This window comes from Sphingobacterium sp. UBA6317, assembly GCF_002440385.1.
In the GTDB taxonomy this organism is placed as follows: Bacteria; Bacteroidota; Bacteroidia; order Sphingobacteriales; family Sphingobacteriaceae; genus Sphingobacterium; species Sphingobacterium multivorum.
The window spans coordinates 57,672-162,318 of the sequence record NZ_DJTD01000028.1; the positions used below are offsets into that span (position 1 = coordinate 57,672).

At 40.0% G+C, this 104,647-nt stretch carries 91 protein-coding genes and 1 tRNA gene (1 of these 92 running past the window's edge); 40 read left to right on the plus strand and 52 right to left on the minus strand.

All coding sequences use genetic code 11. From position 1 onward, the window contains the following. The 3 genes from B3E92_RS08290 to B3E92_RS08300 form a co-directional block, all read right to left on the minus strand. On the minus strand, positions 1 to 1,064 hold the 5' portion of the coding sequence (locus tag B3E92_RS08290; RefSeq protein ID WP_070563902.1) for a GH1 family beta-glucosidase. Its footprint begins 271 nt before the window's first position; the window shows 1,064 of its 1,335 coding nt (coding positions 1-1,064); its start codon is at positions 1,062 to 1,064; its stop codon lies beyond the left edge, outside the window. A gap of 363 nt (positions 1,065 to 1,427) precedes the next feature. Next, positions 1,428 to 2,150, minus strand: coding sequence for an SIMPL domain-containing protein (locus B3E92_RS08295; RefSeq protein ID WP_286896186.1), 723 nt, complete (start codon positions 2,148 to 2,150; stop codon positions 1,428 to 1,430). Positions 2,151 to 2,331: 181 nt separating this feature from the next. Then, positions 2,332 to 2,838: an RNA polymerase sigma factor gene (locus B3E92_RS08300; RefSeq protein WP_070563905.1), complete on the minus strand. Its 507-nt coding sequence runs from the start codon at positions 2,836 to 2,838 to the stop codon at positions 2,332 to 2,334. Positions 2,839 to 3,187: 349 nt separating this feature from the next. Between B3E92_RS08300 and B3E92_RS08305 the strand changes: the two genes are divergently transcribed. Continuing rightward, complete coding sequence (locus B3E92_RS08305) at positions 3,188 to 3,919, plus strand: hypothetical protein (RefSeq protein WP_286896188.1); 732 nt, start codon at positions 3,188 to 3,190, stop codon at positions 3,917 to 3,919. 10 nt (positions 3,920 to 3,929) lie between these two features. Continuing rightward, a complete protein-coding gene (locus tag B3E92_RS08310) occupies positions 3,930 to 4,586 on the plus strand; it encodes a response regulator transcription factor (RefSeq protein WP_286896190.1) in 657 nt (218 codons plus the stop codon). A gap of 411 nt (positions 4,587 to 4,997) precedes the next feature. Here B3E92_RS08310 and B3E92_RS08315 read toward each other — a convergent pair whose 3' ends face one another. Next, complete coding sequence (locus tag B3E92_RS08315; RefSeq protein ID WP_139144937.1) at positions 4,998 to 5,372, minus strand: hypothetical protein; 375 nt, start codon at positions 5,370 to 5,372, stop codon at positions 4,998 to 5,000. Positions 5,373 to 5,686: 314 nt separating this feature from the next. Here B3E92_RS08315 and B3E92_RS08320 point away from each other — a divergent pair, with 314 nt between their 5' ends. Further along, positions 5,687 to 7,705: a glycoside hydrolase family 43 protein gene (locus B3E92_RS08320; RefSeq protein WP_286896193.1), complete on the plus strand. Its 2,019-nt coding sequence runs from the start codon at positions 5,687 to 5,689 to the stop codon at positions 7,703 to 7,705. 8 nt (positions 7,706 to 7,713) lie between these two features. On the opposite strand, the gene B3E92_RS08325 is transcribed toward B3E92_RS08320, so the two are convergent. The 4 genes from B3E92_RS08325 to B3E92_RS08340 all read right to left on the minus strand — a co-directional run bounded on the left by B3E92_RS08325 (position 7,714) and on the right by B3E92_RS08340 (position 11,937). Beyond that, positions 7,714 to 8,013, minus strand: a complete 300-nt coding sequence (locus B3E92_RS08325; RefSeq protein WP_046673508.1) for a hypothetical protein — start codon at positions 8,011 to 8,013, stop codon at positions 7,714 to 7,716. 112 nt (positions 8,014 to 8,125) lie between these two features. After that, positions 8,126 to 10,294 (minus strand): GAF domain-containing sensor histidine kinase, encoded by a 2,169-nt coding sequence (locus B3E92_RS08330; protein ID WP_286896195.1) that lies wholly within the window; start codon positions 10,292 to 10,294, stop codon positions 8,126 to 8,128. A gap of 163 nt (positions 10,295 to 10,457) precedes the next feature. Next, positions 10,458 to 11,084 (minus strand): hypothetical protein, encoded by a 627-nt coding sequence (locus B3E92_RS08335; protein ID WP_070563921.1) that lies wholly within the window; start codon positions 11,082 to 11,084, stop codon positions 10,458 to 10,460. A gap of 97 nt (positions 11,085 to 11,181) precedes the next feature. Next, entirely contained in the window at positions 11,182 to 11,937 is a 756-nt protein-coding gene (locus B3E92_RS08340) for a Ku protein (RefSeq protein WP_070563924.1), read from the minus strand. Between the two features lie 125 nt (positions 11,938 to 12,062). Here B3E92_RS08340 and B3E92_RS08345 point away from each other — a divergent pair, with 125 nt between their 5' ends. Beyond that, a complete protein-coding gene (locus B3E92_RS08345; protein ID WP_286896198.1) occupies positions 12,063 to 13,268 on the plus strand; it encodes an NAD(P)/FAD-dependent oxidoreductase in 1,206 nt (401 codons plus the stop codon). 8 nt (positions 13,269 to 13,276) lie between these two features. On the opposite strand, the gene B3E92_RS08350 is transcribed toward B3E92_RS08345, so the two are convergent. From B3E92_RS08350 to B3E92_RS08365, 4 genes are all read right to left on the minus strand, one after another. After that, entirely contained in the window at positions 13,277 to 14,236 is a 960-nt protein-coding gene (locus tag B3E92_RS08350) for a DNA topoisomerase IB (RefSeq protein WP_046673503.1), read from the minus strand. 36 nt (positions 14,237 to 14,272) lie between these two features. Beyond that, positions 14,273 to 14,746: a PA2169 family four-helix-bundle protein gene (locus B3E92_RS08355; RefSeq protein WP_286896201.1), complete on the minus strand. Its 474-nt coding sequence runs from the start codon at positions 14,744 to 14,746 to the stop codon at positions 14,273 to 14,275. A 215-nt stretch (positions 14,747 to 14,961) separates the two neighbouring features. After that, positions 14,962 to 15,147, minus strand: coding sequence for a hypothetical protein (locus B3E92_RS08360; RefSeq protein ID WP_070563932.1), 186 nt, complete (start codon positions 15,145 to 15,147; stop codon positions 14,962 to 14,964). Between the two features lie 79 nt (positions 15,148 to 15,226). Further along, a complete protein-coding gene (locus B3E92_RS08365) occupies positions 15,227 to 15,727 on the minus strand; it encodes an RNA polymerase sigma factor (protein ID WP_286896203.1) in 501 nt (166 codons plus the stop codon). Positions 15,728 to 16,123: 396 nt separating this feature from the next. Here B3E92_RS08365 and B3E92_RS08370 point away from each other — a divergent pair, with 396 nt between their 5' ends. After that, the gene (locus B3E92_RS08370) at positions 16,124 to 16,372 is read left to right on the plus strand and encodes a hypothetical protein (protein ID WP_070563936.1); all 249 of its coding nucleotides are present in this window, start codon (positions 16,124 to 16,126) and stop codon (positions 16,370 to 16,372) included. A 42-nt stretch (positions 16,373 to 16,414) separates the two neighbouring features. Here B3E92_RS08370 and B3E92_RS08375 read toward each other — a convergent pair whose 3' ends face one another. Then, on the minus strand, positions 16,415 to 16,765 hold the full coding sequence (locus tag B3E92_RS08375) for a hypothetical protein (protein WP_147282038.1): 351 nt from the start codon (positions 16,763 to 16,765) through the stop codon (positions 16,415 to 16,417). 141 nt (positions 16,766 to 16,906) lie between these two features. Between B3E92_RS08375 and B3E92_RS08380 the strand changes: the two genes are divergently transcribed. Continuing rightward, positions 16,907 to 17,485 carry a hypothetical protein gene (locus tag B3E92_RS08380; protein WP_286896205.1) on the plus strand — a complete coding sequence of 193 codons (579 nt, stop codon included), beginning with the start codon at positions 16,907 to 16,909 and terminating at the stop codon, positions 17,483 to 17,485. 185 nt (positions 17,486 to 17,670) lie between these two features. Continuing rightward, positions 17,671 to 17,940, plus strand: coding sequence for a hypothetical protein (locus B3E92_RS08385; RefSeq protein WP_046673496.1), 270 nt, complete (start codon positions 17,671 to 17,673; stop codon positions 17,938 to 17,940). 91 nt (positions 17,941 to 18,031) lie between these two features. Here B3E92_RS08385 and B3E92_RS08390 read toward each other — a convergent pair whose 3' ends face one another. From B3E92_RS08390 to B3E92_RS08415, 6 genes are all read right to left on the minus strand, one after another. Next, the gene (locus B3E92_RS08390; protein WP_070563945.1) at positions 18,032 to 19,843 is read right to left on the minus strand and encodes a glycoside hydrolase family 15 protein; all 1,812 of its coding nucleotides are present in this window, start codon (positions 19,841 to 19,843) and stop codon (positions 18,032 to 18,034) included. After that, positions 19,843 to 22,026: a bifunctional alpha,alpha-trehalose-phosphate synthase (UDP-forming)/trehalose-phosphatase gene (locus B3E92_RS08395; protein WP_286896206.1), complete on the minus strand. Its 2,184-nt coding sequence runs from the start codon at positions 22,024 to 22,026 to the stop codon at positions 19,843 to 19,845. The genes B3E92_RS08390 and B3E92_RS08395 overlap by 1 nt, the downstream gene beginning before the upstream one ends. 256 nt (positions 22,027 to 22,282) lie before the next feature. Further along, positions 22,283 to 22,924: a hypothetical protein gene (locus B3E92_RS08400; protein ID WP_046673493.1), complete on the minus strand. Its 642-nt coding sequence runs from the start codon at positions 22,922 to 22,924 to the stop codon at positions 22,283 to 22,285. Further along, positions 22,925 to 23,431 carry an S-ribosylhomocysteine lyase gene (locus B3E92_RS08405; protein ID WP_046673492.1) on the minus strand — a complete coding sequence of 169 codons (507 nt, stop codon included), beginning with the start codon at positions 23,429 to 23,431 and terminating at the stop codon, positions 22,925 to 22,927. It abuts the gene before it with no gap. 110 nt (positions 23,432 to 23,541) lie between these two features. Further along, positions 23,542 to 23,832: an antibiotic biosynthesis monooxygenase family protein gene (locus tag B3E92_RS08410; protein ID WP_046673491.1), complete on the minus strand. Its 291-nt coding sequence runs from the start codon at positions 23,830 to 23,832 to the stop codon at positions 23,542 to 23,544. Between the two features lie 122 nt (positions 23,833 to 23,954). Beyond that, entirely contained in the window at positions 23,955 to 24,878 is a 924-nt protein-coding gene (locus B3E92_RS08415) for a LysR family transcriptional regulator (RefSeq protein ID WP_070563954.1), read from the minus strand. Positions 24,879 to 25,075: 197 nt separating this feature from the next. Here B3E92_RS08415 and hutH point away from each other — a divergent pair, with 197 nt between their 5' ends. From hutH to hutG, 4 genes are read left to right on the plus strand one after another with little or no spacing between them, the layout of a single operon-like run. Beyond that, positions 25,076 to 26,635, plus strand: coding sequence for a histidine ammonia-lyase (hutH, locus tag B3E92_RS08420; RefSeq protein ID WP_286896208.1), 1,560 nt, complete (start codon positions 25,076 to 25,078; stop codon positions 26,633 to 26,635). 58 nt (positions 26,636 to 26,693) lie between these two features. Further along, positions 26,694 to 27,893 carry an imidazolonepropionase gene (hutI, locus tag B3E92_RS08425; protein WP_286896211.1) on the plus strand — a complete coding sequence of 400 codons (1,200 nt, stop codon included), beginning with the start codon at positions 26,694 to 26,696 and terminating at the stop codon, positions 27,891 to 27,893. A gap of 4 nt (positions 27,894 to 27,897) precedes the next feature. Then, a complete protein-coding gene (locus B3E92_RS08430) occupies positions 27,898 to 29,916 on the plus strand; it encodes a urocanate hydratase (RefSeq protein ID WP_286896215.1) in 2,019 nt (672 codons plus the stop codon). Next, positions 29,913 to 30,935 (plus strand): formimidoylglutamase, encoded by a 1,023-nt coding sequence (gene hutG, locus B3E92_RS08435; RefSeq protein WP_112374088.1) that lies wholly within the window; start codon positions 29,913 to 29,915, stop codon positions 30,933 to 30,935. Before B3E92_RS08430 ends, hutG begins: the two co-directional genes overlap by 4 nt. Before the next feature lie 65 nt (positions 30,936 to 31,000). On the opposite strand, the gene B3E92_RS08440 is transcribed toward hutG, so the two are convergent. Next, positions 31,001 to 31,282: a GNAT family N-acetyltransferase gene (locus tag B3E92_RS08440; RefSeq protein ID WP_112374089.1), complete on the minus strand. Its 282-nt coding sequence runs from the start codon at positions 31,280 to 31,282 to the stop codon at positions 31,001 to 31,003. 178 nt (positions 31,283 to 31,460) lie between these two features. On the opposite strand from B3E92_RS08440, the gene B3E92_RS08445 reads away from it, so the two are divergent. Next, positions 31,461 to 32,921 carry an exonuclease domain-containing protein gene (locus tag B3E92_RS08445; protein ID WP_286896219.1) on the plus strand — a complete coding sequence of 487 codons (1,461 nt, stop codon included), beginning with the start codon at positions 31,461 to 31,463 and terminating at the stop codon, positions 32,919 to 32,921. Positions 32,922 to 33,482: 561 nt separating this feature from the next. Here the strand turns inward: B3E92_RS08445 and B3E92_RS08450 are convergent. The 6 genes from B3E92_RS08450 to B3E92_RS08475 form a co-directional block, all read right to left on the minus strand. After that, positions 33,483 to 34,604: an acyltransferase family protein gene (locus B3E92_RS08450; RefSeq protein ID WP_286896221.1), complete on the minus strand. Its 1,122-nt coding sequence runs from the start codon at positions 34,602 to 34,604 to the stop codon at positions 33,483 to 33,485. Between the two features lie 66 nt (positions 34,605 to 34,670). Then, entirely contained in the window at positions 34,671 to 36,221 is a 1,551-nt protein-coding gene (locus B3E92_RS08455) for a RagB/SusD family nutrient uptake outer membrane protein (RefSeq protein WP_070563972.1), read from the minus strand. An 18-nt stretch (positions 36,222 to 36,239) separates the two neighbouring features. Continuing rightward, positions 36,240 to 39,512 carry a TonB-dependent receptor gene (locus tag B3E92_RS08460; RefSeq protein ID WP_286896224.1) on the minus strand — a complete coding sequence of 1,091 codons (3,273 nt, stop codon included), beginning with the start codon at positions 39,510 to 39,512 and terminating at the stop codon, positions 36,240 to 36,242. A 35-nt stretch (positions 39,513 to 39,547) separates the two neighbouring features. Beyond that, positions 39,548 to 40,687 carry a FecR family protein gene (locus B3E92_RS08465; protein WP_286896226.1) on the minus strand — a complete coding sequence of 380 codons (1,140 nt, stop codon included), beginning with the start codon at positions 40,685 to 40,687 and terminating at the stop codon, positions 39,548 to 39,550. Between the two features lie 67 nt (positions 40,688 to 40,754). After that, positions 40,755 to 41,312 carry an RNA polymerase sigma-70 factor gene (locus B3E92_RS08470; protein WP_112374094.1) on the minus strand — a complete coding sequence of 186 codons (558 nt, stop codon included), beginning with the start codon at positions 41,310 to 41,312 and terminating at the stop codon, positions 40,755 to 40,757. A gap of 211 nt (positions 41,313 to 41,523) precedes the next feature. Beyond that, positions 41,524 to 42,228, minus strand: a complete 705-nt coding sequence (locus B3E92_RS08475) for a TIGR00730 family Rossman fold protein (RefSeq protein WP_046673602.1) — start codon at positions 42,226 to 42,228, stop codon at positions 41,524 to 41,526. 114 nt (positions 42,229 to 42,342) lie between these two features. Here B3E92_RS08475 and recR point away from each other — a divergent pair, with 114 nt between their 5' ends. Then, complete coding sequence (gene recR / locus B3E92_RS08480) at positions 42,343 to 42,957, plus strand: recombination mediator RecR (protein ID WP_046673482.1); 615 nt, start codon at positions 42,343 to 42,345, stop codon at positions 42,955 to 42,957. Here the strand turns inward: recR and B3E92_RS08485 are convergent. Genes B3E92_RS08485 through B3E92_RS08495 form a run of 3 tightly spaced genes read right to left on the minus strand, consistent with a single transcriptional unit; the run spans position 42,954 to position 45,117 of the window. Continuing rightward, a complete protein-coding gene (locus B3E92_RS08485) occupies positions 42,954 to 44,150 on the minus strand; it encodes an oxygenase MpaB family protein (RefSeq protein ID WP_286896230.1) in 1,197 nt (398 codons plus the stop codon). The two genes, recR and B3E92_RS08485, sit on opposite strands and share 4 nt — an antisense overlap. Next, a complete protein-coding gene (locus B3E92_RS08490) occupies positions 44,135 to 44,488 on the minus strand; it encodes a hypothetical protein (protein ID WP_046673481.1) in 354 nt (117 codons plus the stop codon). The genes B3E92_RS08485 and B3E92_RS08490 overlap by 16 nt, the downstream gene beginning before the upstream one ends. A 14-nt stretch (positions 44,489 to 44,502) precedes the next feature. Continuing rightward, positions 44,503 to 45,117: a hypothetical protein gene (locus B3E92_RS08495; RefSeq protein ID WP_286896233.1), complete on the minus strand. Its 615-nt coding sequence runs from the start codon at positions 45,115 to 45,117 to the stop codon at positions 44,503 to 44,505. 388 nt (positions 45,118 to 45,505) lie between these two features. Between B3E92_RS08495 and B3E92_RS08500 the strand changes: the two genes are divergently transcribed. Together B3E92_RS08500 and B3E92_RS08505 are read left to right on the plus strand one after the other, a co-directional pair. Further along, positions 45,506 to 46,357, plus strand: a complete 852-nt coding sequence (locus B3E92_RS08500) for an AraC family transcriptional regulator (RefSeq protein WP_046673479.1) — start codon at positions 45,506 to 45,508, stop codon at positions 46,355 to 46,357. 76 nt (positions 46,358 to 46,433) lie between these two features. Then, positions 46,434 to 47,687, plus strand: coding sequence for an amidohydrolase (locus B3E92_RS08505; protein WP_286896236.1), 1,254 nt, complete (start codon positions 46,434 to 46,436; stop codon positions 47,685 to 47,687). Positions 47,688 to 47,772: 85 nt separating this feature from the next. On the opposite strand, the gene B3E92_RS08510 is transcribed toward B3E92_RS08505, so the two are convergent. After that, positions 47,773 to 48,360 carry a hypothetical protein gene (locus B3E92_RS08510; RefSeq protein ID WP_286896237.1) on the minus strand — a complete coding sequence of 196 codons (588 nt, stop codon included), beginning with the start codon at positions 48,358 to 48,360 and terminating at the stop codon, positions 47,773 to 47,775. A 547-nt stretch (positions 48,361 to 48,907) separates the two neighbouring features. On the opposite strand from B3E92_RS08510, the gene B3E92_RS08515 reads away from it, so the two are divergent. The 3 genes from B3E92_RS08515 (at position 48,908) to B3E92_RS08525 (ending at position 51,996) form a co-directional block, all read left to right on the plus strand. Continuing rightward, positions 48,908 to 48,969: transfer RNA gene (locus B3E92_RS08515), tRNA-OTHER, on the plus strand. Positions 48,970 to 49,377: 408 nt separating this feature from the next. Then, positions 49,378 to 50,472: a slipin family protein gene (locus B3E92_RS08520; protein ID WP_286896239.1), complete on the plus strand. Its 1,095-nt coding sequence runs from the start codon at positions 49,378 to 49,380 to the stop codon at positions 50,470 to 50,472. A gap of 102 nt (positions 50,473 to 50,574) precedes the next feature. Then, entirely contained in the window at positions 50,575 to 51,996 is a 1,422-nt protein-coding gene (locus tag B3E92_RS08525) for an RtcB family protein (protein ID WP_286751932.1), read from the plus strand. 60 nt (positions 51,997 to 52,056) lie between these two features. On the opposite strand, the gene B3E92_RS08530 is transcribed toward B3E92_RS08525, so the two are convergent. The 5 genes from B3E92_RS08530 to B3E92_RS08550 form a co-directional block, all read right to left on the minus strand. Then, the gene (locus B3E92_RS08530) at positions 52,057 to 53,349 is read right to left on the minus strand and encodes a chloride channel protein (RefSeq protein ID WP_236560203.1); all 1,293 of its coding nucleotides are present in this window, start codon (positions 53,347 to 53,349) and stop codon (positions 52,057 to 52,059) included. 92 nt (positions 53,350 to 53,441) lie between these two features. Next, positions 53,442 to 53,900: a GyrI-like domain-containing protein gene (locus B3E92_RS08535; protein ID WP_286843809.1), complete on the minus strand. Its 459-nt coding sequence runs from the start codon at positions 53,898 to 53,900 to the stop codon at positions 53,442 to 53,444. Positions 53,901 to 53,961: 61 nt separating this feature from the next. Then, complete coding sequence (locus B3E92_RS08540) at positions 53,962 to 54,231, minus strand: YciI family protein (RefSeq protein ID WP_286896240.1); 270 nt, start codon at positions 54,229 to 54,231, stop codon at positions 53,962 to 53,964. Positions 54,232 to 54,312: 81 nt separating this feature from the next. Then, complete coding sequence (locus B3E92_RS08545) at positions 54,313 to 54,813, minus strand: DUF6265 family protein (RefSeq protein WP_286896242.1); 501 nt, start codon at positions 54,811 to 54,813, stop codon at positions 54,313 to 54,315. 31 nt (positions 54,814 to 54,844) lie between these two features. Further along, on the minus strand, positions 54,845 to 55,402 hold the full coding sequence (locus B3E92_RS08550; RefSeq protein ID WP_070564004.1) for a DUF4256 domain-containing protein: 558 nt from the start codon (positions 55,400 to 55,402) through the stop codon (positions 54,845 to 54,847). 133 nt (positions 55,403 to 55,535) lie between these two features. Here B3E92_RS08550 and B3E92_RS08555 point away from each other — a divergent pair, with 133 nt between their 5' ends. Further along, positions 55,536 to 56,405, plus strand: a complete 870-nt coding sequence (locus B3E92_RS08555) for a DUF808 domain-containing protein (protein WP_286896243.1) — start codon at positions 55,536 to 55,538, stop codon at positions 56,403 to 56,405. 75 nt (positions 56,406 to 56,480) lie between these two features. Here the strand turns inward: B3E92_RS08555 and B3E92_RS08560 are convergent, their stop codons facing one another. From B3E92_RS08560 to acnA, 3 genes are all read right to left on the minus strand, one after another. Then, the gene (locus B3E92_RS08560) at positions 56,481 to 57,866 is read right to left on the minus strand and encodes a WG repeat-containing protein (RefSeq protein ID WP_070564010.1); all 1,386 of its coding nucleotides are present in this window, start codon (positions 57,864 to 57,866) and stop codon (positions 56,481 to 56,483) included. 139 nt (positions 57,867 to 58,005) lie between these two features. Continuing rightward, complete coding sequence (locus tag B3E92_RS08565) at positions 58,006 to 58,572, minus strand: pentapeptide repeat-containing protein (RefSeq protein ID WP_070564014.1); 567 nt, start codon at positions 58,570 to 58,572, stop codon at positions 58,006 to 58,008. 287 nt (positions 58,573 to 58,859) lie between these two features. Continuing rightward, positions 58,860 to 61,628, minus strand: coding sequence for an aconitate hydratase AcnA (gene acnA, locus B3E92_RS08570; protein ID WP_286896246.1), 2,769 nt, complete (start codon positions 61,626 to 61,628; stop codon positions 58,860 to 58,862). Between the two features lie 233 nt (positions 61,629 to 61,861). Between acnA and B3E92_RS08575 the strand changes: the two genes are divergently transcribed. The 4 genes from B3E92_RS08575 to B3E92_RS08590 all read left to right on the plus strand — a co-directional run bounded on the left by B3E92_RS08575 (position 61,862) and on the right by B3E92_RS08590 (position 65,826). Then, entirely contained in the window at positions 61,862 to 62,392 is a 531-nt protein-coding gene (locus B3E92_RS08575; RefSeq protein ID WP_286896248.1) for a TlpA family protein disulfide reductase, read from the plus strand. 113 nt (positions 62,393 to 62,505) lie between these two features. Then, entirely contained in the window at positions 62,506 to 63,447 is a 942-nt protein-coding gene (metA, locus tag B3E92_RS08580; RefSeq protein ID WP_112374108.1) for a homoserine O-acetyltransferase MetA, read from the plus strand. 60 nt (positions 63,448 to 63,507) lie between these two features. Beyond that, a complete protein-coding gene (locus B3E92_RS08585) occupies positions 63,508 to 63,717 on the plus strand; it encodes a hypothetical protein (RefSeq protein WP_046673330.1) in 210 nt (69 codons plus the stop codon). Between the two features lie 105 nt (positions 63,718 to 63,822). Then, positions 63,823 to 65,826: a M13 family metallopeptidase gene (locus B3E92_RS08590; RefSeq protein ID WP_046673331.1), complete on the plus strand. Its 2,004-nt coding sequence runs from the start codon at positions 63,823 to 63,825 to the stop codon at positions 65,824 to 65,826. A gap of 75 nt (positions 65,827 to 65,901) precedes the next feature. Here the strand turns inward: B3E92_RS08590 and B3E92_RS08595 are convergent, their stop codons facing one another. The 6 genes from B3E92_RS08595 to B3E92_RS08620 form a co-directional block, all read right to left on the minus strand. Further along, positions 65,902 to 67,116, minus strand: coding sequence for an MFS transporter (locus B3E92_RS08595; RefSeq protein WP_112374110.1), 1,215 nt, complete (start codon positions 67,114 to 67,116; stop codon positions 65,902 to 65,904). Between the two features lie 121 nt (positions 67,117 to 67,237). Then, positions 67,238 to 68,197: a bifunctional metallophosphatase/5'-nucleotidase gene (locus tag B3E92_RS08600; RefSeq protein ID WP_286896250.1), complete on the minus strand. Its 960-nt coding sequence runs from the start codon at positions 68,195 to 68,197 to the stop codon at positions 67,238 to 67,240. After that, positions 68,175 to 68,936, minus strand: coding sequence for a 5'-nucleotidase C-terminal domain-containing protein (locus tag B3E92_RS08605; RefSeq protein WP_286896253.1), 762 nt, complete (start codon positions 68,934 to 68,936; stop codon positions 68,175 to 68,177). The genes B3E92_RS08600 and B3E92_RS08605 overlap by 23 nt, the downstream gene beginning before the upstream one ends. A 145-nt stretch (positions 68,937 to 69,081) precedes the next feature. Next, positions 69,082 to 70,149: an EamA family transporter gene (locus B3E92_RS08610; protein ID WP_286896255.1), complete on the minus strand. Its 1,068-nt coding sequence runs from the start codon at positions 70,147 to 70,149 to the stop codon at positions 69,082 to 69,084. An 18-nt stretch (positions 70,150 to 70,167) separates the two neighbouring features. Beyond that, a complete protein-coding gene (locus B3E92_RS08615; RefSeq protein ID WP_046673335.1) occupies positions 70,168 to 70,641 on the minus strand; it encodes an Lrp/AsnC family transcriptional regulator in 474 nt (157 codons plus the stop codon). A 184-nt stretch (positions 70,642 to 70,825) separates the two neighbouring features. Then, positions 70,826 to 71,329: an FUSC family protein gene (locus B3E92_RS08620; RefSeq protein ID WP_046673336.1), complete on the minus strand. Its 504-nt coding sequence runs from the start codon at positions 71,327 to 71,329 to the stop codon at positions 70,826 to 70,828. A gap of 210 nt (positions 71,330 to 71,539) precedes the next feature. Here B3E92_RS08620 and B3E92_RS08625 point away from each other — a divergent pair, with 210 nt between their 5' ends. The 8 genes from B3E92_RS08625 (at position 71,540) to B3E92_RS08660 (ending at position 83,755) form a co-directional block, all read left to right on the plus strand. Beyond that, positions 71,540 to 74,461, plus strand: a complete 2,922-nt coding sequence (locus tag B3E92_RS08625) for an FAD-binding and (Fe-S)-binding domain-containing protein (RefSeq protein WP_286896257.1) — start codon at positions 71,540 to 71,542, stop codon at positions 74,459 to 74,461. A 93-nt stretch (positions 74,462 to 74,554) separates the two neighbouring features. Beyond that, a complete protein-coding gene (locus B3E92_RS08630) occupies positions 74,555 to 75,205 on the plus strand; it encodes a hypothetical protein (protein ID WP_046673338.1) in 651 nt (216 codons plus the stop codon). 158 nt (positions 75,206 to 75,363) lie between these two features. Then, positions 75,364 to 76,578 carry a DUF763 domain-containing protein gene (locus B3E92_RS08635; protein WP_286896258.1) on the plus strand — a complete coding sequence of 405 codons (1,215 nt, stop codon included), beginning with the start codon at positions 75,364 to 75,366 and terminating at the stop codon, positions 76,576 to 76,578. 84 nt (positions 76,579 to 76,662) lie between these two features. Further along, a complete protein-coding gene (locus B3E92_RS08640; RefSeq protein WP_286896260.1) occupies positions 76,663 to 77,064 on the plus strand; it encodes a hypothetical protein in 402 nt (133 codons plus the stop codon). A 178-nt stretch (positions 77,065 to 77,242) separates the two neighbouring features. Continuing rightward, complete coding sequence (locus B3E92_RS08645; RefSeq protein WP_046673341.1) at positions 77,243 to 78,325, plus strand: efflux RND transporter periplasmic adaptor subunit; 1,083 nt, start codon at positions 77,243 to 77,245, stop codon at positions 78,323 to 78,325. A 21-nt stretch (positions 78,326 to 78,346) separates the two neighbouring features. Further along, entirely contained in the window at positions 78,347 to 81,511 is a 3,165-nt protein-coding gene (locus B3E92_RS08650) for an efflux RND transporter permease subunit (RefSeq protein ID WP_286896262.1), read from the plus strand. Further along, positions 81,504 to 82,943 carry a TolC family protein gene (locus tag B3E92_RS08655; RefSeq protein ID WP_046673343.1) on the plus strand — a complete coding sequence of 480 codons (1,440 nt, stop codon included), beginning with the start codon at positions 81,504 to 81,506 and terminating at the stop codon, positions 82,941 to 82,943. Before B3E92_RS08650 ends, B3E92_RS08655 begins: the two co-directional genes overlap by 8 nt. A gap of 125 nt (positions 82,944 to 83,068) precedes the next feature. Further along, positions 83,069 to 83,755, plus strand: a complete 687-nt coding sequence (locus B3E92_RS08660) for a Bax inhibitor-1/YccA family protein (RefSeq protein ID WP_046673344.1) — start codon at positions 83,069 to 83,071, stop codon at positions 83,753 to 83,755. 79 nt (positions 83,756 to 83,834) lie between these two features. On the opposite strand, the gene B3E92_RS08665 is transcribed toward B3E92_RS08660, so the two are convergent. From B3E92_RS08665 to B3E92_RS08685, 5 genes are all read right to left on the minus strand, one after another. Beyond that, entirely contained in the window at positions 83,835 to 84,347 is a 513-nt protein-coding gene (locus B3E92_RS08665) for an SRPBCC family protein (RefSeq protein ID WP_286896264.1), read from the minus strand. Positions 84,348 to 84,486: 139 nt separating this feature from the next. Then, positions 84,487 to 84,927, minus strand: coding sequence for a carboxymuconolactone decarboxylase family protein (locus B3E92_RS08670; RefSeq protein WP_046673345.1), 441 nt, complete (start codon positions 84,925 to 84,927; stop codon positions 84,487 to 84,489). Between the two features lie 124 nt (positions 84,928 to 85,051). Then, entirely contained in the window at positions 85,052 to 85,417 is a 366-nt protein-coding gene (locus B3E92_RS08675; RefSeq protein ID WP_070564049.1) for a glyoxalase, read from the minus strand. A 22-nt stretch (positions 85,418 to 85,439) separates the two neighbouring features. After that, positions 85,440 to 86,471: a glutaminase A gene (gene glsA, locus B3E92_RS08680; RefSeq protein ID WP_286896266.1), complete on the minus strand. Its 1,032-nt coding sequence runs from the start codon at positions 86,469 to 86,471 to the stop codon at positions 85,440 to 85,442. 102 nt (positions 86,472 to 86,573) lie between these two features. Then, complete coding sequence (locus B3E92_RS08685) at positions 86,574 to 87,965, minus strand: hypothetical protein (RefSeq protein ID WP_070564513.1); 1,392 nt, start codon at positions 87,963 to 87,965, stop codon at positions 86,574 to 86,576. Between the two features lie 320 nt (positions 87,966 to 88,285). Here B3E92_RS08685 and B3E92_RS08690 point away from each other — a divergent pair, with 320 nt between their 5' ends. The 6 genes from B3E92_RS08690 (at position 88,286) to B3E92_RS08715 (ending at position 95,411) form a co-directional block, all read left to right on the plus strand. Then, positions 88,286 to 89,452 (plus strand): porin, encoded by a 1,167-nt coding sequence (locus B3E92_RS08690; RefSeq protein WP_286896268.1) that lies wholly within the window; start codon positions 88,286 to 88,288, stop codon positions 89,450 to 89,452. Between the two features lie 20 nt (positions 89,453 to 89,472). Continuing rightward, entirely contained in the window at positions 89,473 to 90,903 is a 1,431-nt protein-coding gene (locus tag B3E92_RS08695) for an anion permease (RefSeq protein ID WP_046673349.1), read from the plus strand. 16 nt (positions 90,904 to 90,919) lie between these two features. Continuing rightward, positions 90,920 to 91,576 (plus strand): succinate dehydrogenase cytochrome b subunit, encoded by a 657-nt coding sequence (locus B3E92_RS08700; RefSeq protein WP_070564055.1) that lies wholly within the window; start codon positions 90,920 to 90,922, stop codon positions 91,574 to 91,576. 12 nt (positions 91,577 to 91,588) lie between these two features. Further along, positions 91,589 to 93,505 carry a fumarate reductase/succinate dehydrogenase flavoprotein subunit gene (locus B3E92_RS08705; RefSeq protein WP_286751914.1) on the plus strand — a complete coding sequence of 639 codons (1,917 nt, stop codon included), beginning with the start codon at positions 91,589 to 91,591 and terminating at the stop codon, positions 93,503 to 93,505. A gap of 11 nt (positions 93,506 to 93,516) precedes the next feature. Continuing rightward, complete coding sequence (locus tag B3E92_RS08710) at positions 93,517 to 94,266, plus strand: succinate dehydrogenase/fumarate reductase iron-sulfur subunit (RefSeq protein WP_286751913.1); 750 nt, start codon at positions 93,517 to 93,519, stop codon at positions 94,264 to 94,266. Positions 94,267 to 94,556: 290 nt separating this feature from the next. Then, a complete protein-coding gene (locus B3E92_RS08715) occupies positions 94,557 to 95,411 on the plus strand; it encodes a polysaccharide deacetylase family protein (protein ID WP_286896271.1) in 855 nt (284 codons plus the stop codon). On the opposite strand, the gene B3E92_RS08720 is transcribed toward B3E92_RS08715, so the two are convergent. Continuing rightward, on the minus strand, positions 95,408 to 95,788 hold the full coding sequence (locus B3E92_RS08720; RefSeq protein WP_115048716.1) for a GNAT family N-acetyltransferase: 381 nt from the start codon (positions 95,786 to 95,788) through the stop codon (positions 95,408 to 95,410). The two genes, B3E92_RS08715 and B3E92_RS08720, sit on opposite strands and share 4 nt — an antisense overlap. Before the next feature lie 491 nt (positions 95,789 to 96,279). Here B3E92_RS08720 and B3E92_RS08725 point away from each other — a divergent pair, with 491 nt between their 5' ends. Together B3E92_RS08725 and B3E92_RS08730 are read left to right on the plus strand one after the other, a co-directional pair. Next, complete coding sequence (locus B3E92_RS08725) at positions 96,280 to 99,495, plus strand: SusC/RagA family TonB-linked outer membrane protein (RefSeq protein WP_083295857.1); 3,216 nt, start codon at positions 96,280 to 96,282, stop codon at positions 99,493 to 99,495. Positions 99,496 to 99,531: 36 nt separating this feature from the next. Further along, the gene (locus B3E92_RS08730; protein WP_286896273.1) at positions 99,532 to 101,409 is read left to right on the plus strand and encodes a RagB/SusD family nutrient uptake outer membrane protein; all 1,878 of its coding nucleotides are present in this window, start codon (positions 99,532 to 99,534) and stop codon (positions 101,407 to 101,409) included. Between the two features lie 514 nt (positions 101,410 to 101,923). On the opposite strand, the gene B3E92_RS08735 is transcribed toward B3E92_RS08730, so the two are convergent. Together B3E92_RS08735 and B3E92_RS08740 are read right to left on the minus strand one after the other, a co-directional pair. After that, entirely contained in the window at positions 101,924 to 103,135 is a 1,212-nt protein-coding gene (locus tag B3E92_RS08735) for an MFS transporter (RefSeq protein WP_070564519.1), read from the minus strand. 88 nt (positions 103,136 to 103,223) lie between these two features. Further along, positions 103,224 to 103,883, minus strand: coding sequence for a FadR/GntR family transcriptional regulator (locus B3E92_RS08740; protein WP_286751910.1), 660 nt, complete (start codon positions 103,881 to 103,883; stop codon positions 103,224 to 103,226). Between the two features lie 204 nt (positions 103,884 to 104,087). On the opposite strand from B3E92_RS08740, the gene B3E92_RS08745 reads away from it, so the two are divergent. Continuing rightward, on the plus strand, positions 104,088 to 104,447 hold the full coding sequence (locus B3E92_RS08745) for a hypothetical protein (protein WP_286751909.1): 360 nt from the start codon (positions 104,088 to 104,090) through the stop codon (positions 104,445 to 104,447). Positions 104,448 to 104,647 lie beyond the last annotated feature (200 nt).

The window sequence follows — 104,647 nt, forward strand, 5'->3', positions numbered from 1 at the left end:
GTAACAATTAAAGGCGGCATGTTTTGGTAGGTACTGAATTTTTTGAGCATATGATAGATGGACGCTGGGTAAACCTCCCAGTTCATTTCAGTTAAATCAACTTTACGCTCTTTTGCGGATACTATTTTTGCTTGGAGATAAGGAACGAACATGGCGTATCGTATAACCTCCCGCGTATAATTCTGTATCCCAATGAAATCCATATCAAATTTCAGGTCTCTTTCATCATTAAATTTAATATACTTCTCAATTCTATTCAGTATTTTAATCTCCTGAGTAGGATAGCCCATTCCTAAGAGAGGTTCTATAAACAGACGATTGAGTAATACGTCTGCTTTTTTTGCTGCTTTAATGTCCTTGTCTCTCGATGTGAATGGTTCGACATGAGAACATGAAAATGTAGTTCCAACCTGACTGTCGGGCTGGATCGATTTGATGATTCGACCTCCCTGTGCTTGTGCCAATGCCGCATGATGCGCGGCGGCCAAAAAATTACCCAGACCTTTTCGTTCCGGTGCATGCACGCCAAAGAAATAACCTGCGGCAGTGAATACGGTAGGCTCATTGAGAACCATCCAGTTTTTAACACGATCACCGTAGGTATGCACACATTTGGAAACAAATTCGCCAAACCAATCTTTTACATCACGGTTCACCCAGCCACCTTTTTTTTCTAATGCATGGGGAAGATCCCAATGGTATAAGGTAACCCAAGGGGTGATCCCTAGTTCGAGCGATAGGTCGATCAATTGATCATAAAAATCCAAACCTGATTGATTTACTTCACCGATTCCACCCGGGAAAATACGGCTCCATGATAAGGAGAATCTATAATTAGGAATATGCATTCCTTTCATTAGATGGAGATCCTGGACGTAGCGATTATAAAAATCGCAAGCCTGATTACCATGTTGATTTTGAAATATACGGTTCCTTTTTTGTACAAAGATATCCCAAATAGAAGGACCTTTGCCATGTAAATCATGCGCACCCTCGATCTGATAGGCAGCTGTAGACACTCCCCAAATAAAATCTTTGCCAAAAGCATCTTTGGTTAAAAGCATTTATAAAATAAAATTATCGGACCTCAATGCCGTTTAAAAACAATTAGGTCTTGTGGAATCTCAAGGGTGAATAGAATGAACTGAATCGACCTAGAAAGATCCTAAATATAATTCGCTGGAAAAAATAGTTTATCGTTTTCATAATAGATACATTACTCCGTTGATTACATTGAACTATTGTATGATAAAGTAACGAAACGAAAATGAACTGTATATAAACTATGTGTTAAATATACGAAAAAAACACCGCGATGAATCATGGTATTTAACTTAGCCGTATGCTAATTCTAAGCAAGTTTTATTCGTAAGTACGATCTTACCAGAATGTCTAATTGGCGTAGATTCTTAATCCCAATTTTTGAGCTATCTAATTTCAAATTCCGTATATATTGTCCTTTTAAATTCTAAAACTTCGGGGGCTACTTTAAATCCTTCGCCGCCGTAACCCTTGTTGAATGTTTCTAACCCCATCCCTGTTCTAAACTGCGTCGATTGGTTGGATGCGCTTCCGTCGTTCGACAAAAACAGCAGTTTGCCAATTTCGACATCTGCCCGAGATGCAAGTTTTTTTGCAGATTTTAATGCATCATCATAAGCAATAAGATCCGCTTCTCTTAAAATACTGTCTGCTTTGGAATGATCGAATGAGATGGAGCCTATTCCGCTTATTTTGGTCTCTAACAACTTGCCTGTTAATTCTGTAAATTTCGATAAATCATGTAAAACAAAATCGATTGTTTGTTGTGCTTGATAACCAATAAATTTATTGGTATTTCCGATGTATTGATAATCCTTATTTGCTGATACGCTGCTTGTTTTAATGTCTTCCTTTCTATTGCCGTATTTTTGGAGCAATGCAATGACCGTATCGACAGTTGCTTGAGTCTCTCTAACCGCGTCTACCATCCTCGGTTTTGTGAATGCCGTATTGATTGTCAACGTGACTTGATCGGGCATTATCCTAATCTTTCCTTCACCACTGACACGAATTCTATTTTCACCTTCTTTTGCTGCCCGATCACAGGATAATACTACCATAATGCCACTCAAGCATATAAAAAATAAAGTGATTAACTGTTTTTTCATACTTTTTGATGTTCAATCTATTAAATCAATAAGTTGTTCCCTAAATATCTAAATATAATGAATAACTAGGATATCCGCTAGGGTAAAATGCAGTTGAAGCATAGGAAGGTCTAAGTAATGGGAAATAAGATAAAAAAGCAGGCTAAATACCTGCTTTTTTATCTTGAAAAGCGACCATTTTTTAATCGATACTTTTTGAATAAATCTTTAGGTGTTTTTGCAGTGCTTTCCTGGCCATATGTATACGTGTTTTGACCGTACCCTCCGGGATTTGCAGATGCTCTGCAATTTCATAATATTTAAATCCTTCCAAAAACATTGCAAAGGCGTTATAGTAATCTTTTGATAAACTATTGAGTGCGTGTTGTATATCAGAGGCTATAAAATTATTTTCACCGCGATTGGTTGTTATTTCATTATGATAACCTATACTTACATATTCATTGCGGTAATTCTCCAATCTTTTATTTCGAGTATATTGGTTAATATATGTATTTTTCATGATTATATAGAGCCAGGACATCAACTTTGGATGTTTCAGGAATTTTTCAATAGATCCCAATGACCTTACCATGGTCTCCTGAACCAGATCTTCTCGTTCATCCGGATCGTTTGTAAATTGCGCTGCCAAATATTTTAATGTAGGTCTTTTTTCCTTAAACAGTTGATCGATTGTTAAATTTTCCATATTATCAAGTTTTAAGTGTCTATCTTGCCTATATCACTACAATTAAGGTGCTAGAAAATAATTAAGAGGAAATGCGTTGACGCTGAATGGATCAAGCTGATTTATTACTTGTTTTATTTTAACAACCAGTTAGTCAATGTTTTATGTAGAATAACTATTCAGCTATCAGGCTGATGCTAAGCGTTATTCTGCATTAATAACAAGTGTTTTCCTGTTTCATTTCCCCCTTTTTTCTTTTTGTCGCACGTATTTATACGTAGTGTTTTAATTGGTACATTTTTAATGGCTAAATAGATGTGAATATTTAAAACTGTTGATACCTTTAAATGGTTATTAGTTATGACATGTAATGAAAAACAATATGGGGGACGAAAACAAAAAACTATATTTTGATCTATCAGAAGAGCCTGTGGGACGGTTGGAGAACCTCAAAGAGCCTTCGGAACTAAAGCAGGTATGGGATGGTAGTCAAGAAGATTTTTATAAATCGATTATTAGGAATCAACAAGATGATATTGGAAAAATAGGACGGTATTTCCGCGATGAATTGGCTCAGGAACTTTACGGAATGCGTATATCTCTTCAGAATTTTACAAATCGCTATGGTGATTTTGAAGAATTACGTTGCTTACGTGATTCATTAAGCACGTTGGTTATGGAGATTCGTAATAAAGCTGTATTGCTCTACAATCCGATACTGAATGATCTTGGCATTTTTCATGCAGTTGATGAGGCTGTGGCGAGTTATAGAAAACGATCGGGTTTTACAATTGACACCTTGCTAGATCCGCATTTAAGAGAATTGCATCATGAGGCACAAGTTCAGCTGTTTAAGTTACTTACTGCTATATTCCAGTATTTAAATGATGAGATTCCTTCACAGGCTATTTCAGTTTCGGTACAGGTGATTGAATTTGAGATTTTAGTTAAAGTGTCACCTTTTTTTAGCCAGGGGAGATCGCTGTCAACAATAAAACATGAACATAGGCCAATGCGTTTGATGAAGATTGCTGAACTCTATAATGCACGGATTATGAATCATACGCCGGAGACAGGTATTTTACTTAAATTAACTATTTAAAAAAAGAATAATGATAAAAATCCTATTGGTTGAAGACCACATGGTTGTACGTAACGGAATAAAATTACTATTAGAATCGCAAGATGGATTTGAAGTTGTTGGAGAGGCGTCGAATGGAAAGGAGGCTCTTCAGTTCTTAAATTCTAATCCTGTTCCTGATATTGCCTTAACAGACATCAGCATGGAGGAAATGGATGGTATTGAACTATTACATGAATTAAAAAAACAGTATCCGTCAATTAAAGTAGTAATACTGTCCATGTTGAATCAGATCAACTACGTTGTTGAAGCATTTGAATCTGGTCTTGCCGGATATTTGGTTAAAAACGTTGGCTATAACGAATTGCTTTTTGGATTAAATCATATCGCAAATGGGGGACGATACATGAGCGAGGAAATCGCAATGATACTATTGGACCAAGTTCGCTCTAAACAAAGCTATGCACAGGTATCAGGCGAGCTACAGACAGATTTTGATATCTCCGATAGAGAGCTTGAAGTACTCAAATTAATTGCAGAAGGATACACAAATATTGAAATTGCCGATAAGATATTTTTAAGCAAGCGTACAGTTGAAGGACACCGTCAAAACTTAATCGATAAAGCGGGCGTAAAAAATACAGCTCATTTGGTCAAATTTGCATTTGAAAGAGGCATTTTGAATTAAAAATTTCCTGATAGCCCCATCAGGAAATTTGAAATCTACACCACTATATTTTATGCAGTTAGTTTGTTACACGCAATTGCGCAAAGTTCACATAATTTAGCACAGTGCTGGCAATGTTCATGTGGATGCATAAAGCACTCCTCTGCACAGAGTGTACATAATTCAGCGCAAGTCTTGATAAGTCGTCGGCTATAGTAACTTTCCATAGCAAGAAGTTCGGCCACCGCTTTACACACGACTGCGCATTCCATATCCAATGCAATACATTTTGCCATGGCTTGAAGGTCACTTTCTTTTGTGCAAGCATTCGCACAGGTATGGCAAGCAGTAACACATTGCCAACAGGCTTCTATACACGATTGTTCGATTGAATTTATCATAAGTTTGTCGTTTTGTCTCGCTGATTGCGCCTTACATAACTGACTTGGCAGCTTTGATGCTATCTTCTAAATAGCCCATTATACCGTCATGATCAGCTTGGGTAATTTTGCCATTCCTTAAATTTTCCAAAACATCTTTTTTAATTCGAGCGATGGCTTGTTCTTTTTCCATCGCTTCTACTGCTGTCTTTGCATTGATTCGATCGACAATGATTTTGCCGAGTTTGTTGTATATCCTTTCAGCTTCCTTATTGGACAACGCTGGAGCTGGAATCCCAGCAACAGCCTCGTTAGCAGCAGCTATATTTGCATAAATGACTGCTTCGGTATTCTTTGCTGCCGCAGCTTCAGCTCTCGCTATAGCTTGTTCACTGGCTGCCGCTGCTTTATTTTCGGCCTCCTCCATATGACGGGAAGCTTTTTCCTGAGGAGTTTGATGATTACACGATATCAACAGCAGACTGGTTATTAAGGAAAAGAAAAAGATGTTATTACATATCATGACCTACGCTCTTAAATAAGTATTTGATTATTTTAAATAGAACGGGTCTCAGAAGTAAATGGTTTGTCAATTAAATGAAACAGTTGCATTTAACTAAACTTGGTTAGAGAAATGGTTTTATGATACAAAATGATGTTCAATTGATACAATATTACCGGCAATTGAGCGATTAATTATTGAATTTTAGATATCTGTATACCAAATAGCTATTCAATTCAATGAACAAAATATACCTCTTAATTAGTGCCCTTTTTCTGTCTTTTGTACAGACGACAATCGCACAGCATACCACAGCAGTATCGATAGGAAAGGCGAATATTCCAATAGACGGGATTTTTCAGGCTGATCCAACCGTATTCTTTTACGGGGGATATTATTATCTGTACGGTACGAATGGAGATTCTGAAGAACAGCAGGGGTTTAAAGTGTATCAATCTACAGATTTGAAACATTGGAAGGTCCCGGCAGGCACAACTTCAGGTTTTGCTCTTTTAAAAGGAGATGCTTTTGGATCGACGGGATTTTGGGCGCCACAGGTATGGTTTGAAAAGGGTAAATTTTATATGGCTTATACAGCAGATGAGCATATAGCAATTGCAGTTAGTGATAGCCCTGTAGGTCCTTTTAAGCAAACTTCCAAAGCACCACTTGAAGTCGGGCAAAAGCAGATAGATCCTTTTGTATTCAGCGATCGCAATGGGAGGAAATACCTGTTTCATGTCAGATTAACGCAAGGAAATAGAATTTTTGTCGCCGAATTAAAGTCCGATTATTCGGGAATAAAAGGAGAGACGCTAAAAGAATGTGTCCATGCGGAATTACCCTGGGAAAATACAGCAAATGCAGAGTGGACGGTTACCGAAGGTCCTACTGTTATCCAGCAAGGCCAGTATTATTATATGTTTTATTCGGCAAATGATTTTCGAAATAAAGACTATGCTGTCGGCGTGGCGATCGCGGATAATGTCTATGGGCCTTGGAAAAAACTGGAAGGTCAGCCGGCATTAAGCCGAAAAAATAGCGGTTTTGCCGGAACTGGACATGGCGACGTTTTCAAAAAAGGAAAGCAATGGTATTATGTCTGTCACACACACTTTTCAGATGAAAAAGTGGCACCTCGGAGAACCGCTATCATACCGTTTAATTTTGCATCAACTGGTGATGGTATTACGGTTCCTCGGTTTGATACCGCAAAGTTTCGCTTCCTGGCTACAGATCAGGGATTGACCCAGAATGGAAAATCCTATCAAACGGATGTAGCCTTTGGCGATCCCTTTATTGTATTTGATCCGCCTACCGATCGATATTATTTATATGGCACAGGTGGAACTGAAAACGGCTTTATTGTTTATAGTTCCAAAGATCTGAAAACATGGACGAAGGAAAGGAAAGTATATGATGCCAACCAGCCTAATGGCTGGGGAGAAAAAGATTTTTGGGCGCCTGAAGTTTACCGGGTCAATAACAAATACTATATGTATTATAGCGCCCATTGGAAAGATAATCCAAAACAACATATTGAAAACTATCGCATCGGGGTAGCTGTGGCGGATAGTCCCTTAGGGCCATTCAAAGACCTTACTGGAAAACCTATTTTTGATCCGGGATATCCAATTATTGATGCGAACGTTTTTAGAGATACCGACAATAGGAATTATCTGTTTTATTCGCGTTGTTGCTACGAGCATCCGGTGGAGTCGGAGGTTGCGGATTGGGCGAAGCAGAAGTATGGCTATAGCAGGATCGAAGAGAGCTGGGTGTATGGTGTTGAATTGGACAGCAGTATGACTAAAACGATCGGGGACCCAGTCCTTTTAATGCGACCTCCAGTTTCGATGAATGACGTACAGGCTGAATGGGAGAGTAGGTCAGTCACTTCGGGTGAGATAAATAGACGATGGACAGAAGGTTCTTTTCTAATGAAAAAAAACGGACAATATTATATGATGTATTCCGCCAACTATTTTGCTGGAGCCAATTATGCGGTAGGCTATGGAACGGCAACTGCCCCATTGGGAAGCTATGAAAAGTCACCTGCTAACCCAATCATTGAAAAAAATACCCATAGCGGGGGAGTAATTTCGGGTACCGGACACAATAGCCTATTTAGCGATAGAGAAGGAAAGCTCCGCTGTGTGTATCACGGACGTACTATAAAAACGGGTGATAAACGCATCGTGTTTATCAGCGACGTTTTTTTTAATGAAAATGGCCAATTGCATATCGTTACAGATTGACCCGCTGGTCAATCTGTCTTTTTTGGGATTGCCGGATTTTCGACATTTTCATCCCAAGCAGCGGACGAGGCCGCTCTAGCACTTGTTCCGTCGCTTGTTTGTGTCTTTTTATGGGCATAATTGACATTTTCTTCTTCTTCAGGATCGGTTTCATCCACGTCCGGTTCAGGACGCTCAATTGGATCAGTATCATTGGGATCCGGAATAGTATGTTGCCCGAATAATCCTTTGCGATACCATATGTTACTAAAGTAATAGGCAATAATCAAACCTCGTTTTACTACTGCATGTTGCAATATCTCTTCCATGTTTTCGATTTCGTTTAAGTGGTACAACCCTCTTTATTCGCGTTGTATTCTCTCGAATAATGAACAATATCAGCAAGGAAATAGTTTGCGAGATTTCAGGATGCTCATCAGGTTAATTGAGCAACATTTGTTCGGGAAATGGCTTAACAATTGGAAAGTAAAGATGAACTGTTGTGCCCAAACCGATTTCCGATTCAATTTTTATATTTCCTCCCAACCGCTCCATAATGCGCTTTACGAGTGAAAGACCAATGCCCGTACCGGGTATGGAGCCCACGTTATCCGCCCTTGTAAACATTTCGTATATGTGCGGTAGGTGTTCACTGGGTATGCCAATTCCATTATCCTTGATTTGATAATGGGTATAATCATCTTCATGCGAACTATCTATGGATACCACAGGGCTGTCCGACTGGGCTGAATATTTTATAGCGTTGATAATTAAATTGGAAAAAATTTGATAAGCGGCACTTTTCTCGCCCCAAATAGGCAATAATGTACCAAAAGTGGGCCGACAATTATTGACGTTATATAGAATACTGTTTTCTTGGAATATACGCTGAATGGTGTAGGCCATTGGAAGTGGCTCTTTGTCTAAAATGCTGGATCGGTGTTGGCTTAATTGTACCATATTGTTGATAATATCCTCAATGTTGGTGACACTTCGGCTGAAATTCTGATACCATTTATTGATTTTTTTAAAATCGATATTGTCGGGGTGTTGCTGAAGAAATTGTATACCCATTTTTAAGATGGACAGCGGGTTTTTCAAATCGTGGGAAAGCGTATGGGTAAACATTTCCAATTCATTGTTTAAGCTGAGAAGTTCGTCATTGAGGAGCTGGCGTTCTTTCAATTTCGCAAAGATGGATTCTTTGATGATTTGATTTAAGCGAAGCACAAAGTTAATTTCAGCATCATTCCATGGCTTGGCAACATCATAACGCGTATCTTCCCAGATTTTGAGCTGCTTTTTACCATCCTGTTCTTCTTTTAACTCCATTTGCATGACCTGACTGCTATTTTCTCTTCTAAACCAAACGATGTAATAATCGTTCTCCAAGCCTACCTTTAAATACATTAGACCGGCAAAACCAAGCTTTTCTTTAAAGTTTTCTTGATGATTTAGACGAAAGTTGTAGTCTTTAAAGAGGGCTTTGTCGGTATGTTTCTGCAGGAATTGAATGAGTTCATAAAACTGTGCTTTAGGAGGAGACTGCCCATAGCTAAAAACGTCGCCCTGATTGAAAATTGCCAAACCATCTGCATCCACAAGCTGAGTTAGAATGTCCATATGTTGTATCAAGGCACAATTTACCATCTTATTTTCAGAGAGACTTTTCTTTAATTCTTCTTCTGCGAGCTTTAGAAGCTCTGTTCTTTCCAAGAGATTCTGTTTGACATGACTTTCATATTTGCTGGTTGCCGCCTGGATGGCAAATGTGCATAGTTTTCGTTGTTGTAGGTCGACCACACGCTTTTCGTCATGCTGCGCAACCACAAGTCCCCAAAAATCATCATCAATACAGATTCGAAAAAAAAGGGCACTTTGAACATTTATTTCTTTTAAAAAAAGTTGATGGAGTTCAGGCAGAGGAGATAATAGGCTCGAAAGGGGATCGATGGCCTCATCTTTATAATAGAATTCTTGTCCCTGATCGTCCATGTTGGGAGCGTATCGATACGAATAACTACGATAGTAAGACAAAACTTCCTCGGGCATAAAATCTTTGGAGAATTCCTTGCCTTTGAAAGAAGACCGTCCATTTGCCGTATGCTCAGCAATCACCGAACTATACCCTGTTTCTTGAATTTGCAAAACGAAAACACGATCATAATTCAATATCTTGTTAATGGCCGAACAAACGCGATTCCAGTTATTTGGCTGAATGGTATCCAACAAAAAATTGAGTTCGTTAATTTTTTTAGCGGCAATATATTTTTTATGTTGTTGTTCCCATTCAATGTAAAGATATTCATCATGTCTACGTAGTTTAACATAAACCCTGTCGTTTTTAATTTTAATGGGTAAAATGTGACGCGACTGTCCGTTTTCAAGAAGTTCCATCACAGCATTCCTCACTTTCAATAGGGCTTCGCCGAAGGTATGGCCAAAGCTATGAAAAAAATGGGTTCCTAATAGAGCTTCACTGGTATAATGTTCATTTACGACAGACTCCGTCACTCCGACGATCGTAAAGTGCCGATCTAAAATGACCAGGCTGCCAAAAGACTGAAGCTTAATAACGGTTTGATTACTCGATTGGATTGTATGATTCATAGTACCCCAAAACTCCTAATGTATACATAAATATACGAAAAAAAATTACGACAACATAGATCGAATCTTTAATATTAGAACGTTGGAAAGTAGATAAAATTGCCTTATTGGCTTCTTTTTACTTTGGAATTAAAAATGGTACCATTTTCTCACATGTAACATACTATAAATGGGCATTAAATTCTTTGGCAACAGCATTCGCCATTCCTTTAATTAATGATTTCCACTGCGGATAGGAGGCTCCTATTTTCGCCGCCAAACCGACGAGATAGTTCCGAACATTATCGCTAAAATTTTCATTGTCAACGTTTATGATCTCGTTTCTGCCAGCATATTGAAACAATATACTGTTTCTACGCTGTTCGATCAGGAAAGTTGACGATGAAATTCCTTCGAAAAAATGAGCTGTATTTTTATCGCCGGGATGGCTTGGATCGGGACAAGGCTTTAAGGTTAGGGCAAAAACTTTATAATCATCGGTTTTGTCTAGCGTGAGGTTAACGACATGTACCCAGTCATAACCACCGCTACTTGGAAGTCCCGGTCCGGGGATATCCAGTCTGATATAATCATGTAATTCGAGTAAGCGATCTATCGGTGTACCATAACCGCCTGTCAATTGAAATGTGGTAGCGGGTAATTGGGCTAACGTGTACCAATGGTTGACCTTTCTCAGGTTCTCTACGCCCAATTCAAATGCTAAGTTAGCGATATCTTCACTTGCAAATTCAAGTGATTCAAAACAATCAAGTCTTTTCCCTTCTTTCTGTTCCGGTATGATATTTTTCATCGTTCTTCTATTTATGCTTAAAATACTGGATTTCTTATTCCTGCTTTTAGCTTCCTTGAAGGTAGCTAAGCCACCTAGGTTTTTATGTCGGTGCGTCTTAACCCAAGCTCGCTTTTAGCTTGGCAAGAAGATCGTCTGCTTTTGTATGCTCAACTTTCATTTTTCGGATGGTTGGGCGTTTTCCCTTGTCTTTTTGCTTGATAATTTTTAGGAGCTCGTCCATGTATTCATTTTTATATTTACTAATATCAAAGGACTTACTGTGCTGCTCAATCAGCTGTGTCGCCATGTCCATTTCCACCTTTTGAATTTTTATTGTAGTGGGCAATTTAAGGTCGTCCAAGCCCCTAATCTCCTGCTGATAGCGAATTTTATTCAATACCAATGCATTACGATAGGGTTTTATAAGGGCTAGATGTTCGACATTTCGCATCACAAATGCTCCTAAACCCGCCATTTTTGTTTTTTCTAAAGCTTTGACAAGCAGCTGATAAGCTTTCTCACCGCCCTTCTGTGGTTCGAGGTAATAAGGTGTTTCAAAATAAATACTGTCAACATCCATCAGTTTTACAAATGCATGCAGATTGATAAGTTTTGATTTCTCCGGACTTGCATCTTCAAAATCGGCGTCTTCCAAAACTACATAGTGGTCTTTCATAAAGTATCCTTTAACAATATTGTCCCACTTTACTTCTTTACCAGTCTGTTCATTTACCCGTTTGAATTTAATATTGGATAAATCTTTACGATCAAGCATGTCCAAATCGAGACTTGCATTTTCAGTTGCACTATATAATTTTATGGGAATATTAACTAAGCCAAAACCAATAGCCCCTGTCCAAATTGCACGCATATGTTGTCCATTTATTGCTAATACGATAACCTTCGCTATGGAGGAATGGTTTGAAATTTAATAAAATAGCTGGCAAACTATTCCTAAAGGAATCGGTTATATACTGTAAAGCTGCTATTATTATCATGGATTTAAAGTCAAATGAGCCATTTTGGTTGGTGAAGAATGGTCTCTTAAATACCTATCCTTCCTTACAAAAAGATATAAGCTGTGATGTACTTATTGTAGGAGGGGGGATCACCGGAGCCTTGATTGCGCATCAATGTATGGGCGATGGAAAGAAATGTGTTCTTATAGATAAGCGGGAAATTGTGAATGGGAGTTCGGCGGCAACAACTTCCATGTTACAATATGAGATTGATATTCCCTTATATAGATTAAAGGAATTAATCGGCATTCAGGGGGCAATTGCGAGCTACCGAGCCTGTGGAGAAGCGATTGATAAATTAGGTAGACTTGCCAAGAAAATCCGATCGAAAGCTGGTTTTAGAAGCAAACAGTCACTCTACTATGCGGCAAAGAAAAAGGATATAGCTTGGCTAAAGGTGGAGTTCGAAGCAAGGCAAGAAGCTGGCTTCGACGTCAAGTGGCTGACGGAGCGGGATATCAGGGAACGTTATGCAATGTGCGGTGCTTATGGGGGTATACTTTCGGATCTAGGGGCAAGCATTGACGCCTTTTGTTTCACACACGAACTATTGGCATATAATGTTAACCGAGGGTTATCTATTTTTGACAAAACAGCGTTGGAAAAAGTGTTTTATAAGTCTGGTTATAATTCAGCGATTACTTCAACAGGGGCTAAAATCAAAGCGGAAAAGATTATCTATTGTACAGGATACGAAACAACAAATCTCATTTCCGAAAAATTTGTTGACCTGCTAAGCACATTTGCTATTGTATCGGAAGCTGATAAAGAACATAATCAGCTATATCGCGACCTTCTCATCTGGAATACGGCCACGCCCTATTTGTATATGCGAACAACAGACGACGATAGGTTTCTGATTGGAGGAGAAGATGAGACCTTTAGAGATCCCATCAAGCGAGATGAGCTCATTGCAAAGAAGTCTCATAAGTTAGCGCAGTCATTTAATAAAATTTTTGTCGATAAAACCTTCCGCACTGATTTTACTTGGGCAGGTACATTTGGGACGACCAAAGATGGATTACCTTATATCGGAGAACATAGAAAGTTCAAAAATTCATATTTTGTATGTGGCTTCGGCGGAAATGGTATAACCTTTTCTGTTGCAGCAATGGAGATGGTTGCGAGTTGGCTTCATAAGCTAAACCATCCATTGGAAGAATGGTTTAGATTTGGCCGGTAATTTCCTGCTTAGCCATGTTTACGTAAAAATCGGAATACTCTCTCTTCAAGCTTCGCTAGTGGTAATTTATCTTTTATAAAGGGGAACTTTGCTTCCATAAATACCTGTTGTATGGCCGGATGGATATAATAAGTCTGCGAAACAGACTTCGTATTACCAAGTTGCTCTGCAACCTTCTTGATGACGCTATTTAATTGTCTTTTCCGTGCACTGAGTGATTCCGCCTGTTTTGTTTGCGCAAGCTGATAAAAGGCTTCACGACTGGCGCCCCAAATGCGAATACTCTTGCAGCTGATCTCACCCGTACAATTCTTCCGCAGATACTGATTAAAAGCGGAACCACAGAAAGTGCTTTCGCAACTTGCACTATCCATTTGGAATATCCTTTTGCCTTTCATTTTTAGTAATTCTTCCAAAAGTTTAGCTTGTTGTTTGTTGGTCCAGGATTTCTGCTGGAAAACCCCCTTTTTACCTTTATAGGCTAGCGATATCCGATTGCCTTCAATGCTGACGTGTCTTTTTTCCAAAGTACTCAGCCCATACGATTTATTTGTCAGTGTATAACGCTTATTGCCAATACGAATCAATGTACTGTCCATTATTTTAAAAGCAACTGCACAAAGTTTATCCATGTCCCAAAATTCGTGTTTGAGGTGTTTGGAACTGATGTTTCTCAACTCTTGTAAGTATTTACCCATATAGAGGATATTGCTAAACTTTGCAGCTTGCCGTTGGCCGACAAATTTGGAATGATAGATATATTGTTTGCGTCCTTTTTGGTCGAAGCCAAAAGCCTGTAAATCGCTTTTTGAGCTTTTAGCAATCCAAACATCTGTCCAATTTGGTGGAATAACGAGTTTTGCGATCCGCTCTAAAACCTTTTTATCGGACACTTCCTTTTCCGAAGCGTCGAAATATTTAAAAGACTTACCTACTTTTCTTCTTGTATACCCCGTTCTTGCTTTCATAGTGCATTTTCCCTTGTAAAATATGTTGATAATAGGTTAAGACGTTGTGGCCTTGTCTCGTAACGTTTTAATATATTCGTGAGCTTCGAGCTGTATACCAAGTTGTTTTTCGATGAGCAGGAGCAGATCATGGCTGATTTCCCAGTCTTCATGGTCAACAACATCCTTATAGGTATGTGTAAAGGCATCTTCACCTTGCTCACAGCTGCATAGTAAACTCCTTTCATCATTTCCTGAAATGGAGGATTTTATCTCCATCCAAATTCTGAATAGCTTGCCACTGATCATCGTTCCTCCGATTGAGTCGTCTTCCCGCGGAGCTAGGTAGGGTTTTAATTCTTCAATAAATACCTCGGATTGGTTCATAAACTCAATAAAGGTGTTATTTAAATGTTCAAGTTGGAGGCGCGTGGCTATTTCTACAGCTTTTTGATAACCTGCAATCCGATCGTTGTTGATCTGTATAAGGTCGCTGGTTAATGTACGATCATTTACCGTATTGTTTTCCATTTAATGTCGGCTTTGTGAATTTCTATTTTTCACTTAAGAACGCCTCAAGTAGCCCTGCAGTTTTGTGAAAGAACAGGATAGGTATAATTTCATCCATGAAGGCGATTTTATACAGCGTACCATCAGTAGATTGTTGCACGATAGCTGGAGCGAAACGCAAAAAAAAACGGCTGCTTTAAATTGCTAAAGCAGCCGTTGGACGGTAATTGCTATCTTTATTTTTTATTAAAAGAAGTTTTTTTACCTTTTTCCGTATCGACCTTAATCTGTTTCTTGTCTACTGATTCCGAAACTTCTGGTTGAACAATGGTTTTGCTATTTCCTTTTCCTATCGGACCGCCGCAGATAATTAGCGCAATGACCATAGCTTGCTGATTATTTATTTTAACTCTTGATTTCATATGTTTACCATTTAACGAATTGTTGTGATGTCGGTTAGCTGCTTCTAGATAGATAACCCTAGAACCACCTTTTTGTTTTTTATTTGAGCCTGTAAATTTTAAGTTGCTTTTGAAGTTTCTTTCTTGTCATGTGGATCCTGGTTTTTATAGTGCCTTCGGGCATGTCAAAATAAGAGGCTATCTCATGATACTTGTATCCTTCGAGAAATAATTGAAACACTTGATAATTTTCTTCCGATAAACTGCACATCGCTTTTTCAATATCATCCGCGATGAATTTAATGTCACTTTTATTTGTTTCTATTGTGTTGGTACTTTCGAGACCGATGTAGGTTTCGTGGATATCATTCGTACGCTTCGCTTTGCGGTATTGATTGATGTATACATTTTTCATAATAACGTAAAGCCAAGACATTAACTTGGGGTGACGGATAAAATCATCGATCGATTTTAATGCGCGGATAAGTGTTTCTTGAATCAAATCCTCTTTTTCATCAGGATCATTGGTGAATTTTCCCGCGAAATGTTTCAAAAGACTTCTTTTTTCTTCGACTAACAAATTTAAATTGGAATTGTTCATAGTACCTTTTGTTAAATTGACTGATGTGTATTCGATAAACAGAGGTACAATTAAAGTGCTAGTTTTGCGATTTAGAGGTCATCCAAACCTTGTTTAAACAGGTATATGGGAAAAATACGTAAAGCTGCGTATCGTTGATTTTGTAGTAGAAACACTACAAAAAAGCAGGATTAAACGTGTCGCAATAAAATTTACTGCCATGAATAGCTTTTTTTAATTGGGTATTTGTTCCTAAAAAAAATGTCTTTATTACGGGTATTACCTGTTTTAATGCCATATACTAGTGTCCATTTTTTTAAGCAAGTTTTTGAATTTTTTGTTTTTATCAGCTTTTATTGAACTAATAAGCTTTGCATGTGGTTCTTATCGAAAAGATTAACACAAAATAAATAGACTATGAAAAAGAGCAAAAGATTCACATTAACTTTAGGAGCGATATTATGCGCTACACTATTCTTTTCGTGCCAAAACTCGACCAAAAATCAAACTGAGGGAAGCGGTCAGTCAGACAACATTGCACCTACTGATGCCGACGAAACCCGGTATAATTTAAGCGAACAGCAAAAAATGACCATGCAGAAAGATACGAGTTTAGCAGACACACTTAGGAAAGACAGTATCAATAATAGTAAATCAAAACCGTAACCATCTCGTCGACCTATCAATATATCTGATAAAAAAACTCCCTTAATTAAGGGAGTTTTTTTGCTCTTTCTTTTGATCCGGATCAGCACCATAAATATCTTCTTCTGAATGGTCCGGTTGCTCTTTCTTTTGATCCTCTTCTGTATTAATTTTTTCTTTATTACTACGATCGCGTTGTTCTTCTTCGCTTGGATCAGGCCCCTCTGCATTTTCAGGATAGTATAGGTCAGGAGTTACGTCTTCTTGGGAAGGGACTTGAGGCTGCTTCCGTACAGAAGTACCATCGTCGGTACTTGGATCGTTGTCTAGAGGGTCTATTTCGTTCATGTACATGGAGTTTCTCCAATATGACTGTGAAATAGAATCACCAAATTGAATTGCTGTATTCATCATCTTTTTAATAAAGAACAGCAATTAAAACTGAATGGTTGTTTTTTTTATTAAAAGGTGGTATCCATATTTTAATGATAAATTTAAAACTTTTCATTTATTGACCTTGTTATTAAATTAAAGTAATTTAGAACATACATATATATGAAAAAATCGACACTTCTTTTATTAATAACAGCAGGTATTGGGTATCAGGCCCATGCGCAGAAAATTGAGACCACGCCACAGATGTCATCGGAGGTAGGCATCGAACCTATAAAGCAAGGAAACTGGATGGTCGGTGGATCGATCGGTAATCTAGGCTACAGCTTTGAAGCAAAATCGTTTAACATTGCACTTCAACCGAGAGCGGGCTATTTTGTTTCGGATGGTTTGGCCATCGGAGCGCAAGCCAACTTAGGTTTGGCCACGGTAAAGGATGCTGATAATGAATGGACATATGGGGTTGCACCTTTTGTACGCTATTACTTCCCCAATGCAGGTTCAACTACAGGGAGATTCTTTGGGCAGGGAGACATCGGGATTTCGGGTAGCTCGAAAGGGAAAGATGTTGCACTGGCCGTAGGAGCGAATGTGGGTTATGCACATTTTATTACCAGGACAGTGGCTTTGGAATCCACCTTCGGTTATAACTACAGTAAAGCCAATATCAATACGGGTAGTGGAGCGAGTGGATTGGGGGTAGGTTTGGGTTTTCAGATCTATCTGCCTGGCAAAAGATAGATTAATCTCGTACAGACTTAATAAAAGCATGTTTTCAAACCATAATGGTGAAAACATGCTTTTTTTATATAACGTGTTTATACTTGATACTGTGTATAAAAGACGCATTTTTGCTGGAATCAGCAAATGATGCAAACATTTAGACAATTACTGATGTTCGCTTTTTAAGAAAGGAGCAAATTACGATGACTGGAACAAAAAATATTGGGTTGGTACTAAAAGATAAAATGGGGAAATGGTCTTCTTATGATATACCATTGCTTAAGGAATGTCATCTAAATAATAAACTGGTCAAAAGTAACGAGCAGGAAGGTATTTTTGTGGTGGGAAGCTTGGCAACAGGATTATATATTTTCTCATTGTATAAGAACCGTTTTATAGATTTAATGGGTAAACAAATTGGGGTGGAAGAAATCTGTGAGCATTTTGATCGCTACAAACAGACCCTAATATAAGCGCCTGTAAATATAAGCACCGATAGCGCTTTCGAATGCTCAAACCGAAGGTGTTAACCTGACTTTTTAACACCTTCATGTTTGTTTTATGTTAATGAAAAATTGGTTTATCCAATTTTATCGCCAGGCGGTAAACAGCATTCATCAATCCAACATGACTATAGGCTTGAGGGAAATTACCCCATTGGCTACCGTTATCTTCCGTAACATCTTCGCTGAACAGACCTAAGTGATTGCTGTAGGTCAGCAAACGTTCGAGAATCTCTTTCGCTTCTTCCACACGCCCTACGCAGGCCAAGGCTTCTACATACCAAAATGCACAGACCAAGAACGTGGATTTGGGGCGGCCAAAATCATCCTGATGCTTATACCGATAAAAAAGTCCATTTTCGCCTTTTAATTCTTTTTCCAGCATCTCGAGGTGATGACGTGCACGGTCCGATTTTGGGTCAAGATAATCCATAACAATAAGCTGTAAGGTGCTTGCATCTAAATTTCGGCTGTCTAATGCGTTTTGATAGACTTTTCGCTCCTCGTCATAACAAGCTTCAATGTAAGCTTCTGCCTTTTTTAGGAGAACATTCGCGCGATCCTCCATATCCTGATAACCATTTTGGCGTGCAATTAATAGGGCAGCTTTGCATCCAACCCATTGGAAAAGATTCGAATAGCAGTGATGGTTGGCAAAGTTCCGGAACTCCCAAATGCCGGCATCTTTTTCCTCGATTGTGGCTTCTATTTTTTCCAGAATAAAATTCACCCAGCCTAAGACATTTTTGTTTTCATGGATTTTAAAACGCTGATCAGTGAAAAGAGGCAACAATGCAATCATAGCCTGACCATAGACGTCATTTTGGATATGTTCAAACGCCTGGTTCCCGATTCGCACTGGACCGCTTTCCTGATATCCTTTTAGATAGGGTAAAATATGTTCCGTAAGCTCGGAATTGCCGAGAATACCGTACAATGGTTGAAGCCTTCCCGGATTACGATGTGTGATGCCGGCAATATAGTTTGCAAAGCTTTCCATTTCTTCAAATTGACCGATATGCGTCAGTGCCGTTAGCACATAGTAGCTATCCCGTACCCAGCAATAGCGGTAGTCCCAGTTTCTGCCAGAACCAGGGTACTCGGGCAAGCTTGTTGTTGAAGCTGCTATAATTGCTCCTGTGTCCTCATATTGATGGAGCTTTAGCACCAAAGCGGATCGAATAACTTCTGTTTGATAGATGTTGGGAATACTACATCTTTTAATCCATCGCTGCCAATAGCTAATTGTCTTATGGAGGAAATCTTCGCAGGTACCTGCGATAGCTGATTCGAAAGCAGCATCATAGGTCAATACAAGGTATTTATTCTCACTGATGATGGTCCAGCTCTCCTCTTGAAAGAAATGAGAAATGGGCAAATCCGTAGTAAGGCGAATTCGTTCTCCGATCTGGTCGTTACTATACAGGATATGATTGCTTCCACGGGTTGGTTTAAGTGCCAATCGGCCATAGTCGCCAGTAGGATGACACCTAACGTTTACACTGGGGACCCCATATAAAGGTTCGATCTTCCGGACCAACATCAAAGGTTTAAAATATCGTCCGAATTGTTCAAATCGAGGGGCAAAATCCGTAACGCGATAGGCATAGGACGCTGTATGGATTTCCGTGCAGAGCACGTTGGAGTTTTTGATGTAGTATTGCTTGGTTTCGACAATAGGTTCCTCTGAGCTGATCTCAAAGCGCCCGCCTTGCTGTTTGTCGAGCATACTGCCAAATACAAAGCTATCTTCGAAAGAGGGCCAGCACAGCCAAGATATATTGGTATCCATACCGACATGCGCAATATAGGAACAATTGCCAATGATTCCAGATTGATAGGTATGTCTTTTTTCCATTGTATTTTCGTTCATTATTTTATGATAAGTTGATTCAAAAATTGAAGAACATCTTCTTGTTCATCCAGATAATATTTTGCCGCAGACTTATTGCTACCAACTTTAATACTTATCGTCGATTGAGGAAGATAACGGAATAGGTCTTCATCGGTAATGTCGTCGCCAATGGCCAACATAAAATCTGCTTTTATATGACCTGCAATTTCCAATGCTGCTTTACCTTTGTTAACTTCCGTATTTTTAACCTCAATGACCGCATTTCCGTCAAGTAACTGTAAGCCATAATCATTCAGCATCGGGTTTAAAATCTCTTTTAATTCAGTGGCTTTAAGTTCGCCCAAGCCTAATTCTACTTTTCTATAATGCCAGGCCAACGAATAAGGCTTGACTTCAATAAATGCGCCTGGAGTTTGGTCGGCCAATTTTTCCATCAATTTTTTTACTTCGGGCATCCAATGAAGTGCCAGTCCTTTTTTATATGACCAGTTGAAATTTGGGAAATTTGACCAAATGCCATGTTCGGCAACCAAATAGTAAGACCGACCGTCAAACCAAGACGATAAGCTTTCTTGCGAGCGCCCGCTTATGATGACCAAGGTATTAAGTGGGTCTGAAATAATATTATCCAAGAGGTTGTACAATAAGGTCGTCGGAGTTGCTTTTTGGGCGTGGTTCTGGAATTTGACCAAAGTGCCGTCATAATCCAGGAAAAAGAGCCTATTGCTGCTTTTACTGTATCGTTCCGAAATACTACTGAACACTTTATCTGAAATCCGCCTTGCCCATTCATCACGCTGGATGGCTTTGGTTTCAGCCAGGCGATTGGTAAATAGTTGCACCCAATGCTGTACATTAAACTTCTGTATAATCTGAATATTGGCATCGGTACGTTCCTGAACTTCTTCGGGCGGCATTTTAAGCGCTTGGTAAATACTGTCAGCAGTTTCCGTTCGATTATAGGGGTTGATAATCAAGGCGTCAACAAGTTCTTTGGAAGCGCCCGCAAACTCACTTAAAATCAACACACCTTTTGATAACGTTTTACTGGCGATATATTCTTTACTGACAAGATTCATCCCATCGCGCTTCGATGTAATCATGCAGATATCAGATGCAACATATAATCCAACCAGCTCCTCGAATGGAAGTGATTTGTAAAAATATAATACTGGCGTCCAGCTTAAATTTCCATAAATGGAATTGATTTCACTCACCTTTCGGTTAATCTCGTCTTTCAGCTTCTTATATTGCGACACTTTATCCCTTGATGGCACGATAAGCATATATAAGACAACTTTTGTATGCCATTCGGGGTATTTTTCAAGGAAGGTGAGAAAAGCTCGTAATCGCTCTAATATCCCTTTGCTATAATCGAGCCTGTCGACCGATATAATAATCTTCTGGTCGGGAAAGTGGCTTCGAAATTGGCTTGCAATGGATTGAATTTTTGGTTGATGGCTGACTTGGACGAATTTATCAAAATCAATGCCCATCGGAAAGGATTCCACAAAGATATGGCGATCTTTATATTTCAGCTGATTATAACCAGATGATACATGCAGTATTTTTTTGCAGGCGTTTAGAAAGTTCTGGCTATCAGCGAACGTATGAAATCCGATGAGATCCGCACCCAATAAACCTTCGACCAATTCTTTACGTTGTGGAATGTTCATAAAGAGCTCTTCAGAAGGAAAGGGGATATGGTGAAAATAACCGATGTTGAGTGTTTGGTTTTCTGAACGCAGCAGTTGCGGGAGCAGCATAAGCTGATAATCCTGCACCCAGATAAAATCCGAAAGTTGATCGATGGAAAGAGCGGCTTCACAAAATTTTTTATTCACGGTGACATACGTAGACCAATATTCGCGATCAAAATGAATGTAGCTCGGCTGATAGTGACAGATAGGCCAGAGAACCTCATTGGAATAACCTTCGTAGAAATTGCGGATTTCATCTTTTGATAAGAAAACAGGAAGTAAGCTCATCGGTTTGAGCAGCTCAACAATCTTTTCTTTTTCCTCTTCATCTTTCGGAACGATTCCCGGCCAGCCAACCCAGAGTATTTCGTCGCTATCAAAAGCGGAGTTTAACCCAGTTGCAAGTCCACCCGCACTCGGCTTGATGATTAATTTTTCTTTTTTTCGTTCTATTTGTATCGGCAGTCTATTTGAAATTATTATTTTCTTCTTTTTCTTCATAAGAATATTAGATCGATTTATTTGCAGTGTGGAAGAGTTATATTGACTATAACGATGGGCTTGTCATCCACTATCTGAACAACCTCGGCGAAGAATAGTTTCGATAAATTCAAATTAGAAGGACGGTAGGGGCAGCTGTTGAAGAAAGAACAAGGTAGTTTATTGGAATAATGTTGGGGAATTTGGGCAGCGGTACGGCCCAAATAGCAACAAAAAAGACCTCTATTTCTACAGGTCTTTTTGTTATCTCATTAACTTACGATATAGGGACAGCAGCAGCTTTTTCGTGATTCAATTTTTTCATAAATTGATCGAGGATGTCTCCTAATCTCCCTGAAATTTCCCCTAAAATGCTTTCCCAATCTTTAACGGTACCATCACAATTGTCTGAAACAATTTTAATGCTATGAAAGGTGAGATTTTTTTGAAAACAGAAATTCGCTAGGGCATAAGATTCCATATCAAATGCCAGAGGATTAAAATGTTTGATATCCTGATAAAAAGCCGTATTTACATTGATAAAACGATCCGATGTCAAGAGTGCATCTTCGTAACGAAATTCATCGCGTGAAATGGATTCCAAAATCCCTTGCCCTTTAAAAAACAAGGTGTTTTCCAGAAAAAAACCATCTGTATACGCGTCTCCTTGCGCATAGTATGCCGGATAAAGAACATGTCCTATCGGATGTCTTGTACAGCCCACAGTGCCCACATTGAGAAGAACAGGATTGATCCCTAAAGCTTTGATGTCTTCATAAAGCGTAGCAACGGCTAGGAGAGCATTTACTTTACCTACACCAATTTCGTAGACAAAAGTCGATTCACTGGTCGGATTAAAAGATAGCTCATTTTTATTTGCTACCAAGATAATCGTTTCAATATCTTTATTCAGGATCATTTAGTTTTCTTCAATATATGGATACTCAAAAGCCAATTCTCCGGCAGTTATCAGATTTAAGAAGTTAACACAAGCCTGCTTTGAGGTGGGAAAATCCATAAATGTGTAGTTTCCGCAGCTAATCGGGTTTTGGAAAGGTACTTCGTATCCTTCTGTAAGAATAGTCTCTAATACTTCTTTCATCAATTCCGCCACATTCTGAGGAGTTTTCGCTGTTCCAGCCAATACAACATAAAATCCCGTGCAACAGCCCATTGGTCCAACATAAATAACCTCATCACCTAAGATGGTTCTAATTTCTGTTGCAAAACAATGCTCTAAGGTATGCATGACTTCAGGCGATAGCATACGCTCAGGAGAATTCGGTCTGATCATGCGAATGTCGTAAGTTGTATAACTTTCAACATTGCTGTTATTGGTGGTAGAAGCTTTAGCGTAGATCCCTTGTTTTAATTTGGTATGATCTACCGTAAAACTATTTACTTTTGCTTTTTCTTTTGTGTACATCTTGTTCTGTTCAAAGCTGTAACGCTTGCGACGCTACAGGGGTTAAAAGTTGAATATCAAAAATTTCTACAAAGATACTAGATTATTATAGAAAAAGGACGATAAAACTACTATTTTAACACTTCATAATGTTCGACTGTTGGAAACGGATCGTAGTAATGATGTAAAAGTTTTTCCCATTCCTTAAATAATGCAGATTCTCTGAAACCGATGGTATGATCTTCCAACGTTTCCCATTCGACCAATAGAATGTACTGGTTGTCTTTCTCAATACATTTACGTAGTGAATGCGTTATATAGCCTTTACTCGCACTAATATACTGGCAAGCTGTTTTATAGTCTCTTTCAAAATTGGATTGTTGTCCTTCAATAATTTGCAATACAGCTACTTCTAAAATCATAATTTGTTTTTTTATCAAGTTTAGTAAATAACTCAAACTTAGAAAATTTGTTTCTGATATGCAATACACGAACAAGCTTACCGAACAATTTATTCTTTATTGTTTTAATATGGACTTAGACCTTAATTATCCCGCTTTGACGTATTATATCCGTATTTTAGTTGTGAAGTGATGATCTGGGTGACCAATGGAATACCCGGGTTGCGATTTTGTGCATTCCAAACTAGAGAGAGCGTTGTTCGTTGTGGTAAACCGTTCAATTCAAGGAAGGTGACATCAACATGGTATCCGTTCTTTAAAGACGAAGGAACAATGGCAACACCCAATCCCTGAGCAACCATATTGAAAATGGTCAAAGCATTCACAGTGCGCAAAGTAACTTTGGGGATAAACTTATGATCACTAAAGATACTCATGACGAGATCATAATAAGAGTGGCTATAGTTTTTGGAAAATAAGATAAATGATTCATCTTTTAAGGCGTCAAGACTTGCTTTCGGCGAATTCAATAGGGGATGATCGTTGGGTAAAACGAGACTAAAATGCTCGGTATGTATAGGCAGGCTACATAGGCCAGGTGGCGTTTCCGAAAGACGAACAAAGCCTAAGTCCAATTCTTTTTTCTCCAGCAGATCCAGCTGGGTTTCATTCGCTAGTTCGTGAAGTGATAACTCGATATCAGGTTGCTGCTGTTTTAAATTGAGTAGTAGTTCCGGCAGGATGGTCTGAACAGCCGACCCAATAAACCCCAGCTTTAAGGTACTTATTTTACCATTGGCAAAGCTTTGAAGTTGAGTTTCAATCTGATCCAAGTGCCTAAAGAGTTCTTTCACCTCCGCAAAGAGATAGATCCCAGCTTCCGTCATTTGAACATTTCGTTTATTACGCTCAAAAAGTGCTACGCCATAGGATTCCTCCAGCTGCTTAATTTGTCTGCTCAAGCCCGGCTGCGCAATAAACAATTTTTCGGCAGCCCTTCTAAAATGCAGCTCTTCTGCCAATACTTTAAAATACAGTAAGTGTCTTAGTTCTATTTGATAATTCATGGTTATCAATTGATGATAAAAATGGTATTTCTAATTATCAAATATAGCAAGTACATTTGAGTAAAGCAGATAGGAAGATGGAAAAATTTTTATACGGCAGTGGGCAGCTTGATAATTCATGGTTATCAATTGATGATAAAAATGGTATTTCTAATTATCAAATATAGCAAGTACATTTGAGTAAAGCAGATAGGAAGATGGAAAAATTTTTATACGGCAGTGGGCAGCTAACATGCTCCATAGCCTTAGCCATAGTAAAAGGAACGGTTACGGGGGAAATATCACCCGGAGTCAAGAATAAGATCGAGCAGAGCGCCAGTTATGTCCGTAAAATAGTCGAGCGTGGTGAGGTTGTCTATGGGATTAATACCGGTTTTGGTCCCTTGTGTACCACACTTATTGACGCAAGTCAAACGCAGTTGCTACAAGAAAACATTCTAAAAAGCCATGCTGTCGGTATGGGCGAACCTATCGCCAATGATTTGGCCAAATTGATGCTTATTCTTAAAGTTCACGCGCTTTCTCAAGGATTTTCGGGTGTTCAGTATGCGACAATTGAACGGATTATTTGGCATATCGAAAACCATATCATTCCTGTGGTACCTAAGCAAGGCTCTGTCGGCGCATCGGGTGATTTGGCGCCATTGTCACATTTATTTTTACCCTTGATTGGCTTAGGAAAAGTCAACGTAGAAGGGGAAATTATGGAAACAGCTACCGTTTTGGAAAAATATGGTATGGCTCCGGTGCACTTGGGCGCAAAAGAAGGTCTGGCTTTGATCAATGGAACTCAATTTATGGCAGCCCATGCTGTGATGGCTGTTGCTGAGTTAAATCGTGTACTTCAGAATGCTGATATTATTGCGACCTTAATGATTGAAGGTTTAAACGGCTCAATAAAACCATTTTTTACTGAATTACATCAATTACGCCCGCATGCCGGAAACCGTTATGTCGCTGCAAGCATTTTTAACATGCTTCATGGCTCCGCCATTTTAGAAAGCCACAAAGACTGTTCCCGTGTACAAGATCCCTATTCTTTGCGCTGTATCCCTCAAGTCCACGGAGCATCACGCAATGCTTGGCTTCATTTGAAGGAGACCATAGAAATCGAAATAAATGCAGTGACCGATAATCCTGTGATCATTAATGATGAACTAACCATTAGTGGCGGTAGCTTTCACGGACAGTCAATCGCTTTGCCTTTGGATTATGCCACACTTGCTGCATCGGAAATCGGCAATATTTCGGATCGAAGGGTTTACTTGTCTTTAGAAGGTCAAACCAACGGTGTCCCAAAATTGTTAATGAAATCAACCGGTCTCAATTCAGGATTTATGATCTTACAATATAGCACAGCCGCGATTGCAAGTGAGAATAAAGGGCTTTGTTTTCCTGCAAGTGCAGATAGTATTCCTACCTCTTTAGGCCAAGAGGACCATGTCAGTATGGGATCTATTTCCGGCCGAAAATTACTACAGGTCATTGACAATGTTAATAAAATATTAAGCATTGAACTGTTATGTGCGGCACAGGCAAAGGATTATCGTCAGCCATTAAAATCGACTGCAGCATTGGAAGCTATTCATGCGAGAATTCGTCAGTCCATTCCGCATATCGAATCCGATCAACCGATGGAAGAGCTGTTGACTGAAGCATTAAGGCTCGTAAAATCGGGCGAACTGATCACATTGCATCGTCAATATGCGACGGGCGAAATTGCTGCGGATTTGAAACAAAGATTTGAAGAGTTTTAGACGAAGAAGGATGGAAAAAGAGCTAAAATTAGTTGGACCTTTTAGGCAGATATTAACCATGTCAAATATGCCCGTTAATGGGGCGCTCCATGATAAACAAATAGTTATTATTAAAGATGGAGGTATTTTAATAGCAGGTAACGATATCATGGAAGTGGCGGACTTTGAGGGATTACAACTGCAATGGGGAAAGCAAGTGGCACTTGTACATGTAGAAGGAGATCAGGTCGCCTTGCCAGGCTTTATTGATTGCCATACGCATATTGCTTTTGCCGGTAATCGAGCGAATGATTTCGCCCTCCGAAATGCAGGCTCAAGCTACCTGGAGATTGCGGCAGCTGGGGGAGGGATTTGGAGCACGGTATCACACACAAGGGATTGTGATGCAGCAGAATTGATTGATCTCACGATCCAGCGTGCAAATTTTCTGTTAAGGCAAGGAATCACAACAATTGAAGTTAAAAGCGGTTACGGTCTTAATGTTGAAGAAGAACTGAAGATATTACGTGTCATTCAGGAGTCGGATCGTCGTACGGCATCAGACCTTGTTCCAACTTGTTTGGCGGCACATATGCTCCCGCGAGACTTCAGCGGATCGCCAAAGGATTATCTTCATCGAATTGCAACAGATCTTTTTCCGCTATTGAAATCAGAAGGGCTGTCAAACCGGATTGACGCATTTATAGAAAAAACAGCGTTTCAAGGGGAAGACATTGTGGCATATTTACAAAAAGCAAAAGCGATGGGTTTTGACCTGACTATTCATGCCGATCAGTTCACAACTTCGGGAAGTCAGATTGCAGTTGAACTCGGTGCCCAATCTGCGGATCATCTTGAGGCATCAACAGCAATTGAAATTGACCTTATTGCCCATTCAGATACAGTTGCGGTGGCGCTACCTGCGGCTTCCATCGGACTTGGATGTGGTTTTACGCCAGCTAGAAAGCTGTTGGATGCAGGTGCATGTTTGGCCTTAGGAAGTGATTGGAATCCGGGTTCTGCACCCATGGGACAATTATTGACAAGTGCGAGTATTTTGGCAACAGCAGAGAAGTTGACGAACGCTGAGTTGCTTGCTGCATTAACCTATCGTGCCGCCAAAGCTTTAAACCTGTCGGATCGCGGCGTGTTAGCCAAAGGCATGAAAGCAGATTTCAGTATATTTAAAACAGCTAATTATCAGGATATTACTTACTACCAAGGAAGTTTGCAACCTACAGCAGTATGGAAAAATGGTCGGGAAGTATTCTCATTATAATAACATGGAAGATACATTTAAGAACGAGGTGGCGGAAGGTATTCCGACCGTATTGCCCCCAAAAGTAGAGCGAGATCATACCATAAGTCATGCCCCCCGACGAAAGGATATTCTCACCCGGTCGGAAGAGAAGCTGGCTTTACGGAACGCATTACGCTATTTCCCCAAACAATGGCATACCGTTTTAGCACCTGAATTTTTAGAGGAGCTCCGTAGTTACGGCCGAATCTACATGTACCGCTTTAGGCCCCAATATGCAATGCAGGCTCGACCGATAGCTGACTATCCAGCAGAGAGCAAGCAAGCGGCAGCGATTATGTTGATGATTCAGAATAACCTTGATCCGGCTGTAGCCCAACATCCCCATGAACTGATTACGTATGGTGGGAATGGAGCTGTTTTCCAAAATTGGGCTCAATATCGCCTCACCATGCAGTATCTTTCACAGATGACAGATGAACAAACTTTACATCTCTACAGTGGTCATCCCATGGGTCTTTTCCCGTCGTCACAACATGCACCACGTGTCGTTGTAACGAATGGAATGATGATTCCAAACTATTCGAAACCGGATGACTGGGAGCGTTTTAATGCTTTAGGCGTTACGCAATATGGACAGATGACTGCAGGTTCCTATATGTATATTGGTCCGCAGGGTATTGTGCATGGTACTACAATTACGGTCATGAATGCTTTCCGAAAACATTTAACAGCAAATGATACAATTCAAGGTAAAGTATTTTTAACTTCTGGCTTGGGGGGAATGAGTGGCGCACAACCTAAAGCAGGTAATATCGCCGGATGTATCACCGTATGCGCTGAAATAAATCCCGCTGCTGCAAAAAAACGGCATGAACAAGGTTGGGTAGACCGATTGATCGAAAACATCGATGAGCTCGTTGAACAGGTACAGTCGGCGATGGATCAAAAGGAGACCGTATCTTTTGCCTATATCGGTAATATTGTCGAAGTGTGGGAGGCTTTTGATCGCGAAAATATCCACGTCACTGTAGGATCTGATCAGACATCTTTACATAATCCTTGGTCTGGAGGCTATTATCCGATGGGGCTGACCTTTGCAGAATCGAATGCTTTATTGGCGAGTGATCCTGATCGATTTAAGCAATGCGTACAAGAAAGCTTGATACGGCATGTCGATGCCATCAATAAGCATGTATCCAAGGGAACCTATTTCTTTGATTACGGTAATGCATTTCTATTGGAAAGCAGTCGCGCTGGTGCAGCGGTATGGAATGACGATAAGGATCAATTCCGCTACCCATCTTACGTACAAGATATTCTTGGCCCAATGTGTTTCGACTATGGTTTTGGACCCTTTCGCTGGGTTTGTACGTCTGGAAAGGCTTCGGATCTTCAAAAATCAGACGAAATAGCCATGACAGTTTTGGAAAATCTCCGAACAGAAGCCCCAACGGAGATTCAGCAGCAGATGCAAGATAATATACAATGGATTAAAGAAGCTGGAAAAAATAGACTTGTGGTAGGCTCTCAGGCACGTATCCTTTATGCAGATTCCAATGGACGTATTGCGATAGCAAAGGCTTTTAATGACGCTGTAAAAAGTGGCTTGTTTGAAGCACCTATTGTATTGGGAAGAGATCATCATGATGTGAGCGGTACCGATTCACCTTATCGGGAAACAAGCAATATCTACGACGGCAGTCAATTTACAGCAGATATGGCAATTCATAATGTCATCGGAGACAGTTTCCGGGGGGCTACCTGGGTCTCTATCCACAATGGCGGTGGAGTCGGTTGGGGTGAGGTTATCAACGGAGGCTTTGGTCTACTACTAGATGGCTCTGAAGAAGCAGCTGTTAAATTGGAAAAGATGTTGTATTTTGATGTCAATAATGGGATTGCTAGGCGCGCTTGGGCTAGAAATAAGGAAGCTAATCAGGCGCTAGATCGAGCAATGGAGAGAAACACAACATTGCAAGTTACCCGCGCGCAACTTGTAGATGACGATATTATTGAACAATTATTTGATCAGAGCGAATGAACTTTTTGTTGAATAATCCAGAAATATATAGTAAAGGTGACCAAGCGGTATGGAAGGGGCGTACCGATGGCCAGGATCGTGAATGGATGCGTTGGCATCAATTAATGGATTGTGTTGATCTTCTCGAGCAGCCTGATTTAAGACAGTCCTTCGCTTTTCTGGGATTCTGTAGCGATGAGGGGGTCGGACGCAATCAAGGTCGTGTAGGAGCCAAGGACGGACCCACAGCACTTCGGAATGTCTTAACAAACCTTCCTGTACATTTTTCAGATAAACTACAACTTAAAGATTGTGGTGATATATTGATAAAAGACAGTGATTTAGAGCTGTCGCAGCAGGGTTTAGGTTCTGCCTTAAATTGTATTCTTGAACAAGAAGGATTTCCAGTCATCTTGGGTGGCGGCCATGAAGTAACCTATGGCCATTATTTGGGTGTTAAAGAATTTCTTAAGAGCCGTGATCAAAGTCTAGGCATTATTAATTTGGATGCCCATTTAGACATCCGTCCATTGCAGGACGGCAAAGGGAATTCGGGAACGGGCTTCTATCAAATCGAGCAGGACCAGTCTAATGCAGGTTTGCCATTTCATTACCTGGCAATTGGTATTCAAGAAATTAGTAATACCAAAGGATTGCTCGACTATGCCAAAGCGAAGAAAGTACAGATTATAGGGCGAGAGAGTCTGGTCGTTGAGAAACTTGATTTCATTCGCGACAAAATTGTACGTTTTGCCAAATCAGTAGATTATGTATATTTGACGGTTGATCTTGATGCTTTCGCTGCAGCTTATGCGCCGGGAGTAAGTGCATTGGCATTTAACGGTATAGTGCCCGATCATTTGTTCTTTACGATCTACGATATTCTACTGGATCTGCCCAACTTAAAATCTGTCGATTTTGCTGAATTTAATCCCCATTTTGATATCGATTCTAGAACGGCGAAATTAACAGCTGATCTGATCTTCAAGTTGATAAACAAACTTGCCATTAAATTTGATCAGCAACTAGCCAGTAGATAAACAGAAAAAAAGATGGGTAAATTGCGACAGCAATCTAACCATCTTTCTGCATATTGGTCGAGGCCTTAAAAAAGCACATCGGCCAATGTCGGATCCTTATCAAAAACTGATTTTGCAAAAGGACATAAAGGCATAATTTTTAAATTTTCTTGACGTGCATAAGTCACTGCCGCCATCAATAGCTGTTTACCTAGCCCTTTTCCTGCATATTCAGAACTTACTTCCGTATGGTCTATAATGAATTTTGTGGGGCCAGCCCAGGTATAAGTCATTTGCGCAACTGATTTTCCCTGATCGATAACCTCAAAGCTACCATGTTTATCGTCATTTTTTTGTATTACTTCCATGAGCATGATTTAATGAATGAAAAGTACAAATTAAACAAAATCCAGCAATATATAACATGACATTAGTTGAGAAAAACAGCTGTTTTACCAGTTAGATGGCATAATTCGCTTTTGTGTTTTGTAAAATTGCAGTGACTCTTTTAAATAGCTAATATTTTTAGTATGTTTGCTTTGCGTTATGAGTGTAAATCAAAGCAAAAGACAAGAATTTGCCATTGTGGACATAGAGACTACAGGTGGCCATGCAAAATCGAGCCGGATCACCGAAGTTGCCATTGTTATTCATGATGGTAACCAGGTTTTGGAACGTTGGGAGACCTTGGTTAATCCAGGGAAAGAAATTCCAAATTCAATTTTTGCGCTTACGGGCATAGACAATGACATGGTGAAAGATGCTCCATTATTTGATCAAGTTGCCGAACACATTTATGGAATGCTCAAAGACCGTATTTTTGTTGCGCATAATGTAAACTTTGATTATTCATTCATTCGGTTTCAGCTTCAGGAATCGGGCTTCGAGTGGTCAGCAATAAAATTATGTACAGTACGCTATGCCCGAAAAATCAAGCCCGGATTATTGTCCTATAGTTTGGGACGTCTATGTGATTATTTAGATATCCCAATTGAAAATAGACACCGTGCGGGTGGCGACGCCGATGCAACAGCCATTCTCTTTGCTTATTTGAAAGTGCTAGATACCGAACAGGTATTTCAGGATATGATTAAACATAAAGCGCTAGACCAACGTTTTCCACCGCATTTAAATCCCTTGGAATATGAACAATTGCCCAATGAGCCCGGGGTCTATTATTTTCATGACAAAGCTGGAAAAGTAATTTATGTTGGCAAGGCTGTAAATATAAAAAAAAGAGTATTGTCCCATTTTACAGGGAATAATATTCAAGCGCAAAGGCAACATTTCTTAAAAGAAATTCATCATATAAGTTATGAGTGCTGCGGAACTGAGCTGATGTCATTGTTATTGGAATGTGCGGAAATTAAAAAGTTCTGGCCAAAATATAATAGGGCACTTAAACGGTATGAGCCTAAATTCGGTTTATTTTCTTATGAGGACCAAAATGGCTATCTCCATCTGGCTATAGGGAAGACGACAAGGGGACAAGCATGTATTCAGCTGTTTCAGCGTGAATATGACGCTATTCAGTTGCTGCAAAGCTTTATTCAGCATGACGCTATTAATCCGCAATTTTGTCAGTTTGGGCACGCCAGTTTGTCTACGAAATCCATCAAGAAGACCGAATTGCCCGATCGAGACCTACACAATACCCGGGTGGAACGTTGTATTGAGGATTGGCTCAAACAGCAACCATCCTTTGTATTTATCGATAAAGGACGTAATTCCGATGAAAAAAGCTGCATTGTCATTGAAAATGGCGTTTTTTATGGAATGGGATATATAGATCAATACGGCCAGTACAACGAGTTTGAAGATATAAAAGGACAAGTTAAAAAATATCAGAGCAATCACTACATGATGGAATTGGTCAAAATGGCAGCAGAAAGACATCCCGCTAAAGTACATTTCTTAACAAAATCAAAGATTTTACCTGACGTTGCGGCAGAGCCCACTTTCTCTTACGAGAAATTGGCCCCGAATAGTCTTTTTAATTTCTATTAACAGCATATTTTCAATTTATATTTTAGGAATTTTTTCCGTTTAGTCATTTCAATCTCAGTAATCTGTTAAAGAAATGTGAAATCGCAAATCGCGCGCGATTTTGGTCCAATAGTTGAAATATTCTTTGTGTAGAATATTAAAAAAGACTTTTCATAATTTAGGTTAATAATTGGTTAGTTAAAAACCTGGGGCTCCCAACCTCAGGTTTTCTTTTTTTTATATTTCCGAACAAGAATTTTAGGTGAAGTATTCCTTTTATTTTGATTATTCAAAATAAATCAGTGTTTTTTTTTATTTGAAGTGTATGTTTCAATTTATTGGTTTTCAATTGATTAATATTTGTCCCCCTTTTGTCCCCCTAAGTTTTTTCTCTCTATAGTTAGTTTAAGTTACTTTAGTGTCAGCGTACTGTAATAGCGGAATTAGTAAAACAAAGATGGGGCGTTTTCTAAAAGTAGCTGCGGTATATCTTATCCATATCTTTATATATAAAAAGGGCCAAAGGCCCTTTTTTTTATTCCTAATTCAGATTCACTTATTTTAACCCAAAGATACCTTGACCTAGATTTTGATATAGATATTTTTCTTTCGTAAATAATAGGCGATCAACCAATTCAAAGCGACAAATAGCAATGCAAATAGGGCGGAGGATAATTGTTGATTATGCCAACCATCAAACAGGAAATGATAGCTAAAGTTCCAAAGGTTTTGATGTTTATCCCCAATGAGAATAAATGAACAAATCGTAGAGATTAGTCCGCTAAGACAATAGATAAATAGTGTATTCCTGCCGAAGTCGTCAAAGACAGTATAAAATATCCCTCTGATGTTTTGAAATTCGATGAGATAGATTAATATACCAAGAAAAGAGATGGCAATACCCGTTGTGAATACGCAGTAACTGCTGGTCCAGATTTTCTTATTAATAGGAAAAGCAAATGACCATAGATAGCCTACTAAAATAAAGACCAAGCCTACGACAAATAGGTTCATTAGCTCCCTTTTGCCGGTCAGTTTTTGAATAATGTATTTTCCTGTGATATACCCGAATATCGTTTGACTGATGGCCGGAAATACGCTCCAGATATCCTCTGGATCAAATGCTGTTCCTTCGCCGTGATAGAGGTGGGATGCACCAAAGACCCGGATATCCAGTGTCGTTCCAAACCAACCTTCCAGACTGTAAGGATCTGCAGGATTACCGTAATAGCAAATTAGCCAATAGAGGAGTAGAAGGAAGATACTAATAACTGCAGCACCTTTAGCCCTAAAATAGTATAGTATCATTGCCGTGCTGAAATAGCAGATTGCAATACGCTGCAGCACCCCAAAATACCTGTACTTGGCAAAGGGAATCCACTCGAGCTGGTGAAGACTATTCCATTCCGCAAAGGGGAAAATATTTAAAAATAGACCAAGTAGAAAAAGGATGATTGTTCTCTTGAGAATTTTATTCCAATATAGTGTGGGGGCTAACTGGTCGCTGTTTTTTAAAGAAAATGCCATAGCGTTTCCGACAGCAAATAGGAAAAATGGAAATATAAGATCTGTAAACGTACATCCATGCCAGATGGAATGTTCAAGTGGAGGAAACACATGATGATAGTTGCCAGGATTATTGACGAGAATCATAGCCGCGAGTGTAAACCCACGGAAAATATCAAGTGATTTAAAACGAGTCATAATAAAGTGTATTGGTAAAAAAGGCTGTTCAAGGATACTCCTTTGAACAGCCTATGCTTGGTCTAATTAATAGCCTGGATTTTGAGTCAGGCTCGGGTTTGCCTGCAGTTCCAATAATGGTATTGGAAGGAGCAGGCTATTTTGGTTAAAATTATACTTAATCAACGTAGGGCTACTCTGCTTGCCGTTATCGCATGTAAATTTGATTTCATTTAATTTATTCATCACATCTACTGTGACACCATAACGGTTTAAATCATCCCACCGTTGCCCTTCGAAAGCTAGTTCTAATCGGCGCTCGTTGAGAATGATGGCCTTTAGGGCACTGGAGCTGATACCGGATAAATCGGCGAGCCCTGCGCGATGACGGATGACATTAAGGGTATTTATTGCCCCTGAAGTATTTCCCAGTGCGTTTTGAGCTTCTGCTTTGAGCAGAATGATGTCCGCAAGTCGTAAAAGGTAAAAATGATCGCCACTTTGGAAGCTGTTGGCATGTTTTTGCTTTACGTTAAATGGGATTTCTGTCGCAGCATCTCCGCAGGGATTCCAAAATTCATCCGCCCAAGGAACTGAATAGAACCAAATGTTGGCGTTCTTTCGTTCGGTGTCGCCAGCATTGTCATAAGCTTCGACAAGATCTTTCGATGGTGTTCCATATCGGCGCCATTCGTTTTCGTTGATTTTGCCATTTTCATCAAGATCCGGGAAAAAGAATGCGCCACCCCAGCAGCTTAGATTGGGACTGCCGGCGATGTAGGGAATCTCAATGATAGATTCACTATTATAGTTGTGTTTGCCGTCAAAAAGATCCGCATAGTTTTGAAGGAGCTGGTAACCACCTTTTCCAGCGATCACTGCATCGGCGTATTGCAATACCTTATTGTAATCTCGATCAGGGCGTTGTGCCCATATCTTGGTCAGTAAGGCATTTGCCGCACCTTTAGTAGCTCTAACCTTGTCGATGGAGGGTTGCCCAAATCCATCAGGGAGATTGTTTGCAGCAACTTGCAGATCCGAATCGATAAAATCATAAACCTCGGCTACAGTTGATCGCTTGATGCGTAATACTTCTGCATCTGTACTGTTGGAGTGTTTTTCCAAGGGCACACCACCATAAAGCTTGACCAATTGATAATAATGGAAGGCCCTTAAAAATGAAGCTTCTCCAAGAATTTGTTTGCGTCTTTCATCCGAAAAAGTAGGATCTGTGACCTTATCAACGTTGTCAATAACGATATTGCATTTTGAGATTGCTCCATACAGTTCTTCCCAGTCCCTGCGTACCATTTCATTGGTATTGGTGATGTTATTATAGTCAATTTGTGCAAAATCTATTTCGCCACCACCGGCAGCATGGGCATTATCAGAGCGAATATCTGTTTGCAGAATCATTTCCCATTGATAATAATTGGCATTGCTCCCTGGACGAGTGCCATTGCCTATAAAAGAATTATAGGCTCCGTTTAATGCTTTCTCAATATTGTCTCCTGTGAGATAGGCATTTTCGCTCGTTACCGTGGAGGTAGGCTGAAGATCTAAAAACTTTTTGCAGGAATTTAGAGTAAGCGATGTCAATAAGGCTATGGCCAATGAAGTATATCTAGTTGATTTCATTTTTTGTAAGCTAAAAGGTTAAAAAGTTAGGTTTAAACCAACAATAAAGGTGCGTGCCTGCGGCGAAGTACCAAAATCGATACCGGGCGCCATATTGGAGCTCACGGTTTGCTGATTAGTTCCCCCATACATGCTTACCTCAGGATCCAAACCTGAGTATTTGGTGAATGTTAACAGATTCTCGCCCGTCACATAAAAACGGACCTTATTGAGCTTCCATCTTTCAAGCACTTGTTTAGGTAGCGTGTAGGCCAGGGTCATCGATTTTACCCTGAGGTAAGAACCTTTCTCTACAAAACGGGAGGAAATTTGTGAATTGTAGTTGTCATCTGTATTGTTTAGATCCGGACGTGGCATAGTACTGTTGTTGTTATCAACAGTCCATCTGTTTAACACGGCAACACTTTGGTTTCTCGGTTCCCACATACCTTCTGTATAAATACGCGTCGCATTAAGGATATCATTTCCCTGTACCCCCTGTAAGAAAAAGGAAAAGTTGAAGTTCTTATAGCTGAAATCATTGGTCATGCCATAAGAGAATTTTGGTGTAGCATTCCCGATGATAGCCATATCACTCGTTTGAAGACCTGCTTCCGGATCAGCCATCTGATAGATCATATCTCCGGTCTCTGGATTGACGCCTTTTGCGATATAGCCCCAGAAGGACCCCAATGCAACGCCTTCTTTTGCAATCGTACTATTACCCCGACCATCGATATTTCCGTCATAATAGGTTCCGCCATCAATATTCAGGACTTTATTGCGATTGAGCCCAAAGGTCACAGTTGTATTCCATTTGAAATCGTGAACGAAATTTCGGCTACTCAATTCGAATTCAAAACCTCTATTTTGTAGGTCGCCTAAGTTTTTCAGCGCAGTTCTATAGCCCGAACTGTACGGAACCCTTGAGCTGAGAAGTAGGCCTACAGTCCTTTTTGCATAATAATCTGCACCAAATATCAATCTCGAATTAAAGAAACTGGCATCCACACCAATATCGGTCTGATTTGTTGTTTCCCATTTTAAATTGGGATTGTCCAGGGTAGCAGGCGTATAACCGGGTACAACTTGGTCGCCGATGTTATATGATCCTGTCACGTCGACTAAACCGAGATAGGAAAAGGCCGGAATTTGGCTATTTCCAACTTTACCCCAACTCGCACGGATTTTCAAATCGTTTACGGTGTTTTTCAGCGAACTGAAGAAATCTTCATTGGATAAACGCCAACCGGCAGAGAAAGAAGGGAAGTAGCCCCAGCGGTTATTTGGGCCAAATACAGATGATGCGTCAGCCCGCAGATTTGCTGTAAATAGGTACTTGTCGTTATAATCATAACCAATTTTTGCGATGCCAGATACAGTGGATACAGCGGCGTCTACTGCCGTAGGCATCGCTGTGATCATCGAACCACCATTGACCGTGTGGATTGCTGGATTAGCAAAATTTTGCGTAGCAATATTTGAGGTTGTTGTTTGTGTTTTCGTTGTAATATAGCCTAATAAGCCTGTAAAGTGGTGCTTGTCACTAAAGGTTCTATTATAGTTTAATGTATTTTCGGACATCCAATACTGATTGTCCTGCTGCTGGAGCGTTGCCATACCCTTATATTTTCGACCTTCCGTTGTACGAAAAGGATCTACGAAACTGCGGTACTGGTTGTTAAATTTCTCATACCCAAACAGCGATTTGAATTTTAATCCAGGTAGGATATTGGCTTCCACAAAGGCATTTCCTGTAAATCTGTTGTTGATATAGCTGTGCTCGTTGCCTGTTGCCAATGCAACGGGGTTGTCAAGATCTGTATAGAATGGATCTACTGTGAAAGCACCTTTGTCGCCATATATTCCGATTACTGGAGAGCCCAGATAAGCATTCATGATGACTCCATTTCGGGAGTTCTCGGTAATATCCACGTCGTACCAACGGTTGTACGATAAGCTGGTCCCCACCTTAAAGATTTTATTGATCTGATGATCCAAATTAACCTTGAAATTGACCTTGTTTACTGTATTTGTGATGACCGTACCATTATCTTTTTGATAAGATCCCGAGATGTAAAACCCTGTCTTTTCATCTCCACCGCGTACTGAAGCCTGGTATTTTTGGCTGTGACCGGTGCGGAATAGCTGATCTGGCCAGTTTGTATCAGCGGTATATTTCGACCAATCCAAGGCTTCTCCCATCTCAGTCATTAATTCTCTATATTGTGCCGCATTTAGAACACTAGGCTTTTTTCTGATGCCTGAAAATCCTTGATAGGTTTCGAAATTTACCTGTGTCTTACCGTTTGTTCCTCTTTTGGTTGTAATCAATACAACGCCATTTGCGCCAGAAGATCCATAGACAGCGGCTGAAGCAGCATCCTTTAATACAGAAATGCTTTGAATATCGGATGGATTGAGCTCCGATATGTTTTCAGTAGGAACACCATCTACAATGTATAATGGATTGCTACCTGCAGTAATTGTTGAAGTTCCGCGAACGCGAATAGAGAAGCCAGCTTGAGGTTGTCCGGAAGATTTTACAATTTCCACCCCCGCCATTTTGCCCTCCATAGCACTCGCTAATTGGGTCACAGGGCGATCTTCAATATCTTTTGTACTCATGGTTGCAATGGCTCCCGTGATGTCTTTTTTCTTCTGTGTTCCAAAACCGACCACAACGATCTGTTCCAGTTGGTTGTTGGCAGTTTTTAGCTGTATATTGAGGTAACTATTGGAACCTACCGTACTACTGATAGTCTCATAACCTATTGAACTAAAGCTGAGTTGATGGGTAGTAGTCGCTTCAATAGAAAACTCACCTTTACTGTCTGTTTCCGTTTGTTTACCTGTTGTTGTATTGCGGATGGTGACCCCTGTTAATGCTTTACCGTCGCCATCGGTAACGCGCCCTTTGACAAGCTGTTGTATATTGATCGTGTTTCTTAAAGGTATGTCATCTATTTTCCTTTTTAGGACAATGGTGTTATTGACAATTTTGTATGAATACGACAGTTCTTTCAGGTTGTCATCCAGAATTTCAACAATAGAACCATCTTTATGGTTTATGCGGATTTTTTGGTTATCATTAATCTGTGAGTTATCGTACAGAAACACATAAGAACTCTGACGCTCGATTTCTTTAGCAAACTTTGCCAAAGTGTATTCCTTGTCTTGTAACTTGATTTTAGATTGGTTTACATTCGCCATCGCCAAATTATTTGCATGGGAAACGCATTGGATAGCAAGTAAAGCAGCAAATAGTTTTGCCTTTTTACCAGCCCCTTGGATGGTTTTAAGTTTGTGCATAATTAGTTGGTTAAGTTTGTTTTATGTTAGATAATTTAGAGTTCAACTTCAATTTTATTGTTTTCCAATCGGCATTTTATATCCAGAAAGTTGAGTGTCTCAACCAGTTGCTGGGCAGTTGAATTGCGTTTTATCTTACCTGTCAGTTCACGCTTTTCATTTGTTCCTTTATACACGATATCCACATTATACCAGCGTTTTATGGCGGCAAGCGCATCTTTAATGGGTGTCGATTCGAAATAGAAAAAACCATTTTTCCAGGCCATTGCTTCTTCGATATTGGCTTCTGCTACGATAAGATTCCCGCCAGTGGTAAATGCTGCTTGACCAGGTTTCAGCATTTTTGACTTACCGAATTGCGAGACTTGTACTGAACCGGCTATAAGTGTGGTTTTATTGTTTTCATTTGGATAAGAGCGTACATTAAAATGGGTTCCGAATACACGAATGGTCTGTTCATTGGATCGCACATAGAAGGGGCGCTTGCTATCGTGGCTGACCTCAAAATAGCCCTCCCCAGATAATTTTACTTCCCGGCTATTCGACGCAAAAGATTCAGGAAACGTCAGCACGGATCCAGCATTTAGCCACACCTTACTGCCATCGGCCAAAATGATCGTATACTCTGTTCCAATCGGGGTTTCAATGGTATTGGTACGGCTTGTAGCAGTTTTCCTACTGGCTGTAAATTGATATTGCACGGTTCCGGAAGCAGTCGTAATTACTTTCACCTGTTCATCCTGATGGAGAACGCGCTGTTGCTGGGCAGAAAGATCAATTTTGGTTCCATCGGCTAAAGTTAATACGGCCGCCTTAATGCCCGGGTGAACCTGTTGTTGCATCTTCACGGCTACCCGCTGGCTATCTCCAGATGTTCTTTTAACAAGGTAAAGGGGTAATATAAACAACAGTGCCAAAGCAGCAGCTATTCCACCCAACTTCACCCGTTGCGGAATTCGCCTGATTTTTGACGCTTGGATTTCCTGCTTTATATTGGAAAATAACAGCTCTTTGAGTTGTTGTTCATCGGTTGCCAGCCCCTCAGGAATAGGGAGAGGTTCGCCATTACTTGTTTCATACCACTCTTGCAATTCGGCTTCCTCTTCAGGGGTACATGTGCCTTGAAGCCATTTGTAAGCCAATTGCTTTATCCGGAATTGATTATGATCAACCATATTTAGGGGTTATTTATATATAGAGTCCCTAGATTGGGTTGATACCCTGACAAGAAGAGAAAAAAAATCACAAAGTAATCAGAAAGCGCTGAATACCAGCGCGTATTTTTTTTAAGGCACGGCTTAATTGGGTTTCGACCGTTTTCACAGAGATGTTCATGTGCTCAGCGATCTGTTTATAAGTGAGTCCTTCTTCGCGGGATAATTTGAAAACAAGCTGGCATTTTTCGGGCAGTTCCGAAACAAGCTGATCCAGCCGAACTCGAAGTTCTTCAAACTGAAGCCAATCTTCCGTCGAGTTATCGAAATCGGCCCATTCCGTATCGTGTTTAAAAGCTTCCTGCTTGTATTGTTGCGCCAGATATTTAAAGACTTTGTATTTAACGGCCACAGCGAGGTAGGAGGCGAGATTGCTTTCAATTTGGAGTTGATGGCGTCTCAGCCAAAGCGAAGTAAAGATGTTTTGTACGATTTCTTGCGCGTCTTCCAGCGAATTTGTTTTGCGCGCAGCCTGGTAATAAAGCTTTTTCCAATAGCGATCATACAAAGCTTCGAAAGCTAAGCTATCGTCTTGTTGAACCAATACAATCAACTCTTCATCTGAATGGCCTCCAAAATCTTTCATGCAAGACAATAATTTGTTTTTCTACGGTTAACGACGTGTAATGCGAATCGCGCTATAAATGTAGGGACTAAATTAGCAATAATGCAACTTTAATCTGTAAAAGCTGGTTTTGAACAGCTAAATACCTATTTTACAAAGACCAAGGGGAGGGCAAATAGGCAAAAAAAAAGAGTATCTGTTGATTCAGGTACTCTTTTTTTACGGGTACTTCTTAGAAGTTTGGTTTCAACAAGTATTTGTCGTAGAATCGGAAAATATGATCCGCAGCCTCTTCGGCAGTATCGACAATACGGTATAGTTTCAAATCTTCTTCGCTGATATATTTGTTAGGAATCATTGTATTCTGAACCCAGTCCATCAACCCTTTCCAATATTCAGAGCCAACCAACACGATCGGAAAACGTGCAATTTTGCCGGTTTGAATCAATGTGATTGCTTCAAAAAGCTCATCCATGGTTCCAAAGCCTCCTGGCATAACAATATAACCCTGAGAATACTTCATGAACATCACTTTTCTGACGAAAAAGTACTTGAATTCAAGTAGTTTGTCGCGATCAATATATTTGTTGTGAAACTGCTCAAATGGTAATTCGATATTTAGACCAACAGACTTTCCTCCGGATTCATAAGCACCTTTATTGGCTGCTTCCATAATTCCAGGTCCACCGCCCGAGATAATACCATAACCGCGTTCTGTCAATAAACTGGCAATATCGACCGCCATTTGATAATATTTGTGTTCACGTGGCGTACGTGCTGATCCAAATATCGATACACAGGGACCAATTTTTGCCAATTTCTCAAATCCGTCCACAAACTCTGACATCACTTTAAAAATCTGCCATGAGTCCTTAACTTTAATTTCCTGCCATGTTTTGTTTTCAAATGCGCGGATAATTTTATCTTCTTTTGTAATGTCCATATATAACGTTATACATTTAATTCTAAATTCCAATTTTTCAAAAAGGAATACAATATAGCTATTTTTTTAATAGTAGCTACTTTTTCTGATTATTCTTACATTTGCATTATGAATTTTTCTTCTAAACTTCTTGAGAATGCCGTCGCTGAATTTGGAAAACTACCAGGCGTAGGGCAAAAGACAGCATTACGACTGGTTTTGCATCTGCTGAAGCAATCCGATGCGGATGTAGCCCGTTTTACAGCCGCTATTGATCGCTTGAAAGAAGATATTCAGTATTGCCAGGAATGTTTCAATATTTCGGATCACAGTATATGTGAGATATGTGCCTCCTTTAAACGTGATAAAAGCTTGATTTGTGTTGTGGAAGATACACGTGATGTGATGGCCATTGAAAATACAAATTCCTATCAAGGTGTATATCATGTATTGGGTGGGTTAATTTCGCCAATGGACGGTATTGGTCCTGCGGATCTAAAAATTGAGGGATTACTCAATCGAATTCAAAGAGGTGAGGTGGAAGAAGTTATTCTGGCACTTTCAGCAACAATGGAAGGGGATACCACCATTTTTTATTTATATCGCAAATTGCGTGAGTTTGATGTTAAAATTACAACCATTGCCCGCGGTATAGCCTTTGGTGGTGAATTGGAATATGTGGATGAACTGACCTTAGGACGGTCCATTGCGACACGGGTGCCTTACGAGCGCAATGTTGGTTAATTGTATTTCAGATAGATTTGTTTCACACCCTCGTGTATCTTTCTTCCTTTGTCAATCTGTTGTTGTCGCCATAGGCTGTCGGTGATCATATGATTTGCTTTTTTATTTTTTAAGATATTCACATAAGCGATTTTACCGAGTACCGTTTTCCTTAAACCAAGTAATGAACACGAATAGTCTCCCAATAGATAATGATTGTAGTAGAGATGAATTTCACGCATAAGCTTTCGTCCCCATTTGTTTGTGGGGTAGGCTGCTTTAATGGGCTCTTCCATGAGCGCTTTTGCTAAGGCTAAACTATCCTGATCTCCTGATTGTTGGGTCATCGTCCAATAATACAACGCTTCAATAGCTTGCTCCTCGGTGTCGGGTAGCAATTGCGTGGGAATGCCCAGCAATGTCCCGATAAATTTCCAAACATGGAATAAACCATCAACCTCGCTTTTCAATATATTGAATTTCATGCGTTTTAGCCCTGTTAGATAAACAAGAGAGAATCCGAGGTTGGTCGCAAGCATATCCCAAGTGTTTAAAGGGATGCCCCATTTTTCTGTTTGCCACTGACCGTGCTTTAGAATATTTAACCGAGCATACGAATGGATACATCGGGTAAGTAGGATGGCCTCAATGCCGATATTACCCTTTTTCAGTGCATTGTTACCTGTGACGTCAACCCAAAAGGTGACCGTTTCGGTGAGCCTTTTGACAGCACCTTTTTTTAACGCACCTGTAAAAATTAGGGGTTTATTGATGGCACTGGATTCATAGCCCCCCATGAGGACATAGTCCCGTAATACGACAAGTCCTGATAAGCCCGAACGTTGGCTGACGCCAATGCCTTGCTCTATTTTATCCCAATCTAACCAAGAGGGACTGAGATCCAATGTCTGTAGAAAATTCTGCAATATGGGTTCGTATGCTGCATCAATAGGCTTTCCTGCAAGTGCATCTTTAAGCAGTTGTTGACCTTGAGGGAAACCAATTTTTAGGTGGAGCTGTTCGACAAGCTGGTCGCAGCTATTGTCAAATTGATCGAGTAAAGGTACAAATTGATCGGCAGCAGCGATCGAAGGTTTAGTCGGCAATTTGCGAAGCAATTCCACGCCAAGACCTCTCGACCAATAGAAAGAAAATGAACTTGTATTAACTTGATAACGCTCGGGTATTCGCCTCTCTTTTATTGAGTTGTCCAAGATATATAACCTCCTGTTAATGTGATTGTATTGTTCGATTTATTGAATTTAAAGTCTATATAATCCGTTTGACAAGATAAAAGATCACTGCAGCAAAATTGACGGTCAATTTTAAAATGAAGTCTAAAAGAGCCGCCTGTCTGATCAGCAAAAAAAGTTAGCCTGCTGACGCTAAAGTCACTTAAATGCGGGCCGCCATCTTTATCTTCCAATTGATCGATAACGTAATCATTGATTTCTTTCTGATGTTTGTCGACGAATGGTAGGAGCTCTTGATCGGTGAACGGTATGATTAAACTATCTTTTTCTATCGCTATTCTGATGCTAATTTCTGCCATTTTATTATAGTGTGCTAATAAAGATCTCTCCAGTTTGGGATATATAGATTGAAAATTGCTTCTGTTTCCTTTCGGGTCTTATCCGCAAATTTACAGAAAGCCTTTAGAATAATTAGATTGATGTGTTCTTTTTTAAAATCAATGAGTCGATTTGAAAATTGAAATCCACCTTCAACGATTCTAAAATCACTTTTGGGTAGTTTACGGATGGTCACTGTTGCCACATCATATATATCCAATTGCTCCTCCCAGTAAGCAATTTGCTTGACGACTTCATGGTAGAGTAATTCCTGGCACCATTTGTACAGTAAGTTCAAGGTATTTGTGTTCTTCTTTTGATATACACATATGCTCGTTGCTGTCAATTCAACAGTTGGTAGCATTGCGTACGGATAAATCTTGACCAAATAAGGTTTTCCAAATAGGTAGTAGGGATCTTCCAGATAGGAATAGGATGAATCTTCCGATTTATTTTCTGGAGGATTTAGCTTAATGTACTCTTTGAGGAAAGCAACATCGCAATGCGCCGGAGCGTATACACGATAGGGTGATGAACTACCTAGAATCTTGATGTAATCTTTATTCCAAAGTACTATTTCGTAAAATATACTCCCTATTTCAATTTGCATGTTTCGATCTTAAGTTGGAAATGAGGCATAGGCATTCGACCTAAATCAGACCCTATAAACTATTTCAAAGTAACGTTTTTTTGATATTAATCAATAATGATAATCGTAACAATTTCTGTCAATAATTGCGGGCAAGCTTAAGGGCTTCGTTAGAAAGAATTATAGCCTATTAGTAATCAACTTCGGACTGTAAGCAGTATGTCTGTACGATGAAGCCATGGTAGTTGCACATAAAAAAGGTGGACTCAACGTGGACTTACTGTGGACTCACTGTGTTTACAGTACGAAGCTGGTCATAAGTTGGAAGTAATTTTTAGTATTGTTACTAGCTCTCACTAGCTTTTGTTTTTTGTTTTAATATTTAGATACTATCTTTGGAATACCGTTTATGTATCAACCCAACGACCATTTTCCAATACTAGATCTGCAAAAATTCCAGGAAGGGATTATTGCGGATTGTGACCTGCTTTTTCACGAACTTATTGGTCCCCGGGAAATTAATGAACCGCATAAACATGATTTTTTTATTCTCTTATTATTTGAAGAGTCCGTAGGTACGCATACCATAGACTTCGATCACTTTACGCTTGGATGTAATCAATTACATCTCGTTTTTCCAGGTCAGGTACATCAGTGGAAGATGGACGACTCGACCCATGCATTGCAGCTCATGATCAGCAGACGTTGGTTCGAAAGCTTATTACCTGCATTACGATTTCCTATTTCTTATTATCTAAAGCATTTGGTCATTGATCTTTCAGCGATCCACTTTCAGTCGCTATTGGCAGAATTTAAAGCAATTGCAGCTGATCTAGCGGACGACCATATCCTATGGGAATTGATTTACGCGCGGGTTAAAGTAATTGCCCTTCTGATTAGCAAGATCGTTCAGGATAATTATCATGATTATGAACAACATCAGGATAATCCGATTGTGGCAAAATTTGTTCAGCTTATCGATGAATGGTATAAAAGTGAAAAATCCGTTGCTTTTTATGCCGAGAAGCTAAATATATCCGCAAACTATCTGAATGTGTTAAGTAATCGGGTGTTACACAAGTCAGCTTCATTTTTGATTCAGGAACGCGTGTTATTGGAAGCAAAGCGCTTGCTTAAAATTTCGGATAAAACGATCAAAGCTATTGTCTTTGATCTGGGATTTTACGATAATGCAAGCTTCAGCAAGTTTTTTAAATGCCATACAAATATGACACCAAGTCAGTTTAAAGCGCAGCCATAATTTCTACACAAGCTGTGATAATTCATACAAGGATCATTGTCCCAAATCACTTAGCTTTGGTGAAAATGATTTAAGCATGAATGAAATCAATCAAAATCAAGATACTTATTTGTTGAGGAACGTATTGCTAGAAACAGGCTTTCTTTATGAGAAGGAAGAAATTGTTGCTACGAAAACGGCATTATTTGATATTCAAATCGAGGCAAATAAAATAAAAAATATAGAGCCAGCGCAATCGGGGATTGACGGAAAAGGCTTCGACATGAAAGGTAAATTGGCCTTACCGCCATTCCGTGACATGCACATTCATTTGGATAAAACTTTATACGGCCTGCCCTGGAAGGCGGTATTTCCAAAAAACAGGACTGTAAAAGATATGATTGCCAAGGAACAGGTGATTATTCCTGAATTGTTGAAAACCTCTGTCGAACGGGCCGAAAAATTGATTGCGCTATTGCAGGGCTACGGAACAAATTTTGCGCGCGCACATTTTAATGTAGACCCAACATCGGGGACGAAGTCATTGGAACATCTGTTACAGGCACTGGAACATTTAAAGTATTCCTTTGCTGCAGAACTGGTCGCATTCCCCCAACACGGTCTATTCTATACAGAATCCGCGAAGTTAATGGAGGAAGTTGCAAAATGGGAACAGGTGGATTTTATCGGTGGTTTGGATCCCTTTAGTATTGACGGCAGTATCGAGAAACCGATGGACTTGACGGTTCGACTTGCATTGGACAATAACAAGGGAATCGATATCCACTTGCATGAAGGTGGAGAATCAGGTGTTAAAACTATGGAATATTTGATTGATAAAGCATTGGAAAACCCCGCATTACAGGGACGCACATTTATCAGTCATGCTTTCGCCTTAGGCTACCTGCCGAAAAAAGACTTAGAACACATAGCCGAACGACTGGCAGAAGCGAAAGTCGGTATATGCAGTTCGGTTCCTTTCCGCAATATGTTGATGCCATTTCGGGAACTGAAAAAGGCGGGAGTGGAAGTTTTTGTGGGGAACGACAATGTTCAGGATCATTGGGGTACTTTTGGTAGTGGTAATATGCTTCAGAAAGCCAATCTAGCCGCGCAATTATATGGTTATGAAACTGAATTCGAGCTATCTCGTTGCCTTTGTTATGCGACCAATGGCAAAATCCCGCTTGATGACCACGGGAATTCGGTATGGCCGAAAGTAGGAGATGATGCTAGCCTTCTTTTTGTCGACGCGAGTTGTTCAGCAGAAGCAGTTTCTCGGATCTCGACCGTCCATGGGCTTATTCATCAGGGAAATCTCGTCAAATGGAACAATAGTTCACAAGCTTGATTAAAATAGCACATAATAAGAACATTTGACATGCCAATTTATCGTCTGGGGAATTGGCATGCTCATTTTTTAGGAGGGATTACGGTTAATGTAGGAAAGTCGTCTTGCAGTAGTCTATTTTATAAGAACCTTGCTCATGGACCAATTGAACCTCGTTTTTGGTTCGGATATTATCGCCGTAATCAATAAATACGATAAACTTGCTCGCCGTTATTTTGTCGATTTTAACATCCTTGATATCCAATGCGTCGTCATTACCTCTTCCAAATAACCAGGTTTCCGCTGTATATAAGTGATAGATTTTTTCCCATTTAGCTTTGTAAGCTGCTTCAGCTTTGGGCAGTTCTTCATCTGTGAGGTTAGATGGCCCGTAAATTTCATTGGCATCTTTTAAGAACGCCTGAAAGCGTTTGGTACATAAGGCATCTTCTTTGTCCAGATAGTAACAATATTTGCCGGATGCAGAACTTTTACATTTAAAAATCTCTTTTAACCAATCTTCCGCTTGCTGATGCTGAGCAATTGTCGTGTTTTGCTTCGCTGTGCCTGTGCCGTCGTTGATTAAAACCTGCTTTGCAGGATGTTCCACTGCAGTGCTTTTATGGTTTTTCGTTGGATTTATACAGCTCGCTAGCATGTAAAACAGCAGTATTGTTGCATACAAACTTTTCATCTTTTGATATCGTCTTTTATTTGGGTGTAAAATTAGGATATAAATCCCATAACACGATCACGGATTACCGCTATATTTCTACAGCATATTTACCAAAAAATCCTATTTCCCATTCTTGTTGAAATAAAGCAAAGCTCTGTGTGCCGATCGTGTGGCGTATAAACGCAATACATCTGCGTAGTTAAGAGTCCCTTGTTTCTTTCTGATGCTAATTATTTATTTTTAATTGCTGTATAACAGCATTTTATGTTTTCTCTATATTTTTTTTACTTCTTTTTTTTTCTACGCAAATTCCCTGCGCATTAACCCAACGATATTTGTAATGTCAACAATGACAAACGTTCTTTGATGAAATTATAGCGAATAGCTTTAAGATATATACTTCTTGATGAAGTATTAAAGAAGCCTTTCTTCTTCAGTGGCATCCTGGTCACCTGTTTCAGTATAGCAGGTTAGTATTGTTCTCTATGAGAATCAATATACTGATAAAACGAGAAGTTGAAAGGAAAGTGCTCGTGTTAGAGGTTCGAGTCCTCTCCCGTAAAAAGGTAGCTCAAGGGTAGAGCAGAGCAGATAGTTGTGGGTCGTAGGTTCGATTCCTACTCCTGAGCAATCAGGATAGTTCAGTCTGGGTAGAACAACAGCTCAATCGTGTGGGTTCGAATCCCACTTCCATTTTCGGATGGAATAGCATAAGGGTATTGCACCGAACTGTCCATTCGGACATTCAAAGTTAAGACCTTCTTTAAAAAGGTCATTTGGTAGAAGCTTGCTATCTTTTTATCCTGCTTATGCGCTGTTTTCATGCGACTTATGCAATTGATTGATGGCCTGAGATTCCTAAGATGTGGTATTTGAATTTATACTAAAAAGTCGTGACCAATAAGATGGGGTATTTGTTCACCGACTTTTGATTTTAAAAGCGGGTACTTGGGCTTTTGAATCCCGCTTGAGGTCAAGGGATAAAAAATAGCAGGTTTTATAATAGCAATAATGAAAATTTAAGAGAATATACAAATGAAAAGAGTACAGATAACTACAGCAGAAATCGGATTGGTTATTAAAAACAATATGGTGGTCCGTGTTTTAAAATCCGGTAACTATTGGTTGGGATTTGGTGAAAAACTGGAGAAATATACAACTACTCATCCATTTCCTTCCGATCGTAATATCGATGTGCTTTTGCAGTTGGCAGGTTTTAGTGAATTGGTCGACATCGTTGAGGTGGGCGATACGGAGATTTGTCTTGTTTTTTTGAATAATAATTTCGAAAAGACGTTAGCCTCCGGCAGACATGTTTTTTGGAAGGAATTGCGTGAACGCAGATTTCAACTGGAAGACATTGCGGAGATTGAGGTTCCGGCATCTTTAAATCGTCAGTTGTTGGAGAAACAGAGTTTGAGCTATTATGTACGTCAGTATAAAATTGAACCAAATGAGAAAGCCCTGCTTTTTGTAGACGGTGTGTTTGTGGATATCTTGAAGTCGGGAACGTATTATTGGTGGAAGAATGCAAAAACCATAGCGATTTCAAAAGCTGATATGCGGGTTTTGACCTTGGAGGTGGTAGGACAGGAGATCTTGTCTAAAGATAAAGCACAGATCAGAATCAATTTCACGCTGCAATATCAGATTGTGGATATTGTCAAAGCACTATTGAATAATAAAGACCACGAGAAGCAATTGTATTCGTTGATGCAGTTGACCCTACGGTCCTATATCGGGCAGATGACGTTAGACGAGCTGATGGAGCGGAAGACTGAAATACAAGGCTATATCTTAGAAAATACATTACAACAGGTTGCGAGCATGGGACTAACACTGTTGACCTGCGGTGTTAAAGATGTTATTTTACCAGGGGATGTGCGGGACATCATGAACCAGGTGTTGATTGCAGAGAAGAGGGCGCAGGCAAATAGCATCATGCGTCGCGAAGAGACCGCTTCGACACGGAGTTTGTTGAATACGGCGAAACTGATGGAAGAAAACAGTATGTTGTTTAAGTTGAAGGAAATGGAATATGTCGAAAAGATCGCAGAAAAGATCAATACGATTTCGGTTTCCGGAAATGGACAGATTGTTGACCAACTCAAACAATTGTTTGTGAAATAAAAGATTATTAAATTGAAAGAGGTGCAGGTAGCAACGTAAAGAGCTGTTGTTACCTGCTTTGGAGGAGTTGTAAAGCTACTCTATAAATTAGAAAGTAAGAAAATGGAAAATAAGAGAATAAACGGCAATGACTTAATTGCTTTGGGATATAAAGAAAATCATAGCTTGGGAGTAGCGCTGAAGATCAACAGTAAAAGACACGGTTTTACGCGGGCAGAAATGCTTGAAAAGTTTAAAGCTGTTTTGGAAAATCCGACCAGCTATTCTGATGATGCTGTTTTCGGAATTTTAGCGAGTGCTCTGCTTGGGCAAGAGGCAATTGACAAGTCATTAATTGTCTTGAACGAAAAGCCGGCGGATTATACCATTTACGGTTCGTCTGAAATTGAAACAGGGGCGAAAGCACAGATGAATATCGCCATGAAATTACCAGTTTCGGTTGCCGGAGCATTGATGCCAGACGCCCATCAAGGATACGGATTGCCGATCGGAGGAGTTCTGGCGACAAATAATGCCGTGATCCCTTATGGTGTTGGTGTCGATATTGGCTGTCGCATGGCTTTGTCCATCTTTGATCTACCGGGTTCATTTGTGGAGCACAATATAATGACGCTGAAAGATATTATTCTACGAAACAGTAAATTTGGGGCTGGTAATGGATACCTGAGACATGAACGCGTAGATCATGCTGTACTGGAAAACAAATTATTCAATGAGAATAGTTTACTTTCCTCCTTGAAGGATAAAGCCTGGACCCAATTGGGCTCTTCCGGTGGGGGGAATCATTTTGTGGAATTTGGTATAGTCGAATTTGAGGAAAGAGATGAGGTTTTAAACATTGATAGCGGCAGTTATTTGGGTTTGTTGACACATTCGGGTTCAAGAGGAATGGGCGCTACCCTAGCAGCACATTATACCAAGCTGGCCAAATCCGTGTGTAAGTTACCTTATCAAGCGGAAAATCTGGCTTATTTGGACCTGGATAGCCATGAGGGACAGGAGTATTGGCTGGCCATGAATCTCGCTGGCGATTATGCGTCAGCCTGCCACGAAGTGATCCATGACAAGATCACGTTGGCTTTAGGAGCTGAATTGTTGGCGAAAGTTGAAAATCACCACAATTTTGCATGGAAGGAAACTTGGAATGGTCAAGATGTTATTGTACACCGAAAGGGTGCGACGCCCGCTGCAAAAGGGGTAATGGGGATTATTCCGGGCTCCATGGCGACACCAGGATTTTTGGTTCGCGGAAAAGGGGAGTCGAATGCTATACAATCGGCATCTCATGGGGCAGGTCGACTGATGAGCCGTACACAAGCGATTAAAACCTTATCTTCCCATGACCTTCATGCGATGCTTAAAGATCAAGGTGTTATGCTGCTTGGAGCAGGGATGGATGAAGCGCCGATGGCCTATAAAGACATCCACACTGTCATGGCTTCACAAAAAGATCTTGTTGATGTCGTGGCAAAATTTTCGCCCAAGATTGTCCGCATGGCAGATGATGGGAGCAGAGAAGACTAATGGCAAGAAAAAGCGGCTCAGATTGATGTTTGAGCCGCTTTCGTATTTAATTTCTTTTGATTACCTGGCCGTCGCCACTTCCTTATAGGTGTATACGTTATAAGGATATAGTTTTTTAGCTAGCGTTTTCGCAATAAAACTGCTGATGAGTAGGGGGGCTAGTAATAAATATCCGGAAGGAACAAGGCTTGCAATAATAAAGATCGCCGTGAAAGGTGCATGTATAGCCGCAGAAAGCATTGCTGCAGCACCAAAAAGGGCAAAATTAATAACCACCAATTGTGTGCCTAGATAATGGTTGCAAAGCTGTGCAAACAAAACGCCTAACAATGCACCTGTAACAATACTGGGGGCAAAAACGCCGCCGTCACCACCAGCACCTAGCGTCAGAGAAGCCACAAAAGGTTTTAAGAGAACAAGCAGGATCAACGGAAGAAAGTAAAGTAAATTGACAGAATCATGCAGACTGCTTTTTAGAACCTCTCCAAGACCATGATAGCTGTCGCCATAGAGTACCGGTAAGAAAAAGATAAATGTTCCAACGGTGATTGCACCCAAGTTGACACGGATAAAATTACTTTTTATGCCTGCAAAATAGGACTTCGCATAAATTACCGTTTTAGTAAAATATAATGCTAAAATCCCGCCAATCAATCCCAAAATAGCGACAAAAGGGATCGCTTGCCATCGCCATGCTTTTACCTCAAATGTAAACAAAGGACTTGCGTCAAGATAATAGACAAATACGGAAGCCAGGGCCATTGAAGTTAGTCCGCTAATGAGCAAGGTCTTGTTATATCTGCGTGCAATTACCTCAAAAGCAAAAAGAAAACCACCCAATGCACTTCCAAACAACAGGGTGACTCCAGCGATTACGCCAGCGCAGATCAACTCGGTTTTGTAAGCCCAAGCTGGATGTAATCGCTTATACGCTTGGTTACCCACCGTGGCTGATGCAACAACTGTAGAAACTTCAACACCGGTTGACCCACCAAAAACTACCGTTAGAAAACCATTGATATAATGTGAAGGAATCTTAAAAAAAGGTAAATGGTCTTTTCTTGTTTCTAGTGTCGTATAAATTTCTTTGATCCCTTTGTTTTTTCTGTTTTGAAAAGCGTATTTCCGTAAGAAGTAAATCGCTGTAATACCTATGCTGGGTAAAACAATAAAAAGTTTGGCATCCCAGGAAGATACACTTTCAAACAATTCTTCCTGTACATAAGCTGTGCTGTGTTTGAGGCTGTATGCCAATACACAACAAACGATACTGACGAGCGCTGAACTTCCAATTAATTTTAGATAGCTATATCGAACAACTTTTTTTCTGTATGTCGTATTGCCTTGCATCATGTTTTTCTTTAAATCGACACAAAGGTAAGGGTTATTTAGTTTAAAATAAACGATAAATACCTTAACACATACGTTTTGTTACGATAAAGACCCTAATGAATGCCTATGTATATATCCACCTTTGCATCGTGTGGGTTTTGGGCTTTTTCGCCATATATTTCGAGGTCTGCGGCATACGTTCTGGGTAAATCCGAACGCCATATCCTTTGCCAAGTTTCATAAACGATGCCATCTTCCAAATTTCCTTCTGCTGTAAAATGTCGGTAATGGTTTTCAGCGATATTAATACCGTCCAAGTCTTCGGGTAGTTCTTCAAGATTGCTGACTTTACAGCCTAATAAAGTCGTATAAGGCAATGTGTGATCTTTCTCATATTCGGTATAGATACAATAGAGTTCGCTGGATATCTTGTTGGGAATACGGCTCAACACATCTTCTTTAAAAAAGCGGGCCCAAAGTTCTGGAATGTCTTTCGCCGCCTGCCCATTTTGGTTGCTTGTACGGATGGCAAGACCTATTATACTGAATGAAGGGATTATTTTATTATTCATTTCGCTTAGTTTTCCCCAAAGTTAGATCGGCCAATGACAACCCTATGTCATGACCAAAGGGCTAATGTTGTTTTTTCCAGATTTTATCTACTTGGGACAGATATTCTGCCAAGGCAGCTGAACCATACCAGGGGTAAAACGAAGCTTCTAAGAGGCCGTTTTTTATCGCTGGATCGTTCTCTAAAATATGCTTTGCCGCATCAGTTGAAGCCATGTTATTTAAGATAAAAAGGCCCCGAAAGTTGTCGTCATTTTTTCCAAATGGGCCAGCAACAATCAATTGCCCATTTTTTACGAGACGATTGATATTTCCATGTGACCTTTGAAACATTCATTAATGAATTGTTTGTCTGTTGTTTTATTCTCGCCAGTTTTGAGGAGGACAAAGATGTAGGATTTCATTCCATAATCATCAGCCCCCAATTTTTTTGCGAGCTCTTGATCGTAATTTGGGTTCAGTCGTGGTCGGTGCAATTCTGCTCGCATAAAAAGACCTGGCTCTTCCCGATTTTCCTTCCACTACAATGTGAAGTCGGTTTGTGGCGACTGGTGTGTACCGAATGTAATTGGGGAAATCATGGGCCTCATTGATAAACGAATAGGTACTATCCTGATAACTTAGCTCAAAATTGACTTCTTTTCCATGGTTTTGTCCGATGACCAGTGCTGTGTATACAACTTTATCCTTTATTTTGGTCAATTTTAGGTATTCACTGACGATCTTTTGCCCATTTTTCAACGTATAGGAAAGTCCCTTTAATTCGTGTTCATTTATACGATGCCATTGTTCGTATTGCTCTTTATTGTCCACCTTCCATGTCCCTTCCAAGAACGATGGAAAAGATACTTGTGAAAAAAGCGGTTGGGCAGCTCCCCAGCAAAAGAGCAGGGTGGCTATTACAATTGTTTTCATATAGGTTTTAAATTTTGAAGGTTAGGGACTTTTAAAGAAAAAGTATGCAGCGAAATCCACGTGCGGCATAATAGGAGATTGCGCCATTATGATAGGTAAAGACTTGGTTGTAACGTCGGTCACAGAATAAGGCACCTCCAAGCTTGCGGATGGCATCTGGTGTTTGTATCCAGCTGGAAGTTTTTAAATCAAATTCACCTAATTGTTGAAGTTGGCGATATTGTTCTTCATTTAGTAGCTCAGTCCCCATTTTCTTAGCTTCTTCCACAGCATTCCCAATAGGCTTGTTTTCTTTCCTTTCATCCATGGCTCTTTGGTCAAAACAGAGGCTTCTTCTTCCTTTGGGACTTTCTTCAGCACAATCCACAAAAGCATACTGTTCTTTGTTTGCATCAATCAGAATAAGGTCGGGTTCGCCAGCGCTCTTTTCCATTTGGAACAAGCTCCACAATTTCTTGGGATTTTCAAGTAATTTATGCGCAACATCATCCCAACTGATCTGTGGATGTCTTTTAGGAAATTTCTGAAACCTTTGTTTTAGTGTTTCAAGTAGCATTGACTGTTCCTGCAGTGTAAGTGAATTTTTCATAACGGTTGTCCTTGTGGTATTAAAATTACGTATTTAAATCAAATGTAATGTAGCTTAATATTACAAATGGATTAAATTCTTTAGTTCAAAATTGAATTAAATTTATATTTTTACGTTCAATTTTTATATAAATATGGCTTCAGGAATATTTGCAATACTAGATGATATTGCAGCGTTGATGGATGATGTAGCAGTGGCGAGCAAAATCGCAACAAAAAAAACTGCTGGAATCTTAGGTGACGATTTAGCGGTAAATGCAGAGAAAGCGACTGGTTTTTTGGCTTCACGTGAGCTCCCAGTTTTATGGGCAATTACAAAGGGTTCGCTGCTCAATAAGTTGATCATTGTACCTATTGCTTTATTACTGAACGTCTTTTTTCCAATTGCCATCAAATATATTTTAATTTTGGGTGGTTTCTACCTTGCTTTTGAAGGTGTTGAAAAGATTATTGAATACCTGTTTCACCGCAAACATGCTACAGAAGAAATGAAAGTAGAGACTGTCGTTGCTGAAAACTCAGTTGCTGTTGAAAAAGCGAAGGTAAAATCGGCTATCACGACAGATTTTATTCTTTCCGTGGAGATCGTCATTATCGCTTTAGGAACAGTTCTTGGAAAAAGCTTGTCCTTACAAATTATTACGGTTTCGGTTGTTGCTTTTTTAGCCACAGTTGGAGTCTATGGTATTGTGGCACTTATCGTTCGGATGGACGATGCGGGTTATAAATTGATTAAAACCTCCCGTGAGAAAGGCCCTGTAGCGAGTTTAGGTCGTTTTTTAGTCCGCGCACTGCCTTTTGTTATCAAGTTATTGGCTGTGGTTGGTACATTTGCTTTAATTTTAGTTTCAGGCGGAATATTTGCGCATTATATTGATTTCTTACATCACGCGCTACCCGCTCTGCCAAGCATGCTAAAAGAGCTGTTATTTGGCCTAGGTGGAGGCATAATTGTGGTGATTTTATTTACGATCGGCAAAATGCTGTTTAAAAAGAAAAAATAACCTTATACTGATCATTGATGATCAGCAACCAAAAAGGCAACAGATAGATCTGTTGCCTTTTTTGGTTGCTGATGTTTAAATTATATCTGTTGCCTCTGCCGCAGCATCTATTTCCACACGTTCGCCTTTTGTATTAATCAAAATTACATCGTCCGAATCCGCTAATGAAACAGAAGCCACGCCATCGCTGAACGAGGTAGCTCCACTGTATATAAATGGTATTGCAACTTTTCCCTGACCATCTAAATACCCATACTTTCCACCTTTGCTTGCAAGGAAAAGATTGGGTTCTTCGGTAATTGAAATCAAATCGTAGTCGGGCGCAACGATTTTATTGGTCTTAATATCAGTAAGATTATACTTGTCGTTTTCAATGCTGACGAAATGCGTTGCATTGTTTTCAGAAATAAAGCTATACGTTGCCGGGACAATTATTTTACCCGCTTGATTCAATATGCCATATTTATCTTTCACTTGAAATACAGCATAGCCCCCGTTAATGAATGATATCATATCATAATTTGCTGGGATCAAAATTTTACCAGACTTATCCATGACCCCATATTTTTCGTTTAGTCCAAAAACCAGTTGGCCAAGATGGTCATCGTAACCTAAATAATCGTATCGGAAGGGGAGGATTGGTTTACCGGTGAGATTAATGGCACCATATTTTTCATCTTTATATTGAACTATACTCAGGTCGCCAACAAATGGAGCAATGTAAAGGTATTGTGCTGGCACAATTGTTTTTTCATCGCCGTCTTTTACCCCCAAAAGGCTAGTTGCAGCATCTTCAAATAAATAGAGATTTTCAGCAATCTGGTTGCTATCTTCCGCATCCTCTTCGTCATCATAAATGGATGCTACTTGTTCATAATCCTCAGGTACAATAAAATCCTTTTCGTCCAGTTGGCTATCGGTGATGTTCTGCGCAATCATATTCATGCCAAGCGGTGTTGTTAGCTGCAGCACAGCCCCAGGTATTTTTTTGAACAGATCAAAGCCCTCCCAATAGGCGACTGGCAGTTTATCGCTATACCAAATCGATAGGGTACTGTTTTCCGCGTTATCTTCCGAAATAGGAATTTCTACCTGCGCTAGTTTGCAGGGATAACCAGCGATCATTTTCGTCTGGTTTGGGACGAGTTTGATCGCATGTGAGCTAAGCTCATTTTCTTTCACGACATATTTTGCCAGTCCTGGGTATAATATAACCGATTGCTCTTCATTTTTTTTAACGAGAAAGATGGACTCTTCGCCGTCTCCGGAAGCCGATACAACTTTTATTTTATCATTGTTAACATAAGCTTCGTAGACAGAAACTGGAGCTGCTTGCGCTTCTTCGCTGGGATCGACGGAATAGGTAATGGCATAGTTGATCTTGAATGCTTTATTGATTTGTGCAAACGACATGCTGCTGGCCGCCAAGATAGCTACGAACGATAGGGATATTTTTTTCATCTTCTTAAACTTTGAAAGACAAATATCCTGATTCAATGTAAGGTGTTATATCCCTGAAATCCGTTATTTAATGATAAATCGAAATCGAGCCGATCTCATGCAACGATCTTCAGGCCCTTATCAAACCCCATTCTGAGATTTAATCGATGGCCAACTGATATTTAAGCAATAGTCCAGGCAGCTGTTCCCGACCAAATTTACTTTTTTTCATGCGATTGGCCTCGGGATCGAGCTGGATGTTGATGGAGGACCGAAAATCACAGCCTTCGAGATTGCTTTGTATAAAACGGGCATTTAACAAATTTGCTTTTCTAAACACCGCCTGTTGCAGATTGGCTCGTTCAAAATCCACATGTTGCAACGAACAGTGATCAAACTGAAATTTCTTTATATTTCGTTCAAAAAAAGAGGAGTAATCCAATACCGAGTTGCTGAAATTAACATGAAAGGAAAATGAACTACATTCATTAAAGTGTATACCTAGCATTTTGCAGTCATTAAAGACAACATGATCTAGTTGTGTCCCCTTCAGACTGACATTGGATAGATTACACGATTTAAATTCACAATTTGTGAAAATGAGGTCTAACAGTTCCGCGCTCTGAAAATCACATTGCTCAAAGGTGCATTTGTAGAATTCCTGAACTTGTTTCAGTTCAGGAGTCCATGTTTGTTTCGTGATTGTTTGTTCGATAAGTTCTTTCATTCTGTATGCTGTTGGCATTGATCTTAGCGAAAATAAACAATTCTCCCGAATGATTTTACTTTAAAATGAAGTGAATGCGCTACATCCGCTTATATGCAAAATACCTGATTTCAGGGATAAAAAGGGTAATTTTTTCCAACTATATTTGGCATAGCCATAAAACATAATTCTGGGGGCAAGACTGAAGTATTGTAGAACTCTGGTAGGTTTTAATATAGTTGTTAAAGGGCACTCTATAGAGTGCCCTTTACTTTTTTAGCTATTTCGATTCTTCAATTTGCCGAATATTAGTTGTTTTTTAAATATTGCCGTAGCACATATTGCAGAATACCGTCATTCTTAAAATACTCGATTTCAATGGCAGAATCGAGTCTTGCTTTCACTTGAAATGTGGTTGTTTTTCCATTGTCATGCACCGCCTTTACCGAGAGGAGTTTATGGGGTGTTAAATCGTTCGCAAGTCCCGTGATGCTATAGACTTCTGTTCCATCTAGTCCTAATTTCTCTGCATTTTCGTCATTGATAAACACAAGTGGTGCTACCCCCATACCGACAAGATTACTTCGGTGAATACGCTCAAAACTTTCAGCAATAACCGCACGTACGCCGAGCAGAAATGTTCCCTTTGCAGCCCAATCTCTTGAAGAGCCCGAACCATACTCTTTTCCAGCCAGCACAATGAGTGCAGTGTTGTTTTTTCGATATTCCATTGCGGTTTCATATACCGTCTTCACCTCATTGCTTGGGAAATAACGGCTAAATCCACCTTCACGATCAGTAATTTTGTTTTTAATACGCACATTGGCAAATGTTCCACGCATCATAACTTCGTGGTTCCCACGTCTAGATCCATACGAATTAAAATCTTCTTTACTTACCTGATGTGCGCTGAGGTATTGCCCAGCCGCAGTTTCTTCTTTGAATGACCCTGCAGGTGAGATATGATCCGTTGTAACCGAATCACCAAGATAAAGTAACACCCTTGCATTTTGGATGTCTTGTATCGGATTTGGTACAGCCTGTAAATTTTCAAAAAAGGGCGATTCTTTAATGTAGGTAGACGTGTTGTCCCACTGGTAATTTTGATCCAGATTCACTTCAAGTTCTTGCCAGTCTGTTGAACCATCGAAGATGACATCATAAACTTCTTGAAAATCCGATTGTTTGACGCAGGCATTGACGGTTTCCATAATATCCTCGCGGCTCGGCCAAATATCTTTCAGATATACGGGCTCACCATTCGGGTCGTAGTCGAGCGGCTCCTCCAAGAGATTAATATCAACTCTTCCGACTAACGCATAGGCAACAACAAGCATCGGCGACATTAAAAAGTTCATTTTTACCTGAGGATGCACACGCGCCTCAAAATTTCGGTTACCAGACAATACCGATGCGACAATGAGTTCACCTTTCTCCACTGCCTCTGCTATTTGTGGTGGAAGAGGACCCGAGTTTCCAATACAGGAGGTACAACCGTAACCCACCGTGTGAAAACGCAGGGCATCGAGATCAGCACTAAGTCCTGATCTTTGAAGGTATTGTGTAACGACTTTTGAACCAGGGGCTAAGGAGGTCTTTACCCAGGATTTGGTCCGCAGTCCACGCTCGATAGCGTTACGGGCCAATAATCCTGCGCCGATCATCACAGTAGGGTTCGACGTATTGGTACAGCTTGTTATGGCGGCAATGGCAATACTGCCATCACTGACAATATATTCTTTATGATTGTGCTTGATGCGCACAGCATGAATAGACTCTTGGATAACTTCATGCGGTGAATCATGTTCAACAGGTACCTTACCAAAGGTAAACTCCGTACCAGACCCGCCGTCGGCAAGCCAAGCAGATTCCGATCGCTGTAGAACAGGGATATACTGTCGATGGTGTTCGCTATCCAAGAGATGTGAAAATGTAGTTTTTAGATCTTTCACAAGAATTTTATCCTGAGGTCGCTTAGGGCCGGATACAGTTGGCTCCAGACTTGATAAATTGAATTCAACAACCGACGAATATTGAATTTCTTCCTTGCCTGTCCGCCAAAGTAAATTGCTTTTACAATAATCTTCAACAATTTTAATCTGTTCGGCACTTCGATTGGTGCTATGCATGTATTCAAGGGTTCGGTCATCGATCGGAAAATAGGTAACCGTACAGCCGAATTCTGGTGACATATTGGATATTGTCGCACGATCTGTCACCGAAAGGCTGTCCAATCCATCGCCAAATACTTCAACAAATTTGCCCACAACACCTGTATCACGAAGTATTTTTGTGATGGAAAGAACCATGTCCGTCGCGGTGCATGTCGCTGGTATTTTGCCCGTAAGTTTAAGGCCGATAACCTCGGGGCAGGTGAAAAAGATGGGTTGTCCAAGCATGGCTGCCTCGGCCTCAATACCACCAACTCCCCAACCTAATACACCAATACCATTGACCATTGGTGTATGCGAATCTGTCCCTACTAATGTGTCAGGAAAAAGCCAATTGTCACGTTCAATGACTCCTTTGGCAAGATATTCCAAGTTGACCTGATGGCAGATACCCATACCTGGGGGAACAACGGTAAAATTTTTTAATCCTTTCTGTGCCCATTTAAGGAGTTCATAACGCTCACGGTTGCGTTCATATTCCAACTCGACATTCTTGTCATACGAGTACTGTGTACCAAAGTAGTCGACCTGAACGGAATGATCAATGACCAGATCCACCGGGATAGCAGGATTTATTTTTTGTCCATCCTTGCCATGACGGATAAATTCGGCACGTAGTGATGCCATATCGACTACAGCAGGTACTCCAGTGAAATCCTGCATTAAAATTCTGGCCGGTTTGAAGGGGATATCTTTGTCAACAGGTTGTGGAGTCCAATGAATCAGGGTATTGACATGCTCGTCTGTGATACTGAATCCATCATGGTTTCGCAATACATTTTCCAGTAGTATCCGGATGCTGAACGGTAGGTGCATAACATTACCTTGAGGGAGATCTTTAATAGAACTATACTGGTAAACTTTGCCGTTAATTTCAATTTCTTGTATTGATTTCTCTTTGCTCATATTCATTTACTTATTTTCATACTATATAATATACATATCCCTAAATTTGTTTGTAATATCTTTTACACTTACCTTTTCGCTTTCGTATTCTAACACCGAATTTTAAACCTCCATTGCCGCTGAAAAATCCGTTAAAAAAACGCGTGAAAAAATTCGATTAATTTTTTGCTATAAAAGCAATCAAATTAGGATACAAACGTTATGGTAATGTTTAAGCTTAGTTAAAGTGTTATATGACAAAAAAAGTAAATTATAGTCTCCTTTTATTGGTTAGTTTGTTGTTTTGCAATCCATTTTTGGTTAAAGCAAGCAAGCATTGTGTGGTCGAGAAGGAGAATAAGAGCAGAACCGAAGGATACAATCTTAGTTTTAGGGACAGTAAAAACAATATATTGAGCCTAAACCAGCTCAAAGGAAAAGTTGTGGTTATTAATTTATGGGCGACATGGTGTCCACCATGTCTTGCTGAGATGCCTTCCTTGGATCAACGCTATAAGGACTTTAAGGGCAACGATGCTATTGTTATTTTGGCTGTCGATATCGATGGAAATCTTAGCGCTTCGCGGAAGTTTATGGCGAAAAGAAAATATAGTCTACCGGTCTATCAATTAAATTCGGCTTTACCCAAAGAATTGAGTACCACAAGCATACCAACAACGATTATTTTGGATAAGGCTGGTAAGCTGGTCATTAAACACGTAGGTGGAATGAACTTTGGGTCACAGAAATTCAGAAAATCCCTATTGGATTTAGGCAAGGAATAGCTTTTGGTCTTGGAGACTATAACAATATAATGGAAGATAATTTATGTTTCATTTAGCATTTATGGCATTTTCTTGCTAATTTTGCATGCTAATTGTATAAGGAGAAATTATCTATGCCGGTCAAACTTCCTAATAACCTTCCTGCCATTGAGCTGTTGAAAAAGGAGAATATATTTGTCATGAGTGATTTAAGAGCAAATGAGCAGGATATCAGACCGCTTCGTGTTTTGGTACTGAACTTAATGCCGCTTAAAATTACGACAGAGACAGATTTTATTCGTTTGCTGTCAAATAATCCTTTGCAGGTGGAAATGGAATTTTTGCGACTTGAAACGCATGTTTCAAAGAATACCCCCGAAGAGCATTTGGAAATGTTTTACAAGAGCTTGACCGAGGTTAAGGAGAATTTCTACGACGGAATGATTATTACGGGGGCTCCAGTTGAAATGGTTGCTTTTGAGGAAGTGACCTACTGGGATGAAATTCAGACCATCTTCGACTGGGCAAGGACCCATGTAACATCAAGTTTGTATATCTGTTGGGCGTCTCAAGCTGCATTGTATCATTTCTATGGTGTAGAGAAGAAGCCATTAACGGAAAAACTTTTTGGTGTATTTAAGCACACTGCGTTAAACAAAAGACATCCTTTATTCCGTGGATTTGACGATGAGTTCTTTATACCACACAGTCGCCATACAACAATTGAGAAGGATGATCTCCTGGTAAAAGAGGGTTTAGAAATTCTTTCAGAATCGCCAGAAGCCGGTATTGCTATCGTTTCTTCACGCGGGGGACGCGAGTTTTATTTGACGGGACATTCAGAATATGCTCCTTTTACACTGGATGAAGAGTATAAAAGAGACTTAGAAAAAGGGCAGGAGATTGCTATGCCGGCAAATTATTATGTTGATGACAACCCCGAAAATCGCCCTCTGGTGCGCTGGACAAGTCATGCGAATCTTCTTTTCAATAATTGGTTGAATTACTTTGTGTATCAAGAAACTCCTTTTGATCTAAAAGACGTGGTTTATTTAGGCGAAATCAAACAAGGATAATTTAATTCCTTCAAACAAAAACAGCTAAAAGAGTATTCTATTCATATGAAGTGATTAAATATGAAAAAGACTGCTTTAATAGTTTGTCCTGTTTTTTCAGTTTTTTTATTGAAAGCACAGGTTACCCTGGAAGAGAATCAAAAGCTTAAAGAAGCGAATGGGACGTTATGGTATGCTAATCCGTGGATTTGGATTGCCGGTGTCGCACTGTTTCTACTGATTTTTATCCTTGTACTACGTAAATCAACACGCAATAAAACCAAGACTTAATTATCCCCATTAATTTTAGTTGCGATTAGAATCCCAATTGTTGCATTAACAATAGAAGAACTTTGCTTAAGTTTGTATATAGCGATAGACAAACTAAATTTTTATATGAAGAAAAATCTACTTTTAGCAGCTTTGTTGACCTGCGGCTCATTGGCGGGCCAAGCGCAAAACAACGCAATCAATGTGAGTTACATGGACAAGAGTGTTCGTCCTCAAGATGACTTTTATAATTTTGTGAATGGACACTGGATGAAAACAGTCAAAATACCCTCTGATAAAGCACGTTGGGGTTCTTTCGACGAATTGCGTGAAAACACCGATATTGCTACGTTGAAGGTCTTGCAAGAATCGCTAACTGGACAATTCCAAAAGGGTACAGACAATCAGAAGATAGGTGATTTGTATAAATCATTTGTGGATATGAAAACACGTAATAAACTTGGTTTAGAGCCTGTTAAACCTTATCTTGCTAAAATTGCAGCAATTAAAAATTTTGATGATTTATACAACTATCTTGTTGAGGTAGCACCGATTGGTGGAAATCCTTTTTTTAGTGGCTATGTATATGCGCATCTTAAAAATTCCGATGTTAATACAGTATACCTCGGCGGAGGAAGTCTGGGGCTTGGACGTTCTTATTATCAAGTAAAAGATAAGAAGAACGAAGAAACGTTAACGGATTATTCAAATTATATTTCTGCACTTTATGCTAAATCAGGCCAAATTACGAAGGATTTAAAAGGTCCAAAAATTGTCGCCTTTGAAAAGCAGCTGGCGGCAAACCTTAAAACCGTTGAGCAATCACGCGATGCAAATGGGCGATATAATCCGATCGCTGTAGCCGATCTAAAAAAGATTGTGAAAAACGTCGATATTGCAAAGTACCTAAAGGATGTCGGTTTTAAGGCTGATACTGTTATTGTACCGGAAATAAAGTATTACGAAAATTTGGATCGAGTTTTCAACCCTGAAAATCTACCGGTGATCAAAGAGCTATTGACATTTCATATTTTAAATAATGCTGCGTCATATACTACACAGGAGTTAAATGATCTGTATTTTGATTTCTGGGGTCGTAAGTTAAAAGGACAAAAGGAGCAGCGTGCTCTGGACAAGCGCGGTGTGGAATTTGTCAATTCGATCGCAGGTGAGTTATTAGGGAAATTGTATGTGAAAGAAAACTTCCCTCCAAAGGCCAAAGCTGAAGCGGAAGAGCTTGTAAGCTACCTCGTTAAATCTTTCGGGCAGCATATCAAGGGATTGACTTGGATGTCGGATGAAACGAAAGTAAAGGCATTGGACAAACTGACTAAGTTTAAAGTTAAAATTGGTTACCCGGATAAATGGAAAGATTTTAGCAAACTTGATGTTGGGACATCGTTGTATGAAAATGTATTAGCTTCGAGTAAATGGGCATTTTACCAGAATTTGGCGAAACAAGATAAGCCAGTGGACAAATCTGAATGGGGGATGACTCCACAGACTGTGAACGCTTACTATAGTCCACTGTTTAATGAGATTGTCTTTCCAGCAGCGATTCTTCAGCCGCCATTCTATGATTATAAAGCTGATGCTGCAGTTAATTTCGGCGGTATTGGTGCGGTAATTGGTCACGAACTTTCGCACGGATTTGACGACCAGGGTGCGAAATACGATGGGAATGGAAACCTGAACAATTGGTGGAGCGACAGTGATAAGGCGAAATTTGAAGCAGCGGCTGATGCTTTGGTACGTCAGTTTGAGTCCTACGAACCTGTACCAGGTGTTTTTGTGAACGGTCGCTTTACATTAGGGGAGAATATTGGGGATTTAGGTGGTTCATCAGTGGCTTTTGATGCATTGCAACTTTATCTGAACGATAAGGGAAATCCTGGATTAATAGATGGTTTTACACAGGACCAGCGCTTTTTCCTTTCCTGGGCAACGATTTGGAGAACGAAAACTACCGATGAGTTTGTGGTCAATCAAGTAAAAACTGATCCACATTCTCCAGCACAGTACCGTGCTTTTGCCCCAATCATTAACCTAGATGCTTTCCATAAGGCTTGGGATACAAAGAACGGCGACAAAATGTTTGTTCCGGTCGATAAACGTATCAAAATTTGGTAGATTTCAGGCATGTTTAATGAAAAACGGGTGTATCTCACATGAGCATACACCCGTTTTTCATTTCTCAAGTGTAGGTTACTTCATCCATCTCAGAACCAAGTAGAATCCGATCGCCGTAGCAGATAAGGTTAATGCGGTTGCCCACCATAAGGTTGTAAAACCGAAGGAATCGACAATGCTAGTCCCTAAAAGCGGCGAAAATATATTTGCAGCTGAAAATGCCAACGAATTGAACCCCATGTATGCTCCTTGTGTTTTAGGTGTCGAACGGTTAACAGAAACCGTTGCCATAAAGGGTAGTGTCAGCATCTCGCCAAGGCCGAAGATAAAGAATGTGAAATATAACCACCCGAGTCCACCTGAAAAATTTAACATGGCATAAGAGCTGGCACATAAAAATGTTCCAAAGACGAGCGTGCTTATAAGCGAGAATCTTTTTTCAGCTATATGGACAATGAACATCTCCAGTAATACGATAACGAATCCACTCCAGCCGAGTAGAAATCCGATTTGGTGATCATTCAAATGGTGAACTTCTCGGTAGAAAATAGGTAACGTTGTGATCAACTGAAAGAAACAGAATGAGAAAATGCAACAAAAGATATTGAATAAGACAAAAGGCAGGTCGGTATAGGGATTTCGTGTCTTTTGAGGTAATTCGTTTTCAGCAGTAATCTCTTTTTTAGATTTAATATCGCTTCTTTTTTCTCGTTTATGAAAAAAGACAAAGAAAATCACTGCAGCGCAAAGGACGGCAAAAGAATTTCCATAAAAGATCCAATTGAATGAGATGGTGGCCAAAAATCCAGCCACCGCCGGGCCGATTGAAAATCCCAGATTTATGGCAAGACGATTCAATGAAAAGGCGCGCGTGATATTTTCGGGTTTAGCGTAACTTGCCACTGACACGGAGTTTGCAGGTCTGAAGGCATCAAAGATTAAGCTTAACGTAAAAATCATGATGGATAAGGACTGTACCTCTTTGAAATGTGGGATCAGTAAGAATAAAGGGGCCGCCAATACCAGACTTCCGAACTGAACCTTGAAGCTGCCAATCCGGTCAGTCAGCCAGCCACCAATATAGGAACCACAAACGGAGCCGAATCCATAACTCATCAATACCACACCGACCTGTTTAATGTCAAAATGTAGAACCTGGGTCATGTAGAGGCCAAGAAAGGGAATCACCATACTTCCCATTCTATTAATGAGCATCACTATGGCAAGTAGCCATGCGGCTTGAGACAGTCCCTTAAAGGAGTCGAGGTAAATCGATAAAATTCTTTTCATTGAATGACGAATCAGCGTGTATAGACCGTATAAGTTTTTACTTCATACGTCTTCTTATAGTATTGGTAAAAAAAATGCCAAATTGATTAGTCAACTTGGCATTTGTTAAAATTAGATTATATTATGCCAACATGGACTCCGGAATTGTCGGATTGACCTGATAGGTACTTGCGACCATTTGTTTCTTGTCAGACCCTGGTTCCATAATAAAGTCAATACGTCCTAGATTAATTCCAGCAAAACCGACTTGATTCACAACGGTCTTTGTTCCTTTTAAATTTGTAACCAGTGTTGGTTCATTTAAGAAGGTGTGCGTATGTCCTCCGATAATGAGATCAATGTCTGAGGTTTTGGCGGCAAGGATCAGATCCGACACCTTGTCGTTTTCATATTGATAGCCCAAATGCGATAAACAGATGACCAAATCACATTTGTGTTTTTCTTTCAATGTGCGGACCACCTTGTTGGAAGCTTCAATAGGATCCAAATATTTCATTCCCCTGAAGTTATTGGGGTCAACCAATCCCTCAATATCTACCCCTAGTCCAAACACGCCTATTTTTATTCCACCTTTATGGAATATGGTATAATCTTGGGTTCTGCCCTCCAATACGGTTCCTTTGAAGTCGTAATTTGCCGTTAAGAACGGAAATTTAGCGTGATCCAGGTACTTTACAAGACCGTCAAGACCATTGTCAAATTCATGATTTCCAAATGTCCCGGCATCATAACCTAACTTTGTCATGAGGTCAAGTTCAAGTTTTCCTCCAAAAAGATTAAAATAGGGGGTACCTTGAAACATATCGCCTGCATCGAGTAATAGAAGATGTTCTTCTTCTTTGCGGATTTTATTGATCAATGTACTTCGGCGCGCAACACCAGCCAATCCCTGATATTTCCCGCCGTCCATTGGAAACGGTTCAATACGGCTATGAACATCGTTGGTATGTAAAATTGTAAGTTTTACCTTTTTGCTCTTCGCGTCGACTTGAAAAGGAAGTGATCCCAAAGCAACTGCAGCAGAAAATCCACCAACTTGCTTGATAAAAGATCTTCGGTTAATTGATTTTAATTCTTCCATCTAATTCTGCATTTACTTTTTTGCCTTCTTTTGTTAATTCGCTCACATATTCAATCAAACCTTCACGCATGCGTTGCGGATAATTAGCCCGGGATACAGGTTGTGTCAACAGGCTGAGGTTGTCCCCACCATTGGCAAGATAATCATAGGTCACTAATTTATATAACTTATTGTCTTCAATAGCTTGACCTTTGATCTTTATGTCCTGAGCTTTGTTGCCCGTAATTGTCAACGTCATTCCGGCTATAGGTTGTCCATGTGTTGTAGCAATATAGTCAGCAAGCTGACGAATCTGACTACCTTTGAGCTCGAGTATCGTCAATGTATTCTCAAAGGGCATAACCTCAAAAATATGTCCTACAGTAATATCGCCTGCTTTAAGATCATTTCGGATCCCACCTTTTGTTGCGAACGCCAAATCCGCAGGGTTATGGGCATTGTGTTCACTCATCCACAACAAGGCTTCACAAAAAAAATTGCCCATTAATGTTTCCGCTGTTTTCTCTTTTGTCAATGCCTTGTCCGCATGCCCAATCACACGATTCATCTCCGCTTCCATTTTGTGTTTGAAGGGTTCGTACATTGACACGACTGCAGGATCAGCTTGCATATCGCTATTGATATGATATTGTTGGAAATCTTTTTGCGTTGGATGGAGTTGTTTTGTACAACCTGTAACCATCAAAAGCGAAGCGACACCAAGGCTACCAATAAAGGCAATTTGCTTCGAAATATTCATTCTTTTTAATTTAACCAAATACTACGCAAAGTTAGCCAATTATATATGAACAAATCTTATCCAATGTTAGCTAATTTTTAAAAACAACAAAAGCTTAATATTGTTACACATTAAGCTTTGCCCATATAATTAGAAAAATAACAACCTAATGAACTAATTCCGTCTCAGGAATATGTTTGTTGTCCGTTTGGGGATCCGCTGCTATCAAACGCTCTAAACTATTCTCCTGCTGAAGGATCTTTTTCCTTTTGCTGCGCGAGGACAGCTTGGTACGATATGCTTTCCAGTTCATTAATAGGACCGAGAATAGAATAACCGCTAGTCCAACAATTTGCAATGAGGTCACCACATGCGAAGTAAAAAAATGACTTAATATAAGTGCAATAATTGGGTTCACATAAGCATAGGTACTTACTTCCATTGCTGGACGTACCTGCAATAACCAAATATACGAGCTAAAAGCAAGGATGGAACCAAATGTGATTAAATACCCCAAGTTAAACCAGTCAATAGGTGCTACACTGCTCAGTGTAAATGATGCATATTCACCGGTAAATAGCGCCGTGATATTAAAGAGAACACCTGCGGTAACCATTTGCCAAGCAGTCTTCACCATAACATGCAGGTCCTCTTTTTCTTCTTTTTCGGATTTTTTAAAATACTTGGAAATCAATGAACCTACAGTCCAAGCGATAGAACCCAATACTAAGATAGACAGGGCAATCACCTTAAGGGTACCGTCTGTGTTATCATTGGTTGCCATGATCTGTTCGGCAAACAGCATCACAACACCACAGAAACCTAATGCTACACCAGCAACCGTGCTAATGCTGCTAAAGTTTTCTTTCCATTTGGGTCTGTCCAATAAAATAAACCAGATTGCCGCGGCTGCAGCAATAATAGCAGCAACACCACCAGATACATACTGCTCCGCCCAGATAACCCCGGCCATATCCACAAAGAGCAATAAAAAACCTACGATTGCGGCCTCTTGAATAGAACGCTTGTTAAATAATTTATATCCCTTTATAGCACAATATGTCATTAGAATTGCACTGGCTGCAACAAATCGAAACGAACCCAAAATAAATGGGGGGAAACTATGCAACGCTTTTTCTATAAAGAAAAAGGTCGAGCCCCATACCACATAAATAATGAAATAAGCAACTACAACCATTAATGGGCTAGCAGCCTTTTTTTGTCCTTGCAACATGATTAAACCTCCTTTCTATTACTCGGGTATAACAACCTGCTGATCTTCCTTGACCGTCTGAAGTACAATTGTTGTCCGCGTTGAAATAATACCTTCCACTTTACTTAAGGTATTTCGCATGAGATCCACTAAACCTGTAGAATCCGCAGTTCTTACTTTAATAAGGTAACCATCGTCACCTGCAATGTCGTGTACCTCTTGAACTTCAGGGATTTCCGCAAGTGCCAACCCTACACCCTGTTCGCCAATAATATCATTGGCTTTGATAAAAATAAACGATAAAAGTTTCTGATCGACCGCGGCAGGATTGATCTTGGCACTATACTTTAAAATCACATCTTTTTGCTCGAGCTTCTTTACGCGCTCGAGGATCGCCGATGGTGCCATGCCTAATTCTCTTGCGATGTCAGCATTGTTGATCCGTCCATTATCCTGCATTAAGCGCAAGATTTTATAGTCGACCTGGTCTAAATTATATTCTACTTTTGTCATTTCGACTGCAAAGATAGGTAAAAAAGTATAAAATTCAAAATTGTATATAAAATTCTGAATATAATTCTGAGTGATCGGAAATTTGAGTGAATTTTATTCTTATTTATCACAAAGAAATCTTGACCATTTGGGCTATGGTACTGAAGGTAAGTATATTGCCTTTTAGAGAGGTTAGGCCTATAACTCAACAATTGTACCTTTTTCTTAATTTCAGAATAATATTACTTGTTGACAGGATGACGCCCAATCCAATCAGACAACCTAAACAGACACAGCCAAAGCGATCCAAGGCGGCGAAGTAGGAGCGACTTTGCTGTTCATGAAGGTAGACGATAATTAGCGCAACCATAGAAGTCCGTGCTACAGCCATAATATTGAGTAGCTTGCATGTAATCAATGACGCAACAATACCGATAATCATGGCATAGAGTTGCGAAATGGGAACGAAATATAGACTGAGACCAATTGCTGATCCTATAAAGTTGGATTTAGCCCGGTCGATGGCTATTTTTTTCGACTCATTCTCTTGCGGTGAAATGACCAATATAATGGAAATTAGTGTCCAGGAAACCGAATATTGGGGAAAGGATACGAAAAGGGGATAACCTATAAGGAAGCCAATCAATACCCGGATGGTGTATATAATAAAATCAGAATGCAGCGTATAGCGAAGGAATAGATTACGCATATAAGATATGAATCGTTAATTTAAATGATGTAGCGCCACAAAAATACGTGCATTGTCGGAAGGAACGAAATAAAATTGACTTTTATGGTAATTTGTTTGATTTTGCGTTTTTATGCGTTTTTTGTTTTTGATTTGGGTATTTCTTGCAATCTTCTCTTTTTCCGATGGATAAATTTGACTAAATTTGTTTCATACATAAATGCAGATTAAGTGAAAGATCAAAATCAATTAGCCTTATTAGCGTCTCAACTCAAAGGGGAGCTCTATTATACTCATGAAACGAAGGACCAAACGATGTTGCTTGCCTATTCGACAGATGCATCTGTTTATCAAGAAAAACCCTTGGCCGTAGCCATACCCGTCGATCATGATGATATCAAAAAAATAATTGATTTTGCGCGGCACAACGGTGTCACAATCATACCACGTACCGCCGGCACTTCTTTAGCTGGTCAGGTAGTAGGCAATGGCATTATCATGGATATTTCTCGTCATTTTAACCATATACTTGAACTTAATGTCGACGAGCAGTGGGTTCGGGTACAACCTGGTGTGATCCGTGACGACTTGAATAATTATCTTAAACCGTTCGGACTGATGTTTGGCCCTGAAACTTCGACTGCAAGCCGTGCTATGGTAGGTGGAATGATTGGCAATAACTCTTCGGGTCTGCATTCGATTGTTTGGGGCGATACACGACACAATTTGATTTCGGCCAATGTACTTTTGGACGACTGTTCTGAAGTGACCTTTGAAGCAGTTGATGAAGCAGCCTATTTTAAGAAATTATTATTAGCTGGTCGTGAGGGGGATATCTACCGTAATATGAATGCATTATTGACAGACCCCGAGCATTTAAGCGCCATTGAAGCGGGCTATCCAAAACGATCTATCACGCGCAGAAATACCGGTTATGCTTTGGATATCCTTGCCGATCGCTCGACACCTTTCAATATGTGTAATTTGTTGGCAGGGTCCGAAGGAACGCTGGCTATTGTTACAGAAGCGAAACTCAAACTGATGCCCTTACCACCGCAGGAACTAGGCTTACTTTGTGTTCATTTTGCTGATATGGTAGAGTGTATGCACGGTAATGTGGTAGCCTTAGCGCACAAGCCGGAAGCATCCGAATTGGTAGATAAATACATCATGGACTTTACGGTTGGGCATCCAACTTATAAGTATAATCGTTTTTTTATTGAGGGTGATCCCCAGGCTTTATTAATTGTTGAGTTTAGGGGGCAGACAGCCGCTGAAACAGAGGCAAAAGCGATGGCTCTGAAAGCGGACCTTGTAGCCCGCGGGCTTGGTTATGCTTATCCCTACATTACGGGTATTGAACAGACCAATTTGGTTTGGGATGTACGCAAGGCAGGACTGGGGCTAATTCGCAATTTACCCGGGGATAGTCAACCTGTAAATTTGATTGAAGATTGTGCGGTGTCGCCTGAAGATTTACCTGCTTACGTGCGTGATATCCAAAAACTTTTGGTGGAAGAGGGCGTGCATGCATCCTATTATGCGCACGCGGGAGCCGGGGAACTACATATTGAGCCCTTTGTGAATTTGAAAACAGCAGCAGGGAAGCGTACATTTCGTTCAATCCTCGAAAAAACCAGCGACCTTGTATTAAAATATAACGGTTCACTGAGTGGTGAACACGGTGATGGTCGTCTGCGCGGCGAATTTATCGGCAAAGTGCTTGGTGAAAAAGTCTACAAATTGCTTGAAGATGTAAAATATATCTTTGATCCACAGGGCGTTTTTAATGCAAATAAAATTGTCAACACGCCGCCAATGGATGCTCATTTACGTTATGACAACGATAGCAACCGAACGGAAATAAAGACCTATTTCGATTTTTCTAAAGATGAGTCTATTCTTCGGTTGGCGGAGAAGTGTTCTGGTTCGGGAGATTGCCGAAAGACTGAAATTACTGGTGGAACAATGTGCCCTTCATTCATGGCTACGCGCGATGAAAAAGATACGACACGGGCGCGGGCAAATATGTTGCGTCAGTTTTTAACGAATTCCCCAAAGAAAAATCGTTTCGATCATGAGGAGATCAAAGAGGTCATGGATCTCTGTTTAAGCTGCAAAGGCTGTAAAACGGAGTGTCCTTCCAGTGTGGATGTGGCCAAAATGAAAGCCGAATTTTTGCAGCACTATTATGATGAGCATGGTGCGGGATTTAGAACAAAATTAATCGCTAATTTCACCCAGTCACAGAAATTCGGATCGTGGGTTGCGCCCATTTACAATTTTGTGGTCAAAAATGATTTCTTGTCAGGAGTAGTCAAAAAAACAGTAGGATTTGCGCCAAAGCGTTCCTTACCTACAGTCAATGGAACGACTTTAACCCAATGGGTAAAAAAACAAGCAGTGGCAAGTGATAGTAAGCGTCGGGTTTACCTTTTTTCGGATGAATTTACCGAATATAATGATGCGGAGATCGGCATTACAGCATATAAGTTGCTGACTGCCTTGGGGTATGAAGTAGTCATTCCAAAACATGTGCAAAGCGGGCGGACTTATCTTTCTAAAGGCTTTGTGAAAAAAGCAAAGGAGATTGCGAATCAAAATATCCATTTCTTAAAGGGACTAATTACGGATGATACGCCACTTTTAGGCGTTGAACCCTCCGGGATAATTACATTTCGAGATGAGTATTTAAGTTTAGTCGATGATGATTTACGTGTTGACGCACAAAAAATAGCCAAAAACGCGCTGATGATTGACGAATTTCTGTTGAATGAAATGAAAGCGGGACGTATTCATTCAGAACAGTTTACGTCGGAAACGAAAAAGGTAAAGCTTCATGGCCACTGTTATCAAAAGGCTTTTCATCTCGTTACTGTTACGGAACAGGTCCTATCATTTCCGACGAACTTTAGCGTAGAAACAATTCCTTCGGGTTGTTGTGGTATGGCAGGATCATTTGGTTATGAGGCTGAACATTATGATATCTCGATGAAAGTAGCCGAATTGGTTTTATTACCAACCATACGCGAAACAGAACCTGGTACTTTAATTGCCGCAGCGGGTACTTCTTGCAGACATCAGATTAAAGATGGTGTAGGAAGAAAATCTTATCATCCTGTGGAAATTTTATACGATGCTTTATTGAAATAAAATAAAAACATTGCTAATAGTTGTTTGTTATCAGTAATAATGGTAATATTATAAGAGCAATATTCATTAATAACTGATAACAAACAATTCAATATGTACAAGATTCAATCTATAGCATTTCTTGCGACCGCTACGGTGCTGATGGCTAGTTGCGGAAATTCCAATCAAAAGAAAACTGATGGAAGTGATACAACAACGGTGAACAAAATTGAAGGTGTAAAAATCGAGCAATTTACGAATGGTTCACCGGGCGCAGAAAAGAAGAACTTTTTTCTACGTATTACAGATGAAATTAAAACGGATTCAAGCCGTATTTATATCACAAAATCTCTTTACAAACAGGATACTGTAGGAGCGAAGTTTGAGGTTGTAGATTTTATACCCGCAGGTATAATAGATGGCCAACCGAGTGATGAAGTCGGCTTTACCAAAGGTAAGATTAGAATCTCGTCGTCGGGTCAACAGTCTGACAATTTAATTAAAGCATTAGGTGATTTATTTCAAATAGCTACCACTGATTCTTTTACAAAAGATGTAATTCTTCCAAATGTGTTTTCATCCAATAAGGTGAATGCTGATTTGTCCAAAAAAACAGCGTACAGCTTTAAACTATTTTTGGACAATAAAAAAGCTGCTCCAGCAGAGCTCTTCTTTAATGTAGACACCTATAAGCATTCGATCGAGTTTTCGGAGAAAGATCCTTCGTTCCGGGCTGGATTATTGTCAGCGTTGACCGGTAAATAGTGAAGCTGTGACTTGTGCCGCTACTTCGATGCGCTCTAAGTTATATGCTCAGATGTAGTGTATAGATTGATCATAAAATAAAAACGGCTAGAAGCTATCTAGCCGTTTTTATTTTATCTAAAAAAGAGATAGATTTGTACTAATATATTTAGTTTGAAATGAAACGATCCGGAACCGCAGATCTCCCATTACACTATGGAAAAGTACCAGCGTGGCTTTACGAACGTATGGCTTTGCTAGGTCGCTCTATTGTTGAAGTAATATTAATGGATTATGGTAAAGGCGAGGTTTTGAGAAGACTGGCGGATCCCCGCTGGTTTCAAAGCTTTGGTGCTGTTCTCGGCATGGATTGGCATTCTTCAGGGATCACAACGGCTGTTATGGGGGCATTAAAACGCGCTATTAATCCAGATGCAAAGTCGTTGGGACTTTATATCTGTGGGGGTAAAGGCAAGCTCTCTATGCAGACCCCACAGGAACTACTTCGGCTTTCGAACGAAATGGGACTAGATGGCAACGACTTGATTCGCAGCAGTAAGCTTGTTGCTAAAGTGGATAACACCGCTATTCAGGATGGTTACCAATTATATCTCCACAATTTTATCGTGACAGATAATGGCAATTGGTCGGTCGTGCAGCAAGGTATGCATGAAAAGGATGGAACTGCCCGTCGTTACCATTGGCATTCTGAAAAGGTAAAATCGTTTGTTGAAGAACCACATGCGGGTATCAGTGGTCCTTCACAAGGTATAATCCTCAACTTGACAGCTGCAGAAGCGGCGGCCAATAGAACAGGTATTATGACGATAGTAACGGAGGATTCAACTCAAGTGATGCAAGACTTCGCCAAACTTATTATGCCATCCCATCACGATGTCCGTGCTTCGGACGTTGACTTGAAGAGGCTAGGAGCAATGTTGTACGTGGCCCGAGAAAGTCAACCAAGCCATTTTGAAGACTTATTGCTTTTAAAAGGAGTTGGGCCCCGTACGTTACAGTCATTGGCTTTAGTCAGTGAGGTAATCCACGGTGCGCCTTCACGTTTCAATGACCCGGCTCGATTTTCCTTCGCTCATGGCGGGAAAGATGGGCATCCTTTTCCAGTACCTTTAACCATTTACGATGAAAGTATTCAAATTTTGCAAAAAGGTATTGAAAAATCTAAACTGGGTTACGGTGAAAAATTAAAATCGATTAACAAGTTGCACCAGATTGTCTTGGATAGCGAAAAAGATTTTCAGCCACAGTTTGATATTCAACAAATTATAGCAGAAGAACGGCGAGATTCTTGGAAATATGGTGGCAGAACAGTCTTCGGAGATGCAGAACCTTTGAGAACAAATGGTCGGGGTTTGCAATTGTCACTTTTCTAGCGGAAATCTACGAATTGTAATTGTTTTGTTAAAATGTGTTAAAGATCGTTAAAATTAGTTGTACGCTAGTATATTTGCTCCGCAATGAAAGCGGTTGTTACGATATTCTTATTCTTATGCTTCTTATTTATCAGAAGCAGTAATAGCCATGCCGTGCTCATTGAATCCGACCGACCAACTGTTAGTTTTATGTATCAGCATAATCATGCTGATGTACAGCAGTATATTGACGCATCAGTTGACCACATCGATCCGCTATTTTACGGTAATATTCACAGTGATAATCCAGTTATCGAGGAATTTGATGCCGAAAATTTTCAACTGACCAAGGATTTGCAGATGACATCCCAATTTGTTGCGCTGCTACTTTTTGCAATTGTCCTTTTTGTTTTCGTTTTTCGATTTGCAAAGAAGATACCTTTTTGCAATTTCATAGCCTATCTTTTCCCTCAAAGATACGTTCTTCAACAAAACTGGAGAATTTAAAATATACCCTTCGAAATTTCATATGCTTTGGTGGATATCCTAAGGGACGCTCCGCTCAGTCGTAATCGATTTGTACAATCTATGAACAAGTCGGAACGACCATAAACCAAAGTAGAGGTCATTTCACCAACCAAGACAACAAACAATCAAACTTATTTTTTTAATTAGACGCTTACAAATGAAAAGAGTATTTATGCTCGCTAGTTTGGCTATTACCTTATGCCAAATCGGGTGTACTTCCAAAAAGGAAGAAAAGGAAGAAAAAGAGAAATTTACAGCGACCTCTCCGGTGCAAATGGACACAACTATCCGTAAGGACTTTGTTTCCCAGATTAGGTCTTTCCGAAATATTGAGCTTCGGGCTCAGGAGAAGGGCTATCTCGAGCAGATTTTCGTAGATGAAGGACAATTTGTCCATAAAGGGCAATTACTTTTTCGGATTATGCCGAAGATGTATGAGGCCGAATACCGTAAATCTTCGGCAGAAGTTAATGTAGCCGAAATTGAAGTTCAAAATACAAAAACGCTTGCCGATAAAAATGTCGTATCGCCCAATGAACTCGCGATGGCTAAAGCAAAACTTGAGCAAGCCAAAGCTGAGGCTGCTATTGCAAAATTACATCTCTCCTTTACAGAAATCAGGGCACCTTTTGACGGAACCATTGATCGGATTCCATTGAAATTGGGAAGTTTGGTGGATGAAGGTGAATTATTGACAAGTCTGTCCGACAACAGTGAGATGCTGGTTTATTTCAATGTCTCCGAACCTGAATATTTAAGTTATCAAACTAACGTGAGTAAACGTGGAGATACTCATGTCGGCTTGTTGCTTGCCAATAATGAGTTGTTCGCTCAAAATGGTCTTGTGGAGACCATAGAAAGTGAGTTCAACAGTGAGACGGGAAATATTGCTTTTCGAGCGAAATTTCCCAATCCAAACCGTCTATTAAAACATGGCGAGAGCGGCAAGGTGGTGATGAACTTTCCGCTGAAACAGGTTTTAATTATTCCACAGAAAGCGACATACGAAATGCAGGACCGTAAATATGTGTATGTAATCGATAAGGAGGGCAAATTAAAAGCCCGTCATATCACCATTGGTAACTCCCTACCAGATCTGTATGTGGTAACGAGCGGACTTCAAAAAGATGATAAGTTTTTGTTGGATGGTATTCAGAAAGCGAAAGAGGATGATAAAATCAGCTACAGCTTTGTGCAACCTAAAGACGCCATCTCAAATTTGAAGTTAAAAACAGAATAGATCCCTTACAGTTAAATTACTATGTTTAGTCGTTTTATAAATAGACCAGTACTTTCGATCGTGATATCACTGATCATTGTGTTCTTGGGTGTGCTTGCTATGGTACAGCTTCCTGTAACACAATTTCCATCAATATCGCCACCGAAGGTGAACATCACTGCCGAGTATCCTGGAGCCAATGGTGAGTTGATGATTAAATCAGTTATCATTCCGCTGGAACGGGCGATCAATGGGGTTCCTGGAATGAAATACATGGCTTCCGATGCCGGTAATGACGGGGAAGCAAGTATTCAGGTCGTATTCAACCTAGGAACGGATCCGAATCAGGCTTCTTTAAATGTACAGAACCGCGTAGCCTCTGTGGTTAACAAGCTTCCGCCAATTGTCGTCCGTGAAGGGGTGAAGATTACACGTGAAGAATCCAATATGTTAATGTACATCAATCTCTATAGTAAAGACAAGGAGCTTGATGGAAATTTTATGTATAACTATGCGGACATGAATATTGTCTCCGAATTACGTCGGGTAGACGGTGTCGGGGTGGCAAATATTCTTGGAACACGCGAATTAGCGATGCGTATTTGGTTGAAACCTGATCGTATGACAGCCTACAAGATTTCTGCAGAAGAGGTGATGAAAGCCTTATCCGAGCAAAGTTTGGAAGCTTCACCAGGTAAAGCCGGGGAGTCGTCTGGTATGACCTCCCAGTCTTTTGAATATGTATTGAAATACCCGGGGCGTTTTACAACTACGGAAGGTTATGGCAATATCGTTTTACGTGCGGGTGAAAATGGTGAAATGTTACGTTTAAAAGATGTTGCGGAAATCAAATTCGGTTCGGCGATGTACGATATCTACTCTACACTGAATGGAAAACCATCTGCAGCGATTGTCTTAAAACAATCTTATGGAAGTAATGCTTCTCAGGTAATTCAAGACGTTAAAAGCAAAATGAAGGAATTGAAAGCTTCCTTTCCGAAAGGGCTGGATTACGAAATTAGCTATGATGTATCAAAATTCTTGGATGCATCCATGGAAAAAGTAGTCCATACTTTATTGGAAGCATTTGTGCTTGTTGCTATTGTCGTTTTTCTATTCTTAGGAGATTGGCGTTCGACATTGATTCCAACCATTGCAGTACCGGTTTCCTTGGTGGGATCGTTTTTGTTCATGCAGTTTTTTGGAATTACCATCAACTTGATCACATTGTTTGCACTGGTGCTTGCCATAGGTGTGGTTGTGGACGATGCGATTGTGGTTATTGAGGCTGTCCATGCTAAAATGGAAGAGCTTCATATTTCGGCCTATAAGGCGACCAAAAAAGCGATGCACGAAATCAGTGGTGCCATTGTTGCGATCACATTCCTTATGGCGGCGGTTTTTATTCCGGTTGCCTTTATGTCTGGCCCCGTAGGGATATTCTATAGGCAGTTTTCCATTACCATGGCTACTTCCATCATCTTATCGGGTGTTGTGGCATTGACACTCACTCCGGCTTTATGTGCGATTATGCTGAAGAATAACCATGGAAAGGCAAGAAAAAAGTCCATTATCGATAAATTCCTGGATTCTTTCAACAGAATGTTTGATAAGATGTCCAACAAATATGTTTACTTGTTGAAGGGCATAGTGGATAAGCGCGTTTTTACATTTTTAGTATTAATTGGTTTTTGTATTGGCGCATATTTTTTGAATAATGCTGTTCCTGCAGGTTTTATCCCCAATGAAGATCAGGGGATGATCTATGCTATTATTCAAACGCCGCCAGGATCGACATTGGAACGGACCAATCTAGCGGCCCAGACATTGCAAAAAGAAGCTGAAGACATTGATGGTGTACAATCGGTATCTTCATTGGCTGGTTATGAAATCCTGACTGAAGGAACCGGGGCAAATACAGGTACTTGTTTGATCAACTTGAAAAGCTGGGAAGAACGTAAAGAATCCTCGCAGGAGATCATAGAGCAACTGGAGGCCGCTGCCAAAAATATCCCAGGAGCGTCTATCGAGTTTTTCCAACCGCCGGCCGTACCGGGCTATGGTGCTGCGGGTGGATTTGAGCTTCGTCTTCTGGACAAAGCAGGTTCTGGCGACTACAAGAAAATGGAAACGGTAAGTAAGGATTTTGTGCGTGAATTGAACAAAAGGCCTGAATTATCGTCTGTATTTACCTTCTATAGTGCAAGTTTTCCGCAGTATATGTTGCATATCGATAATGATCTCGCGCAACAGAAGGGTGTTACCATTGATAATGCACTGAATACGCTTTCGACTTTGGTGGGCAGTAATTACGAAACGAATTTCATTAAGTATGACCGTCAATATAAAGTTATGGTTCAGGCTTTGCCGCAATACAGGGCTTTGCCGGAAGATATCTTAAAACTATATGTGAAGAATGATAAAGACGAAATGGTACCATTTTCAGCATTTATGCATATGGAAAAGGTTTACGGTCTTTCTGAGATCACCCGGCACAATATGTATATGGCATCTGAAATTTCGGGCTCTGCCGCACCAGGTTATAGCAGTGGTGAAGCAATTCAGGTGATTAATGAAGTCGCTGCCAAGACCTTACCACGAGGCTATGGCATTGATTGGGCTGGTATTTCCAAAGATCAGGTAGGTCGTGGAAATCAGGCAATTTATATCTTCTTAATTTGTCTCGGTTTCGTTTACTTGATACTTTCCGCTCAATATGAGAGCTTTATTATGCCCTTTGCGGTGTTGCTTTCTTTACCAATCGGAATCTTTGGGGCATTTCTACTATTGAAGTTATTGGGATTGGAAAACAATATTTACGCGCAGGTAGCTTTGGTCATGCTTATCGGTCTACTTGGTAAAAATGCCGTGTTGATTGTTGAGTTTGCCGCTCAACGGCATTCGCAGGGATTGAGTATCATTGAGGCTGCCTTGGACGGTGCAAAAGTAAGGTTTAGACCTATTTTGATGACATCATTTGCTTTTATCGCCGGGTTGATTCCCTTAGTTATGGCTTCAGGCCCAGGTGCAATTGGAAACCGTACGATCGGTACAGCGGCAGCGGGAGGTATGTTGTTTGGGACGTTTTTTGGTATTGTGGTGATACCGGGCTTATACTTTATCTTCGGGACTATTGCCTCCAAACGCAAGCTTATTAAACACGAAGATGAAAATCCATTAACTGAAGAACTTGATAATAATGACTAATCGCAGAAAAATACAATGGGTCATTGCATTTTCGCTTTCAGCAGCAGTGACGGGATGTAAGGTTCCGAAAGCGACACAAATACAGGAGAATAAATTCGTTCCGAAGCAGTATACAGATGTAGCTCAATCAGATACAACGAATTCAGCGTCGGTTAAGTGGCGTGAATTTTTTACGGATCCAAATTTAGTTGTATTGATCGATACAGCGTTGAAAAACAATCAGGAGCTGAATGTTACTTTGCAGGAGTTGGCGATCGCAAAGAATGATATTCTTTTACGAAAAGGAGCATTGAAACCCACTGTTGGTTTACGTGCCGGAGGTGGTGTTGAAAAAGTTGGACGATACACCAGTCAGGGGGCCGGTGATGCCAGTACAGAAATTGCCCCTGGAAAGGAAATGCCGGATCCACTAGGAGATTTGACCATTGGTGCGTATGCCAGTTGGGAAATAGATGTTTGGAAAAAACTGAAGGACTCCGAACAAGCAGCACTGAACCGTTATCTTGCTACGGTAGAAGGGAAAAATTTTGTCTTAAGTAGCCTTATTGCCGAAGTTGCCCGTTCGTATTATGAATTATTGGCATTGGACAATCAGTTGGCTATTATCAAACAAAATATCGAGCTTCAGGACAATGCGCTTGCGGTAATCCGATTGCAGAAACAGGCTGCTCGTGTAACAGAACTGGCGGTTCAAAAGTTTGAAGCCGAAGTGTTGAAGACCAAAGGTATGGAATTTGAGACGCGGCAACAGATCAAAGAAACTGAAAACCGTATTAATTTTCTATTGGGACGTTTCCCACAAGAGATCAAACGTGACAAAAGCAATTTTGTCGATCTGATCCCGGCGAAAGTTCAGACAGGTATACCGAGCCAACTACTAAGCAATAGACCTGATATTCGTGAGGCCGAGTATGAGCTCGCTGCCGCGAAGTTGGACGTACAGATCGCGCGGAAAGAGTTTTATCCTTCTTTGGAGATTTCGGCTGCTCTGGGTTTACAGGCATTCAAGCCTTCTTATCTATTTAAGATGCCTGAATCAGTTTTGTATAATCTAATAGGGGAGCTTGCAGCACCTTTGATCAACAAAAATGGGCTTAAAGCGGAATTTAATACAGCCAACGCGAAACAAATACAGGCGGTATATAATTACGAGAAGACCATTCTGAATGCTTACTTAGAAGTCTCTACACAACTTTCTAATATTGAAAACCTCGGGCGCAGCTACGATTTCAAAACAAAAGAAGTTGAGGTCCTGAATAATTCCGTGTCTGTGTCAAATGATCTCTTTAAATCAGCGAGGGCAGACTATATGGAGGTTTTAATGACACAACGCGATGTACTGGATTCAAAACTTGAATTGATAGAAACAAAGAAGCAGCAGCTCAATGCTGTTGTCAATATCTATAAAGATTTGGGAGGAGGCTGGAAATAAGTTGTTTGTTTGAATGGACCCCGCTAGGCGGGGTTCTTTTTTTATAAGCCTATGCAAACTTCTTTCTTGTGAAAATAGAATAAATACTTATTTTTAATCCTTATTTAATCTATTGTATTTGTTTTATGGAATCACAAGAGTATATTCTTATCAATGATGACGCTGAAAGGGGCGTTTTTTATAAAAAAACCTATCTTCATGTTGCGCTTTCGATTTTAGCATTTATCGTTTTGGAAACTTTGCTGATCAAATTGATCCCTTATGATTTTATCGTTTGGATGGTTAGCGGAAAATTTATTTGGTTGTTCTTATTGGGATGTTTTTGGTTGGGCTCCACACTTTCATCAAGATGGACACTTTCGCAAAGCCGTCAAACCCAATATTTAGGCCTAGCATTCTATATTGTACTGGAGGCAATCATCTTCCTGCCGATGATTTTTATGGCGGTATTTATGACCGAAGGAATTAGTGTCATTTATCAGGCAAGTATAATGACTTTGGCCTTGTTTACCGGCCTTACTGTCGTTGCATTTGTATCCAATAAAGATTTTTCATTTCTCAGAAATATCCTGGTGATTGGAGGCTTCTTATCTTTGGGGGCAATTGTTGCTGGAGCTATTTTTGGTTTTGAACTTGGATTATGGTTCTCGGTTGCCATGATTGCACTTGCTTCTGGAAGCATACTCTATCAAACTCAAAATCTGAAGTATAGTTACGGCAACGAACAATATGTAGGGGCAGCCTTGCAGCTGTTTTCATCAATCATGTTGCTGTTCTGGTACATTCTACGAATTTTAATGCGCAGAAGATAAATTTTGTTCCTTTTAAAAATGAGAAAAAGTGGTTAAAGTAAAGTTTATTTTAACCACTTTTTTTTGCATTGTATAGTCGCTATTCTAGTCTATTTTTTAAGTTTTTCAGACCCTGATCGAAGTCTTTATTCATATTCATAAATAAGTTCATAAAGTTCCATGGATAGGGCGATTTTCCTGAAATTCCCCAGGTCACCAAAGTTTGATTAGGCGAGATCTCTTTTAAGATGAAATAACCCTTGGCTGATTCACCCATACCGAAATCGAGGGCCGTTTCAATTGTTTCGCCCTCGACGATTTTTGTAATGGTCTGTGAACCTTTACCGACTTTCTTACCATCCCAGCTGGATTTATAGCCGACTTGACCATCTACACCCTGTTCAGTTTTTTTCATTTGCGGGTCTGATAGTTGCCATACACCAAAGTTATCTTGGTTCTTAAGCATTTTCACGTAGTTGAACACTTCCTGCTTTGGCTTATTGATTGTTATCTCACTCTGGGCCGAGAAGTCTTTACTGACGAAGATTGCAGTAATTAAGGGAATAGCGATGATGATCGCCAAAACAATTAGGATTTTTTTTAGGATTTTCATAATCATGCATTCATATTGGTTTTCCTAATAAAGATAAAGGATAATCGGGATTTTTATTGGAAAAAACAGGAATATATTTAGCAATGAAAAAAGCCTCTTCCAATATTGAAAGAGGCTTTTTTGTAATCAAAGCGTAGCACTACTTTAATAGTTCTAAATGGGTGCTGATGCCAATTCTATTCCACGCATTTATGGTAATGATCGCCATAATAATCTGTGCAATCTCCTTTTCTTCAAATATTTCTTTTGCTTTTTGAAAAGTGCTTTCTGTCAAACCCTTTTGATGTATCAATGTGATCTCCTCTGTCATCTCCAACAAAATCTGTTCTTCCTTAGTGAATAGATCCGTTTCCCGCCAGGCATTTAATAAAAATATCCGTTGTGGCGTTTCACCATACTTCAGCGCATCCTTCGTGTGCATATCTAAGCAAAAGGCGCAACCGTTGATCTGTGAAGCACGTATTTTTATGAGTTCCTTTTGAATTGGATTTAAAAAAATATCATTGAGATAGGTTTCCAATCCCATCATCGCCTTATAGGCCGTTGCATCTACTTTTGCAATATTCAATCGTGTGTTCATTGTTTTAAGTTTTGATAAGACAAAGTTGCGATTAGTATACGCTAAAAAAATTAAACTGGTTTAAGAATGGAAATTTTACGTATGAAGACAAGCCTCCATTCAATCGATATACAGCGATAGTAGCCTAGTTTGATACAATCAGGTAATAGTTGTCGGGGTCACGCAGGATAAATTGATCCTTTAGCGAGTTCTCATTGTAATGTATATCTTTCTCTATGAATGCATTTAACAAAGTAGCGTTTTCGAAGATTTGCTGTAAATTGTCTACTCTAAAGAATAAAATAAATCCATTCCCAGCATGTTTTTGATCTTGCATAGTAGGGTGGTCGTGCTCACCCCATTTGTGTAAACAGAGAATGACAGTCCCGTTATCCGTGAGAATTTCAAATGTTTCGCCGCCATGTTGACTGGTACAGCCCAAAAGCTTTTGGTAGAATAGCGAGCTTTTGGAGACGCTCTTTACAGCAATTATGGGTTCTGTTCGTGTCATATGATTTTGAAAGGTTGAAAATCTAATTAAAGAGGCCCAGCGATTTCTCTTTTACCAAGTCCAATATCATGCGATATGCTGCAACAGAGTTGCCATGTTGATCCAATGCTGGACTGTAGGCCCCTATACCCATTTTATTCTGTACACTTACTGTGATTCCGCCACCAACGCCCGATTTACTTGGAAGTCCGACAGTTCTGGCATATTCGCCACTAAATTCGTACATCCCTGCAATGAGCATTTGTGATTGAACTAGCTGAGATAGATCTGGGTTATAGTATTGCTTATTTCCATCATAGCGCACGCAATGATGGGCAAAAAAGAAACCTATTTTAGCCAGATCCTCCGCAGTTATCTCAATGGAGCACTGCTTAAAATAATTATTGAGTTTGTCTTCACCTTCACCATCAATGAGTCCATTGTTGCGCATCAGGTAGAACATGCCTCTGTTTCGATTTCCAGTCTCCCGTTCCGAATGGTATACAGATCTACTGTAATCGATTTTTTCATTATTCGTTATAAAGCGAATCATATCCCGTATTTTAACAAAAGGTTCCTCACCTGTTCCTTTAATAAGCGATGTCGTTAAAATGGCGCCGGCGTTCATCATCGGATTGAGCGGTTTACCCGATGTTTCCAAATTCGCAAAATGATTGAAGGGTTTATCTGTTCCATAGTACCCCATTTTATTAAAAACAACTTCCTCGCCATTTTCCAATACAGCAACCATCAAGGAAACAATTTTTGAAATACTCTGAATTGTAAATCTTTGTTGTACATCTCCGATACTAACGATTGTTCCATCACTATTTACCACTGAAAGTGCGACAGATGCTGCATTGGCTTTACTTAATTCCGGGATGTAATCAGCCACTTTACCTTCTTTGAATGATTGCCTATTTTTATCCAATATTTTATCCAATAGCGCTTTATCAATGATCGCGCTCTTAGTACTGCGCTGGTTTTGAATGTTGTTTTGAGCAAACGATACAGTAATTGATCCGGAACATATCAAACCTATAATACAGGCTACCAACCTGACATTTTTTCTCATTTTTTCAGTATTTGTTTGTTCCAAAGATAGGGAACAGTGTATTAAAAGAAAAGAGGTGCCAAATAAGTAACATTTTAGCACCTCCATCTAGTAGGTCATCCTTTAGGCTGCATTTGGAGCTGGATCAACATTCCAACCGGAAAGTATACCGCCATAGAAAAAGAAGGTGACGTAAAAATTCTTTTTGCTCACCTGATCAGTAACCAGGTATTTTTGAGTTACATCGTATGCATCTATTTTTTTATATTTTGATAATGCTATCGGGCTGGCAGCAGGATTTTCTGAGCGTACCAAATCTTGTATCTTTTGGTTGATTAATTTCATAATACCTTCTTTTTTGAAAGGATTATTTTCGATTTTCACATGTGCCGAATGGGTTAAAGTTCCATTATTTTGCGCTTTTTTAGCTTTCGCAGCAGCTGTATAGTTTTTAAATTTTTCCCTTATCTGTGGATCTTTTAAGCTATGGATGGTAAAAATAGAAATTCCCTGCGCACCATTATTTAGCGCCTCATCCATATCGGCAAATATTTCTTCATTATTTTTAGCCATCAATCCACAATATAGCGTCGTATTTGCTCCTTTATCGCGCACATTTTCTAATGTACAATCTCTAATAAAGCTTGGATCTTCTGTATAAAAATTGCTGTATACCATCGGAAAAACAACATCCAAATTCCACTTACCCCAATCTTGGCGCACCATACGAGAAGCCATTTTGGGAGTCGGAAATGGGGATGCAGCCATTGTTTTACCATGGGAGTGAACGATGTCTGCAATCATATTGGCGATATCGGTTATCTGATCGCAACGAAATTGGCGCCATTTTAGATCTTTCGATGGATCTTTTTGTGCTCTCGGATCATAACCATACTGTTTCTTGAACTTCGCTATTGCAATTGGATGGTAACCGTAATCCCAAGCTGGGTATTCACGATCTTGAACAATATTGTATTTAGGCCAAAGGGTTGTAGGGAGGACAACATCCACGTAGCGATTATAGTCAATAGAAATCCCCTCCAATCCCTCGACTTCACAATAGGATTCGATTTTTTTACGGATATACTCTTTTACTCCGGGCACAACAGGTGACAAGAATTTATAATAACCAACGTATGCAGTGGTATCTGCCAGACTTTTACCATTTCGATTGACGCTGAACCAATCCGGATGTTCTTGGAGTATTTTATCCCTGTCATGTTCCAAGTTCATCGTCCAAAGCCACGCGATAACTTGGATGCCATATTTTTTTGCAATGGGAATTGCTACCCGATACTCGTCTGGACTGGCGGCATTTAACATTACGCCATCGATTCCTAAATAATTCATCTCACGGCAAATTGAATCAAAGTTTGTTTTGGCGTTGTAATCTAGCCAAGTCCAAAACATGGCGGGTTTTTCTTTGTCAGCAGCGTGGCTTGTGGTTATTGAAAAACCCTGAATGATCAGGAGAAGCAGGCAAATAAAACATGTCTTGATTAATTTTTCTTTCATAATATTTATCGATTCTAAAAACTGCATACCATAATTTACGCGCGAAGTTTTCAGTGAGTTCAATGGCTCCTTAAAAGATCAATCTGCGAATTTGAAAATTAGATTAGTTTAATGTTCGTCCGTGAAATTACACAAAAACATGGAATTTACACGACACCATTTTAGAATTGGACTGGTTTTCTTACAGTTATTAAATTATATTAAAATAACAAAACATTTTCTAATGTTATCTGTTGTTACTACAATACCAAATCGAAGAAGTAACATTATTAACAACGAAAAGTAGGCCGGGCTACTCGCTAAGGCCAAATTGTTTTGATATGAAGAAACATTACATTCCACTCCTTATTGCGTGCTCACTATTGAATAACCTGGCCAACGGGCAAGAAGTAGGGGCCGAACAACAAAGCAAAGTAGATTCTGTAAAACTAACCAAGGATGATACGATTTATCCCAAGCTTCAGGTAAAAGGTTTATTTCAGGCCAGATACCTTGTGAGTGGCACAAAAGACGTAGACGTTAATGGACTGCATCACAGTGATGGTTCTGGTACGGACAACAATTTTATGGTGAAGTATATGCGTGTTCAGATGCGTGCCCAAATTAGCAAACGCACAGAGGTGGCAGTTTTGGCAAATCTCGCGGATTTTAAAAGCGATCCGAAAACAAAAGTTCTTGAAAATGCTTATTTGAAATATACATTTAGTCCCAAATTGGCGATCACAGTAGGCCAATTCCGTCCCTGGTTTGGTATTGAAGAGACCTATCCGATTGATATTATCAAATCATTGGATTGGTCTAATCAATATCTTGAGTTTGGCAAACTCGGCTGGGCAAGCTTTCAGATCGGCGTGGCAGCGACAGGTGAGACCACGCTTGGGGAAATGCCTTTTAGCTACTCGTTATCCGTGGTAAATGGAAATGGAAAAAATCAGGTAGTCGATAACGACAATGGCAAACAATATGCTACGCGTCTTGTCTTTGGTCTCTCAAAGAAGTATAGTGTTAACTTAGGACTCAACGGGGGTATTGGTGAAGTCATGAAAAAACAGGTGCATGCATTGGGTGTTGATCTAACCGGAAACGTGAACTTTGGCAAGCGCTGGAATCTCGATATGCAGCTGGAAGCAAAACAGGCGATCAATCATAACCTGTATTATTCGTTGGACGAAAGTGCTCGTACCGCCAAATTGAGCGACTACCTTGTACGGGGTATTTATTTTCTTCCAAATTTAAGATACGAAGTAAATTATTTCAATTTGAGCGCTTTCGAGCTATCTTGCCGATATGAATACATTGATCCAAATTATAAACTAAATGCAAATGGACGTCAAACATACACACCGATGTTTGGTCTAGAATTTTTAAAAAATTATGGTGCAAGGATTCAGCTTGGTCTCCAGTTAGACCGGTATAAAAAGCAGACCGAAAATACCAGTGAATTCAATAAGAATTTATTTATTATTCAAGTACAAAGTCGATTCTAATTTATTAAACCTCGCTTATTATGAAAGAAATCAGTATTAAAAATATTGCCATCACTTTTCTTGTGGCACTCATTTTATGGTTTATCCCAATACCGAAAGGAGTCAGCCCAGAAGCTTGGCATCTCTTTGCTATCTTCGCAGCAACTATTCTTGGGATTATTTTAAAAGCAGCGCCGATGGGTACCATGTGTATGATGGCCATAGCATTTACCGCGCTGACACAAGTGTTGGCCCCCGGAGATGCTGGTAAATCCATTACCAAAGCTTTGACCGGTTTTGGCGACAAAGTTATCTGGCTGATTGGTATCTCTTTCTTTATTGCTCGCGGTTTCATAAAAACCGGTCTTGGCAATCGGATTGCATTTCTTTTCATTCGTGTTTTTGGAAAAAGTTCGCTCGGATTAGCTTATGGATTGGGACTGGCAGACGTCTGTTTAGCTCCAGCAATCCCGAGCAATACGGCTCGAGGTGGTGGAATTATCTATCCAATTATGAAATCCATGGCTATTAGTTTTGATTCCGTCCCCGATAAACCAGAGACACATCGGAAATTGGGATCCTATCTTACTTTAAATAGCTATTATATGAATCTTATCGCATCTTCGATGTTTTTGACTGGGACGGCCAGTAATCCAATGTGTCAAAAATTTGCTGCGAACCTGGGAATCGACATTACTTGGATGTCCTGGGCGATTGCAGGGTTCATACCTGGTATTGTCGCCTTTTTTGTGGTACCGCTTGTTCTTTACAAATTATATCCGCCTGAATTAAAAAAAACAGGCGATGCGCCGAAGATGGCGGCACAGAAACTAAAAGAGATGGGGCCTATTTCGAGGAATGAGTGGTTAATGCTTTTGGCATTCTTTATCTTATTGGCATTATGGATCTTTGGTGGATCCTTTTCAATTGATGCTACAACGACGGCTTTTATAGGTTTAACGCTACTGTTACTAACCTCTGTGTTGACCTGGGAGGATGTTAAAGCAGAAAAAGGAGCATGGGATACGATTGTTTGGTTTGCTGTGTTGGTCATGATGGCCAGTTCATTAAACGAATTGGGATTCATCGGCTGGTTTAGTGATTTAATTAAAGTACAGATTGGTGATTTGAGCTGGCAAATAGCCTTTCCTGTCATTATTCTTGTTTACTTCTTTAGTCACTACATTTTTGCTAGCGCCACTGCCCATGTAGCAGCGATGTATGCCGCTTTGTTGGGTGTCGGTGTTTCTTTAGGCATTCCACCAATGCTGCTTGCGATGATGCTTGGATTTCTAGGCTCCATCTATGGTGTATTAACACATTATGGCCATGGCCCTGCACCGGTATTTTTCGGAAGTGGCTATGTTGATTTAAAATCATGGTGGTTGCGTGGATTGGAAATCGGTATCGTATTATTGGTGATTTACATGGGTGTTGGTGGATTGTGGATGAAGGTTATAGGTTATTATTAAAAATTAGGATCTTATTATGTTATCTACTTTGTCAAAAAAGATGCTCATGTGCCTGACTGGATTGTTTTTAGCGTTCTTTTTGCTGATTCACTTCCTAGGGAACTTACAGCTATTCTTGCCGCAGGAACAAGCACATTTACAATTTAATGCCTACTCACATTTTCTAGCGGGCAATATCTTGATCAAGATTATCTCCTATGTACTTTATGCCAGCATTATCCTTCATGCCTTAGATGGCCTTGTCATTACATTAAAAAATAAAAAGGAGGGAGCTGTTTATAAATCGGATCATCGCGGAAGAGCAAGCAAATGGTACTCGCGTAATATGGGAATTTTAGGTACTATAATTCTCATCTTTTTAGTTATCCATTTTCAGAATTTTTGGTATGTATACAAATTTGGTGCAACCCCGCTTGATGAGCGGGGGAACAAGGACTTATATGTTTTGGTCATCGCTGTCTTCCAACAATGGTGGTACGTCCTTATCTATGTATTATCTATGATAGCCTTGTGTTATCATCTTATTCACGGGATTCATAGCGCAATTCGAACCTTAGGATTATTTCATCCAAAATTTGTCAAATGGTTTAAGATCCTTGGCATTGGCTATTCGGTTATCATTAGTTTGGGCTTTGCCATGATGCCTGTTTATATATTCTTTACAGTAAACTAAAGCGGATAAATCATGATATTAAATTCAAAAATACCAGAAGGGCCATTGGATGAAAAATGGACACGCTATAAGAAGACTGCCAAATTAGTTAATCCCGCCAATCGCAAAAAATTGGATGTTATCGTGATTGGTACAGGGTTGGCGGGTAGTTCTATTGCAGCCTCCCTTGGCGAGATGGGGTATCAGGTGAAATCATTTTGTTTTCAGGACAGTCCGCGACGGGCGCATTCCGTCGCAGCGCAGGGCGGTGTAAATGCGGCAAAGAACTATAAAAATGATGGAGATAGCGTTTACAGGATGTTTGTCGATACCTTAAAAGGAGGGGATTTCCGTGCACGTGAAGCAAATGTATACCGCATGGCAGAATGCTCACTTAATTTGATCGATCAAGCTGTAGCCCAAGGAGTTCCTTTTGGACGAGAATACGGCGGCTATTTAAATAATCGCTCTTTTGGCGGCGTACAGGTAAGTCGGACGTTCTATGCAAGAGGCCAAACTGGGCAGCAGCTTCTTTTGGGTGCCTACCAGGCACTTATGCGCCAGGTAGGGAAGGGAACCGTGCAACTTTTTACACGACATGAGATGCTTGATGTTGTTGTTATCGATGGAAAGGCACGTGGTGTTATCGTACGTAATCTAGATACGGGCGATATTGAACGGCATGCGGCCCATACAGTTGTATTAGCAACAGGAGGTTATGGTAAAATATATTACCTATCGACCTTGGCCATGGGATGTAACGGTTCGGCAATCTGGCGCGCACATAAAAAGGGCGCATTAATGGCTTCTCCGAGCTGGATTCAGATTCACCCGACGTCCTTACCACAATCGGGCAGTTATCAGTCTAAATTAACCTTAATGTCGGAGTCTTTGCGCAATGACGGAAGAATATGGGTCCCCATGAAGGAAGGTGAGACGCGAGAACCCAACGCTATTCCAGAGGAAGAACGGGATTACTATTTAGAACGACGGTATCCCGCATTTGGAAATCTTGCCCCACGGGATATTTCCTCTCGGGCGGCAAAGGAACGGATCGATGCCGGTTTTGGGATTGGTCCACTCAAAAATGCTGTTTATCTTGATTTTGCGAAGGCTATTAGCGAACAGGGGAAACAGAAAATACAGGAAAAATATGGTAATCTATTTGACATGTATGAAAAGATTACGGGATATGATGCTTATAGCGTACCGATGATGATTTCACCGTCTGCACACTTTTCCATGGGCGGTTTATGGGTCGATTATGAGTTGATGACGAGTCTGCCAGGTTTATTTGCGCTTGGCGAAGCTAATTTTGCGGACCATGGTGCAAACAGACTTGGGGCAAACTCACTGCTTCAGGCATCTGTCGATGGCTATTTTATCGGTCCCTATACGATTGCCAATTATTTGGCAAACGATATTCATACGGGGAAAATTTCCACAGATCATATTGCGTTTGAACGTGCTGAAGAGGATGTTAGAAAACAAATCGACGTATTTTTGAAAATCAAAGGCAGTAAAACTGTGGATTATTTCCATAAAACACTGGGCAAAATACTCTATGACTATTGTGGGCTGGCACGTAATGAAAAAGGGCTTCGCTATGCTATTGAAGAAATTAGAAAGCTAAAACAAGAATTTTTCAAGGACGTTATTGTCAGCGGCGAGGCCGATACGTTAAATAGCGAACTGGAGAAAGCCGGACGTGTAGCAGACTATTTTGAGATTGGAGAACTGATGTGTTATGATGCATTGACGCGAAATGAATCCTGTGGAGCGCATTTTCGGGAAGAATATCAAACTGCAGACGGAGAGGCGCTACGTAACGATGCCGAATATCAATTTATTTCCGCTTGGTCATGGAAGGGAGAAAATGAAGAACCTGAGTTGGTCAAAGAACCGTTGACCTTTGAAGAAATACAACCAACTGTTAGGAGCTATAAATAAAATGAATGATTATGGATTTATATCTTAAAATATGGCGACAAAAGGATCGCAATGCTACAGGCAAATTAGTGACCTACACATTAACTGATCTCAATCCACATATGTCTTTTTTGGAAATGTTGGATACTTTAAATGAACAGTTGATAACAGAAGGAGACGAGCCCGTCGAGTTCGATCACGACTGTCGTGAAGGAATTTGCGGACAGTGCGGAATGATGATTAACGGCATTGCACATGGGCCCCTTAAACATACGACGACTTGCCAGTTACATTTACGTTCATTTAAAGACAAGGATACCATTACCATAGAACCTTTTCGTTCAGCCGCATTTCATATAAAAAAAGATCTGAAAGTGGATCGTTCCGCATTCGATCGAATTATTTCTTCCGGTGGATTTGTCTCTATCAATACGGGGCAGGCTCCAGATGCAACAGCCATTCCTATTTCTCATGAACTAGCTGAATCGGCCTTTGACTCGGCAGCCTGTATAGGTTGTGGTGCTTGTGTGGCGACGTGCAAAAACGGCAGCGCGGCCCTTTTTACCTCAGCAAAGATCACCCATATGGCACTATTACCACAAGGAAAGGAAGAGCGTAGTCAACGGGTATTAAATATGATCAAACAAATGGATAAGGAGTCCTTCGGTCATTGTTCAAATACAGAAGCCTGCGAGGTAGAGTGTCCACAAGGTATATCAGTACTGAATATCGCACGTATGAATTTTGAGTATAACAAGGCACTATTTTTTAAAAAGAAATAAAGACCAACGGTCGAAAAAAGTGGCACGATAGTTTCTTATATCGGATTTATAATAAAGACTGAAGCCATAAAAAGAGCTATACCGGATTGTTGAAGATGACTCACCTTATCCCTGAAAGTAGGGATTTGTAAGATTTTATGGTTAATAAATAGGTTTTTGTAGTAATTTTGAAAAAAGAAATTCATTAAGTTATAGCGATTGATATGAAGTGTAGTAGGTTGTTTGTGGTACTTTTCATTTGTAGTATAGTGTTTAGTGTAACCGCATGTAAGGATTTTTCAAACAAAGTCTTGGGAAAAGGCGAACTGAAGGACACACTTACGGAGAAATTGGTTGTTAAGGAAAAAATACCACATTTGTTGAATAGGTGGGATTCGCTTCAGAAAAATCAGATACACTTTACAGTAGATAGTCTGCACCCTGTTCCGATCAAACAACAAAAACGTGAGCTAAAGGACTCCCTGCGGAAAGCATTTGATAAGCAACCAAAACATATTTATTTGACTTTTGATGATGGCCCATTAATTGGTAGTGCTTTTATTGATTCTATTGCGAAAGAAAAAAACATTAAAGTGAGTGTATTCTTGATTGGTAAACATGCAAATATGAGCAAAGGAAGAAAACGCGATCTTGCCCGTTATGAATCCAATCCGCTTATAGCCTGTTATAATCACAGCTATACCCACGCAAACAATCAATATTCAAGATTTTATAGTAACCCCCAAAATGCTTTTGCTGATTTTGAAAAGAATGAAAAAGATCTCCATTTAAAACATAAAATTGTTCGGCTTCCAGGAAGGAATATTTGGATATATGATAATGTTCGTAAGATTGACCTTAAGAATGGATCCAGCACAGCCGATCTATTGCATAAGAACGGATATACAATTTATGGCTGGGATGTCGAGTGGCGGCTTAATAGCGTTACTGGTACGCCCATACAGAGCCAAGAGTCTACCTTGTCTCATATCCGAAATTATATGAACAACAAAAGCTCAATGGTACCTAATAATGTTGTTTTCTTAATGCATGATGATATGTTTCAAACGCGAAAAGGGCAGCAGGAGTTATCCACTTTAATTGATGCATTAAAAAAAGAAGGCTACCAGTTTGAATTGATGCAAGATTATCCGATTAAGTATTAGATAGGTTCGTCAGCTGTCATCTCATCAAAACCCATTTCTTTTGCAATCTGATGAGCACCAAGAATTAATTTACCGCCAATTCCCTGTCCTTGAAACTGAGGTAGCACAGCGACAGGAGCCAAGGCAAGAGAATCGGATGTTTTTTGATTCTCTTTATCGATAATCTTCACTTTTGTCAGGAGTATATAGCCTGCTATTTCTCCTTCAGCTTCAGCTACCATTGACAGTTGTGGTATAAATTCTGCTGTCCTTCTTAGTTTTTCTACTAAAATGTGCTCTTGATGATCGCTATACTGTTCGTTTTCAAAGGCGAGTCGGATCAGTTCGAATACAATCGTTGTGTCACTTGACTTTTCTGTCCTAATATTTACAGTCATAGTTTTTTTGTAGATACAACTATTTCTTCGCTATTAATAAAGCCGTTTTTGGCCCCATTATTTGTAGGTACATAGTTGTTTAGAAAAAATCAATTATAGATCTAATTATATAGGATAAATATGCGTATTAATATTTGAAAAATTGATAATATAGTTTCTAAATGATAAAAAGTACTTTTCCTCAGGACTTTCTATTTGCAGTGTTTTACTAGTTCTTTGATCTTGCGTTGAGTAGCAAAAGCGCTGGAAACAATTTTGAGAAAATGAATTTACAATTGATTTGTTTTTCAATAAATTATCTGATTACCAATCACTTAATAACAATAGTGTTAAATAGTGTAAAAATAACACTTGCAATGTATATTTATTTTCGTATTTTCATGTTAAATAAACAATTATAAATCGCCTCCAGTAGACACCTAAACCGATACGTCTTAGAGGTAAAAAAAATAACTAATTAAACACAAAATTTAAACAATTAAACAGTTTTTATGATTAACTGCCATTATTTCTCAAATCAATGGAAGAGAGCGTTTTGGACTGGATCATTGTGCTCATTAGTGGCCTTGAGTCCCCAAATCGTCGATGCTACAACCCTCGCAAGCTATGGAATTCTCTTTCAGCAGGAGCAAAGTGTTTCTGGAACGGTGCATGATGAATCTGGAATGCCAATTCCTGGAGTAACAGTTTCCGTCAATGGAACAAAGTTAGTAACTAAAACCGACGTTCAAGGTAGATACAAGTTAGACAAAGTCCCCGCAAGTGCGATTATTAATTTCCGGATGGTCGGCAAACAATCTATGGATGAAGCTGTAAAAGGAAGACAGACCATCGATATCACACTTCTTAATTCGGAATCGAATCTCGAAGAAGTCGTTGTTGTTGGTTACGGAAAGCAACGCAAAGAGACTGTCACCGGTGCCGTAGCCACTGTGAAGGGAAGCGATCTAGCACAATCACCGGCATTGAACGTTTCCAATGCATTAACAGGACGCGTCCCGGGCGTTACAGCAACCAACGGGAGCGCCGAGCCTGGCTACGATGGTTCCAATATCAAAATCCGGGGAACGAATACACTGGGTAATAGCAGTCCCTTAGTCGTTATTGATGGAGTTCCTGCGCGTGAAGGAGGAATTGATCGTATTAATCCCCGAGATATAGAAAATATCTCGGTTCTAAAAGATGCTTCTGCTGCTATTTATGGAGCCAGGGCAGCCAATGGGGTTATTCTCGTTACGACAAGAAGAGGAAAAACAGGAAAACCGCAGTTTTCCTATACGTTCAACCAAGGGTATTCCCAACCTACCGTTATTCCTAAATTAACAGATGCCTCCCAGTTTGCGGCAATTAGAAATGAACTCGAAATTTATAACCTCCCTGTTGAAGAATGGTCTGCTGCTTATACAGCGATCAACGAGAAAGGCAGTTACAATAAACAAGGTGGAGGAGTTTTGGATGCTCCGTTTAAACCAGAAGATATCCAAAAGTTCAAAGACGGATCAGATCCTTGGGGGCATCCCAATACTGACTGGTATAAAGCTACGCTAAAAAACTGGTCACCTCAACAGCGCCACAACCTCCAAATCAATGGCGGTACTGAGGATGTCAAGTATTTGATGTCTTTGGGGTATCAAAATCAGGATGCCTACTATAAAAATTCGGCTACAGGTTATAAACAGTATGACTTAAGGATCAATCTGGACGCCAATATAAGTCAGTATATCAAAACACAATTTGGTGTTTTAGGAAGACAGGAAAACCGAAATTTCCCCACCAAGAGTGCTGGCACGGTCTTTAGAATGCTGATGCGGGGAAATCCAACACAACCAGCAATATGGCCGAATGGAATGCCGGGACCAGATATCGAAAATGGCGAAAACCCCGTGGTAATTACGACCAATGCGACAGGTTACGATCACGATAAACGCTACTATTTTCAAACAAATGGTCAGGTTGAGATTACAAATCCCTGGATAGATGGTCTTAAATTAACGCTTAATGCCTCTGTCGACAAATATGTAAAAAATCAAAAAACATGGGTTACACCCTGGACTTTGTATTCTTGGCAGGGCGCTTATGAGGCCGATGGCAGCACACCACAACTGGTTCCTGGAAGACGTGGGCCTGCCGATCCAAATTTAAACCAAAGCAATGAAGATCAACTGAATATCTTACTTGGTGGAATCTTAAGCTTTGAGCGGAAATTTGGTGACCATCAGGTAAATGCTATAGCCGGTATCAACAGAGAAACAATTGATAATGATAAATTCAGCGCGTATCGTCGCTATTTTCTTTCAAATGCGATCGACTATCTTTTTGCCGGTGGAGAACAGGAAAAAAATAACGATGGATCTGCATGGAAAAGAGCGCGGCTAAATTACTTTGGGCGATTTGGCTATAATTATAAAAGCAAGTATATCGCAGAATTCCTTTGGCGTTATGACGGATCGTATATGTTCCCTGAAAGTGAACGGTTCGGTTTCTTTCCAGGTGCCATGGCGGGATGGGTCGTGTCGGAAGAGAATTTCTGGAAGGAAAATGTCCCTGTAATTAATTATTTCAAGATCCGTGCGTCATATGGCCAGATGGGTAATGACAACATCTACTATGATGATAAGTTACAAGAATATCAATATTTTTCAACCTATTCCTTTGGTACTTATATCGTCAATGATAAGCTAGCCAAAACCCTTTTTGAAAGCCGTGTTCCTAACGAGATGATTACTTGGGAGGTTGCCAATAACTATAATTTAGGGTTTGATTTTCAATTTTTACAAGGAAAGCTGAATTTCGAGTTTGATATTTTTAAAAATCGCCGTAATTCCATTCTGTGGAGAAAAAATGCATCAATACCACAAAGTACAGGGATGACATTACCGGCAGAAAATATTGGTAAAGTGGATAACAAGGGTTGGGAATTTAACTTAGGTTATCGTGGCAAGGTAGGAGATTTGGGGTACACGGTAGGTGTGAATGGTGGTTATGCTAAAAACAAAATTATCTTCTGGGATGAAGCCCCGGGCGCACCTGCATGGCAGCAAAGTACAGGTAAACCTATCAAAACGGATATTTATTATGTCTATGACGGCGTATTCCGTGACATGGAAGATATCGCCAACAATAAATTGGACTATAGTGCCATTACGAAAACTTTACGCCCTGGAGATATGAAATATAAAGATTTCAATGGTGACGGAAAGATTACCCCGGATGACAAAGTAAGGCGAGACAAGAATAGTGACCCAACATTTCAGGGAGGTTTCAATTTTAGTCTGACCTATAAGGATTTTGACTTATCGGTACTATTTCAAGGAGCTACAGGAGGAGAGATACGTGTAGGAACAGATGAATCTGGATCTATCGGAAATTTTGTGGAAGAATTCTATGATAAACGCTGGAGCATCAGTAACCCAAGTAGCGTTTATCCACGTTTGACAGACCGTGGCAATCAATATTATTCTTATAACAATACCTATTGGATGCGGAGCACCGATTATTTGCGGCTTAAAAATGTAGAAATAGGATATAATCTGGCCTCAAGCATTTGTAGTAAAATTGGCATTGGTTCTTTACGGCTATATGCAAATGGCATGAACTTAATGACGTGGAGTAAGATCAAAATGTATGACCCAGAAGCCGTTAATGCATTAGGGCAATATTATCCGCAGGCAAGATTGATTAATTTTGGCGCATTATTATCGTTCTAACCAACTGTCATATTAAGAACTTAACGAAGAATAAAAATGAAAAAAATTAAGAATATATCACTTATACTACTTGTACTTTCTGCATCATTACAAGCTTGCAATGATGATTTTGTGAGCACGAAGCCACTCAGTGAAGTTCCACAGGAGATCGTTTGGTCGGATGCTGGTTTGTCTGAGGCTTTCGTGACAGAAATCTATAACGGTTTTGGAGTAGGAGGATTTTATGAGCAAGAAATGGCATCCATGACCGACGAAGCCTTATTTACACACCCTAATCGGGGCATAAATACCGTGACCGAATCTCGATCAAATCCAGCTGATCAAGGCTATATTATGGATACTTACGAATACGGTCGCATGTATACGCGCATCCGGGCAACTAACATTGCCATCTCCAATTTGAGTGCACCCAAGTTTGACAAAGCAAAAGCCGATAAGCTGTTAGGCGAAGCCTATTTCATGCGTGGGTATTATTATCAACAGCTCTTACGCTTTTATGGTGGCATCCCCATCGATAATAAGATATATACATTGAACGATAAAGACTATATGGTTCCGAGGAATAGCTATGAGGAGTGTGTCAATGCCATCGTGAAAGATCTAGACAGCGCAGCTCTTTTGTTAAAGGGCAGTTCATCAACAAAGGGACGTGCAAATGAAACTGCAGTATTGGCCTTAAAATCAAGGGTATTACTCTATGCTGCCAGCGATCTCCACGATGCGGGTAAAGCCAAAGCAAAATCAACATTATTGGCAGGGTATAAGAATCCAGAATATCTAATGTACACGAGTGGCAATCAGGTGGAGCGTTGGACAAAAGCAAAAGCCGCAGCAAAAGCCGTACTGGATCATACAGAATTCGCCTATAAGTTAGACCTAACTCAACCCGCTTCGCCTAATGAGGGTACTGCCAACTATATGGCCGTATCGTTAGGAGGGGGGAGCAAGACAGTTGATTTTACAGCAGGAAAAGATATTATTCTGGGGAGATTCTTTATTGACGAAAAGGACGAACGTGGTGGCTGGGTAGGGCGAGACAACGGTCCAAATGGCTATCATAACTGGGCCGGAAATACACCGATACAACTCTTGGTAGACGACTACGAGACTATTGATGGCCAAAAATTCAGTTGGTCAAATCCTACTATGGCAGCCAGCCCTTATCAAAATCGTGACCCACGTTTAAAGGCAACAATTTTATACGACGGTGCGGATTGGAAACCTAGGACAGCCGATGTCGCGGAAAGAGATAAGGCGAATCAAATCCAAACAGGTCAATACGAAATAATGAATGCCAAAGGACAAAAAGTTATCCAATTTGGCCTTGACACAAGAAAAAGCCCGATTGAAGATTGGAATGGTTCACGGACAGGATATTATATTCGTAAATTTACAGATCCGGACCCTACAATGCAGGATCAAAACACAAGACAGCGCATTCCCTGGCCAATGTTTCGCTATACAGAGGCGATATTGAACTATGTAGAAGCATGTCTTGAATTAGGAGAAGAGAATGAAGCTAAAACATGGTTAAACAAAATCCGCTTTAGAGCTGGAATGCCTGCAATTCCAACCGCCGAAACCGGAGCGGGTCTAAAAGCACGTTATAGAAACGAGCGCCGCATTGAATTAGCCTACGAGGAGCATCGCTTCTTTGACGCGCGACGTTGGATGATAGCCGCGGAAACTCTAGGTCGTAAAGCAAATATTATAAACATCACGGGAACCCTTAAGGCGGGTAAAAATGTAACTCTTTATCAATATAATCCCGATAACTATACCTATACCTATACGGTATCCAATATTGATCCAGGTATCGAAAATAGGAACTGGGATGACAAGATGTACTACACGTCTTTACATCGCGATGAGGTTAATCGAAATACGAAATTGATCCAAAATCCAGGTTACTAGTATTTAAAGAAGCTGTCCAAATGTGCAGTGCCCCCAGAAAATGTCTAACTTTTTGGGGGCACTGCATTTTTTTGGACAGCTTTTTTTGCGGCTAATTTTTATACGTTTTGAATAGGTCCAATTTTAGTAACTATGCTGTATTGATAAGCGACAGGAATAAGTTTCAGTATATGCTGCTAGTGGCGGCAATATGCCTTAGATACCTATTGTGTTCGTACCTGCTTCGGACAAGCTTCGGAGCTCACCAGATAAGGATTAGCTATTGGCCAGTTCCTGACCAGTATTTTCCTGTTCGGAGACTGGTCAATGACTGTTCAGCATCTGTACGGAATCTATTGATGATCCGAAGAAAGTACGAAGCAGGTACGAAGCAAAGGGCTTCCCACTCGCTTATTTTGGGTATTTTTCATCGAATTTCACCATAGCTCTTTGGACAGGTTGAAACTTTATCTGCAATTCAAAAATAGTTTCCACAAAACGGGTGACTAACTTTTCGGACACACGGATTATATAATTACTTTTTCTGCTGACTTATATTAGGTAATAGCCCTGTAACTACTCCGATTAATGGAAGATAAGCACAGATATTAAATACATATTCGATTGAGGTTTGATCTGCAAGCCAGCCCAGAACTGCTGAACCAATTCCCCCCATACCAAAAGCAAAGCCAAAAAATAAACCAGCAATCATTCCGACCTTTCCTGGGATGAGTTCTGTCGCATAGACCAAGATAGCAGAGAATGCAGACGATATAATAAGACCTATTAAAATAGCGAGGATAATGGTTAGCCCTAGACCGACATGTGGCAATAGTAATGTGAACGGAGCCGCTCCGAGAATCGATACCCAGATAATTAGTTTACGCCCATAGCGATCTCCCAATGGGCCCCCTAATATAGTTCCCGCAGCTACAGAAGCAAGAAATATAAATAAGTATATCTGAGATTCCTGAACCGAAACATGGAATTTATTGATCAAATAGAAGGTGAAATAACTGGTCATGGAAGCCATGTAAAAATATTTGGAAAAAATGAGTACCAATAAAATTACAAGTGCAAATACTACTTTTGATTTTGGCAGGTCGGCTTTTGAAGCACCAACAGCAGTTGTTTGTGTCTTAGGCTTGAGATGTATTTGATACCAATTACCGACATAAGTAAGAATCATAACGGCTACAATGGCCAATACGCCAAACACACCAATGTATTGTTGGCCCAAAGGGATCACAATAAGCGCTACAAGAAGGGGACCTATCGCACCACCAGCATTACCACCGACTTGGAAGATAGACTGGGCGAGCCCCTTTTTGCCTCCGGAAGCTAAATGAGCAACTCGAGAAGCTTCAGGATGAAATATAGATGAACCCATCCCAATAAGACTTACAGAAAGGAGAATGTAGATAAAGTTTGACGCAAAAGAAATGCATATCAATCCTGCTAAAGAGAAAAGCATACCGACAGCGAGTGATCGTGGTGTAGGGTTTTTATCTGTATACAAACCAACGAAGGGCTGCAAAATAGAAGCAGTAAGCTGAAAAACCAACGTTATAATACCAATTTGGGTAAAACTAAGTGCATAATTTGATTTTAACATGGGATATACTGCTGGGATGACCGACTGAATCAAGTCATTGAGCAAATGTGAAAGACTAATCGCAAATAAAATCGGATAGACGGTTTCGGAGCTTTTCCAAGATCCACTCGGGTTTAATGATTGTGTTTTCATAAAAGAAATATTCATCAGGTCATCTGATGTTTTAATTGATAAATATAGAGTATATTGAGATTGATAATTTGCATTTGCTATAGGAAAATTACAGCTGTTGGATAATTCGGTTAGCAATATCAACAGCTTTTTTCACTTCTTTATCTTTGATTGCCAACATCAGTTCCTCGTGTTGCTGTTGTGAAGTTAAGAAGGGTACTGTATCCTTATAAATAGTCATGAAGAACTTATTGACATGTTCAGATAAAGTTGTATATAAAGCGGTCAAAATACTATTTCCACATGATTCAGCAATCGCACTGTGAAAGGCAATATCGGCATCCACGCACGCCATCAAATTTCCCATTTCGGCATATTTCGCTCTATTTTTGAGCGCTTGAGCCATATCCTTGAGGCCTTTCGAAGTACGATTTACGGCAGCTTTTTCAATAATTCGCAATTCCAATACGTGTCTAACTTCAAAAATATCGTTAAAATTGGCTTTTTCAATTTTTGAGTCAAGAGCATGATGACCTGTGCTACTTTTAACAAAAGTACCAAGACCTTGTTGTACATTGAGATAGCCTGATTGACTTAAATATTTGACCGCCTCACGAATGCTGGATCTGCCCACAGCAAATTGTTTCATCAATTCTGGTTCCGTAGGAAGTTTAGATTCTACCGGAAATTCACCTAATTTGATTTTTTCTTCTATTGCCGCGGCAACTTCCTCTGCCAAGGATCTTCGTACGATAGCTTCAGTCTTCATATAGTCATATCATCTGATGATTGCAAAGGTAGTAGAATTTTTTGAATTCTTATTTATTTTCAAAAATTTGATCAAACCAACCGAATATTGTTACGACTACATCAGATATTTATTACAGTGTTTACTGTGTTAAATTTATTGGCAGTTTTAGGTTAATTAACAGTGAGGCTGGTCCTCCAATGTATTTATCTAAAACTTAGTAACATGAAAAAATTAATGATGAGCGCCGTAGCCTTGGCTTTAATGTCATCTGCTACTTTTGCGAAAACGGGGCCAAAAGCGGCCGACAACAGCCTTGTTGAAAAATCAACGATTTACAAATCACAAACTGGAAAAGCTAATTTGAATATCGTGAGCGACGCCAAAGAGATCAAGCTCGGAAAGTCTCGTACGCTATGTAGATTGACGATGAGTATCTATAATACAAGCGGTCAGTTGATCGAAACTCAGGTTCTCACGTACACCAGCTATGGAGCCAATGATATGTATTATAGCAGCTGCGGAGCATGGTTTAGTGCTACCATTCAGAATTATCAAAACTATTATGGTAATCCGAATCATTAAGTATCAACTAATCAAACGATGTAACGGGGCTAGCATGCCCCGTTTTCATTTTTCCACAATTCAACCAAAAGGAAACTTCTATTGACGATCCTAATACGACAATGAAGATGCTACTGTATGCAAACATGCGATAGGGCTGACAGCTGATGATGTTAGAAAAGCGAGATACCGCTTAGTAAAAATAAATTGATCGTATTCGG

Coding starts and splice junctions, on each gene's coding strand:
- B3E92_RS08295 (WP_286896186.1), bottom strand. CDS start 2,150: ATGAAAAAACAGTTAATCACTTTATTTTTTATATGCTTGAGTGGCATT.
- B3E92_RS08300 (WP_070563905.1), bottom strand. CDS start 2,838: ATGGAAAATTTAACAATCGATCAACTGTTTAAGGAAAAAAGACCTACA.
- B3E92_RS08305 (WP_286896188.1), top strand. CDS start 3,188: ATGAAAAACAATATGGGGGACGAAAACAAAAAACTATATTTTGATCTA.
- B3E92_RS08310 (WP_286896190.1), top strand. CDS start 3,930: ATGATAAAAATCCTATTGGTTGAAGACCACATGGTTGTACGTAACGGA.
- B3E92_RS08315 (WP_139144937.1), bottom strand. CDS start 5,372: ATGGAGGAGGCCGAAAATAAAGCAGCGGCAGCCAGTGAACAAGCTATA.
- B3E92_RS08320 (WP_286896193.1), top strand. CDS start 5,687: ATGAACAAAATATACCTCTTAATTAGTGCCCTTTTTCTGTCTTTTGTA.
- B3E92_RS08325 (WP_046673508.1), bottom strand. CDS start 8,013: ATGGAAGAGATATTGCAACATGCAGTAGTAAAACGAGGTTTGATTATT.
- B3E92_RS08330 (WP_286896195.1), bottom strand. CDS start 10,294: ATGAATCATACAATCCAATCGAGTAATCAAACCGTTATTAAGCTTCAG.
- B3E92_RS08335 (WP_070563921.1), bottom strand. CDS start 11,084: ATGAAAAATATCATACCGGAACAGAAAGAAGGGAAAAGACTTGATTGT.
- B3E92_RS08340 (WP_070563924.1), bottom strand. CDS start 11,937: ATGCGTGCAATTTGGACAGGGGCTATTGGTTTTGGCTTAGTTAATATT.
- B3E92_RS08345 (WP_286896198.1), top strand. CDS start 12,063: ATGGATTTAAAGTCAAATGAGCCATTTTGGTTGGTGAAGAATGGTCTC.
- B3E92_RS08350 (WP_046673503.1), bottom strand. CDS start 14,236: ATGAAAGCAAGAACGGGGTATACAAGAAGAAAAGTAGGTAAGTCTTTT.
- B3E92_RS08355 (WP_286896201.1), bottom strand. CDS start 14,746: ATGGAAAACAATACGGTAAATGATCGTACATTAACCAGCGACCTTATA.
- B3E92_RS08360 (WP_070563932.1), bottom strand. CDS start 15,147: ATGAAATCAAGAGTTAAAATAAATAATCAGCAAGCTATGGTCATTGCG.
- B3E92_RS08365 (WP_286896203.1), bottom strand. CDS start 15,727: ATGAACAATTCCAATTTAAATTTGTTAGTCGAAGAAAAAAGAAGTCTT.
- B3E92_RS08370 (WP_070563936.1), top strand. CDS start 16,124: ATGAAAAAGAGCAAAAGATTCACATTAACTTTAGGAGCGATATTATGC.
- B3E92_RS08375 (WP_147282038.1), bottom strand. CDS start 16,765: ATGATGAATACAGCAATTCAATTTGGTGATTCTATTTCACAGTCATAT.
- B3E92_RS08380 (WP_286896205.1), top strand. CDS start 16,907: ATGAAAAAATCGACACTTCTTTTATTAATAACAGCAGGTATTGGGTAT.
- B3E92_RS08385 (WP_046673496.1), top strand. CDS start 17,671: ATGACTGGAACAAAAAATATTGGGTTGGTACTAAAAGATAAAATGGGG.
- B3E92_RS08390 (WP_070563945.1), bottom strand. CDS start 19,843: ATGAACGAAAATACAATGGAAAAAAGACATACCTATCAATCTGGAATC.
- B3E92_RS08395 (WP_286896206.1), bottom strand. CDS start 22,026: ATGAAGAAAAAGAAGAAAATAATAATTTCAAATAGACTGCCGATACAA.
- B3E92_RS08400 (WP_046673493.1), bottom strand. CDS start 22,924: ATGATCCTGAATAAAGATATTGAAACGATTATCTTGGTAGCAAATAAA.
- B3E92_RS08405 (WP_046673492.1), bottom strand. CDS start 23,431: ATGTACACAAAAGAAAAAGCAAAAGTAAATAGTTTTACGGTAGATCAT.
- B3E92_RS08410 (WP_046673491.1), bottom strand. CDS start 23,832: ATGATTTTAGAAGTAGCTGTATTGCAAATTATTGAAGGACAACAATCC.
- B3E92_RS08415 (WP_070563954.1), bottom strand. CDS start 24,878: ATGAATTATCAAATAGAACTAAGACACTTACTGTATTTTAAAGTATTG.
- hutH (WP_286896208.1), top strand. CDS start 25,076: ATGGAAAAATTTTTATACGGCAGTGGGCAGCTAACATGCTCCATAGCC.
- hutI (WP_286896211.1), top strand. CDS start 26,694: ATGTCAAATATGCCCGTTAATGGGGCGCTCCATGATAAACAAATAGTT.
- B3E92_RS08430 (WP_286896215.1), top strand. CDS start 27,898: ATGGAAGATACATTTAAGAACGAGGTGGCGGAAGGTATTCCGACCGTA.
- hutG (WP_112374088.1), top strand. CDS start 29,913: ATGAACTTTTTGTTGAATAATCCAGAAATATATAGTAAAGGTGACCAA.
- B3E92_RS08440 (WP_112374089.1), bottom strand. CDS start 31,282: ATGGAAGTAATACAAAAAAATGACGATAAACATGGTAGCTTTGAGGTT.
- B3E92_RS08445 (WP_286896219.1), top strand. CDS start 31,461: ATGAGTGTAAATCAAAGCAAAAGACAAGAATTTGCCATTGTGGACATA.
- B3E92_RS08450 (WP_286896221.1), bottom strand. CDS start 34,604: ATGACTCGTTTTAAATCACTTGATATTTTCCGTGGGTTTACACTCGCG.
- B3E92_RS08455 (WP_070563972.1), bottom strand. CDS start 36,221: ATGAAATCAACTAGATATACTTCATTGGCCATAGCCTTATTGACATCG.
- B3E92_RS08460 (WP_286896224.1), bottom strand. CDS start 39,512: ATGCACAAACTTAAAACCATCCAAGGGGCTGGTAAAAAGGCAAAACTA.
- B3E92_RS08465 (WP_286896226.1), bottom strand. CDS start 40,687: ATGGTTGATCATAATCAATTCCGGATAAAGCAATTGGCTTACAAATGG.
- B3E92_RS08470 (WP_112374094.1), bottom strand. CDS start 41,312: ATGAAAGATTTTGGAGGCCATTCAGATGAAGAGTTGATTGTATTGGTT.
- recR (WP_046673482.1), top strand. CDS start 42,343: ATGAATTTTTCTTCTAAACTTCTTGAGAATGCCGTCGCTGAATTTGGA.
- B3E92_RS08490 (WP_046673481.1), bottom strand. CDS start 44,488: ATGGCAGAAATTAGCATCAGAATAGCGATAGAAAAAGATAGTTTAATC.
- B3E92_RS08495 (WP_286896233.1), bottom strand. CDS start 45,117: ATGCAAATTGAAATAGGGAGTATATTTTACGAAATAGTACTTTGGAAT.
- B3E92_RS08500 (WP_046673479.1), top strand. CDS start 45,506: ATGTATCAACCCAACGACCATTTTCCAATACTAGATCTGCAAAAATTC.
- B3E92_RS08505 (WP_286896236.1), top strand. CDS start 46,434: ATGAATGAAATCAATCAAAATCAAGATACTTATTTGTTGAGGAACGTA.
- B3E92_RS08510 (WP_286896237.1), bottom strand. CDS start 48,360: ATGAAAAGTTTGTATGCAACAATACTGCTGTTTTACATGCTAGCGAGC.
- B3E92_RS08520 (WP_286896239.1), top strand. CDS start 49,378: ATGAAAAGAGTACAGATAACTACAGCAGAAATCGGATTGGTTATTAAA.
- B3E92_RS08525 (WP_286751932.1), top strand. CDS start 50,575: ATGGAAAATAAGAGAATAAACGGCAATGACTTAATTGCTTTGGGATAT.
- B3E92_RS08530 (WP_236560203.1), bottom strand. CDS start 53,349: ATGATGCAAGGCAATACGACATACAGAAAAAAAGTTGTTCGATATAGC.
- B3E92_RS08535 (WP_286843809.1), bottom strand. CDS start 53,900: ATGAATAATAAAATAATCCCTTCATTCAGTATAATAGGTCTTGCCATC.
- B3E92_RS08540 (WP_286896240.1), bottom strand. CDS start 54,231: ATGTTTCAAAGGTCACATGGAAATATCAATCGTCTCGTAAAAAATGGG.
- B3E92_RS08545 (WP_286896242.1), bottom strand. CDS start 54,813: ATGAAAACAATTGTAATAGCCACCCTGCTCTTTTGCTGGGGAGCTGCC.
- B3E92_RS08550 (WP_070564004.1), bottom strand. CDS start 55,402: ATGAAAAATTCACTTACACTGCAGGAACAGTCAATGCTACTTGAAACA.
- B3E92_RS08555 (WP_286896243.1), top strand. CDS start 55,536: ATGGCTTCAGGAATATTTGCAATACTAGATGATATTGCAGCGTTGATG.
- B3E92_RS08560 (WP_070564010.1), bottom strand. CDS start 57,866: ATGAAAAAAATATCCCTATCGTTCGTAGCTATCTTGGCGGCCAGCAGC.
- B3E92_RS08565 (WP_070564014.1), bottom strand. CDS start 58,572: ATGAAAGAACTTATCGAACAAACAATCACGAAACAAACATGGACTCCT.
- acnA (WP_286896246.1), bottom strand. CDS start 61,628: ATGAGCAAAGAGAAATCAATACAAGAAATTGAAATTAACGGCAAAGTT.
- B3E92_RS08575 (WP_286896248.1), top strand. CDS start 61,862: ATGACAAAAAAAGTAAATTATAGTCTCCTTTTATTGGTTAGTTTGTTG.
- metA (WP_112374108.1), top strand. CDS start 62,506: ATGCCGGTCAAACTTCCTAATAACCTTCCTGCCATTGAGCTGTTGAAA.
- B3E92_RS08585 (WP_046673330.1), top strand. CDS start 63,508: ATGAAAAAGACTGCTTTAATAGTTTGTCCTGTTTTTTCAGTTTTTTTA.
- B3E92_RS08590 (WP_046673331.1), top strand. CDS start 63,823: ATGAAGAAAAATCTACTTTTAGCAGCTTTGTTGACCTGCGGCTCATTG.
- B3E92_RS08595 (WP_112374110.1), bottom strand. CDS start 67,116: ATGAAAAGAATTTTATCGATTTACCTCGACTCCTTTAAGGGACTGTCT.
- B3E92_RS08600 (WP_286896250.1), bottom strand. CDS start 68,197: ATGGAAGAATTAAAATCAATTAACCGAAGATCTTTTATCAAGCAAGTT.
- B3E92_RS08605 (WP_286896253.1), bottom strand. CDS start 68,936: ATGAATATTTCGAAGCAAATTGCCTTTATTGGTAGCCTTGGTGTCGCT.
- B3E92_RS08610 (WP_286896255.1), bottom strand. CDS start 70,149: ATGTTGCAAGGACAAAAAAAGGCTGCTAGCCCATTAATGGTTGTAGTT.
- B3E92_RS08615 (WP_046673335.1), bottom strand. CDS start 70,641: ATGACAAAAGTAGAATATAATTTAGACCAGGTCGACTATAAAATCTTG.
- B3E92_RS08620 (WP_046673336.1), bottom strand. CDS start 71,329: ATGCGTAATCTATTCCTTCGCTATACGCTGCATTCTGATTTTATTATA.
- B3E92_RS08630 (WP_046673338.1), top strand. CDS start 74,555: ATGTACAAGATTCAATCTATAGCATTTCTTGCGACCGCTACGGTGCTG.
- B3E92_RS08635 (WP_286896258.1), top strand. CDS start 75,364: ATGAAACGATCCGGAACCGCAGATCTCCCATTACACTATGGAAAAGTA.
- B3E92_RS08640 (WP_286896260.1), top strand. CDS start 76,663: ATGAAAGCGGTTGTTACGATATTCTTATTCTTATGCTTCTTATTTATC.
- B3E92_RS08645 (WP_046673341.1), top strand. CDS start 77,243: ATGAAAAGAGTATTTATGCTCGCTAGTTTGGCTATTACCTTATGCCAA.
- B3E92_RS08650 (WP_286896262.1), top strand. CDS start 78,347: ATGTTTAGTCGTTTTATAAATAGACCAGTACTTTCGATCGTGATATCA.
- B3E92_RS08655 (WP_046673343.1), top strand. CDS start 81,504: ATGACTAATCGCAGAAAAATACAATGGGTCATTGCATTTTCGCTTTCA.
- B3E92_RS08660 (WP_046673344.1), top strand. CDS start 83,069: ATGGAATCACAAGAGTATATTCTTATCAATGATGACGCTGAAAGGGGC.
- B3E92_RS08665 (WP_286896264.1), bottom strand. CDS start 84,347: ATGAAAATCCTAAAAAAAATCCTAATTGTTTTGGCGATCATCATCGCT.
- B3E92_RS08670 (WP_046673345.1), bottom strand. CDS start 84,927: ATGAACACACGATTGAATATTGCAAAAGTAGATGCAACGGCCTATAAG.
- B3E92_RS08675 (WP_070564049.1), bottom strand. CDS start 85,417: ATGACACGAACAGAACCCATAATTGCTGTAAAGAGCGTCTCCAAAAGC.
- glsA (WP_286896266.1), bottom strand. CDS start 86,471: ATGAGAAAAAATGTCAGGTTGGTAGCCTGTATTATAGGTTTGATATGT.
- B3E92_RS08685 (WP_070564513.1), bottom strand. CDS start 87,965: ATGAAAGAAAAATTAATCAAGACATGTTTTATTTGCCTGCTTCTCCTG.
- B3E92_RS08690 (WP_286896268.1), top strand. CDS start 88,286: ATGAAGAAACATTACATTCCACTCCTTATTGCGTGCTCACTATTGAAT.
- B3E92_RS08695 (WP_046673349.1), top strand. CDS start 89,473: ATGAAAGAAATCAGTATTAAAAATATTGCCATCACTTTTCTTGTGGCA.
- B3E92_RS08700 (WP_070564055.1), top strand. CDS start 90,920: ATGTTATCTACTTTGTCAAAAAAGATGCTCATGTGCCTGACTGGATTG.
- B3E92_RS08705 (WP_286751914.1), top strand. CDS start 91,589: ATGATATTAAATTCAAAAATACCAGAAGGGCCATTGGATGAAAAATGG.
- B3E92_RS08710 (WP_286751913.1), top strand. CDS start 93,517: ATGGATTTATATCTTAAAATATGGCGACAAAAGGATCGCAATGCTACA.
- B3E92_RS08720 (WP_115048716.1), bottom strand. CDS start 95,788: ATGACTGTAAATATTAGGACAGAAAAGTCAAGTGACACAACGATTGTA.
- B3E92_RS08725 (WP_083295857.1), top strand. CDS start 96,280: ATGATTAACTGCCATTATTTCTCAAATCAATGGAAGAGAGCGTTTTGG.
- B3E92_RS08730 (WP_286896273.1), top strand. CDS start 99,532: ATGAAAAAAATTAAGAATATATCACTTATACTACTTGTACTTTCTGCA.
- B3E92_RS08735 (WP_070564519.1), bottom strand. CDS start 103,135: ATGAAAACACAATCATTAAACCCGAGTGGATCTTGGAAAAGCTCCGAA.
- B3E92_RS08740 (WP_286751910.1), bottom strand. CDS start 103,883: ATGAAGACTGAAGCTATCGTACGAAGATCCTTGGCAGAGGAAGTTGCC.
- B3E92_RS08745 (WP_286751909.1), top strand. CDS start 104,088: ATGAAAAAATTAATGATGAGCGCCGTAGCCTTGGCTTTAATGTCATCT.